Source organism: Bradyrhizobium sp. USDA 10063 (assembly GCF_054063735.1).
Genome location: NZ_JBSSGP010000002.1, coordinates 2,640,540 through 2,751,575 on the forward strand (window position 1 = coordinate 2,640,540; position 111,036 = coordinate 2,751,575).

The window sequence follows — 111,036 nt, forward strand, 5'->3', positions numbered from 1 at the left end:
GGATTCGCGGAGGAATTGCGGCAGCTTTGTTGCCTATGTTTCGACGTATTCAGCGATGCTTGTCGGCTCTGGAACCGCAAGACCGTCTGCCCGCAATCCCTCGAGATGGAACCGAATCGCTTCGCGAATTTCGTTCTCAACATTCGCGACCGTATCACCTGTGGCGACGCAGCCTGGCAAATCTGGAACATAGGCGGAATAGTTGCCGTTCGCCTTCTCGATCACGACCGCGTAGCGCATCAACCCGCTCTCTTCAGCTCGGCCGCCAGCAGCGAGCTCACGATCTTCTGTGCCCTTGAGAAAGGTTACATCAAGTCCTGAAAGCAGCCATTGCCGGGATTAAACGCGAACTCAATGACACCGGTCGGGCCGTTTCGCTGCTTTGCGATGATCAGCTCAGCTTTCCCGTACGCCAAATCAACTTGGTTGATCCAATTCATATGCTCGTATGATCCGGGCGCCGGCTCCTCTTGGAATAAATAGTAGTCATCTCGATGGAGGAACATAATCACGTCGGCATCCCGCTCGACCGCGCCGTTATCATCGAATTCGTCCAATCGAGGCCGCTTGTCCTTCCGGGCGCTAACTCTTGACGGCAATTGAGCCAAGATCAGGACGGGAATGTTGAGGCTCTTGGCGAGCCCCTTAAGCCTTCTGGTGATCTCAAACGAACCAGCCTTTGTTTCACCGAAGTTTGTTCGAGCTGCGCTTCGAAGTAGATCGAGGTTATCGACCACAAGGAGGTCAAGACCCCTTTGTTCCTTAAGTCGATGGGCCCGAGACACAAGTTGCTCGGCCGAGAGGACGGCTGCGTCATCGATGTAAAACGGTAGATTTTGGAACTCGATCGACAGATCTCGAATAAGTTCGAATTGCTTCTCGGTAATTGCGCCACGCCTGATCGTGTCTACAGGAATTCCGCTCTGTTGGGAGATGACGCGTGAGGCGATCTGTTCAGCGGACATCTCAAGCGAAAAGAAACCAACGATTCCTCCCTCCTCCGCTCGACTGGTCTTTCCATCGTGCGTCGCAGTTCTCCAGGATTTTGCAATGTTGTAAGCGATGTTTGTAGCAAGTGCGGTTTTTCCCAACCCGTGCCGGCTGGCGATGACTATCAGTTCCGCTCGCTGAAGCCCCGCAATCTTGCGATCAAGGTCTCTGAAGCCGGTGCTTAAACCAGCCCCTGGTCGCGCGAATGCACGCGCAGCAGCATCCACCGCTCCGATCAACGCTTTCGAAATTTGACTTAAGCCCACATCTGGAGGGCTTGAGGGAGCACCACTCGCTTTGGCTTGGACCGGCAAAGTTACGATCGATCCGACAGCAGTCTTGTATTGGACATTCGCATAGCTTTCGAAAAAGTCCGTGCCTAGTGGTCCCAAAACGAAGCGCTGCACCCATAAGGGGGGACGACCAATCATTTCGCTTTGAGGCAGGTGCCCCGCTCGCGAGGCATCTCTGCGAAATACGAGCCTAGGTACAGCATCTATTGTCCCGACGATGCTGTTGTCGAAAATGTAAGATTGATCCGACGAGCGAATTGCTTGTTGCAGCAGAGTCATCGTCCGCAACCAACGATCCCTAATCTTCTCCTTGGGAACGTCGTGCCCTCCTTGGGCTACGCGAAGCGCGACGCGCTCAACATTCGTTTGGGGGTCATCGGTGCCGATAAAGTACAACAGCACGCGATAGCCGGCCTCCTTAGCTCTCACCAGGACTTCTATCTTAGAAGGATGAGACATTACCGTCTCAAAGCTAAAGCTGCGACGAGTCTTTATGCAGGCATCCCTTCGCTGATCCGCGATCGCCTGCGCACGTCTAGTGCGCTCATCAGCCGCCCCCTCCAGCTCGGCTGATATGTCGTCAGGATTGATGTATTCGCCTAAATCTATGCCCTTCCGGAGAAGGTGCTGGACCAATGTCGTCTTGCCGGAGCCATTAGGCCCAGCAATCATCAGCAGGAACGGCTCGTCCAAATGCTACCCCGATGGGCTTCTACGCTACGGATCGCCCAGACTTCTTAGAATTTGAAATATTTTTATCGTGTGGGATTTCAGCGACTGGCCCCAAATCTTCGATGTGCCCATCCGGATAGTATCGAATTCGGCGACCATCCCTCGAACCGGTCACAGGCAACCCGGCGGCGAACGCCTGTTGCGTGGCCGCTTTCCAGGCTTCATCACCCAGGCCGCCTAACTCCGCCGGGGTCAAATCGAGAACGCTCTTTTTCATACAATGATAATACCACAAAAACTCAACAAAATAGGGTCAGTGACGAAAAATCGCTGGGCGGAATTTGAACTTCCGTTCACGCAGACCGACCCGACCACGGATTTGCCAGCCGGACGGCGCTCCCGCTCCTACAGCCACTTCTTCCATTTGAAAATCCAGTACGGCACGATCGCCGCGATCAGCATCATCACCAGTGCGATCGGGTAGCCGTGCGGCCAGTCGAGTTCCGGCATCAGCTTGAAGTTCATGCCGTAGATCGACGCGATCAAGGTCGGCGGCATCAGCACCACGGCCATCACCGAGAACAGCTTGATGATGTTGTTCTGCTCGAGGTTGACGACGCCGAGCATGGCGTCCAGCACGAAGGTGATCTTGCTGGAGAGATAGGAGGCGTGGTCGGTCAGCGAGGCGACGTCGCGCTGCATGGTCTTGAGCTGCTCGCGCATGTCCTTGGACCATTTGACGCCTTCGATCACCGCCGACATGAAGGTGACAACGCGACCGATCGAGACCAGGCTTTCACGCACTTTCGAGGTCAGGTCGCCCTTGCGCCCGATCTCGATCAGGATCCGCGAATATTGCTTGGCATGGCCGTGCCGCTCGCTCTCCGGCTCGAAGATGTCATGGGAGACCTGGTCGATCTCGGAACCGCAACGCTCCAGGATGTCGGCGCAGCGATCGATCACCGCGTCGAGCAATTCCATCAACACCATCTCGCCATTGATGCTGGGCGTGCAGGACCGCCCAAGCTTGGCCTCGACCAGCGCGAACGGTTTCGGCTGGTCGTAGCGCACGGTCACCAGTCGATGGCCGGCCAGGATGAAGGTGACCGCCGTGGTGCGGGGCATGTCGGTGTCGGAATGGCACATCAGCGTCGCGGTCATGTAGCGCGCGCTGTTCTCGATATAGAGCCGGCTGGAAATCTCGATCTCCTGCATGTCCTCGCGGGTCGGCACCGCGATCCCGGCCAGCCGCTCCACGGCGCGGTCCTCCTCCGGGGTCGGCCTGACCATGTCGATCCAGACCGCGTTCTCCGGCAAGGCCGCGACCTCGGTGGAAATCACCTTTTTCAGCGCGAAATCAGCAGGAACGAACACCGACAGCATCAGCAACTCCGGAACCGGGCACCGGCGCACCCAACAGGACTAAACGCGATTCTGGCAAGGGCTTCATGACCGGCGCATTAACCGCCTATCCATATTTGTGGCGGAGAAATGGCTCCGGCGCGGCCCGGATTTGGCAACCGTTGCTGATCTGCACAGAAATCGGCCGCCGGTGGTAGGACTTGCGGCAAAAAAGCCACAGCAGAGGTCCCGCAACGCGGGATAGGTCTCTAAACGCTGGGAATAGCGGCAGGTTTCGGCGATAATACGGTCAATGAGATGATGGAATCGTGGCGATTGGGGCGCATTTTCGCGCTGCGAACGCGGGTTTTCAACGGAAGTGCACCAATGTCGTCGCTGAAAGTTACGCTGGGTATTCTGGCCGCCGGCCTGATGCTGTCGGGTTGCATGCAGGCCACAACTTACGAGGCGACCAACACCGCCAACTTCAAGCCCCGCGACAAGGAACTGCTGGCGAAGACCACCTACGCCAAGGTTCCGGTTGCCGAGCCGTTCCGCCGGGCGATCGTGGATTATCACCGCAAGGAAGCGCCGGGTTCCATCGTGGTCGATTCCGACAACCACTACCTGTATCTGGTGCAGAACAACGGCAAGGCGATCCGCTACGGCATCACGGTGGGCGAAGAAGCCATGGCATGGTCGGGCATTGCCAAGGTCGGCAGCAAGACCGAGTGGCCGGCCTGGCATCCGACCCCCGGCGAAATCTCCCGGCTCGGCGTTCCGACCTATGTCGCGCCGGGACCTGACAACCCGATGGGCTCGCGCGCGCTCTATCTGTACTCCGGCGGCAAGGACACGCTGTTCCGCATCCACGGCACCAACCAGCCGGAATATATCGGCGCCTCGATTTCCTCGGGCTGCATCCGCATGACCAACGAGGACGTCATCGACCTTTATGACCGCGTCGGTGTCGGCACCGTCGTGGTCGTGCTGGAGCCGAAGCACGGCGACTCGCCGTTCAATTCGAAGATGGCGCTGCAGGGCGGCGGCAACGCCATGGTGCAGTAGTTCGCGCGCGAGACGCGATCAAAAGCGCCGGCTTTGCCGGCGCTTTTTTGTTGGCTGCGGCTTGGTCGCTGCACGTTTTGACTCCGCCGCGTCGGACTTGCCGGCATCCGACTTCGTTTTTTCCGACCTCGTAGTCTCCGACTTGGACACATCCGACTTGGCGTCCGTCTTGGCGTCTGTCTTGGCGTCCCTCTTGCCGTCCATCTTGGCGTCGGTCTTTGGGTCATTCTTGGCCGCGACCTCGCGCGGCGGCGCTTCCTCGGGGCGCTCGGCAGGCAACAGCGGGGCGACGGCCGGCAGCGGGTCCAGGACATCCCACTGGCAGATCCGATAATTGTTTCGCCGCTCCATCCGGTCGAGATGGATGTGGTCCTCATGGTACCCGTCGGAACCAGGGCCCAGCACGGTCGTGAAGCGGGTGCAGGCCGAGTGCAGCACGCTCTCGCGCAGATCGCGCGGCACGGTGCGGTCTGTCAGCGAGATCGAGCGGCCGTTCGCGAGCTTGAAGGCGCGGACATCGAGCGCATTGGCGCGGCCATGCTCGGAAAGCTGCGCGCCGGGGACGCCGTTGCGGCCGCGGCATTGGAAGGAATCGAGATTGTCGAGATCGCTGACGCTGCTGCCGAGCGCGGCAGCCAGCGGCGCGATATCGGTCCGCACCCAATCGGCGATGGCGGTCGCCATGGTGCAGCGGAGGATCGCCGCCGGCTTCACCGCAATCTTTCGCTTGTCGGGCAGCACAATCGCCTCCAGCCGCACCAGATCCTCGCCGCCGCAGGCGCCGGGACCATGGATGTCGGGAACGCTTGGCGCGACGGCGATCTCGTCCGTCAGCGCCTGCCGGCAGGCTGAGGGCTGCGGCGCAGGAGCCTGCTCGGGAGCCTTGTCGTCGGGAGCCTTGTCGGCGGCTTTGCCATGGTCAGCCGGCGGCGCCTTTTCGGCGGCTGCGGGCGCCTCAGGCGGCCTCGCGGCAGGCGCCTCGGCCGGACGCGGCTTTGGCAACGGCACCACCGCTGCCCGATGGACGGCCCGATGCGGCCTTGGCCGAGGCGGAGCGAACAGGTCGGCGAAAGGAAACGGGACCGACCTGCGGGCAGCCACAGCCGGTTCGGCCAGCGTTCCGAGCAACAGGGCTACAGCGGTAACCAGTGCCATTCCGGTGCGGCCAAACGCGCCACAAGTGGATTTTCGGCTTGCTTTCTCCGCGCTACAGTTCATGTCAATTTCGTGATTGAGCGGCTGGCCACACTGTTCGGCTGGCGGGTCATGCGAGGGAAGAACACTAAGGAGGGACGTGCGTATGCTTGGTTTGATGCAGGACTGGCCTTTGCTGTGTCACCGGATCATCGAACACGCAGCGAAGTATCACGGCACACAGGAGGTCGTGACCCGGTCGGTCGAAGGCCCGATCCATCGCACCACCTATGCCGAGATCCATACGCGCGCGCGGAAGGTCTCGCAGAGCCTGGAGCGCGACGGCATCAAGCTCGGCGACCGTGTCGCAACCATCGCCTGGAACACCTGGCGCCATCTCGAAGCCTGGTACGGCATCATGGGTATCGGCGCGATCTGCCACACGGTCAATCCGCGCCTGTTTCCGGAACAGATCGCCTGGATCATCAACCATGCCCAGGACCGCGTGGTGATGACCGACCTCACCTTCGTGCCGGTGCTGGAAAAGATCGCCGACAAGCTTCCGAGCGTCGAGCGCTATATCGTGCTGACCGACAAGGCGCACATGCCGCAGACGACGCTGAAGAACGCGGTCGCCTATGAGGACTGGATCGCGGCGTCCGACGGCAAGTTCCAGTGGAAGACGTTCGACGAGAACACCGCAGCGGCGATGTGCTACACGTCGGGCACCACGGGCGATCCCAAAGGCGTATTGTATTCGCACCGTTCCAACGTGCTGCATGCGCTCATGGCCAACAACAAGGATGCGCTGGGCACATCCGCAACCGATACAATGCTGCCGGTGGTGCCGCTGTTCCATGCCAATAGCTGGGGCATCGCTTTCTCCGCGCCTTCGATGGGCACCAAGCTGGTGATGCCCGGGCCGAAACTCGACGGCGCGTCGGTCTACGAATTGCTGGACACCGAGAAGGTGACGCACACCGCCGGCGTGCCGACGGTGTGGCTGATGCTGCTGCAGCACATGGCGGCCAACAACCTGAAGCTGCCGCATCTGGAGATGGTGATATGCGGCGGCTCGGCGATGCCGCGCTCGATGATCGAGGCCTTCCTCAACATGGGCGTGGAACCGCGCCATGCCTGGGGTATGACCGAGATGAGCCCGATCGGGACGGTCGCGGCGCTGAAACCACCCTTCGACGACCGCACCGGCGAGGAGCGGCTCGACATCCTGCAGACCCAGGGCTACCCGCCGTTCGGCGTCCAGATGAAGATCACCGACGATGCGGGCAAGGAGCTGCCGTGGGACGGCAAGACCTTCGGCCGGCTCAAGGTCTCCGGCCCGTCGATTGCCAAGGCCTATTTCCATGTCGACAGCAACATCCTCGACGAAGAGGGCTATTTCGACACCGGCGACGTCTCCACGGTCGATGCGCACGGCTACATGCGGATCACCGATCGCTCCAAGGACGTGATCAAGTCCGGCGGCGAATGGATCTCGTCGATCGACCTGGAGAACCTCGCGGTCGGCCATCCGGCCGTGGCCGAGGCCGCCGTGATCGGCGTGCACCATCCGAAGTGGGACGAGCGTCCGCTCCTGATCGTGCAGCTCAAGCAGGGCCAGCAGGCGACGCGCGAGGAGATCCTGAAATTCATGGACGGCAAGATCGCGAAATGGTGGATGCCCGATGACGTCGTCTTCGTCGACGGCATTCCGCACACCGCGACCGGCAAGATCTTGAAGACCGCGCTGCGCGATCAGTTCAAGAGCTACAGCCTGCCGACCGCGGCGGCGTGAGAGCGGGCCGAAATAGCTTGCCCTGGCCCTCAGCCTTATCGGTTCTGATTCAATCAGAACCGATAAGGGTTCTGGCGCGTGATGCGTTTTGGTTGAATCGGTCTGTCCACCCGTTCACCTCTCCCGCTTGCGGGAGAGGTCGGCGCGTCAGCGCCGGGTGAGGGCTCTCTCCCCACGGTTGGACAGTGCGAATCGCGGAGAGACCCCCACCCCAGCCCTCCCCCGCAAGCGCAGGGCTATCGCATATGAAATAGAACTTGGTGGGCGGTCCCTTCGCGGCCCATCCTTCGAGACGCACGCTTGGGCGCGCTCCTCAGGATGAGGTCTGATTTCGCGGCGGGATCTTAGACCCTCATGGTGAGGAGCGCCGCTTGCGGCGCGTCTCGAACCATGAGGCCCGCCTCGTTCACAGCCACCAAACAGCCATATGCGATAGCCCTGCCCGCAAGCGGGAGAGGGAGCGCAGCCTCCATCGCGGCCACAACTCGACCTGATCTCATCATGATCTAGCGCCTTGATTCCGCCTGGCCGCTCGTCTTCTGCCATTTGAGGAATTTCTGATAGAGCGCCTCGTCCTGCTCCGGCGTTCGGGCGCCTTGCCCACCGGCCTCGCGGGTCTGTGCGGCCATGAATCGGTCGAACTGCTGGCGCGTGTCCGATGCGGGACCGGAATGCTGATCGAGCCATTCCTGCGCGGCCGGGAAACGATTCCAGCCCTTCAGCGGTGCACCCAACACCACCTCCTTCCACTTCGGATGGAATGGCGGCTGCTGCAGGTATTTCAGGCGGTCGAAGAAGACCTGAACGAAATGCTCAACCTTGCGGTATCGCTCGGTCTTCGCCGGCCAGTTGTAGGCCGCAAGGATGGCGGGCACCGCGATCGTATCCACACGGCCGCCGGGCGGGATCAGCGAAGGATAGTCCTCCGCCTTCAGGACGGATGGCAGATAATCGCTCTGCAAGGGGGTGCTATACGGGATCGGCACAAAATGCAGACCGTCTCCCTTCACCTGGCTCACAGCCTTGGAGGGACTTCCCTGAACCGCGATCACCGCATCGAGCTCGCCGTTCTTCAGCTTCTCATAGGCGACGCGCTGCTCGATATAGGCGTAGACCGGCTTGATGCCGAGCCTCTCGAAGATCGTGATCGCGGTGATGAACGTGCCGCCGTTCGGCAAGTCGACGGCGACGCGCCGGCCGTTCAGGTCGGCCAGGCTGCGGATCGACGTGCGCGCGACGACGTGCATCTCCTCATTGTAGAGTTTGGTGATATAGGCGAACTGATTGCGGATCTTGCCGGTGTAGCCCTTCCTTTCCAGGTAATCGAGCGTGTCGGCGCGCAGGATGCCGAGATCAACGCCCTTCAGGAAAAGGATGTCTGCGATGCTCTGCACCGATCCCCGGCCGACGATTGGCAGCACGCGCATCTCGTCGCCATTGTCCAGCACGGAGGCAAGGTCGGCCCCGAACTGGACATAGGTTCCGCCGATCGTCCCTGACATCAGCGTTACGGTGTTGGCATTGAGCCGTTCGCGCGTGCTCTGGCTGCTACTGGAATAGCTGAATATCGCCTTCAGGCCGTCGCTCACTGTGGCCGGATCGACTTCTGTCTTCTCCTCGGAAAAGGCAGGCGTCGCCAGTAGAAGCGCGATCCCGGCCGCGCAGAAAAACGCCACGTTGGTCACACGTCGGATTGTCATGTCAGGAAGCTCCGGATGATCGAGATTCACAAGGGCGCGTGCGACGCGCGGTGCAGGGATCAGCGGACGGGCACGAGCGCATCAAGCTGCCGCTGAGCTTCGGGTTCGCCCCACTCTTTCGCTTTCTGATACCAATTCCGGGCCTGTGCGAGGTCCGTAAGCGGGCCACCGACGCCCAACTGCTGAAGCACGCTGGGGTCATAGGTCTTGGCCAGGAGCAGTGCTGCGCGCGCGTCTCGTCCTTCGGCCGCGCGCAGCAGCAGCAACCTTGCCGCCGGAATGTCGCCGCTGGCGAGCAAATCCTGCCCGCGCGTGATGAGAACAGAAATCTCCTTTGAATCCAGGTTGCGCACGATCTCGGTCTGCGGCGGCGAGGAAGCCGCCACAGACCGCACCGGTGCCCCGGCCGGCAACGACTGCGGAGCGACCACAGCGGCTTGTCTCCAGGAAAGTCGGGCCGAGCTGCCTACGAGCGCAGCGCCGGCGCTGTCACGCAACTCTGCCGTCGGCAGCATCTGCCCGACGAAACCGTCCGGCGGAAGGACCGAGACGGCGGAAACTTCCGACGCGGGCACGCGCCACTCGTTGGCAGCGACGCGCTTTCCGGACGTCAGCCGTGCGCCGGCCGCAAGTCCATTGATGGCAACGACGGCACCGGGAGGAGGAGCATCTACGTGTACCCCAAGCGGCAGCGGGTCGTTGGCGAGGCCGCTACTGTCCTGCACGGTAAGGGTCGCAGCCCGCTTGCGTTGCGGCGCCGGAAAGATCGAGCTCTTCAAGAACTGCCAGTACGCTGAGATCGATGCGCTGTCGCTCGACTGGACGCCAGGACTCTGCGACGCCGGAATAGCCATGACGATGATCAGCGCAATGCCCGCCGCAATGGCGGCCGCGATCGAGAACCTGATTCCCACGCTGAGCAGCGCGCGCCGTCCTGAGTTGCGGAGTACGGATGGCGCCTCGATGGGCTCCATCGCTTCCTGCATGGCCTGGGCGACGGCTTTGGTGAACATTTCCGAATTGTCGCGGCGGCGAGGGCTGCCCAGCGGCTGCAAGGACGGGCCTTCCGCGGTCGATGGCGGCCGCTCCGCCGCCGGCCTCAGCCTCGCCATTGATCGCCCGTCTACCGCCTGGTCCCGTAGGTCGCGCGGGGCGTAGTAAAGCGGATCGTTCGGGCCGATGGAGTCGTCGTCTTCTACGCCACTCATACTGAACACTCGCCCTGATGAGGCTGTCCACCGGCCCTGCCGGGGTGTGCCGGCTACGCTGTTTGCGATCCCTGCAACTCATGAGGGCGCGACCACGCATTTCTTTCGGCGCACCCGTCCGGCACGCCGAGAGTTGGGATCATCATCGCTGCAACGTTTCCGACTGACGCCCGCCGTCTTTCTTTTGCCCTGGATTGACGTTTTCGCCGATGTCCTTTGCCAGGACGGTCCCTCGCAATCGGCGGTTCCATCAACCTAGAGTCGAGCGTTTAGACAAAAGTACGATCGAGTCAATATGCAACTAAAGATCGTCTTAGTTGAATGGTTAATCGGCAAGTTGCCGGATTTTCCCGCTGCCTGAGCTACGTCGTTCGTAAACCTTGAAATTGGCGGGCTGCCGTGGTCTCAAGCAGCCAGTCTTTCAGCCGGCCCCTGACAGTCGGCCAAGCCCAAACCCGGCAGTTTTTACCGATGGCGCGCAGGTTTTTCGCTCCCTACCAGTCGGAGCCCGTCTCCGGCCTCGCCACCTGGGCACGCAACCTCGCGCTCTTCTCTGCCGTCGCCGTAGTGGTCTCGATCCTCATCGTCCGCTTCGGCTTCCTGGAAATGAAGCCGGCGCTCGCGACCTTCTTCGGCGCATTGGCCCTTGCCGGACTTTCGATCCTGATCGGCTTTGCCGCCTTCGCCGCGATCTGGCAGAACGGATCGCGCGGCATGGGGCGGATCCTTCTGGCCTTCCTGATCGCAGCGGTGGTGCTCGCCTATCCCGCCTATCTCGCCGTGCAATATCGCCGGCTGCCGCCGATCCACGACATCACCACCGACCCGATCGATCCGCCGCGGTTCGAAGCGCTGGCGCGCTTGCGCACCGGTGACGACACCAACTCCGCCGTCTATGCCGGGCTCTACTCCGCCGAGCAGCAGCGCCGCGCCTACCCCGATATCGAGACCGTCGAACTCGAGGTGCCGGTCGACCGCGCCTACGTGGTGACGCTGCAACTCGTGAACCGGCGCAAATGGCTCGTCATCGATGAGCGCCCGCCGACGCCACCGCGCCGCATCGGCCGCATCGAGGCGGTGGCGCGCACCCCGATCATGGGCTTCCGCGAGGACGTCGCGATCCGCATCGTGCCCGACGGCGAGGACTCGCGGGTCGATATCCGCTCCGCCTCGCGCTATTTCGACGCCGACCTCGGCAGCAATGCTGCGCGCGTGTCGAAGCTGATCACGGACATCAACACCGCCGTCGACAACGCGAAGCCCGCGCCGACCAAGGCGCCTGCACCGCCCAAGGCGCAGGCGAAGACGGTGAAGAAGTGAGGCGGCGAAGCGCTGAGCACCGTTGATACAAAAACGCGCCCGGCAGAACCGGGCGCGTCTTGCTTGAGCAGGCGAGAACCTTACTCGGTCGCGTACTTGAACTCCGGCATCGCCTTCAGCTCGTCCTTGGTCGCGCTGTAGACGGCGTGATCGGGGTACCAGGGATTCGGCTTGGGGCTCGCGGCCGTGCTCGTCGCAGCACCCGTGGTCGTCGACGATCCAGCGCCGCCTGGCGGCTTTGCGCCGGTGCTCGACGCGCCGGTATAGGCGACCGGCTCGTTGACGAACCTGACCTTCTCGAAAGGCACCGCGACCAGGCGCTCACCGACGCCGAGGAAGCCGCCGACGCCGATCACGACTCCTTTGACGTTGCCGCTCTTGTCCATCAACATGTCGTTGATAGAGCCGATGCTCTCGTTGCTGTCGTTATAGACACTCAGGCCGGCCATTTTCGACGCACGCCAGTTGCCTTGGAACGACGACGGGGCGGTGGTTGATGTGGCCGCCGCAGTGCTTGGGCGGTCGCCGGTGGCCGTGTCCGGCGTTTGCGCGAACGCGACGCCTGCAAGAAGCGCCGAAGCCGCGAGGCCAGTGATGGCATACTTCGCTAACATGATCGGGTCCTCCAGTTTCGAAAATCGATACTGAGAAAACCCGGCACGTCAGCAAGCGTTCCGCATCAGGTAATACGGAACTCGCCACGCCAAACAAGGTCGAAGTTAAGTCGAAAGGTTAGAAGTCAAGCGACGAACGCGCGCTTCAGAAACCGCCCCAATAAGGCGGTATGCCGTAGTAGCGATGCAGCTCGACTTCCTGCGACCGATCGCCCCAATCGAAATCCTTGTCGGCGCGAAACGACGGCGCGCGTTTCAACTCTTCATCTGATATGTCGAGTTCATAGGCTTCGAAGCGCGTGTTGTAGCGGAGCCGCGCCCAGGGCAAGGGAATCAGATTGGTTCCCAAACCGAAGAAGCCACCGAAGCTGAGCACGGCGTAGGATACTTGTCCGGAGACCTTGTCGATCATCAGCCGTTCGATATGGCCGATCATCTCGCCGTTCGGCCGCCGCACCGCAGTGCCTTCGACGCGATCGCTGGCAATGAGCCGATGCGGATTGGTACTGGCGTCGGCTGCCATCTGACCCTCCCCACAAATGATCGAGAGCTTCAACGCCACATTCGACGACTGGTTCCTATCTCGATCAGTGAGACAACCACCCTTCCCTTTCAAGGAAAAGAGCGTAGCCCGGGCAGAGCGAAGCGCAACCCGGGACACCTGCATCGTGGTGACGGGCGGCACCCGGGTTACGCTGACGCTCCACCGGGGCTACGTGCTGCTCGTGCGGAAGGATCTGCGCCTTAGCTCTGGTAGTCGATCAGCAGTGCGGCGAACGAACTGCCGTCGCCCGATGTGCTGGCGCTGCCGGCCGAATTGTAGGAACTCGACGACGACGCCGACAGCGAGTCCTGCAGCGACTGCAGGAACTGCTGCAGGATGTCGCTGACCGAATTGGTGGCGGTGCTGGCGTCATCCGTCGAGGTTGAATCGTCCGACGGCGGTGGCCCACCGGCGCCGCCGCCGTGGCCATGCGCCCCGCTGGGTCCCTGCGCGAAGGCGGCCTTGAACACGCCCTGCAATTCGGTCGCCTGATCGCTGGTCAGCTTCCCGCTCGATACTTCCTGGTTGATGAGATCATCGAGCTTGGACTGCATCTCGTCCGGCGACGGCCGGGTGCCGCCGGCCTGATCGCCGGCGCGGCTCGCCTGCATCGAGGCGTCGATATCCGTCAGCTCCGACGACAGCGCATCCTGATCGGACGAGCTGATGGCGCCGGAATTGATTTCGGACTGCAGTTCGTCCTGCAGCCGCTGCAAAGGCGACTGGTAGCTGCTGCCGGAAGCAGCCGAGATCGCGGTCATGGAAAGCTCCAAATGCTTCTGATAGGTACGCGTGAAACTCGCCGCGACGGTAGGATTAACGGTCTTAACAGTGCCTTTTGGCCTGTTGCCCTCTGTTACCGCCCGGTCTCCAGAAACATTCGGAAACAAAAATCTTTCACCGCTTCCCTCGAATCACAGACAAAAGGTCAGCATGGCCCAACCGCAGCCGAACATCCTTGTCGTCGAGGACGACCGCGAGACGCGCAGCCTGATCGCGAAATACCTGCGCAACAACGCCTGCAACGTCACCACCGCCGGCGACGGCCGCGAGATGATCCGCGCGATGACCGACCACCGCGTCGATCTTCTGATCCTCGACGTCATGCTGCCCGGCGAGGACGGCCTCAGCCTGTGCCGCAAGGTGCGCGCGACCTCGCAGACGCCGATCATCATGCTGACCGCCCGCGGCGAGGATGTCGACCGCATCCTTGGCCTCGAGATGGGCGCCGATGACTATCTGCCGAAGCCGTTCAATCCGCGCGAGCTCTTGGCGCGGATCAACGCGGTGCTGCGGCGGCAGGCGGCGGCGCGCACCGCCAGCGCCATCGAAGGCGCGACCGTGCTGACGTTTCAGGGCTGGCGGATCGATTTCCGCCTGCGCGAACTGCGCAACGCGGAAGGCGCCAAGGTCGCGATGACCAGCGCCGAGTTCGATTTGCTCAGGACCTTCTGCGAGCGGCCCGGCCGCGTGCTGTCGCGCGACAGCCTGCTCGACCTCACGGGCGCGCGCAACGCCGGCTCGTTCGAGCGCTCGATCGACGTCCTGGTCAGCCGCATCCGCCGCAAGATCGAGCCCGATCCGCAGGAGGCCACCATGATCAAGACGGTGCGCGCCGGCGGCTACATGTTCACGCCAAGAGTGGAAACGGTGGCCGCGGCGGGTAACTGACGATGAAGCTCGCAGGCTTCCTCAATCTCAGGGGCATCAGCGGCCAGACCGCGGCGCTGGTGGTCGCCTCGATCGTCACCATCCACGTCATCATCGCCACGATCTTCCTGCTCTTCCGGCCGGACCAGTCGGAGCCGCCGGGCGACCGCGGACATGCCCAGCTCGCCAGCGCGATCCAGTTGCTCGGCGCCGCCGCGCCGTCGGAACGACAGCGGCTGTCCGCCGACATCAACAACGCCTTTCCGCAACTCGGCGTCGAGATCCTTCCGCCCGGTACCACGCCGGCGGCCGGCGAGCTGAACGAGCGCGAATTGCACTTCCTCTACCGCCGGCTTGGCGGCGCCTATCGGCTGTTTCCGCTGGCGGGCGACGGCGATGGCGCAAAGATCGAACCAAGGATCGGCGTCGTGCTGCCTGACGGGGCGATGATCTCGGCAAGGCTGCTCGCCGATCGGCACCGGCCGCCATTCCTCGGCGGTCCCTGGATGATGACGCTGCTCTTTATGGTCATCAGCGTCACCCTGCTCGGGCTGTGGGCGGCACGCGCGCTGACCGCGCCGCTGTCGTCCTTCGCGCGCGCCGCCGAAAGCTTCAGCCTCGATGGCGCGGCGGCGCCGCTGCCCGAACGCGGGCCGGAAGAGATCCGTTCGGTCGCCAAGGCGCTGAACCGCATGCGCGAGCGCATCACCGGCCTGATCGACGACCGCACCAAGATGCTGGCCGCGATCAGTCACGATTTGCGCACGCCGATCACGCGGATGCGGCTGCGCTCGGAATTCATCGAGGACGAGACCCATCGCAGCCGCATGCTCGCCGATCTCGACCAGATGCGCGCGATGCTGGAATCGGTGCTGTCGTTCCTGCGCAACGACCGCAGGCTGGAATCGATGACGCTGACCGATGTCGCCAGCACGCTGCAGCTCGTCACCGACCAGTTCTCCGACATGGGCCACAAGGTCAGTTACGACGGTCCCGCGCACGCGATGGCCACCGTGCGGCCGGACGACCTGCACCGCAGCGTCACCAATCTGGTCGAGAACGCGGTCCGCTTCGGCGCCGAGGCCACGATCCGGCTCCGCACCGCGCAGGGTCGCATCACGATCGAAGTCGAGGACGACGGCCCAGGCATTTCGGATGCGCGCAAGCACGACGTGCTGGAGCCGTTCGTGCGCGGCGACGATGCGCGCAACATGGACGAGGCCGAAGGCTTTGGCCTCGGGCTGTCGATCACCAACGCGATCGTGCTCGCGCATGGCGGGACATTGTCGCTGCACGACCGCAAGCCGCACGGGCTGCTGGTGCGGATCGAATTGCCGGTGCGCGGAGAAGACCGGCGCTCGGCCGCTTGACTTCAGGCCGCGAGCGGCGCGTGCTCGCTGTCGCGTTCCGGATAGATCGCGATGGCCTCGAAGCGATAGTCGCAGGCGCGGCAATGCCAGAGATAGAAGGTGCGGCCAACGTCCTGCTCGACCCAGTCCGGCTTCGTGATCGGCTTGCCGCATTGTGCGCAAGGATTTCCGCGCGGCAGATCAGCGGAATCAAAATGGGTCATGACGCGTCTCCCTTTGTCGCTTTTCTTGGTCGGCTTTTTTGATTGTCGTTTCTTGATTATTGCTGCAGAACGCACTGAACCCCGCGCCTGCCATGCAAAATCCTAAGGCGGCTTTGAGTCATTTGCGCGACAGCCGTCTTGCGGCCACGCGGCAAATCGTCGTCTAAGACTTTACTAAAGCCCGTCGCCCAACGCCTCGTTTTCGCCACATACCTGCCCGGCGGCCGCAACAATTCGGTTGCGTAAGTGGAACAGACCATTCCCTCGCCGAGACCTCGTCCGATGAAATTCCCCTTCGCTCTCACCTTCCCTGCGGCAATTGCTGCGGTGCTTCTCGGCTCGCCCGCGCAGGCGCAGCAGCGCACGCAATATGAGGCACTGATCGCCACCCATGCCCAGGCCAATCTGGTGCCTGATGCGCTGGTGCACCGCGTGATCGTGCGCGAGAGCAAATATCAGCCGAACCTGATCGGACGCGGCGGCGCGATCGGGCTGATGCAGATCAAGCTCGCGACCGCGCGCGGCCTTGGCTACAAGGGCGATGCGGCGGGCCTGCGCGATCCCGAAACCAACCTCGCCTACGGCATCAAATATCTCGCCGGCGCCTATCGCGCCGCCGGCGGCAACCACGACCGCGCTGTGCGCTACTACGCCGGCGGGTACTATTACGCCGCCAAGCAGCAGCGGCTGCAGCACCTGAGGGAATCCCGCCCGACGCTCGCTGCCGCGTCGCAAAAAGAGCAGGCGACGGCCGAGCCTCTTGGAAGCGCGGTCGACGCCAATGCACAGCAGATCCCCGGCAATTGAGGGGCACCGCCGCAAGGCGGCGTTGACAGGTCAGCGCATCCGCTTACATTAGAGCCGTTCCGAGGGGTGCTCCGAGGAGGAGCTGAGATACCGCACGCTTGGGATTGGCCATTCTGGCCGATATCCGGGACCGCGGTGACCCTTTGAACCTGATCCGGGTCATACCGGCGAAGGGACAGGGATGTACCAGAACAAGTCTCCGCGGGGGGATTCCCCCGTATCCATCATCGGCGCAGGCATTGCAGGCGCCTGGCAGGCGCTATTATTCGCTCAGGCCGGTCACGCCGTCACGTTGCACGAGCGCAGTGACGCCGCGATGACGGAATCCACAAGCCATTGGGCCGGCGGCATGCTGGCGCCGTGGTGCGAGGCCGAGACCTCCGAGCCCGTGATCAGCCGGCTCGGCGAGCGCTCGCTGGCCCTGTGGCGCGAGCATTTCCCCAAAACCCCGTTCAACGGCTCGCTGGTGGTGACCCATCCGCGCGACCGAGCCGATTTCGAGCGCTTCGCGCGGCTGACATCGGGCTATCGCCGGCTCGATGCCCGCGAATTGGGTGAGCTCGAACCCTCACTGGACGGCCGTTTCCGCGACGCCCTGTTCTATCCCGAGGAGGGCCTCGTCGAGCCGCGGCTTGTGCTGCCGCAGCTCCATGCTGCCATCGCCAAGGCCGGCGGCACCATCAAGTTCAACAGCGATGCGCATGCCGAGGACATCGACGGCATCGTGATCGACTGCCGCGGGCTCGCCGCGCGCGAGGACGAGCCGGAGCTTCGCGGCGTCAAGGGCGAGATGATCATCGTCGAAACTAGCGAGGTGGAGCTGGCGCGCCAGGTGCGGCTGATCCACCCGCGCTGGCCGCTCTACGTGATCCCGCGCGGCGATGGCCGCTTCATGCTGGGCGCCACCTCGATCGAAGCCGAGGACACCGGCGTCAGCGTCCGCTCGGCGCTGGAGCTGCTCGGCGCCGCCTATGCGGTGCACCCGGCGTTCGCCGAAGCGCGCATCCTCGAATTCGGCTCGGGCCTGCGCCCGGCCTTCCCCGACAATCTGCCGCGGATCCGGATCGACAAGGACAGGATCAGCGTCAACGGCCTCTATCGCCACGGCTTCCTGCTGGCGCCGGCGCTGGCGGAACTGACGCTTTCCTATGTTGCGCGCGGCACCATCGACAACGAGGTGATGCAATGCGCGTGATCGTCAACGGCGAGCCACGGGACATCACCGCGGCCAGCGTCGACGCGCTGCTCGCCGAGCTCGAATACGAAGGCACCCATTTCGCGATCGCGCTGAACTACGACGTGCTGCCGAAGAGCCGCTGGGCCGAGACCGCGCTGAAGGCCGGCGACGAGATCGAGATCATCACGCCGCGGCAGGGAGGGTGATCGCCATGACCGCAAATCCTCCCCGCCCGTCGTCCCCGCGAAAGCGGGGACCCATAACCACAGGGCTTCGTTGTGACGGCGAGCGTCCGCCAGAGTGCCGCAAGAGAGATCACGCGGTATGGGTCCCGGCTTTCGCCGGGACGACGAGTTGGGGTGTACGCGCTCCACATATTCAGCCGTCATCGCCCGGCTTGACCGGGCGATCCAGTACGCCGCGGCCTCTCAGTTTGAACGAGACGCCTGTGGAATACTGGATCCCCGCCTTCGCGGGGATGACGAGTGGCGTGCGGGGGCTGACGAGCGGAGGGAATTGACACCATGCTGAACTTCTACGGCAAGACCTTCTCCTCCCGCCTCCTGATCGGCACGGCGCTCTATCCCTCGCCTGCGATCATGCAATCGGCGATCCGCGCCTCCGGCGCCAACATCGTCACCGTGTCGCTGCGCCGCGAAGCCGCCGGCGGCAAGACCGGGGACGCGTTCTGGTCGCTGATCCGCGAGCTTGATGTCACCGTGCTGCCGAACACCGCCGGCTGCCGCACCGTGCGCGAGGCGGTGACCACGGCCAAGCTTGCACGCGAATTGTTCGGAACGAGCTGGATCAAGCTGGAAGTGATCGCCGACAACGACACGCTGCAGCCCGATATCGTCGGCCTGGTCGAGGCCGCCTCGATCCTGATCAAGGACGGCTTCGAGGTATTCCCCTATTGCACCGAAGATCTTTCGGTAGCGATGCGGCTGGTCGAAACCGGCTGCAAGGTCGTGATGCCCTGGGCCGCGCCGATCGGCAGCGCCAAGGGGATCACCAACCGCGAAGCCTTGAGGCTGCTGCGCGACCGCCTGCCCGATATCACGCTGGTGGTCGATGCCGGCATCGGCGCACCCTCGCATGCGGCCCACGCCCTCGAACTCGGCTACGACGCGGTGCTGCTCAACACGGCGGTCGCAAAGGCCGCCGATCCCGTCGCGATGGCGAATGCATTCCGCCTCGGCATCGAAGCCGGCCGCGCCGCCTATGAGGCCGGGCTGATGGAAGCGCGCGATTTCGCCTCCCCCTCCACCCCTGTCATCGGGACCCCGTTCTGGCATGCCGTATCCTGATCGCTACGCGTATCCTGATCCCTTCTACCCCGTCGTCGACAGCGTCGCCTGGGTCGAGCGGCTGACGAAACTCGGCGTCGGCACGATCCAGCTCCGCGCCAAGGATCTGAACGACGCCGAAGCGCTGCAGATCGTCAGCGATGCGCTCGCGGTGACCAAGGGCACCCCGACAAAACTGGTCGTGAACGACTATTGGCGCGCAGCGATCGTCGCCGGCGCCGAGCACCTGCATCTCGGCCAGGAGGATCTCGCGGGCGCCGACCTTGCCGAGATCCGTAAAGCGCATCTGACGCTCGGCATCTCCACCCATGACGACGAGGAGCTCGCCACGGCGCTGAAGGCCGAGCCGGACTATGTCGCGCTCGGCCCGATCTTCCCGACCACGCTGAAATCGATGCGCTTCGCGCCGCAGGGAATCCCGAAGATCACCGAATGGAAGAAACGCATCGGCGACATCCCGCTGGTTGCGATCGGCGGCATCAAGTTCGAGCAGGCCGCGGAGATCTTCGCCGCCGGCGCCGACTCGATTGCCGTCGTCTCCGACATCACCCAGAACGCCGACCCGGATGCGCGGGTCAGACAATGGCTTGGCCGGAGCGCGGAGGCCGCGTGATGCAGCTCTCACCCAACCGTCATTGCGAGCGAAGCGAAGCAATCCATTGCCACCCGGATTTGCGGCGCCAATGGATTGCTTCGTCGCTATCGCTCCTCGCAATGACGAAAAACAACGCTTAGAAGGAGGAACTCCATGAACATCCGTTCCAACCCTGACACCACCATTCCCGCCGTCACCACGGGGCCGCTGCCCTCCTCGCGCAAGATTTTTGCGACCCCCGATGCGGCGCCGGATCTGCGCGTGCCCTTGCGCGAGATCATCTTGAGCGAAGGCGCGGGCGAGCCGAACCTTCCGGTCTACGACACCTCGGGCCCCTACACCGATCCGTCCATCACGATCGACGTCAATGCCGGCCTGCCGCGCAACCGTCTCGCCTGGGTCAGGGAGCGCGGCGGCGTCGAGGAGTATGAAGGGCGCACGATCAAGCCGGAAGACAATGGCAACCTCTCCGCCGACAAGGCGGCGCGCGCCTTCACCGCGCACCACAAGCCCTTGCGCGGCCTCGACGGCCACAAGGTGACTCAGCTCGAATTCGCCCGCGCCGGCATCATCACCAAGGAGATGATCTACGTCGCCGAGCGTGAGAATCTCGGCCGCAAGCAACAACTCGAGCGCGCCGAAGCGGCCCTCGCCGACGGCGAAAGCTTCGGCGCCGCCGTGCCGGCCTTCATCACGCCGGAGTTCGTACGCTCTGAGATCGCGCGCGGCCGCGCCATCATCCCCTCCAACATCAACCACGCCGAGCTCGAGCCGATGATCATCGGCCGCAACTTCCTGACCAAGATCAACGCCAATATCGGCAACTCCGCCGTGACGTCGTCGGTCGAGGAGGAAGTCGAGAAGATGGTGTGGGCGATCCGCTGGGGCGCCGACACCGTGATGGATCTCTCCACGGGGCGTAACATCCACACCACCCGCGAATGGATTTTGCGCAACTCGCCGGTGCCGATCGGCACCGTGCCGATCTACCAGGCGCTGGAGAAGTGCAACGGCGATCCGGTCCAGCTGACCTGGGAGCTGTACAAGGACACGCTGATCGAGCAGTGCGAACAGGGCGTCGACTATTTCACGATCCACGCCGGCGTGCGCCTGTCCTACATCCATCTCACGGCCAACCGCGTCACCGGCATCGTCTCGCGCGGCGGCTCGATCATGGCGAAGTGGTGCCTCGCGCATCACAAGGAGAGTTTCCTCTACACGCATTTCGACGAGATCTGCGACCTCATGCGCAAGTATGACGTCTCGTTCTCGCTCGGCGACGGCCTGCGTCCCGGCTCGATCGCCGACGCCAACGACCGCGCCCAGTTCGCCGAACTGGAGACGCTCGGCGAACTGACGAAGATCGCGTGGGACAAGGGCTGCCAGGTCATGATCGAAGGCCCCGGGCACATCCCGATGCACAAGATCAAGATCAACGTGGACAAGCAGCTCAAGGAATGCGGCGAGGCGCCGTTCTACACGCTTGGGCCGCTGACCACCGACATCGCGCCGGGCTATGACCACATCACCTCGGGCATCGGCGCCGCCATGATCGGCTGGTTCGGCTGCGCCATGCTCTGCTACGTCACGCCGAAGGAGCATCTGGGCCTGCCCGATCGCAACGACGTCAAGACCGGCGTCATCACCTACAAGATCGCCGCCCACGCCGCCGATCTGGCAAAAGGCCACCCGGCCGCCCAGCTCCGCGACGACGCGCTCTCCCGCGCAAGGTTCGACTTCCGCTGGACCGACCAGTTCAACCTCGGCCTCGATCCTGATACCGCGAAGAGCTTCCACGACGAGACCCTGCCGAAGGAAGCCCACAAGGTCGCCCACTTCTGCTCGATGTGCGGCCCAAAGTTCTGCTCGATGAAGATCACGCAGGACGTGCGGGATTATGCGGCGACGCTGAATGATCCGCAGAGCGTCGGGATGTCGATGCAGGGCACCATCGAGGACGGCATGGCGGCGATGAGCAAAAAGTTCGTCGAGATGGGCGGCGACGTGTATCTCGATGCGGAGAAGGTGAAGGAGAGCAACCGGGTGTTGTGAGGCGACGCTCGCCACTCTTTATGCCTGGGCAGGTTTCGACCGAAACCGACACGCGGACTTATCGTTCGCGCCCAGGCGGACTTGCTTTCGGTGACACGACAATAGCGCCGGCGTTGGGGTGATGATCGTCGGCGAACATCGAAGGCCGGGCGACAAGCGTCCACGTACCCTTGGGGGATCGGGCGCACTTGAGCTATGATTTCCGTTTCGATCAAAGGTAACGCCCCATGCCCATCCACCACTTCCTTCCTCCGCCCGGCATCAAAGCCCCGCCGCTCTCCTTTGCCACGCGCGTCGGCGACATCCTGTTCATCTCCGGCATCCCCGGCTTCGACGCCAACGGCGAACTGCCCGACACCTTCGAGGCGCAGTTCGGCAATGTCGTTACCAATATGAAACGCGTGCTGACCGAAGCCGGCGCGACGATGCGTGATCTTGCCAAGGTCAACGTGCTGCTGACGCGCGCCTCCGACGTCGCCACGATGAACAGTCTCTACGCCGGCGCGTTCGGACCCGCCCCATATCCTGCGCGCACCACCTGCGTGGTGCACGCGCTGCCCAATCCCAAGATGCTGATCGAGATCGAGGGCGTGGCAAGCCTCGCTTCATGAGCGACGCGCCCGCTCTTCGCGAACGGCTGCCCGACCAGCTTGCCGCCGATCTGCGCCTGGTCTTCGTCGGCACCGCCGCGAGCCAGCGGTCAGCGGACCTCGGCCATTACTACGCGCATCCCGGCAATCGTTTCTGGCGCACGCTGCATCAGGTCGGCATCACGCCGCGCCGCTTTGAGCCGCATGAGTTTGCCGCGCTGCTCGACCTCGGCATCGGCTTCACCGACATGTGCAAGACGGGCGCGGGCATGGACCACCAGGCGCTCGCCTTCCCCGTCGATATCGAGGCGTTCCGCGCGAAGATGCTGACCTACCGGCCGAAGACGATCGCCTTCACCAGCAAGAAGGCGGCATCCCTGTTCTACGGACGACCGACATCAGCGATTGCGCTCGGCCGGCAAGCTCCGCTTCCGGATTTTCCTGATATCTTCGTGCTGGCTTCGCCATCGGGCGCGGCTTCTGGAAACTGGTCATTGAAGCCGTGGCAGGAATTGGCGGATTGGCTGCTGTCTCGCGAGCAAACGGATGACCCACATACCGTTGCTCGAAGCTGCCGGTGAAAATGCAGCCCGCCATGTCGCTGCGGCATTTCTATCAGCACCAAAAGCGCCACAAACGATCGCGAGAAAATCGGCGCCCCCGCCTCATTGCGGAGAGAAGCCAACATTTCGACAGGAGATCCGTCATGCGTCGCGCTACCGCCCTCTGTCTCGCTACCTGCTTCGCTGTTGCGGCCATCGCCGCCACGAGGCCCGCGGAGGCCGGGTACTATGTGATCCGCTGGGAAAACACCGGCATCTGCCAGATCTGGAACGAGGACCTGCAGCGCAAGCCCTTGGAATGGCCTTCGACCTACAAGGTGATCAGCAAGCCGGTCCCGACCTTCGCCGCCGCGATGACCGAGCAGGAGCAAATGCGGACGCAGCGCCGCTGCACGTTGTAAGTTGCGGAATCGTAGGGTGGGCAAAGGCGCGTCTGCCGCGCCGTGCCCACCATCAAGGACTTCGCACGTAATGGTGGGCACGCTACGCTTTGCCCACCCTCATATGGGGCTTTGTGAGTCAAGGCTCTTGAACCGGTGCGGGTTGGGTTTTTGCAGTGAGAGGGCGGCGCGCGGAGCCATGCGTAGCGCAGCGCGACGACCGGGCCCCGGGCGAGGATTGGCTTCCGAAGATTTCTGCAGCTCACTGCATCACCTCATATCCGGTCGGATCGGCTGATCCGTACCCACATTCCGCATGCTTGCGGCGAGGAAGCCAAGAGGATGAGACCCATCTACAAAGCGGCCTGGTTGGGCCCCTGGGTGGCACGGTCATCATCCATCCTGTACGGGGCGCGCGGCGCGGAGCCGCCTCGCCCTGGTGGCGTGGTCCGGTGCTAGGCCTTCATCACGGCCTGCTCCGGAACAAGGCCGGTGGTGAGATAGCGCCACAGCGCCACGATCAGCTTGCGCGCCAGCGCGACGATGGCGATGCGCTTGGCGCGCTTGCCGGCGTTTTCGGTGCGGGTGCGGAACCAGCGGCTGAGCGCGCTGTCCGGCTGATGGCGCAGCCAGAGCCAGGCCAGTTCGATCGTCTTGTGGCGGGCGCGCCGGTTGCCGGCCTTGCTGATCCCCTGCTCGCGATCGATGCTGCCGCTTTGCCAGGGACTGGGCGCCAATCCGCAATAGCTGGCGACCTCGCGCCGGTTGCGGAAGTCCTTGTAGAACACCTCGTTCACCAGCGTCGCGGCAAACGCCGGGCCGAGCGCCTTGAGCTGCTGCAACTGATCCCGTCGCTTCGCCATCGGCGCCGGCGCCGCGGCGGCTTCCGCCGCGACTTCTGCCGCGACTTCTGTAGCGACTTGGGCCTGCTCCAGCGCCTTGAGCTGGTCGCGCACCAGCATCAGCCGGGCATGCTCGCGCTTCACTTCGGCCAGAAGCTGCGGCGGCAGCGGCTGCCCTTGCCAGTCCCGCTGCTGCTCCAGCCAGGCGAGCCAGGTCCGTCGTCGCAAGGTGCCGGCCGCCATGCCCAACAGGCGCAGCAGCGCCTTGATCCGGTTGGTGTGCCCCGTCTGCTCCTTCACCAGTCGTTCGCGTTCGCGGCTGGCGCGCCGGGCGTCCTCCTCGGCCACGCTCGGCACCCGGACGATCCGCACCACCCGCGGCTCGCCTCGCAAATGAGCCATCAAGGTGCGCAGCAGAAGCTCGCCATCGATCCGGTCTGTCTTCGCCCGCCGCGCCCGTTGCTCCACCGCGATGCTCGCCGGGTCGAAGATGAAGTTGGTGATCCCAGCCGCCGCGAGCAGCCGGTGCAGCCAGAAGCCGTCATAGCCAGCCTCGTAGCAGCTCACCACCCGCGGCGCCGCTCCAAGCTTCGCAGTCGCCCGGGCCTTGACCTGCTCGATCAGCGCCAGCAGCCCGGCGTGATCGCCGCCTTCCAGCTTGTGGCGCGATATCCGGTCCCGATCCGGACTGTGCAGCGTCACCAGCCACGTCTTCTGACTCAGTTCGATCGCAACGAAAATCGTGCCACAATGCCCGGCGGTGGGCGTGTTCTTGGTCAATGCTTGCATCAGACTCTCCGATGGTTCGAGTGTGGAAACCCAAACCTACCGGAAAGGGCGCGCTCACCGCCCCATGGAATCTACAAGATACACGACCAACCGATCTACTTCCGTCATTGCGAGCGCAGCGAAGCAATCCATTCTTCCGCTTGCGGCGCTATGGATTGCTTCGCTGCGCTCGCAATGACGATGTGGTTGCTTTGGGTGCGACAAAACAACCCGACGGGCAAATCACCAAAAGTCTGTCCATCCCTCTTGCGAAAAATATTCCGCTTCCGTCGTCGGGCAAATCAGTGATTTAACTCCGCGCGTCTCACCCAGATGAGGGGCGGCTCGCGATCGTCACGAACGTTGCGGTGAGATGCGGTGGACGCGGGTGTTGCGACTGACGAGCGTGACACTCACGGACGGCGAAGTCGTGTGGTTCTGGCGCCCCGACGCTGGCGCTAAGTTTCTAGTGATCGAGCATCGCTAGAGGCGACGGTGGCAAGAAAGCCCGGTCACCGGGAAGAGCACGAAGTAAGCCGTAACACCATCGCGCAGGGAAAGCCGGAGTTGCTTCGGTTGACCTGTGGTCCTACCCCCGTGCTTTTTGTTGCACGGGGCCCACGGGTGCAACCGGCACCCGGCTTTCCCTGCGCCCTCTGATCTCGAAGAGGGTGGAACGGACGCAAACCTCGGACGCATCGCGCCGCGAGAATGCGGATTCACATCCTTCACGCTGTTTGACATTCAGATCAGGACTATCGCCCCGCTGTAGACAGCGGCGTACCCAAGTCTATCTCCTCACCCTGAGGAGGCCGCGCAGCGGCCGTCTCGAAGGGCGAGGCCAACAGCGGGGCCTCATCCTTCGAGACGCGGCGAAGATGCCGCTCCTCAGGATGAGGGGCAAACCGCGCCCCATACCTTGCTACTTCATCGTGATTGCGAGCCCGCTCAAATCGGCATTCGCCATCAATCCGACCTGGTGGCCGGCGAGTTCGAGCACGGCGCCCTTCTGATTGGTGAGCACGATGGCGCGGGCGCCGCCGCCGATTGCTAGACCCGCGCCGGCTGCGCCGTAGACGCCGGCGACATCGGAAGGACGATTGATGTTGCTGACGCGGCCGCGCAGCACCGTCTTCGAGCCGCCGAACACGAGGCCATAGTCGAGACCGCCGACCGACAGCGGGTATCGGCGCCCGTGAAAATTCAGCACGCCGCCACCGCCGGAGCCGCCGATGATCCAGCCCGCCTTATAGATCGTGAGCGAGACCGTGCCGCTGTCGGCATGGGCGGCCGAGGCGAGACTGGCGCCGGCGAAAGCGGTCAGCGCGATCAGCGCGGCACGAAAGGCGGATGGCATTTTCATATCAAGGTCTCCGGGATTTTCTTGAAGCATCAATGGCGAGGAGCATCGATTCGCACATTGCTGAGTGTAGCCCGGAAGCAGCGCGTAGGGTGGGCAAAGCGAAAGCGTGCCCACCATTCACGGCCGGTGCAAGAGATGGTGGGCACGCTTCGCTTTGCCCACCCTACAAATTGGATTACCCTCTCCACGGCGTCCAACAACAACCAGCGAGGAAACATCCATGGCCCTTCTCGAAAAGCACATCGCCGTCATCACCGGCGCGGGTTCCGGAATCGGCCGCGCGATCGCATTAGGCTACGCGCGCGAAGGCGCGCGCGTCGTGCTGCTCGATGTCATCGAGGGCGCGGCGGCGGAAGCGGCGAAGGAGATCCGCGACGCCGGCGGCAAGGCCGACAGCTTTGCGCTCGACGTCACCAGGCGCGAGGATTGCGTCGCCCTCGCAAAGGAGATCGCCGGCAAGATCGGACAGGTCTCGATCCTCGTCAATAATGCCGGGATTGCGCGGCGCAACGGCATGCTCGGCGCGGACGAGGCTGTGATCAAGGATTGGGAGGACGTCATCGCGATCAACCTCACCGGCGTCTTCAACGTGACGCACGCGTTCCTGCCGCAGATCCGCGCAGCGAAGGGACGCATCGTCAATATCGGGTCGATCCAGTCCTTCGTGCATGTGCGTACGCCGAGTTCGCCCGCCTACACGGCCTCCAAACACGGCGTGCTCGGCTTCACGCGGGCGCTCGCCGCCGAACTCGGCAGCGAAGGCGTGCGCGTGAACGCGATCGGCCCAGGCTTCATCGAGACGCCGCTGAACGCGCAAACGCGCGCGAACAATCCGGAACTCGCGAAGACCTTCATCGCGCACACCCCGCTCGGCCGCGCCGGCAAGGCGGAGGACATCGTGGGGCCTGCGATCTTCCTCGCCTCCGACCTGTCGGCCTACGTCACGGGATCGATCGTGATGGTGGATGGCGGCTACCGGGCGGTGTGAGCATGCCGCGGGCGGGAACCATGCGCAAATGTGGATGGTAGCGACCGCGTTAATCGTTTGTTAACCATCTGCGCCCACGGTCTCGCGCGGGCAAGGGGTTCGTGTTCTCGATGTTTCCGATTCGCATGTTGCGAACGGGCGTTGCTCGGGAGGTGTCATGTCCTATGTGTCCACGCAGCCCCTGCCGGAGATTCCGGCGGCCTCACTCGCCCCCAACGAAATCGTGCCGCTCCTGATCGGCGCCACCGTCGGCGAGGTCGAGCGCGAGCTGGTGCTGCAAACCCTGATCCGCTGCAATGGCAACCGCACGCGCGCCGCGCGCGTGCTCGGCGTTTCCGTGCGCACGTTGCGCAACAAGATCAGGAGCTATTCGGCTGACGGGATCGAGGTCCCCGCGCCGAGCGACTAAGCGGAACTGTCTTAAGCGTGCGATCGTGTGCTGCGCGCCCTCACCCACGCACCGAGTGTGATGACGAGCGAGATCACAGCTACGCTTCCCGCGATCAGCACGATCGCGCGCAGCACGAAGGCGGTCTCGACCAGCAACAGCGGTTGCGGCTCCTCGGCAAAGCCTATCGGCACGATGTCGGGCACCAACAGCCGCTCGGCACCGAAGGCAACCGCGAAGAGTGCGAGCGACAGCAAGAAGATCTTCCAGCCTGCGTTCATGGCTTCGCTCCCGTTCCACTGCCACACTGTGACGATGCCACGGAGCGCGATTGCATCATTGATGTTGATCAATCCGGCAATGGCGGCCCCGCGCAATTGAAGCGCTCGCCAAACGCCGCTAAGAACGCCCGGGCGCAATTTTCTCGGAGTGCAGCAGTGGCCGATGATGCTTCCAGCCGGCGCGGACCACCGGGCGCGCCGGGCCCACGCGGCCGGCCCGGCGAACAGGGACGGCCGGGACCACAGGGACATCCCGGCCGGCGCGGCCCCGACGGGGCGCGCGGCAAGCCGGGTCCTCAGGGCAAGCCGGGAGCGCAGGGCAAGCCTGGTCTGCAGGGCAAGCGCGGTGAACCAGGCCCGCAGGGCGCACTCGGTCCGCAAGGTCCCGCCGGGCCGCAGGGGCCGGCCGGTCCGCGCGGCGAGCCGGGGCCGCCCGGGCAACTGCCGTCGATCGAGCAGGTGATGCCGTGGCTGCACATGATCTTCGACGCCTGGGAAGACTACCGCCGCGAGCGTGAGCAGGAGGCGGCCGAACGCGACGCATTGGCTGCAGCCGTGATCGAGCCGGCCGATGACTTCGACGATCCCGACGATGACGAGGATCGCAAGGACAAGAAAAAGAAGAAGAACAAGGGCAAGAAATAGGCCGCGCACCGTGAGCCAGCTCACGCCCGCCGCGAGGCTTATCCGAACCGCAGCCGCGAGCGCTCCTTCGCCTTCTCCGCCTCCACCTCACGATCGCGCGCCGGTGCCGTGGTGTGTAGCGAGACCAGAAGCCGGCGCGCGGCGTCCGAGACTTCTGCGACCGCGCGATCAAAGGCGGCTTCATTGGCCTGCGACGGCTTGTTGAAGCCGGACAGTTTGCGCACGAACTGCAGTGCGGAAGCGTGGATCTCGTCCTCGGTCGCGGGCGGTTCGAAATTGAACAGCGTCTTGATGTTGCGGCACATGCTTTGCTCCTGTCACCGGCGGCCCTGGATCCGTTACCCTTCCCAAGGACGATCGGCCCATGGAAATTCCTACATCATCGCCTATTCTGTCATGAAAGCGGCGGCGGCTTCACCCTGCCGGCCGCAACTGTGAAGCGAGTTCCCGATGAGCCATGTGGTCTACAAGATCGTCGAACATGACGGCGGATGGGCCTACACCGTGGACGGCGTGTTCTCCGAACCGTTCGCGACCCATGCCGCGGCGCTGGCCGCGGCCCGCCGTGCCGCCGCCGAGCAGCGCGTGCCCGGCCGCACCGAGGCGATCGAGTATGAAACCCCTGATGGCCAGTGGCACACCGAGACCGCGGCGGGCAGCGACCGCCCCGAGACGGATGTCGAGGATCGCGGCTGAGAATGAGCATGCTTCCTCAAGCGCGGGATGACGGCGGAATTTCGCGATGATACGCTTTATCACAAAGACGACATCCGGAGACCGCCCGTGACCGATCTTGCCGCCGCCGACCTCACCTCGATCTATCCGAAGCCGACTGCGCGCGTGATCGCGAAGGCGCGGCCGGAGATCGATGTGCATGCGAGGAAGTTCATCGGCATGTCGCCGTTCTGCGTGCTGGCGACGTCCGGCTCCGACGGCAGCGTCGATGCCTCCCCGCGCGGCGGCAATCCGGGCTTCGTCAGCGTGGCCTCGCCGAACCTTTTGTTGATGCCGGACCGCTCCGGCAACAACCGCATCGACAGCTTCCGGAACATCGTCGAGGGCTCCGGTTTTGTGCAGCTTATCTTCTTCGTGCCGGGGATAGACGAGACCCTGCGGGTCGGCGGCAAGGGACGCCTCTCAGCCGATCCCGAACTCCTGGCCTCGATGGTGGAGTTCGGCAAGCCGCCGCGCGCGGTGCTGCGCATCGACGTGACGGAAGCCTATTTCCACTGCGGCAAGGCCTTGATGCGCTCAAAGCTGTGGTCGGCGGACACGCGCGTCGAGCGCAAGGTGTTCCCGAGCATCAGCGAGGTAATCCACGACCAGACCACGCTCGGCGAGCCGGAGAGCCAGGCGGTGGTGGAAGAGCGCTACAAGACGCAGCTCTGACGGATCACCCTCCCCTCTCCGGGACAGGGTGGAAATCCTCGGCGCGCCTCAGTCCCCGTTCTCGAGGTGGCCGACGTGCTTCTGGGTGTAGAGCTCAAGGCCGATGCGCGCGATCAGGTCGAGCTGGGTTTCGAGGAAGTCAATATGGTGTTCCTCGTCCTTCATCAGTTTCTCGAATAGATCGCGGCTGACGTAGTCTTTCACGCTGTGACAATAAGTGGCCGCTTCCTCGTAGAGCGCGCGGGCGCTCATCTCGGCGGCCAGATCGCACTCGATGATCTCCCGGACGTTCTGGCCGATCCGCAGGGGATCGAGCACCTGCATGTTGGGAAAGCCATCGAAGAAAATAATGCGGTCGGTGAGCTTGTCGGCGTGCTCCATCTCCTCGATGGATTCCTTGCGCCATACCTTGGCCATCTCCAACAGACCCCAATTGTTGAGGAACCTGTAGTGAAGCCAGTATTGATTGATAGCCGTAAGCTCGTGGCGCAGGCCCTTGTTGAGATATTCGATGACCTTAGGGTCGCCCTGCATAGTCCACTCCAAATGCTTAAAGGCCCGAGCGGGCCCGACTCCAACTTTAGAACGTTTCTAAATCAGATTATGAACGAGAGCAACCCTCCTCTGGGAGGGCGCATGCGAATAGATTTGGGGAAATCCCGGGGCTCAGCAGGCCGCGAGCGCGAACTCGGCGTTGGCGCCTTCGTCGGCCGCCTCGTGGCTGTGCGGGCAGCCGCTGCAGCAGGCCTTGGCGCAGGGTCCGAGCGCCTCGTCGATGATGGTCTTGATGGTCCGGGCGCAGCGGCCGCATTCCATACTGCAACCGAGGCAGCCATGGAGCTGCTTGGCATTGCGCGGCAAAGACCCGCCGGCGCTCACGGCACTGCGGACGTCGTGGTCGCTAATGACGTTACAGGAACAAACGATCATCGAGAAGGCGGGTCCGGTCGGTGATGCTGACCTAAGAAATATTGAAGGCGACCAGACGAAGCAAAAGGAAAAACAGGAATTTGAAGCAATTCCAAACTGATGGCGGAGGCAGATTGGAATGAGTCTAAGTGTGATCTGTATCATCGCGCCTCAGGCTGGTCACCGTTTCTCCGACGATCCGCCACGGCGTTGATTGATCGTCACAGGGAAATGTGGAACTCTGATAGAGACCAGTGCCCCCAAAGGGATGACTCGAAGAAAGGTGAGGCCATGAGGAAGACATTGCTCGGATTTGCCGCCATCGCATTGGCCGGCTCGATCGTGGCGGCACCTCCTCCCGCGCATGCGCAGCGCGGCGTTGCCGCGGGCGTTGCGGCCGGACTGATCGGTGGCGCCCTTGTCGGCGGTGCGATCGCTTCGCAAAACCGATACTACGGTCCCGGTTATTACTACGGTCCGGGCCCCGGCTATTACGTCGCCGACGATCCCCTTGAGTACGGCCCGCCCTGCGTCTGGCAGCGCCAGCGCTTCTGGGACGGCTATGGCTGGCGGGTGCGCAGCGTGCGCGTCTGCGATTAACGCGCATTCACCTTCATTAAATCTCACACAGGATGCCGGAAAACCCCGGGTTTTCCGGAACCTTAATAGCTGATGGCCTGAAAAAACCGTTTTTTTCAGGCCATTAGCGCGCGGACGTTTACTTTCGATTGACTGTTGTGCGCTCTTTTTGCGACAGGCATTTCGAAACCAGCGTGCGAGTCACCGTTAAACCCGGCGTCGGCTGATGGCGCCATCCAGGAGAGCCCAAGACATGAAGAAGACATTAGCTGCCTTCGTCGCGGTCGCAACGATTGCCGGTTCGCTGGCTGTCGCGCCGGCCGCCAAGGCCGGAGATGGCCAGATCGCAGCCGGCGTTGCCGGCGGCCTGATTGGCGGCGCCCTGCTCGGCGGCGCGATTGCAGCGAGCCGTCCGGCTCCGGTCTATGTCGCACCGGCACCGGTCTACGTTGAAGAAGCTCCGTGCCGCATGATCCGCGAGCGCTTCTGGGACGGCTACGGCTGGCGTTTCCGCCGCGTCCAGGTTTGCGACTAAGCCGACCCGGCAGGTAAAGTTGACCAAATTCAAAACCCGGCCCTTTGCGGCCGGGTTTTTGTTTATCTTGCCGCGGCCATCGAGCGCAGCACCGCTTCGCTCGGCCAGCAATCGACTTTCAGGCCGGCCGATTTCTGGTAGGCGCCGAGCGCGGCGCGGGTCTGCATCCCGGCCTTGCCGTCGAGCTTGTCCTTGTAGAGACCGATCCGCGTGAGATGGCGCTGCATCGCCTCGACATCGGCGGTGCGCAATTGCGTCGTGGCCGACCAGGGCGTTGCGAACGGCAACGGGCTCGTCATGCGGTCGGCCAGATGGCCAACGAACAGCACGTAGAGATCGGAGAAATTGTATTCCTTGATGACGAAGTAATTCTTCGTGGACAGGAATGCGGGGCCGTAGATGCCCTCGGGCTGCAACAGCGAGGCGGGCTGCGCCTGCTCCGTCGCACTGAGTTTCTGTCCGCGCACCGGCACAAAGCCCGAGCGCAGCCATTCGCCGATCGGCCTCGTCACCTCGGGCACGCCCATCGTGCAATCGACGTTGGCTGGCGTCTTCACCTCATAGGACCAACGCACGCCCTTCTGCCAACCCTTGTTGACGAGTTGCTGTGCAGCGGAAGCGAGCGCGTCCGGGACCGAGTGCCAGATGTCGATGCGGCCGTCGCCGTCGAGATCGACGCCGTGCTTGTAATATTCGGACGGCAGGAATTGCGTAAGCCCAGTGGCGCCGGCCCAGGACGAGCGCATCTCCTGGCGCGTCACCGCCCCTTCGCCGAGGATCTTCAGCGCGAGGATGAACTCGGTGCGGTACTGGTCCTTGCGGCGGCCGACATAGGCCTGTGTCGCGACCACGCGCAGGGTGTCGTAGGGCAGCTTGTAGCGGCCGTAATCGGTCTCGCGGCCCCAGATCGCGAGCACCACGGTCGCCGGCACGCCGAAGCGATTTTCGATCTCATTGAGATCCGCGCGGTACTTCTGCATCAGCCGCTGCCCTTCGGCCGCAAGCCGCGCGATCGAAGCTTCCTTGATGTAGTCGGCCGGCACCTGGACGAATTCGGCCTGCGACGGCGCGCCGGTCGCGGGTCTGCCCGGCAGGATCAGGTCCGGCAATTTGTAATCAGGCTCAAGCCCGCGCGTCTGCGCATCAAAGGTTGCACGCGACACACCGGCCGCTTGTGCTTCTGGCCACAGCGAGGCGATGAACTGCGTGAAGGCGGCGTCGGCAGCAGCGGCAGGTGAGACCGCTGGTAACGTCAAGAGCAGGAGGCCGAAGGCGAGCGTACGAAAGACTGGCAAGTCGAGCGGTTTGTTCACACGGCGGTCCAATCGAAGTGCTGTCCTGTGTTCGAGGCGCGCATCAGTCGTGCTATTTCGTGAAACTAGCACGCCGGCGCCGCGGCCGCATCCTCAATGTCCGGCCGCCTGCTTGGCCCCTTCAACCGAGGCATTCGACAGCCGGTCGACGACGGCAATGCCGATCGCGGACAAGATGAAGACGGTGTGGATGATGGTCTGCCACATCACGCCGGTCTCGGTGTAGCTGGTCTTGCCCGACGTCAGTGCACCGGCCTCGATGAATGTTCGCAGCAGGTGGATCGAGGAGATGCCGATGATCGCCATCGCCAGCTTGATCTTGAGCACGCTGGCGTTGACGTGGCTCAGCCATTCCGGCTCGTCGGGATGTCCCTGCAGATTGAGGCGCGATACGAACGTCTCGTAGCCGCCAACGATCACCATCACCAGGAGGTTCGAGATCATGACGACGTCGATCAGGCCAAGCACCGCCAGCATGATCTGCTGTTCGCTGAAATCGAAGGCATGGGCGAACAGGTGCCACAGTTCCTTGATGAACAGCACCACATAGACGCCCTGGGCGATGATCAGCCCGACATAGAGCGGCAATTGCAGCCAGCGCGATCCGAAGATCAGCATGGGAACCGGGCGCAGCGAAGCGATCTTCGGCGGCACACGTGCGTCGGAGGTGGCAGACATTATGAATGGCTCGTTGCAGGATCTGAGATTGCGGAGCGCTATATCTACGCAATCTCGCCGTGGTGAAAAGCGACAACTGGCCGCAGCAATCGTCGCCAAAGCGCCGTCACCGCGTCAGCTTCTTGTACTTCACGCGATGCGGGATGATCGAATCCTGGCCGAGACGCCGCATCTTGTCCTTTTCGTAATCCTGGAAGTTGCCTTCGAACCATTCGACATGGCTGTCGCCTTCGAAGGAGAGGATGTGGGTGGCGATGCGGTCGAGGAACCAGCGGTCGTGGCTGATGATCACGGCGCAGCCGGCGAAATCCTCGAGCGCCTCTTCGAGCGCGCGCAGCGTGTCGACGTCGAGGTCGTTGGTCGGCTCGTCGAGCAGCAGCACGTTGGCGCCCGACTTCAGCATCTTGGCAAGATGCACGCGGTTGCGCTCGCCGCCCGAGAGCGCGCCGACCTTCTTCTGCTGGTCGGCGCCCTTGAAATTGAAGGCCGAGCAATAGCCGCGCGAATTCACCTCGCGCTTGCCGAGCAGGATCAGTTCGTTGCCGCCGGAAATCTCCTCCCACACCGTCTTGTTGCCCTCGAGGCTGTCGCGCGACTGGTCGACATAGCCGAGATGGACGGACTCACCGGTCGTGATCGTGCCCTGGTCCGGCTTCTCCTGCCCGGTGATCATGCGGAACAGCGTGGTCTTGCCGGCGCCGTTCGGACCGATCACGCCGACGATGCCGCCGGGCGGCAGCTTGAAGGTGAGATTGTCGATCAGCATGCGGTCGCCGAACGACTTCGTCAGGCCTTCGAAATCGATGACGTTCTGGCCGAGCCGCTCGGCCACAGGGATGATGATCTGCGCGGTCTGGGTCTGCTTCTCGCTCGCCTTCTTGAGCAGTTCCTCATAGCGCTGGTAGCGCGCCTTGGACTTCGCCTGGCGCGCCTTCGGCGAGGCCGCGATCCATTCCTGCTCGCGCGCGAGCGTGCGCTGATGCGCGGCCTCTTCGCGGCCCTCCTGCTCGAGCCGCTTCTGCTTCTGCACCAGCCAGGACGAGTAGTTGCCCTCATAGGGAATACCGCGGCCGCGGTCGAGCTCGAGGATCCAGCCGGTGACGTTGTCGAGGAAGTAGCGGTCGTGGGTCACGATCAGGATCGCGCCGGGATACTGCCTCAAATGACCTTCGAGCCAGGACACCGACTCGGCGTCGAGATGGTTGGTCGGTTCGTCCAGCAGCAGCAGCTCGGGCTGGTCGAGCAGCAGCCGGCAGAGCGCGACACGGCGGCGCTCGCCGCCGGAGAGCTTTGTGACGTCGGCGTCGTCGGGCGGACAGCGCAGCGCGTCCATCGCCTGGTCGACCTTGCTGTCGAGATCCCAGAGGCCCTGGGCCTCGATCTCGTCCTGCAACTTGGTCATCTCGTCGGCGGTCTCATCCGAGTAGTTCACCGCCAGCTCGTTGTAGCGGTCGAGGATCGCCTTCTGCTTGGCGACGCCCTGCATCACGTTCTCGCGTACGGTCAGCTTGGAATCGAGCTGCGGTTCCTGCTCGAGATAGCCGACGCGGGCGCCCTCGGCGACCCAGGCCTCGCCCGTGTACTCCTTGTCGAGGCCGGCCATGATCTTGAGCAGCGTCGATTTACCGGCGCCGTTGACGCCGAGCACGCCGATCTTGGCGTCCGGGTAGAAGCTCAGGTGGATGTTATCGAGCACCTTGCGGGTCGGGTAGCTCTTGGTCAGACCTTGCATGAAATAGATGAACTGGCGGGCCATTGAGTCCCCTGGAATCGGCAGGATTTGTGGAAATTTTTGCTGCCGCCGATGTAGCCGCCGGGCCCTCAAAGCGCAACCGCACACCGCATGTTTTCCATCCGTTCACCCCGATGAATACGGGATCGAAACCATGTGCGCGCAAGATCCGTACATTTGAAACCATCTTTTAATAAATCGGGCGAAATCTCGTTTTCAGCGTCGAAAACGGCATTTTGCGCGCGAGAGCCGCGCATAACGAACAGGAGGGCTGTGTCATGGCAACGAGCACGTCCCTGCCCGCCCCCGCGGCCAGCCGCGCTGGCCTTGCGAAGATCATCGCCGAACTCCGCGCCTTCTGGCGCCAGTTCTTCACCAGGGCATTCAACCCTTACCGGCCGGAACTGCACTATATGCGCGGGCCTGGCCCGGCCTGGCGCGCCAAGCACAGAAGTCGCTTGAGTTGAGCCTGTCGGATATTTGAAGCGGACGTTCCCGAACTCCGCTTGCGCAACCCCACGATTGCGCGCAACCATGACGAGCTTTCCTGACGGTATTTTCGCCGTCCTTTTTCGCCAGAGACGGATGCTTCGATGACGCGGCTGCGCTGTGCAATCCTCGACGACTATTTCGACCTGTCACTTTCGGTCGCAGACTGGTCCAGGATCAAGGACCGCGTCGACATCACCGTGTTCAGGGAGCCGTTTGCGAGCCAGGCGGCGGCCGCGAGCGCGCTCATCGATTTCGAGATCGTCTGCGCGATGCGCGAGCGCACCGCATTCGCGCGCGCACTGTTCGCGGCGCTGCCGAAGCTGAAGCTCCTGCTGACATCAGGCATGCGCAATGCTGCGATCGACGTGGACGCCGCCAAGGACCACAAGGTCGTGCTGTGCGGCACGCAATATAGCCGCGACCCGACCGCGGCGCTGACGTTCGGCCTGATCCTGGAACTGACCCGCGGCATCGGCCGCGAGAACGCCCGGATGCATGCCGGCGAGCCCTGGCAGACCTTTGCGGGCGTCGAGATCGAGGGCCGCACGCTTGGCGTCGTCGGGCTCGGCAAGCTCGGCAGCCGGGTAGCAAAGCTCGCACAGGCGTTCGGCATGAACGTCATCGCCTGGAGCCCCAATCTGACGGCCGAGAAGTGCAAGGAGGTCGGCGTCGGCTATGCCAGCAAAGAGGAATTGTTTGCGACCGCCGACATCGTCACCATCCATGTAGTGCTGAGCGAGCGCTCGCGCGGCCTGGTCGGCGCCGCCGATCTCGCGCGGATGAAGCCGACGGCCTATCTCGTCAATACCGCGCGCGGGCCGATCGTCGACGAGAACGCGCTGCTGGAGGTTCTCACTGAAAAGAAGATCGCAGGCGCCGGCATCGACGTGTTCTCGGTGGAGCCGCTTCCGGTCGACCATCCCTTCCGCAGGCTCGAGAATCTCGTGCTCACCCCGCACCTTGGCTACGCGACCCAGGAGAGCCTCGGCATCCACTACGGCCAGATGGTCGAGTGCATCGACACCTGGACCAAGGGCGGCGAGCCGCCGCGGCGATTGGCGTAATCATCGATCTTCACAAAGGGCGATCGCGACCCGCTCGTCGGTGATGAGGATGTCGGCGAGCCCCGCGCGGATCGCGGCCCTGATGATCGGGAGCTTCTGAAGACCACCGGCGGCAAGGATGCGCTCGCGCACCGCCTTCAGATCGCGCATGGTCGGATGGACCACTCGGCTGGTCAGGGGATGGGTGACCTCGTTGCCGTCCTTGTCGAGATAGTGGCCGCAGATATCGCCGACGGCGCCGGCGTCGCGCAGCGATTGCCACGTCTGGCGCGAGATCACGCCATATTCCAGCGCTTTCGATTGTTCGGACAGATCGATGGCGCTGAACAGCGCAATATCCAGTTCCGCTACCATGGCGAGAACCGAGCGGACCGGCTCGCTGGAAACCAGCGCATCGCGAAGCTGCGCGGTCGGCGCGAACATTGGCGCAGTCACGTAGTAGCACGTCGCGCCCAACGCGCGCGCCATCATCGCAGCATTGTCGTAAGGGTTGATCGCCGTGCTTTCGGCAAGCCCGCCGCACAACAGAACGACACGGCAGCCATCACCGGCGCGGCGGCGCAGATTTTGCGCGGCCATGTTGATCGTGCCACCCCAGGTGATGCCAAGCGTCCCGGCGGGCGGCAAATGCTCGGAGATGTAGTGGCCGGCAGCGGCCCCAACGAGGTTGCGGACATCAGTATCGCCGATCGGTGCCGGCACGACGATGGCGTTACGCAACTTGAAGCGTGCAACCAGGCGGGCTTCAAGTTCGCTGCAAGGACCGAAGGGGCTGGCAATTGAAATCTGGACGACGCCGCGCTCGCGCGCCTCTCCGAGGATCTGGTTGACACGCTTCCGGGTGATTTTCAGGTGCTGTGCGATGACGTCCTGGGTCTGCCCCTCCTTATAGTAGTGCCAGCAGATGCGGGCGACCAACGCGTCGCCGTTCTCCACCTCCGGCCCGAACGTTTCGATTTCCGTCGCCTGTCTGGTCACGCTGTTTCCCCATCGACCCCGATATCTACGTCGCTTGCGCCTCAAGTTACATATGTACCAACATTGTCACATGTGTGTCTTGGCGACTTGTTAGGCTGCTCCGTACCTAGCGGGAGCAGCCTAATGTACCGGAAAATCCTGATTTCAATTGCACTTAGCTCGATATTCACCTCGCCGGCCTTCTCTCAATTCTCGGACAACAAGGTCGTCATTGGCGTCATGGGCGATCAAAGCGGCGTAGTCTCCGATGTCGGCGGGCCGGGCTCGATCAAGGCCGCGCGCATGGCCGTTGCCGATTTTGGCGGCTCGATCGACGGGGTCCCGATCGAGATCATCACCGCGGACCATCAGAACAAGCCGGATGTCGCCTCAGCCATCGCACGCGAGTGGTTTGACCGGCAAGGTGTCGACGCCATTGTCGACCTGCCGCATTCGGGCGCGGTGTTCGCGCTGATGACGATCGCGACCGAAAAGAAGCGGTCGCTCCTGGTATCGGGTGCCGCCAGCGTCGAAATCACTGGCGCACGCTGCTCGCCCTACGTCACCCATTGGACCGACGACACTTACGCGCTGGCGCGCGGCACGGCTGCGGCGCTGACCGAGCAGGGCCAGAAGTCCTGGTTCTTCCTGACCGCCGACTACGCGTTCGGCCATGACCTGGAGAAGGACGCCAGTGCCGTGGTGCAGGAGCGCGGCGGCAAGGTGCTCGGCAGCGCGCGTCATCCGCTCAACACCGCCGATTTTGCCTCGCTGCTGTTGCGCGCCCAGGGCTCGAACGCGCAGGTGGTGGCGCTTGCGAGCGCCGGCGCCGACACCGTCAATGCGATCAAGCAGGCCGGCCAGTTCGACATCATGCGCACGCAGAAGATCGCGGCGCTCCACGCTTTCGTGACCGACGTCCACAGCCTCGGCCTGGAAGCGGTGCAGGGACTGATCATCACCACGGGGTTCTATTGGAATGACAGCGACGGCACCCGCGACTTCGCGCTGCGCTTCCTGAAGGAACACGGCCGAATGCCGACCCGCGAACAGGCCGGCGTCTATTCCGGCGTGCTGCATTTCCTGAAAGCGGCGAGAAGCCCGAAAAGCGACGATGCCGCGATCGTCAATGCCGAGATGCGCCAGCTTCCGGTCGATCGGTTCGGGCGGCAGGCCGTCCTGCAGCAGAACGGCCGCGTCGCCTATGACCTCGGCGTCTACCGCGTGAAATCGCCGGCGGCGAGCCGGCAGCCCTGGGACTATTACGAGCGGATCGCCACCGTTCCCGCCGCGACCGCGTTCCGCCCGGCGGCCGAGTCCGGCTGCAGCATCACAGCCTCAGTTCGATGATGACCGACCCTGCGCTTCCAAACCACCTGTCGGCCAGCATGCTGGCCGACAGGCTCAAACGCGGCGACATAAACGCCGTCGACCTGATGAATGCCTGCCTGGACCGGATCGCCGCGCGTGAGCCTGATGTCAAGGCGTGGGCCTTCCTCGATGCGGAACGGTCGCGCGAGCAGGCGCGGCGTGCGGACGAGCACCGCGCATCAGGCGGGCCGCTCGGCGTGCTGCACGGCCTGCCGGTCGGGGTGAAAGACGTATTCGACACCGCCGACATGCCCTCCGAATATGGCAGTGAGACGCTTCGCGGCTGGCGGCCAAACGCCGATGGGGATGCCGTGGCGGCGCTGCGCCGCGCCGGCGCGATCATTGTCGGCAAGACGGCGACATCCGAATTCGGGATGTACCATCCGAGCCCGACCCGCAATCCTCAGGATCTGTCGCGCTCGCCGGGCGTGTCGTCGGCGGGTTCTGCCGCCGCCGTCGTCGACCACATGGTGCCGCTGGCGCTCGGCACGCAGCATACCGCCTCGACCACCCTTCCCGCGTCGTTCTGCGGCGCGTTCGCGTTCAAGCCCTCGCTGGGATTCACATCGATGGCGGGATCGAACGTACTGGTGCCGCGGATGGCGCATCTCGGCCTGCTGGCCCGCTCGGTCTCGGATCTGTGCCTGTTCGCCGGGGCGTTCGATCCCGCATTGGCCGCAGTTCAGCCTGCGGCCTCAGCGCCCCGTCTTGGTGTAGTGAAGGGGCCGGGCTGGAAGCTGATCGCCGACGACGCAGGCCAGGCATTCGAGACATTCATCCAGTCACTGCCGACCGCGACTGTGGAGGTCGAACTCCCGGTTGAATTCGATCAGGCGCTGGACGTCACCTTCGGGCTGCTCAACGCGCATCTCGCCTATCGCTTCGGCTCGGCGCCGGCCGAAACCATCCGCCGCTATTGCGCGCCGCTGCAGCAGGGCATCGAAGCCGGCCGCACCGTCAGCGCGGCACAATACCTCACGCTCGATGCGCAGGCCGACCGTCTCGTCGAACTGGCCTCGCTTCTGTTCATCGAACACGACGCGTTGATCACCCTGTCGGCGCCGGGCGAGGCGACCAGGCTGGAAGAAGGACCGGGCTCCGGCGTCATGTCGATGCCATGGAGCCTCTGCGGCCTGCCCACCGTCTCGCTGCCACTGCTCAGGGGCAGTCAGGGGCTTCCGATCGGCGTCCAACTGATAGGAGCTCGTGGGCGCGATGGCGACTTGTTGCGCGTCGCCGGTTGGCTCGAGAATGCGGCCCTTTCCAATCAAGCGCGCAGCAGCGCAGGCGGCCTGGAATTCTGATGCGACGCGCGATCCTTCAGGCGGCCGCGCTGTGCCCGTCGGAGTGCCCGGCGATTTCGGCACAGCCGGTACGCCAGGAAGGATGCGACGGATGCCAACCGAGCTCGCGCCTGGCTTTGACGTTCGAGCCCGCCCGCACCTCGGTCATCATCGCCACCATATGTTCGCCGGCGAGCAGTCGGCCGAGCCAAGTGGGCACATGAAATGGCGGCTTGGCGCCCACGATCGCCGCAAGCGCCGGCAGCCATTCGCTGACTTCCGCGGGCTCGTCGTCGACGATGTTGTAGATGTTGCCCGCCTTGCCGCGCTCGATCGCGGCGACAGTCGCAGACGCCGCATCCGCGACGTGGATGAATGACCACCAGCCGCCGCCGTCGCCGATCATCGGCACGCGCCGGCGCCGCAATTGATCGATCATCGCCCGCGACAGTATTCCGGTATCGGGGCCGTAGAACGATCCGTATCGGAGCACGATTCCTTCCGGCTGTTGCGAGCCGGTGACGGCCCGCTCCAGGTGCTGGATCGCTTCCAGGGTGCGGCGCAATTCCTGCGGCGGATCGGGATCGAGTGGATCGGCTTCGGTTTTGACGGGCGCGCCGCCGCGGCCATAGGTCCAGCCGCAGAAGCTTTGCGCGACGAAGCGCCTGACTCCGGCTTCGCGCGCGGCCGCCAGCAGGAAATCGGTGCCCAGGGTGCGCAGCCGGTTGGTGACCGCGAAGGCGCGATCGAAATGGCGGAGATCGGTGACAGCGGCGAGGTCTGTCATCTGATGGACGATCACCTCGGGCTGCTTCGCAATGACCGCGGCGCGGATGGCCTGTGCATCGAGCCCATCGACGATGACAGGCTCCGCGCCCATCTGCTTGATCGCCTCGGCCTTCGCCGGCGTTCGCGTGGTGCCGATCACGGAATGGCCGGCCAGGATCAGGGCGGGAACGAGTTGCCGTCCAATGGCGCCGGTGGCGCCTGCCACAAAGATGCGCATGGCGTGGTCCCCATGTTCGTTGCGACCATCCGGCACGTAATCGGGCCGACCATGAATTCAAGCACGCAAATGCGACACACGCGCAAAGCCTGCCAACACGACGCAGTTTATTGAGACGCCAGGATCCAGCGGAACGCGCGCCGTAACTCGGCGCGGCCGTCGCGGCCATACCAGCGCCCATGCGCGAGGAGGATCCGTTCCGGATCCCAGTCGATCATCGTTTCAACGGCGGCCCTCACCGCGGCCTTGTTCCGCAAAAAGCTCAGCCGCATGTCGCGCGGCGTGCTCCCATCGGGATCTCGAACGCCGCCGGCCCAGATGAGAAACCGCATAAGGCGCGTTTCGATCTTTTGTGCCTCGAAATTCTCGATCAGGTCGGTCAGGACCAACGTACGGGACGGCCTGTGGAAGAACGCGACTTCCGTCATGTAGCTTCCCGTGATCGGCAGCGTCGCCATCTGGTCATCCCAGGGATAGCCGGAGGTCCGATCGAGCGTTTCACCATCGAAGTCCAATCGGCTGCCGCCCTGCTGCTTCGTCTTGGGCGCAAGAAAGACCCGGGCATCCGGATACGCGGCACGCCAATCTGGTATCCACCAATAGTGCAGCCGGTTCGGCCCGATGATCCAGCGCGGAACTCCGATCTCTCCGATCTCGGCCTTCAGCGCGGGAACCAGGGGCGTCGGCGAGTGAATGAAGAGGTTTCCTTCTGCCAAGCGAAATACCGTCGCCCGCGTGGGAAACGGCGCCTTGAGCCAGGACGGGCCAAATTGGATCACTGGCCCGTCAATGATCCAGACATCGCCAGCCACCTGCTTGAGCGTATTCAATGGCGGATAGGCTAGATGATTTTCATGCAGCATCGCTTCTCCAAACGTCGAAGCGTAGCGCTACGTTCAACAAAACGAAAAAAGCGCGCTGTTGGCGCGCCTTTTAAGATTGAACTGCAATCGCCCTAGCGAATCGTGACCGGGGCCGGCAGCGGCGGGACCGCGGTGGGCTGCGTGCCCGGCAACGGAGCAGCCTGCGCCTGGGTCGGCGCCGGAGCGGCCGCAACGGGCCCGCCGGGCGGCGGCGCAGCGGAGGCGGTGGCGGTTCCAGGCGGCGGACCGCCCGGCAGCACCACCACCCGGGTGCCGACCTTCACGCGATCGAAGAGGTCGGAGACGTCCTCGTTCAGCATGCCGATGCAGCCCGAGGAGACGAACTTGCCGATCGTCGATGGCTGGTTGGTGCCGTGGATGCGATACACGGTCGAGCCGAGATACATCGCGCGCGCGCCGAGCGGGTTGCCGGGGCCGCCGGCCATGAAGCGCGGCAGATAGGGCTGGCGCTCGATCATCTCGGTCGGCGGATACCAGTCCGGCCACTCCGCCTTGCGGCTGATCTTCTGTACGCCGGTCCAGGTGAAGCCGTCGCGGCCGACACGAACGCCGTAGCGGACCGCGCGGCCGCCGCCCAGGATGTAGTAGAGGTAGGTGTTCGAGGTATCGACCACGATGGTGCCTGCCGGCTCCTTGGTGGCGAACGAGACTTCCTGGCGGCGCAGGTTCGGTGGCAATTGCACCGGAGCTGCTTCCGGCTGCTCCTCCGGCGGCAGAGCCGCGACCGTCATCGGCCGGCCGTCGCTGCCGACCTGGGGCTGCTGCGGCACGGCGCCGGTCACGGCGGGCGTACCACCCGCGGCGCCCACGGACTCCGGCGGGCGCATGGCGCGATCGTCGTTGCGGTCAGGATAATTATAGTTCTGCGCCGGGGGACGATCGGCATAGATCACCGGTGGCGGACCCGCCGGACGGCCGTACCGCGGATCATCCGGCGACATGACAGGGCCGGTCGGAACATTGCGGTCGGAATAGACCGGCGGCGGCGAGCCCATCGGGCGGCCATAGCGGGGATCGTTGGGTGAAAGCACGGGGCCGGGCGGCGACAGCGCCGCCGAGTGCTGGCCGTTCGGCGCCTCGTCGTCTTCTTCGAAGACATCAAAATCCGGCAGCCGGCGGTCGTCGCGCACGTAGCCGGGTGGCGGTGGCGGATAGGTGCCGGGAGCGGCGGAATAGACTGGACCAGGACCTGCGGGATAGGCCTGCTGCGCATAGGCAAGCGAAATTCCTGCCGCGCCGAACGCGGCGGCAGCACAAATCGTCAGAATGCGGTTGATCATCATCGCTCTTGTATAGTCCCCAAGCCACACCGGACCGTTAACGGCAGTTGAAGGAAGATAGCGGCGCATTCAAGACAATTCCGCGAAATCCGGCCCGAATCGGTCATTTTGTGATTAGGCGCGATCGCTGCGGCAAAGATGCCTCACCATTCAGGAAAAATTATTCCGGGGGACTACGGGCGTCATTCCCCGACATTGGTTGCGATATCCTCGAATCGGCCTGATTCGCCGCCCGCGAGCCGGCCTTGCCCTGTGATCACCGCGTTTCCTCTGGCTCACAAGAACACTTAGGCAAAGACGGAACCGCGCCCATGCTTCCCGGCCTTCGTTTCCTGTTCGCCGCGATCGTGCTGTCGACGTCGGTCCTGATCTTCGGATTGGGCGCCGCCGCGCTTCTACGGGCTGCCCATGAGGAAGTCGCGAACATCCCGGCGCGACGTAGCCCGCCGGAGCCCGTCTTCGCGCAAGCGCAGGAGACGCTGCCGATGGAGTCGCCGCCGACGCTCGCCATGCTTCGTGTCGATCCGCCCGCGGCAGAGATGACGGAAAAGGCGCCGGAAACCGCCGAGACGTCCCCTGCTCCCACCGCGCCAACCACCGACGCATCCGTGCCGGCCGAGCCCGACCAGGTTGCCGCCGTGAAGTCGGATGAGGCTGGCTCGAGCGAAGCATCGCCAGCCGGCCTGCCGGTGGCCGATGCTCCGGAACCCCAGGCGCCGCCGACGGCAGCCCAGACGGACACTCCTGCTCCCGCTATGGAGATCTCTGCTCCCGCCGAGGAAGCCAAGCCTGCGGCGGTCGCGGAGGCTCCACCCGCGAGCGACGCCACGCCCTCCGCACCCGAAGTGCCGGCCGCAACGGGAGAGAGCCCAGCCTCGACCAGGATCGCCACGCTGGGCGGCCCTGCGGTCACTGTCGAGGAAACGACGTCAGCAAAAAGCGTGGACGCAAAGCCGGATCAAAGCGCGGCCAAGAAGCGGGCACGGGCGGAACGTGCCAAGGAACGCCGGCGCATGGCGCAGCGCCCGCCCGCGCCACCGCAGGCACTGCCTCAGCAGACGTTCGATCCGTTCGGCCAGCCGACGATGGTGCGCCCGACGCGCTGATCGCCTGCAATCAAGCAGGTCCCGTCGCGATCGGCGGCCCGTCCGGCAGGCCCCATTCGGCCCAGGAGCCGTCATAGAGCGCACTGCCGCGCACGCCGAGGCGATAGAGCGCGAGCGTCAGCACCAGCGCCGAGACGCCGGAGCCGCAACTGGTGACGATCGGCTCTGCCGTATCGACGCCGGCGGACGCGAATGCCTTGCGCAGTTCATCGAGCGGCTTCATCGCCCCGGTCTTGGCGTCGAACAGATCGGCATAGGGAACGTTGCGGCTGCCGGGAATGTGGCCGGAGCGCCGGCCGGGCCAAGGCTCGACCACCGTGCCCTCAAACCGCGGGCGCGGCCGCGCGTCGATCACCTGCTCCTTCTTGGTCTCGATATTGTCCAGCAATTGCTCCTTGCTACGGACGAAGCTCGGATCGAACCTGGCCTGGAATTTTCCAGGGTTCGGCGTGACAGGACCTGATTCTGTCGGACGTCCCTCAGCCTTCCACTTCTGCAAGCCGCCGTCGAGCACCTTCACGTTCGGATGGCCGAACGACAGGAACATCCACCACGCCCTGGGCGCGGCGACCCAGCCGCCGGCATCATAGGCGACCACGGTGTCACCGGAGGAGATGCCGAGCGCGGAAACGTCCCGCGCGAACTGCTCGGCGGTCGGATACATGTGCGGGCGCGGATCGCTCTTGTCGGCGATCGCATTGACGTCGAAGAACACCGCACCGGGAATGTGGGCCGTGACGAAATCGTCCGCCGGCAACGGCAGCACGCCCGGCATCTTGTAGGAAGCGTCGATCACCTTGATCTTGGGATCGCCGAGATGGGCGGCAAGCCAATCGGTGGAGACGAGCGGGTCGTCGGTGGCGGTCATGAATGCAATCTCCGGCGCTTCGCAAATCGTCATTGCCGGGCTTGACCCGGCAATCCATCCTCTTCGAAAGGATGCTCTTTGTAAGGATGGACACGCGGGTCAAGCCCGCGTGTGACGAGCTTATTTCTTCGGCTCCCATTTCTCGATCGGGCCGCCAGCGTCGCGCCAGGCGGCGAAACCGCCGCCCATATGGGCGACCGGCTTCAGTCCCATGTCCTGCGCCGTCTTCGCGGCCAAGGCCGAGCGCATGCCGCCGGCGCAATGGAAGATGAACTTCTTGTCCTCCTGGAAGATCGGCTTGGCATAGGGGCTCGCCGGATCGATCCAGAACTCGAGCATGCCGCGGGTGCACGAGAAGGCGCCCGGGATCTTGCCCTCGCGCTCGATCTCGCGGGGATCGCGGATGTCGACGATCACGACATCGTCGTTCGGGAGGATCTTGATCGCATCAGTGGCGCTGATGGTCTCGATCTCGGCATTGGCCTCGTCCATCATCTGCTTGATGCCGCGGTGAATGGTTTGGGGCATGAGGCTCTCCCTTGGTTGTTGGTTGTCATTCCGGGGCGATGCGTAAGCATCGAACCCGGAATCCATTCCTCCGCTCGGCGCAAGTAGCTGAATGGATTCCGGGTTCGCGCTTCGCGCGCCCCGGAATGACGAGACCTACCTTACCAGCTCCTTCATCGCATTCTCCAGACCTTCGATCGTGATCGGGTACATGCGCTCGGCGAAGATGCGGCGGATGATGGTGGTCGATTCCGAGTAATCCCAGTGCTTCTGCGCCACCGGGTTGAGCCACACTGCGTGCGGATAGGTGCGGATGATGCGATCGAGCCAGACCGAACCGGCTTCCTCGTTGACGTGCTCGACCGAGCCGCCGGGGACCATGATCTCGTAGGGCGACATCGAGGCGTCGCCGACGAACACCACCTTGTAGTCGTGCGGGTATTTGTGCAGCACATCCCAGGTCGGCGTGCGGTCGGTGAAGCGCCGCTTGTTCTGCTTCCAGACGCCTTCATAGAGGCAGTTGTGGAAGTAGAAATATTCCATGTGCTTGAATTCGGTCTTGGCGGCCGAGAACAATTCCTCGACCTGCTCGATGTGCGAATCCATCGAGCCGCCGATATCGAAGAACACCAGGACCTTCACCGCGTTGCGCCGCTCGGGGCGCATGTGCACGTCGAGATAGCCGTGATTGGCGGTTTCCTTGATCGTGGTGTCGAGATCGAGTTCGTCGGGCGCGCCGGTGCGGGCGAACTTGCGCAGACGCCGCAGCGCGATCTTGATGTTGCGGATGCCGAGCTCGACATTGCCGTCGAGATCCCTGAACTCGCGCTTGTCCCACACCTTCACGGCGCGGTTGTTGCGGTTCTTCTCCTGCCCGATGCGGATGCCTTCGGGATTGTAGCCGTGAGCTCCGAACGGAGACGTGCCGGCGGTGCCGATCCACTTGTTGCCGCCCTGGTGCCGGCCTTTCTGCTCCTCCAGCCGCTTGCGGAGCGTCTCCATGAGCTTGTCCCAGCCCATGGCTTCGATCTGCTTCTTCTCTTCCTCGGTGAGGTATTTTTCCGCGAGCTTCTTCAGCCACTCCTCAGGGATCTCCGCTTTGTCCATGGCATCGAGCAGGCTCTCCAGCCCCTTGAACACGGTGCCGAAGACGCGGTCGAACTTGTCGAGATTGCGCTCATCCTTCACCAGCGCCGAGCGCGACAGGTAATAGAAATTCTCGACGCTCTGCTCGGCGAGGTCGGCGTCGAGCGCCTCCATCAGCGTCAGATATTCGCGCAAGGTCACGGGGACCTGGGCGTCGCGCAGCGATGTGAAGAACTGCAGGAACATGTTCCATAGATCGCGCGCCGGGGTCGCGTCGTCAAGGGCACTCGGGACCGTTACTGTGGCGTCTTGGGTTCGGCGCCAAGGCGTGAGGATCATTCCGCGGGGCGGAAACAATGCGCCTAATTTCAAGGCGGTAGCGATGACCTCAGTTGCGTGCAGGCGCTGGAATCCGCGCTAGACCTGCTTGGTTTTTCCATTAGTATCAAATTGAAACTCATTCCGACGGGGTAGTATGAAATTCACGGGTACCAAGGATTATGTCGCCACCGATGACCTCAAAGTCGCTGTCAACGCCGCCATCGTGCTGGAGCGTCCGCTTCTGGTGAAGGGCGAGCCCGGCACCGGCAAGACGGTGTTGGCAGAAGAGGTCGCCAAGGCGCTCGATGCACCGCTTCTGACCTGGCACATCAAGTCCACCACCAAGGCGCAGCAAGGCCTCTACGAATACGACGCGGTGTCGCGCTTGCGCGACAGCCAACTCGGCGACGCGCGCGTCTCGGACATCAAGAACTACATCAAGCGCGGCAAGCTGTGGGAAGCCTTCACCAACGAGAAGCGCCCGGTGCTGCTGATCGACGAGATCGATAAGGCCGATATCGAATTCCCCAACGATCTGCTGCTCGAGCTCGATCGCATGGAGTTCTTCGTCTACGAGACCGGCGAGAGCATCAAGGCCAAGCTCCGCCCGATCGTGATGATCACCTCGAACAACGAGAAGGAATTGCCGGACGCCTTCCTGCGCCGCTGCTTCTTCCACTACATCAAGTTCCCCGATGCCGACACGATGGAAAAGATCGTCGACGTGCATTTCCCCGGCATCAAGAAGCGCCTGGTGGAAGAGGCCTTGCGCATCTTCTTCGAGGTACGGGAAGTGCCGGGCCTGAAGAAGAAGCCGTCGACCTCCGAATTGCTCGACTGGCTGAAGCTGCTCCTGAACGAGGACATCACGCCGGAGATGCTGCGGGAGCGCGATCCGCGCAAGTTGATTCCGCCGCTTCACGGCGCGCTGCTCAAGAATGAACAGGACGTGCACCTGTTCGAACGGCTGGCGTTCCTGAGCCGCCGCGAAGTCTGACTTGACGATTTACGAAGCGCCGGGGAGCACCCCGGCGCTTCGCGCAATATGCCGACGAAACAATAAATACCAACAAAACAACAAAGAGCGGGGAAGATGAACGTCCAGACACAGATACGCGCCGCCGAGCCCGTCACCTCTGAGCATTTCGATGTTTTGATCGTGGGCGCCGGCATTTCCGGCGTCGGCGCCGCCTACCATCTGACCACGCAATGCCCAGGGACCAGCTTCGTCGTGCTGGAGACGCAGAAGACGTTTGGCGGCACCTGGAGCACGCACCGTTATCCCGGCATCCGCTCCGACAGCGATCTCCATACCTTCGGCTATCGCTTCAAGCCGTGGACCAGCGCGCCGATCGCAACCGCGGCCGAGATCCTGAAATATATGGGCGAGGTGATCGAGGAGAACGACCTCGCGCGCCACATCCGCTATCGCCACACCATCACATCGGCGAAATGGTCGAGCGAGACCAATCTCTGGACCATCGACGCCACGCGTACCGACACCGGCGAACACTTCCGCTTCACCACCAATTTCTTCTGGATGTGCCAGGGCTACTATCGCCATGCCGAGGGCTATACGCCCGAGTGGAAGGACATGGCCAAGTTCAAGGGCCCGATCGTGCATCCGCAGAAGTGGCCGGAGGATCTCGACTACAAGGGCAAACGCGTCGTCGTGATCGGCTCCGGCGCCACCGCCGCGACGCTGATCCCGGCGATGGCCAAGGACGCCGGCCATGTGACCATGCTGCAACGCTCGCCGACCTATTTCCGCACCGGCCGCAACGCGATCGAGATCGCGGAGCAACTGCGGCAGTTGCAGGTCGACGAGAAATGGATTCACGAGATCACCCGCCGCAAGATCCTGTTCGACCAGGACGCCTTCACCCGCAAGACGTTTGAGAAACCTGAAGAGGCCAAGAAGGACTTGCTGTCCGCGGTCGAAGCCTATCTCGGCAAGGACTATGACATCGCAACCCACTTCACACCGCGCTATCGCCCGTGGCGGCAGCGCATCGCCTTCATTCCGGACGGCGACCTGTTCCAGGGCATCAAGGCCCGGCAGGGCGTCGGTCGTGACCGACGAGATCGAACGCTTCACCGAGAAGGGCATCCTGCTGAAGTCCGGCAAGGAGCTCGAGGCCGACATCATCGTCACTGCGACCGGCTTCAATCTCTGCGCCACCGGCGACATCGAATTCGAGGTCGACGGCAAGCCGCTCGATTTCGCCGATACCGTGACCTATCGCGGCATGATGTTCACCGGCGTGCCTAATCTCGTCTGGGTGTTCGGCTATTTCCGCGCCAGCTGGACGCTGCGCGTCGACCTCGTCGCCGACTTCGTCTGCCGCCTGCTCACGTACATGAAGGAAACGGGCGCGAAGAAGGTCACGCCGGCGTTGCGCGCCGAGGACCACAACATGCCGATCCTGCCGTGGATCGACGAGGAGAACTTCAACCCCGGCTACATGCTGCGCGGCATGCATCTGCTGCCGAAGCGCGGCGACAAGCCGGAATGGCAGCACAACCAGGACTACTGGGCCGAGAAGGACGAGTTTTCCGACGATCGATCTGACGGACAAGGCGTTCGTGTACAGTTAGACCCTCATGGTGAGGAGCCGCGTAGCGGCGTCTCCGGACGATGCTTCGCATCGCCGGGAGAACCATGAGGCCCCGCCGGTGGCCTCATCCTTCGAGACGCGCTTCGCGCTCCTCAGGATGAGGGGAAGCGTTCGAGCGCGTCCCAAAGTCTACTCAAGCCATTTCGGGAAACTTCACCGATTCCATCGCCTGCTTGCCGCGGATCAGGTCGGAGGCCTTGTCGGCGATCATCATCGTTGAGGCGTTGAGATTGGCGGAGATCATGCGCGGCATAATGGAGGCGTCGACCACGCGCAGGCCCTGCAAGCCATGGACGCGGAGTTGGTCGTCGACCACGGCCCATCTGGCATCGGCCGGACCCATCCGGCAGGTGCAGCCGGGATGGAACGTCGTGGTGCCGCGCTCGGTCGCCGCCGCCAGGAATTCGTCGTCGGTCTGCACGGTCGGGCCAGGAAAATCCTCGTAATCGTAATAGGGCGCAAGCGGCGCCGACTTCAGCAAGCGGCGCGCCAGCTTCATGCCGGCGACGACGACGCGACGATCGAGCTCTTCGACGAGATAGTTGGTCTGGATGATCGGCGGCGCGAACGGATCCGAGGTGCGGATGCGGACGTAGCCGCGGCTCTCCGGCCGCTGCTGCCAGGAGGCGACCGTCATGCCGGGCTCGTCCTCGAGCTGGCCCTGCACGCCCTCCTTGTAGCTCGCGGGCGTGAAGGTGAGCTGGAGGTCCGAGCTCTCCGTGGTCTCGCCGGAATGCCAGAAGCAATAGACCATGGTCGGCGACAGCGACAGCAGGCCGCGCCGCGTCGTCGCCCATTTCAACGCCTCAACCCACAGGCTGAGGCCACGCCGGAGCTCGTTGATGGTCTTGATGTTCTTGACGCGCGCGACCGAGCGCGGCGCGTAATGGTCCTGCAATCCCTCACCAACGCCTGGCAATGCGTGGCGCACCTCGATGCCGTGCGACTGCAACAGTTCCGGCGAACCGACGCCGGACAATTGCAGGACCTGCGGCGAGTTATAGGCGCCGCCGGAAAGGATCACTTCCTTGCTCGCGCGCACCTCGACCGGCTCGCCGCCGCGCCCTCCCCTCAAGTAGCGCACACCGACCGCGCGCTTGCCCTCGAAGATGATGTTGGTGACATGCGCATGCGTGCGCACATCGACGTTCGGCCGCTTGCGCGCCGGATGCAGGAACGCTTTCGCCGCGCTCATGCGCAGGCCGTTCTGGATCGTGCGCTGGCAGTAGGACACGCCTTCCTGGATCGCGCCGTTGTAGTCGGGATTACGCGGAATGCCGAGACTGACGGCGCCTTCCATGAAGGCCTCGCAGAGCGGGTCCTGCCAGTCCATGGTGGTGACGGTGAGGCTGCCGTCGCGGCCGCGATAGGTATCGTCACACTCGCCGACGCGGCGTTCCATCCGCTTGAAATAGGGCAGCACGTCCGGATAGCCCCAGCCGCGGTTGCCGAGCTGCGCCCAGGTGTCGAAATCCTGACGCTGGCCGCGATTGTAGATGTGGCCGTTGATCGACGACGAGCCACCGAGCGTCTTGCCGCGCGGCGCATAGATGCTGCGGCCGCCGGTCCAGGGGCCCGGCTCCTGCTGGTAGGCCCAGTTGACGCTCTTCATGTGGAACGTCTTGATGAAGCCGGCCGGCAGATGGATGTAGGGGTGCCAGTCCTTGGGGCCCGCTTCGAGCACGCACACCGTGGTGCCGGCATCCTCGCTCAAGCGATTGGTGAGAACGCTACCGGCGGAGCCCGCGCCGATGATCACATAATCGAACGTTTCCATCGTCTTCGTTTCTGGCGCGGCAGAGCGGCTACCGCGGCTTTTCGTTGAGTTGATAGTTGAGATGCGCCTTCACCGTCGGCCATTCGCTGGCGATAATGCTGTAGACGACGGTGTCGCGCAACGTGCCGTTTGGTGCGATCTGGTGGCTGCGCAGGACGCCGTCCAGCTTGGCGCCGAGCCGCTCGATGCCGCGGCGGCTCTGGTGGTTGAAGAAATGCGTGCGGAACTCTACCGCAATGCAATCGAGCGCCTCGAAGGCGTGCGTCAGTAACAACAATTTGCACTGCGTATTGACCGCGCTGCGCTGCACACGCCTCGCGTACCAGGTCGAACCGATCTCCACGCGCCGGTTGGGCGCATCGACATTCATGTAGGTCGTCATGCCCGCGATGGTGCCGTCGGCATCGAACACCGTGAACGGCAGCATCGATCCCGCCGTCTGCAGGCCAAGCCTGCGGTCGATCTCTTTGCGCATGTCTTCGGGACGCGGAATGAAGGTGTACCAGAGCTTCCAGAGCTCGCCGTCCTTCACGGCCTCGATGAGACCATCGGCATGATCCTGCGACAGCGGCTGCAGCCGCGCATGCGCGCCGCGAAGGGTGATCGGTTCAAGCCAGGGCATCCGGTATCCTTTCCGTCATTGCGAGGAGCGCAGCGACGAAGCAATCCATTCTATCCCCGCGCGGCGGCATGGATTGCTTCGCTTCGCTCGCAATGACGTCTTAGCATCACTTGTTCAAAAAATTCAGCGGCAACCCCGGCCGCGCCCAATCCATCGCGATCAGCTCACCCTTGCCTGACAGCGTGATGTAGGCGGTCTTCAGCTCAGGTCCACCGAACGCGATATTGGTGGTGACGCGGTCGCCGGTCGGAACCTGCTCGACCAGGGTACCGTCAGGCGCGATCACGGAGATGCAGCCCGAGACCAGGGTCGCCACGCAGACATTGCCGCTCGCTTCCACCGCAAGCGAATCGAACATCTGATAGCCGCCGAGCCCCGCGACCGGCTTGCCGCGTTCGCCGCGATAGATGACGTCGCGCGGCCTGACAGTGCCGGGCGCGGAAAGATCGTAGGCCCACAGCCGCGCCGTGGGTGTCTCGGCGATGTAGACCGTGTTCTCGTCCGGCGACAGGCCGATGCCGTTGGCCGGCAGCAGGCCGTGCACGCCTTCGACGATGTCCTTCATGCCGGGCTTGATGTAGTAGAACGCGCCGACATCCATCTCGCGGGCACGCCGCTTGCCGAGATCGGAGAACCAGAGCCCGCCATGCCTGTCGAAGACAAGGTCGTTCGGTCCCCGCAAGGAATGCTCGCCGCATTTGTCGACGACGGTCTCGACCTTGCCCGACTGCAGGTCGACGCGCTGGATCGAGCCGCCGAGATAGTCCTCGGGCTGCGGTCCCGGCATGATCGTGTTGCGCGTCGGAATCCAGCTAAAGCCGCCATTGTTGCAGACATACATCTTGCCGTCGGGTCCGAGCGCCGCGCCGTTCGGGCCGCCGGGAATTTGCGCCACCACTTCCTTGCGCCCGTCGGGATAGACCCGCGTCAACCGTTTGCCGCGGATTTCGACCAGCACCACCGATCCGTCCGGCATCACCACCGGCCCTTCCGGAAATTCAAGATCGGTAGCGAGAACGCGGATATTGGCCATGAAATCCTCCCGGCTGCTTGTGGCTGCAAGGGGACTTCTCAACCCCGCGCAACATGTCGTTTGGCGCAGAGTTATGGCAAAGACGCTGTCGCTTGCCAAGCAAGCGCGAAGGCAAGGCAGCCTTGCGGCGACGCCTACTCCTTCACGGGCACCCAGATCTCGAGGCCGCCATTGCCGGTCGAAGGATCGAACTTCTCGTCATAGCGCTCGAAGTTCGGCGCATCGGCCGCTTTCATGCCGGACTGCGGCAGCCAGTGATTCCAGATCGTGTTCACGGTCCGCCGGATCGTGGAGATGTGCTCGCTATGGGTGAAGACAGCGTATCTCTGCTCGGGGATTCGCACCCGGCTGAACTCGCGTGGCAAATCGGAGAAGTCGGCGACCTCGACACCGGCGATGTAATCGAAATTGCCGGCGTCATCGCCGTTGCAGCAGACGCCATAGGCGACGTTGCCGATCCGGCCGGGAACATTGCCGACTGTCTGGTGAAAGCGTTGCCACTGGTTCGGGATGCCGGCGCCGTCGCAATTCCCATGATTGTAGCGCTCGCCGACGCCGGCGACGAGGAACGCCTTGGCGGTCGCAATACGCGGCGGGCTCAGATGATCGAGCGCGGTTGAATCCATCATGATCGGCTCCTGTAGCTTCAGCTTGCTGAGGCACGTCGTGGCGCGAACCGTTTCGGGCGTGACGCCGAAATGGTCGCGGAACGCGCGGGTGAACGCTTCGTGGGAGCCGTAGTCCGCATCCAGCGCGAGACTGAGAATATCAGGCGCGCCGCGTGCGAGCGCGCGAGCCGCCTCGCTGAGACGGCGGGCGCGCACGTATCGCATCACCGAAAACCCGGTCGCCGCCGCAAACGCACGCACCAGATGGAAGCGCGAGACCCCGGCAACGCCGGCAATCTCGTCGAGCGTCAGCGGCTGACCAAGATGGCTCTCGATGTACCAGAGCGCCTTCTGGGCTGGATTCATGGCTGTCGGCCTTCCTTCGAAGCGCATCCATCATGCGCGATCGCGTCGTGCGCCGTTTGACAGTCCTTGCTGTCATAACGATCGGAGCGTCGTTCCGTCCCACGGAAATTGCAATCCACCCCTTCACTGGCAAGGCAAGGCCAATCGTGCATACTCGCTGACGCATCGATCCGACGGCTCACCTCAAGCTGCCCATAATCAAGACTTCAAGAGCCGCAGCGAAATGTCAGGGAGGACAATGATGCGCTATCGACGCCTGAACTATGCCCGATCCACGCTGCTCGCGGGACTTCTGGCCATCGCGCTCGCGGGAACTGCCAGCGCGCAAAAGAAATACGACCCCGGTGCAACCGACACCGAGATCAAGATCGGCAACATCATGCCCTACTCCGGCCCGGCTTCGGCTTACGCCACGATCGGCAAGACCGAAGCGGCCTATTTCAAGAAGCTCAACGCCGAAGGCGGCATCAACGGCCGCAAGGTCAACTTCGTCAGCTATGACGATGCCTATAGCCCGCCGAAGACGGTCGAGCAGGCGCGCAAACTCGTCGAGAACGACGAGGTGCTGCTGATCTTCAACCCGCTGGGCACGCCGGGCAATACCGCGATCCAGAAATACATGAACTCGAAGAAGGTGCCGCAGCTCTTCGTCTCCACCGGCGCCGCCAAGTGGAACGACCCGAAGAATTCCCCGTGGACCATGGGCTGGCAGCCGAGCTATCAGGTCGAAGCGCGGATCTATGGCAAGTACATCCTGCAGAACTATCCCGGCAAGACGATCGGCATCCTCTACCAGAACGACGATTTCGGAAAGGACTATGTGATCGGATTGCGCGAGGGTCTTGGCGACCAGGCGAGCAGGCTGATCACCGTGGAGGCCTCCTACGAGACCAGTTCGCCCACGGTGGATTCACAGGTGGTGCAGATCAAAGGCTCCAATCCCGATATCTTCGTCAACATCGCCACTCCGAAATTCGCGGCCCAGGCGATCAAGAAGATCGCCGAGCTGGACTGGCACCCGGTGCAGTTCCTGACCAACGTATCCGGCTCGATCGGCGGCGTCATGAAGCCGGCCGGCTATGAGGCCAGCCAGGGCATACTTTCCACCTCCTATCTGAAGGATCCCAAGGACGCCGAGTGGAAGAACGATCCGGCCATGAACGAGTGGCGGGCATTCATGGCCAAATGGTATCCTGAAGGCGATCTCGACGACGCCGCGACCGTGTTCGGCTATGGCGTCGCCAAGGGGCTCGAGCAGGTGCTGCGCCAATGCGGCGACAACCTCACCCGCGAGAACGTCATGAAGCAGGCGGCCAATCTCGATTTCGAGATCGGCATCTACCTGCCGGGCACGCGCATCAAGACCGGCCCGAACGACTTCGCGCCGATCGAGCAGCTCCAGATGATGCGCTTCAAGGGCGAAAGCTGGGAACGGTTCGGCCCCGTCATGAGCGGCGAGAAGAGCTCTTAAGCAATGAGCCTAAGACAGCTGTCTACGTACTCGTCATGCCCGGGCTTGTCCCGGGCATCCACGTCGCGTTCTCGACGAAGAAGGACGTGGATGGCCGGGACAAGCCCGGCCATGACGGAGAGTTTCGATATCCGCCCTGGAGGCCAACCCATGAAAATCACCAACGTCCGCGCACACCACATCCGCATTCCCTATGACGCCGGCCCCGCAAGCTTCAGGCAGGGCGCGTCGGCGATCGCAGCACTCGACATGGTGCTGGTCGAAGTCTCGACCGATGCCGGCCTCACCGGCTGGGGCGACGCCTTCGCCTATGTCTGTCCACGCACGACCTGCACCGCGATCGAGGAGATGATCGCACCACAAGCGCGTGGCCTCGACGTGCCTGATGCCGCCGGCATTCCCGCCGTGATGGAGCAGATCCAGCGCAACCTGCATCTGTTCGGCCGCTACGGCATCACGATGTTCGCGATCTCGGGATTAGACATCGCGCTGTGGGACCTTGCCGGGAAGGTCAAGGGCATGCCGCTGCATCGGCTGACCGGCGAGGCCAGACGCGCGAAGATCCCGGCCTATGCGAGCTTGATGCGGATCGGCACGCCGGAACATATTGCCGGCGAATGCGAGGCCGCGCTCCGTCGCGGCTACGGCGCGATCAAGCTGCACGAGACCACGACGCCGGCGGTGTTTGCTGCACGCACTGCGATCGGCCGCAACATTCCGCTAATGGTCGATATGAACTGCCCGCTGGACGGCCCGAGCGCAATTGCTTTCGCCCAGGCTTGTCTGGCCGCAACCCCGATGTTCCTCGAGGAGCCGGTCTGGCCGCCGGAGGATTTTGCCACGCTCGCCGACGTGCGCGCCAATGGCGGCCTCGACATCGCGGCGGGCGAGAATGCCTGCACCGTGCATCAGTTCCGCCAGATGATGACGGCGGGCGCCGTCAGCCATGCCCAGCCCTCGGTGATCAAGGTCGGCGGCATCACCGAATTCCTGAAAGTTGCAGCGCTTGCCGATGAACTCGGCGTTAAGATCGTTCCGCACTCGCCCTATTTCGGACCGGGCTTCCTGGCGACGCTGCACCTGATGTCGATACGGGACGACGGCTTGATCGAAGTCTTCTACATGAAACGGCCGGCCTGCCTCTGGCGCGGCCGCGCCGACGTCGATGCGAGCGGCAGTGTCGATGTGCCGCAAGGGCCCGGCCTCGGCTATGAGCCCAACAGAGACGTGATGGAGCAGTACCGCGTATCGTAGCCGATCGATCGCGAGAATTATTTCGCCGTCTCTTTCGCCGCCGGCGCCGAGTCCTTTGCCGGCGGTACGTCGGCTTTCTTCTTCAAGTCCTCGTCCATCTTCTTCTGCGCGGCCAAAAGATCATCCACGCGCTTCTGCAAGGTCGCGGATGCACTCTTGAGGCTTTCGATCTGGCGATTGGCGGCATCGAGCTTCTGCTGGTGATCGGTCACAAGCTTCGTGATCGTCTTCTGCAGGAAATCGACATTGCTTTGCAGACAGCTCGTGCGCCGCTCCCAGGTCTTCTCGACGGTGCAGATCTCAATGCCTGGAACATCCTGCGCATGAGCCTCGGTGCATACCAGTGCAGTGGATGCAAGCGTCACGAGTGCGGCGAGCGTCATGTTAATGTTCATTAAATCCTCCACGCGCTCTTCACGGCAATGTGCTCACAGCGCGGCGACATCATCATAGATACCACACTGTAACCGCATTCCGGCGTTGTGCTTCGCACATTGCGGGGTGCGGGGGGCTTTTGGGAACTCAAACGTTTCCACGCATCGGAAGTGGAGAATAATCAGATGGCAACGCGCGAAAAGCGACTGGCGCAATTCGATGGCAACGGCGAACCTCCGCCGAACGAGATCGTCGAAGTGCTTTGCGAAGATCAGAGCGGCACATATCAGTTGCCGTTCGCCTGTCGCTTTACCGACGGTCATTGGCTCAATGACGAATCCGGCGGCACGGTCGAAGCGACCGTGATCGCTTGGCGCTTTCCACGCGTCAAGCAAACGGGTGTGGCTTAGGAGGCCACAGAAGAGTTGCTACCGGCTTTCTCTTCGCGAGAGACGCGAAGCTCACGCTGAAGCAAAACGTGCGAGAGAGATGAAAGATCATCCCTCTCGCACCCGTTCTGTCTCAAAATGCTACGGGAGAGTTCGCTGCCTTAAGGTTCGGAACGCCGGTGGAACGAAGCGCGTCCGAATCAGTGATCGAGGGCCGTACGCTGTTGTTCACGGCTAGATGTCGGTACCAATCCGAGCCGGCGCACCACATGCAGGAGAACGACCAGCCGCCGCAGCCAACGGCCGACCACAAAAGTTAATTCCTCCGGGGACGACATGACCGGTCACCTCAAGCAACTACTTCCAGGGCGTCACCGGCGGCACCTTGTCGGTGGCCGGCGGCATGTCGACGCTCTTGAAGTCCGCCGGGCTGACGATCTCCAGATATTCCATGTCCGGTGAGTAGTCGAAGAGGTAGTGCACGATACCGGGCCGCTGGTGCACGACGTCGCCGGCCTGTACCAGTGTCGGCTTGTCCTCGTACATGAAACGCGCCCAGCCCTTCATCATGATCACGATCTGGAAATCGCAATCATGGCGATGCCAGCCGGTGCCATCCTCGGGCGGGCAATCGGGATTGGCCTTGACGAGATGGCAAATCACCTGGCCACCGGTGGCATCGGCGATGCCGAGATCGCGGTAGAGGAAGAAGTCGCGCAGGCCCCCGCCCTTGAATTCGGTATCGCCTGGTTTGACGTGAGAGAACTTGCTGACAACGGCATGCTGGTTCATTTGAAGCCTCCAACGTTCTCGATCGCGAGACCCGCGGCTACGCAAGGCGTCCAAATTTTCGGCAGCGTCGCATCGTCGCGTTCACAGCTTGATCTGTGCTATGCGAAATCCGCGCCAGTCGCGTTGCGGTGCGGTGATTTTGGAGATCCCTGCCGCCAAGCGGATGAAGCGCTTGGAATCAAGTCCGAATCTGGGTCGGGCGATTTTTTGCGGCGCAACTAACGTTCGGCTGCGGCTACTCACGCGCGGCTTTCAGGGCGCGAGCTTTAGGCAGAATCTGCACCGGGCTTGAGCCCGCCGAACAGGCAGCCCGCCGACAGCGCTGCCTAATATTCGACCTCCAGCTCCTCGACGTCGGCAGGCTCGGCTTTGGCTGCCTCGATCCACTCGCGCATCTCCGCCATCGACATGATGGTCTCGGCATAGGCCGCAAGCGTCGGCTCGAGCTTGACGTCGTAGGTGATGAAGCGGGTGACGACTGGCGCATACATCGCGTCCGCCATGGTGCGGCGCTCACCGAACAGGAATGGTCCACCGGATTGGGCTAGACACTCGCGCCAGATGGTGCAGACCCGGTCGATATCGGCCTGCGCGCGCGACCAGATCTTGAAGCCGGGGAAATGGCCTTTCAGATTGACCGGCAGCGAGGCGCGCAGCGTCGAGAAGCCGGAATGGATTTCACCGCAGATCGAGCGGCAATGCGCCCGCTTTATGCGGTCGTCCGGCAACAGGCCGGCGTTCGGCATGATCTCGTTGAGGTACTCGGCGATCGCCAGCGTGTCCCAGACCGTAGCGCCCTCGTGGCGCAGACAGGGCACCAGGATCGACGACGACAGCAGCAGGAGCTCCGCGCGGGCCGAGGCGTCATCAGGAGCGGTGATGACCTCCTCGAATTCCAGCCCCGCGAATTTCGCCAGCAGCCAGCCGCGCAGCGACCATGACGAGTAGTTCTTGCTGCTGATGGTCAGTGTCGTTGTCGCCATAGGGCCTTTCCCTCACGTCTCAACGTCGACCGCAGGGACTTAAGCCTCCAGCCTATCCGTGCGGATATCGCCCCTGCTTATTGTCTGGGCGCCGAATATCCCACGCAGCAAGCCACGTGCCAATTTCGAGGGCGGTTCGACGCCGCTTTGGCTTCGATATTGCATAGCAACACGGGGCAAGGGCGGTCGCGTATGATGTCAATGTCAATGATGTACCAAGCCTACCAGAATCACATGGACCTGACGGCACCATGGCGCACGGGGGCCGCAGCGGCACTTAGATATCTTAATCTGGTACCGCAGGGGGTCTCGGACCGGCTGTTCGGCCGGCTTGCGGCCGCACTCGAACTGATCTCGCGCTCGACCCTGACCTATACCCGCCCCGACTATGGCATCGGCAGCGTGAAGGTAGGCAATCGGGAATTGGAGGTGCGGGAGGAGGTCACCTACGCCACGCCGTTCGGATCGCTCCTGCACTTCAAGAAGGTCGATGGACCCGAGCACCCGCGCCTGTTGCTGGTGGCCCCGATGTCCGGTCACTTCGCGACGCTATTGCGCGGCACGGTCACGACGCTGCTGCAGGACCACGACGTCTACATCACCGACTGGCACAACCCGCGCGATATTCCACTCGATCAGGGCCGCTTCGGGCTCGAGGATTACACGGACCATCTCATCACCTTCCTCGACAAGCTCGGCCCCCGCGCGCACATGGCCGCGATCTGCCAGCCCTCGGTGTCGGCGCTCGCGGCGGCGGCGATCATGTCGGAGGACAATCATCCCGCACGGCCCGCATCGCTGACCTTGATGGCGGGACCGATCGACACGCGCATCCAGCCGACCAAGGTCAACGAATTTGCGAAGAGCAAGCCGATAAAATGGTTCGAGAGCAACCTCATCAACTACGTGCCGATCCAGTGCCGGGGCGCGTTCCGAAAGGTCTATCCGGGTTTCGTGCAGCTCACCGCCTTCGTGTCGATGAACCTCGAGCGCCACATCAAGCAGCACATGGACCTCGCCAATCATCTCGCCAAGGGCGAGAAGGAGAAGGCAAACGTCATCAAGACTTTCTACGATGAATATTTCGCGGTGATGGATCTGCCGGCGGAATTCTACATCGAGACCGTGCGCGACGTGTTCCAGGAGCACCTGCTGCCCCAGGGCAAGCTGATGCACCGGGGTCGGCCGGTAAATCCCGCCGCTATCAGGCGCATGGGCCTGATGACGGTCGAAGGCGAGCGCGACGACATCTGCTCGATCGGCCAAACGCTGGCGGCGCAAGATCTCTGCACCAGCGTGCGTGGCTATCGCAAGGTGCATCACATGCAGGCCGGCGTCGGCCATTACGGCGTGTTCAGCGGCAAACGCTGGAACAACGAGATCTATCCGCTGTTGCGCGACTTCGTGCATGTCAATTCGTGACAAGCGACGAGTTCGCCTCCGTCCCCTCTCCCATGGCATGGCTGACCAGATTTCAACGTGAGCGGTAACTGCTAGCCGCCTGTAGCTTGCCGAAGTAACGTCGCCGCAACGATCAAAGAATCCCTTGGGAGAAACACCCATGCGGCACCGCGCCACCTTCCGCGCATTCGCCCTCGCCTGCTTCGCCGTACTCTTCCTCGCCGCTTCTGCGTCCGCCGCCGAAATCCATGTGATGATCTCGGGCGGGCTGACCGCCGCCTACAAAGCCCTGGTGCCCGAATTCGAGCGCAAGACCGGCCACAAGGTATCGACCGCCTACGGACCGTCGATGGGAACCACCGTCAACGCGATTCCGGTGCGGCTCGAGCGCGGCGAGCCCGCCGATGTGCTCATCATGGTCGGCTACGCTCTCAATGACCTCGCCAAGCAAGGCCAGGTGATAGCCGACAGCCGCGTCGATCTCGTCAAGTCGCCGATCGGGATTGCGGTGAAATCAGGCGCACCGAAGCCGGAGATCAGTTCGGCAGATGCCGTGAAGCGCGCGCTGCTCGCGGCAAATTCGGTCGCCTATTCCGATAGCGCCAGCGGCGTCTATGTATCGACCGACATGTTCCAGAAGCTCGGCATTGCCGAGGCGATGAAGGACAAAGCGAGGAAGATTCCGGCCACGCCGGTCGGCGAGATCGTGGCCAAGGGTGAGGCCGAGATCGGCTTCCAGCAGATCAGCGAGCTGAAGCCCGTCGCCGGCATCGATATCGTCGGGCCGCTGCCGGATGAGCTGCAGAAGATCACGGTGTTTTCCGCCGGGATCGCCAGCGCCTCCAAGGAACCCGACGCCGGAAGGGCGCTGATCCAGTTCCTCGCATCGCCCGACGCCCGTGCAGAATTGATCAAGAGCGGGCTGGAGCCGATCCCCTCCAGTACCACGCATTAACGCGTTTTCGAGCGAAGTGGACACCGGTCCGCGTGAAGAAAACGCGTCAAAACAAGAGTCCAGAGCTTCTGGTTCTGATTCAATCAGAACCGAAGCTCTAACGAAAATGATGCGCACCATAGGCCAGCAGGAGAACGATGGCGAGCGCCAGCATGAGCGTCGTGCACTTCCAGAACAATAGCGGGTTGCGCTCAATCAGTGGCGTCGATGACGTCGTGAGATATTTTGCGTTGGGATTGCGGAGGTCGAACAAGAACTCCGACAGGCTGTCGTATCGCTTGTATGGATTAGGATGCACAGCCCGTTCCAGCGTTCGATCGACCCAGATCGGGATCTCCGGACAGATGTGTGTGGCCGGGCCGTAGATGAGCCTGCTTAGGTCCGATCGCGTCCTCGCGCGGGCGACCTGGGCGCCATAGGGCAGCCTTCCCGTCAACATGTGGTAGGTGACGACCCCGAGCGAGAACAAATCCGAGCGCGGCGTGCCAGGCTCGCCCAGGAAATATTCCGGGGCAGTATATTGCTGGGTGCCGAGGATGTCGTCGGGGGCGTCCGAGGGCGCCGCCTCGACCACGCCGGTGATCCTGGTCGATCCGAAATCGATGATCTTCACCGTGCCGGTCTTGTCGATCATGATGTTGTCGGGCCTGATGTCCTGGTGCAGCATCTCCTTGCGGTGGAAGGCCCGGATGCCCTTGGCGATCTGCTCGACGATGCCGCGCACCGTCTCGAGCTGCGGCTTTGGATTGTCGATCATCCATTGCCGAAGCGTCTGCCCGTCGATGAACTCGGTCGCGACGTAGAGATAGTTGCGCTTGCGCGACGGCGTCCAGGGCTTCAGCACATGCGGACTGTCGATGCGCTTGGCGACCCACTCCTCCATCATGAAGCGCTTCAGATAGGCGGGGTCGTCGCGCAGATCGATCGACGGAATCTTGATCGTAACCGTGGTGCCGGTGTCGTTATCGACGGCGAGGTAGATGTGGCTGCGGCTGCTGCCATGCAGCTCGCGCACGATGGTGTAGCCGTCGAACGCCATTCTGGCCTCCAGGAGCGGCGGCAGCGGCAATTCGCCCGATTGGCCGAACGCCTCGCTGGCGCTGCTCTCCGGCAGTTCGTCGATACGTACGATCTGGATGGTGAGATTGTCCTGGCTGCCGCGCTCATAGGCCTGCTCGACGATGGCCCTGGCCGCCTTGTCGAGGTCATCGGCGCCGTCGGCGATCACCTTCGCCAACTGGCGCGGTGCGACATGCTCATAGATGCCGTCGGTCGCCAGCAGGAACGTGTCGCCCCGCTCGACCCTGAACGACTGGTAGTCGATCTCGACCTGCGGATTTACGCCCAAGGCACGGCCGAGATAGCTCTGCACCGAGGACAGGACCACGCGGTGATCGATGGTCAGTTGCTCAAGGCTGTTGCCGGCGAGGCGATAGATCCGGCAGTCGCCGACATGGAAGATGTGCGCGGTGGTCGACTTGATCACCATGGCGCTCAGCGTGCAGACATAGCCCTTGTCCTTTTCGTAAGGGTTTTGGCTGCGCCGCGTCTGCGCATGCAGCCACGAGTTGGTAGCTTCCAGCACGCGCTGCGCCGAGGTCTTCACCGACCAGGATTCCGAGGTACAGTAATAGTCGGTCAGGAAGCCTTTGACGGCCGACTCGCTCGCGATGCGGCTGACGCCGCTCGAGCTGATCCCGTCGGCGAGCACGATCGCGATGCCCTTCAGGCCGAGCAGCGGCTCGCTCGGAATCAGGACGCCATGAAAATCCTGATTGGTTTCCTTGCGGCCCTTATCGGAACATTGCCCGACCGATATTTTGAGTTCGCGCGCCATCGCGTATCAGTAGCAGACGGATCCGTCCCGACGGGACGGACCCGTCTGCCCACAAGGATCAAGCCGCGAGGCGCTGGCGCTCGCGCTTCGGCGCTGTTTTCACATGCGTGGCGTAGAGCGTCAGCCCGGTGAAGGCGAGACCGCCAACGAGGTTGCCGACCACGGTCGGAATCTCGTTCCAGATCAGATAGTCCATGATCGTGAACTTGCCGCCGAGCAAGAGCCCCGAAGGGAACAGGAACATGTTCACGATCGAATGCTCGAAGGTCATGAAGAAGAACAGCATGATCGGCATCCACATCGCGATCACCTTGCCGCTTACGGAAGTCGAGATCATCGCGCCGACCACGCCGGCCGAGACCATCCAGTTGCAGAGCATGCCGCGGACGAACAGCGTCAGCATGCCCGCCGCACCATGCGCCGCGTAGCCGACCGTGCGGCTTTCGCCGATGGTGCCGATGATCTGGCCGACCTTGTCGGGCGGCGATGAGAAGCCGAAGGTGAACACGATCGACATCATCACGGCCACCGTGAAGGCGCCGGCGAAATTGCCGATGAACACCAGGCCCCAGTTGCGCAGCACGCCGCCGAGCGTCACGCCCGGTCGCCCGTCGATCCAGGCGAGCGGCGACAACACGAACACGCCGGTCAGAAGATCGAAGCCGAACAGGTAGAGCATGCAGAAACCGACGGGAAACAGCGCCGCGCCGACGATCGGCACACCGGTCGATACGTTGACGCTCACCGCAAAGGCCGCGGCGAGCGCCAGGATCGCACCCGCCATATAGGCGCGGATCACCGTGTCGCGCGTCGACATGAAGATCTTCGATTCACCCGCGTCCACCATCTTGGTGACAAATTCCGAAGGCACGAGATAGGCCATTCCAGTTCCCCTTATTCGCAAAACCAAGGGCACCACGGCTTCGCCGCGGCGCTGATATGAAGGATGAGTGGCCATCCTGGACGCGCGCCCGATCTACGGCGCGACAGGAATGAGACAGTTCCTGCTGCGACGCTGCGGTTGGCGGAGCCCGGTTGGAACAGGGATGTGGGGTGGCGTCTTTAATGACTGCTCGCGGCGCCCTGATAAGGTCGCTTTGATCCCTGCGCCTTCAGCCAACGCTGGCCTAGGCAATCCGAAGGACGGCAGTCGTCATTGACTGGGGCACCTGAAAGCAAGCGATGTGCCAACAGCCGTCTTTGCCGATCGCTGGAGAACGGCTTGGAATTCCGGGGTTTTGGTAGTTGCCGTTGCTCCGGCCTGGTGAGCACGATGCCGTTGATTTGGGCACGTTGCCCATACGGCGCGCACGATGAGGACTGCGCGCCTATTTGGCCTGCGTCCGGATCGGGGTATCCTTGAGCCCGTTGTTGTCATAGGCCTTGCGCAGGGTGCCGTTGACAGCCGCGTCCGTCATGAACTTGGTCGCGAACGTCGCCGACAATGGATGGTTCAACGGGACCGCGACCGCGGTCACCGTCTGCTTGAAGGTTTCGTCCAGCACCCGCGTGCCCGGAATCTTCTTCGCCATCGCATTGAGCTGGTCGCGCGACAGTGCGAACGCGTCGACCTCGCCGTTCTTCAGGAGATTGAAGATTTCGTCATAGGTCTGATAGCCCGTCACTTTCGCATTCTTCAGGTGAACGATCGCGCCGCGCATGGTCGTGGTGTTGTTGACGGCAGCGACTTTGACGCCCGGCTGGTCGAGGCTGGCGAAATTCGTCACCGTCGAGCCCGGCTTGACGATGTAGGTCGCGTCCGCGACCTCGTAGATCGGGCCGAACGTCATCCTGGTTTCGCGCTCGGGATCCTTGGGCAGGAAGGTGACGTCCCAGGCGCCCTTGGATGCCGCATCGGTGATCTGCCCGGAATTCTGGTGCACGACATATTCCACGGGTATGCCGAGTTGCGCGGCCATTGCCTTGCCGAGATCGACCGGCACGCCGGCATAGCCGGTTTCGGTCTTCGTGCACCAGAACGCGCCGCCCGCCGGGCTGATCGCAATCGCGACGCGGAGCTTGCCGGTCGGCGCGATCTCGTCCTTCAGCGCGTCAGCACTGGCCGGCGCTGCCATCATGGCGGCTGCGAGAACAAGGCCTGCGAGACGCAACACACTCATCTGACGCGGATCGTGATCTTTTCCGAGACGACCGGCGGCTTGAACGGATAGTGCTTGGCGTCGCCGAGCACGAGCTGCAAAGTATGTTTGCCGGGCGGCAGCTCGATGCGCGCTTCGGTCTGGCCTGCGCCGAAGTGCAGGTGGGACTTGTCCGATGGAATCGGCTCGTTCGGATTGAGCGGCTCGTTCACGTCGATCAGCAGATGGTGATGACCGGCGTTCGCATAGTCATCGCCGGCATGAGTCACACCCATATTGCGCAGGCCGAAGCGGCACCAGAATGCCCCCTTGATCGTCGCCCCATTCTGCGGCCAGACGAAATACAGGACCGCATCCTTAGGCGCGGGCCTGTCTTGCGCGTGCGCGACATTCGCAAGCGACGACAGGACCGCCGAAATCAGAAGCGTACGCGCAATTCTCATTGCCCCCTCCCCGATCCGAATACACTAAAGCTAAGGCGACAGCGCGACACGGAAACCATGGGTCGGGTATCGAACGTTGGTGTCGTAGCTGTCCCGATTGGCCGGCCGCACATAACGCGTGTCATTCTTCCAGGAACCGGAGCGGAGCACATGGGATGTGCAGTCTCCCCCGAGCCAGGGTGAACCGTCGGTCGGCGCGCCCTGGTAGTTCTTGTGCCAGCAATCTTCCACCCACTGGTCGACCGCACCGCCCATGTCGTGGAGGCCGAACGGATTGGCCTTGAAGTTGCCGACTTTGGTCGGCTGCTCGGCGGCGGCGCTGTCGCCGCAATCCTTGCAACTGGCCATGCCCGGCTGCATCTGGTCGCCCCACCAATATTTGGTCTGCGTTCCGCCACGGGCCGCAAATTCCCACTCGGCTTCGCTCGGAAGCCGGTAGGCCTTCTTCGTGACGTCCGCGAGCCAGGTGACGTATTGCTTGGCATCGCTCCAGCTCACATTGGCGACTGGCGCCTCATCCTTTCCGGTCGCCGTGAAACCGCACACTTTAGCGGCGGCGCACGCGTTCCATTCGCGGACCGTGACCGGATATTTGGCGATGGCGAAGGGCTTGATCGTCACCCGTCGGATCGGCCGCTCCGACGGATCATCATTGCTCCCCATCGAGAAGCTGCCGCCCGGAAGCGCGATCATCTCGGGCTCCCGCACGGACGGCGTGGGTGGCGGCGGGATGACCGCAGTCACCGCCGGGCTCGCGGAGGGCTGCGGTTGCGGCGGCTGCGGTTGAGCCGTGGGGCTGGCAGCAGGGGCAACCGCCTGTTTCGTCGCGGGTGCCGGTTCGGCCGCCTTCGGCGATGCAGCGGGCGACGGCGATGACACTGGCGCCGGCGTCCGGTCCGCCACCTTTTCGCTGCGCGGTATCAGCAAGGACCAGAGGATGCCGCCGGCGATGATCAGTAGCGTGATGCTGAGCAGGAAGATCAGGATATTCTCGCGCCGACGGCGCGTCCGGTGGAAGGCCGAGGCATCGGGCAGCACGCGATAGACCCGCACCGGGTCGGTGATGTTCTTGACCTTGCGGTCGCCGAGCGATTCGTAGCCGCACACCAGCTTGTGCTTGATCTGCTCGTAGATGCCGCCGGAGATGAAGACCTGCCCCGGCTCGGCAATGCCTTCGAGGCGCGAGGCGACGTTGACACCGTCGCCATAGATGTCGTCGGGCTCGATGATGACGTCGCCGAGATTGACGCCGATCCGGTACTCGATCCAGTAGTCCTTCGGCACCGCCGCGTTGCGACCGACCAGGTTCTGCTGGATCACGATGCTGCACCTGACGGCTTCGACCGGACTGTCGAATATCGCGATGAAGCCATCGCCGGTCGTCTTCACCAGCCTGCCATGATGCTCCACGATGGTCGGCTCGATCAGGTCACGCTCGATCCGCTTGACGCGGCTGTGCGTGCCCTCCTCGTCGAGCTGCATCAGGCGGCTGTAGCCGGCGATGTCGCCTGCAACGATCGCAGCAAGACGCCGGGGCGTCGAATCGCCCGGCGGCCGCTCATGCCTACCCGACTTGAAGTCGCGAATCTCACCCATGGATCGGTTGGGCTCCACAAACCGCAAACGCAGCGTTCGAAGCGCAATATAAGCGCCTCAGCCCCCGAAACCTAATAGTCTGCCCACAAAGAGCGTATCACACTCCTCACCTGGAACAAAGCTTGCCAGATATTGTGCGACGCATGAAGTGACGCAGTTCACATAGCGATCAACCTTGCGTGTCCGCGACAAAATATCACCAGCCTCAGTTCGCCTGCGGCGCCGGCGTCCTGATCTCATTGGGCAGGATAATAGCCGCCGCAATCGCCAGTAGACAAAGCCCGGCGAACGCACGCAGCATGGTGACAAACCCGCCCTGCTCATAGAGCCAGGCGACCAGCCCGACCGAGGCGCCGGCCGCGGTGAAGCCGACGAAATAGCGCACCGCATAGGCGCGCGAGCGCCATTCCTCGCTGGTGTACTTGCCGACCATGGCGTCGTTGACCGTGACCTGACCGAACGCGCCCATCACGATGCCGATCGACACCAAAATCAGCGGCAGGTCCGACAGCGTCGCTGCCAGATAGAGGAACGGCGCCAGCATGAAGGACAGCGGCAGCGCCACCGTCTTGAGCGAATGGCGGTCGAGCAGCTTGCCGATCGTATACTGCGTCATCGCGCCGAACACATAGACGCCGGCAGCGATCACGCCGAGCAGCGCCGGGCTTTTCGTCAGGTCGGCCAGCCGCTCCGCAAACAGTTTCGGCAGCGCCACCGTCACTGCATTGAACGTGGTCGAGATCGCGATCACCACGATCAGAAGCGCCAGGATCACCCGCCACATATCCTTCTTCGCGACACGCGCCTGGGCAGCGGCCTGCTTCGTCCCCTTGCGATCCTCATGCACCACGGTCAGCGCGAAGGCGATGCCGAGCAGCACGGTGACGACGCCGGGGATGATGAAGGCAAACCGCCAGCCGAGATACTGCCCGATCACACCGGTGACCAGCGCGGAAGAGGCGACGCCAAGATTGCCCCAGACCCCGTTCAGCCCCATCTCGCGGCCGAGCTTGTCCGCGTAGGACACGATCATGGCGGTGCCGACCGGATGATAGATCGAGGCGAACACGCCGATCGCGAGCAGTGCCGCGCCAAGCTGCAGTGGGCTCGAGACGAAGCCGACCGAGATCATGGACAGCCCGATGCCGATGAAGAAGATCACCATCATATGGCGGCGGCTCCAGCGGTCGCCGAGCCAGCCGGTGAGCAGCGAGCCGGCGCCGAAGGCGATGAAGCCCGGGGTGGCGTAAGGCAGCAACTCCGAATAGGCCATGCCAAGCGCCGGCCCCATCACGATGACGGCGGCGGCGAAGATCAGCATCGAATAATGGTCAATGAAATGGGCGGCGTTGACGAAGGCGATCACCCGGCCGGGGCTGTTCATGCGCTGATCCTGTTTCGATCCCCTTAGAACTCCTCTCAAGGGAATCCTCTTGTTTTCCGAACTAGGTTATAGGGAGTTGTCCTGACGGGATGTCGCCAATGACTGTCGCCGAAACGCCAATTGCCACGATCTTGCGGGGCCAGCGCGCCACCGGCGATGGCGTGCATCTGGTCGCGCGCCACTACCGGCGCGGCGTCCGGCTCGACACCCACATGCACCGCGAAGCGCAACTGGTCTACGCCGCCGAGGGCACGATGCAGGTGACGACGCCCAAGGGCCGCTGGCTGGTGCCGCCGGACCGCGCGGTGTGGGTGCCGGCGTTGCTGGAGCATTCGATCGACGTACTCGCTGACATCCAGATGCGGACGCTGTATTTCGAACTGCCCTGGCTCAAGCGCAACGCGCGCGGCAACAGCCTTGGCGCCGAATTCGTGGTGCGAGTATCGCCGCTCTTGCACCAGACCATCCTGTCGCTGTTCGACAGGCAGGACGACCATGAGCGGACCGCGCTTCTGTTGCGACTGGTCATGCTGGAACTGGACCAGGCGGAGGATTCCGCGACCTTCATTCCGCTGCCGCAGGAACCGCGCTGCCGGCGTGCCGCCAATATCGTCCTCGCCAATCCCACTGCTCAGCATGAAATCGAGACGCTGGCGCGCGAGGTCGGCACGTCGGCGCGAACCTTGTCGCGTCTGTTCTCGTCGGAAACGCAGCTTAGTTTCAAGAGCTGGTGCCAGCGCGCCCGCATCGCAGCCGCCATCGAACGGTTGTCGACGGAATCTGATGTATCGATCAAGCAGATCGCCGCCGATCTCGGTTATGCCAGCGTGCCGGCGTTCTCCCACGCCTTCCGCCAGGTGATGGGCAAGACGCCGACGGAATTTGCGGGCAAGGAATGAACACGAGACTTCATTGGCAGGACATGACAAAATGGTGTTCTTGATTATAGTCGGCAGGAACCAAAATCCTATGTAAGGTTTGGTTATCACAGGATTCGATCCTTCCCATGGCCAACGCCTTTTTCTCCGATCTGCTTGCAACGATTTCCGAGCGCGGCCGCACGCTGCTCGGGCGAGGCAATTCGCTCGAAACGAAGCAGGACGCCTCCGAACTGCTTGAATTGTGCGAAGCGCTGTTGTCGGGCCGCGGCGAAGCCTCGGGCACCGCGATGGCGCGAGAGGTGCTCGACCGCTATCACCATCTCGACGCTGCTGGGCGGCTGTCGTTCTTTCAGACGCTGGCCCGGGATTTCGGTCCCGACCGCGCCAGGCTGATGCAGGCGATCGAGGCCTGGCGCAAGGGTTCCGACGACGGCGAAGCCAGCGAGTTGCATTTCGCCTCCGAGCCGCGCCGGCAGGAACTGATCCGTAGGCTCAACCGCGCGCCGGGCGGCACCAGCGAGCTGGTGGCGATGCGTGCCGATCTGCTCAACCTGATGAAAGGCAACAAGGACCTGGCGTCGCTCGACCTCGACGTCACTCATCTGCTCTCTTCTTGGTTCAACAGGGGATTTCTCGTGCTGCGCAGGATAGACTGGTCGACCCCAGCCAATATTCTGGAGAAGATCATTCGCTACGAGGCGGTGCATGAGATCCGCGACTGGAACGACCTGCGCCGCCGCATCGATCCCATCGACCGCCGCTGCTACGCCTTCTTCCATCCGGCGCTGAACGACGAGCCGCTGATCTTCGTCGAGGTGGCGCTGACCGAGACGATCCCGGGCGCGATCGCGCCGCTGCTGGCCGAGCAGCGCGACCCGGTACCGATCGAGCGCGCCCGCACCGCCGTGTTCTATTCGATCTCGAACACCCAGCGCGGGCTCGGCGGGATTTCGTTCGGCAGTTTCCTGATCAAGCAGGTGGTCGAGGAATTGCGCCGCGAATTGCCGAAGCTCGACAACTTCGTGACGCTGTCGCCGGTGCCGGGGTTCATGCAGTGGCTGAAGCAGGCGACCGACGTCCCACTCTCCGAGGAGGACCGGCTGCTGCTCGAAAGCCTCGGCAAGCCCGACTGGTTCGAGAATGCCGAACTGGCCGCCCAGCTGCGCACCCTGCTGGAGCCGCTCGCCGCCTATTATTTCCTGAAAGCGCGGACGCCGAAGGGACGGCTGATCGATTCGGTGGCGCGCTTCCACCTCGGCAACGGCGCGCGGCTGGAGCGCATCAACTGGCTCGGCGACCTCTCGCCGAAGGGCATGCGCGAATCCGCCGGCATCATGGTCAACTATCTCTATCGTCTCGACGATATCGAGAAGAACCACGAAGCCTACGCCAACAACGGCGAAGTGATCGCCTCCAGCGCCGTGAAGAAACTGCTCAAGGGCGAAGGCCGCCGGCTGCTCGAGATGCGGCTGTCGTGACAGATGCAGCGTGAGCCAACGGTTCGCGTGAGCGCCAACCCGTAGGATGGGTAGAGCGAAGCGAAACCCATCGCGATGGAGCAAGCGGTGCAAATGATGGGTTTCGCTGCGCTCTACCCGTCCTAGGATTCTGCCAGACCCTCATCCTGAGGAGCGGCGTCCTCGCCGCGTCTCGAAGGATGAGGCCCTGCCGGTGGCCTCGCCCTTCGAGACGACCGCTGCGCGGTCTCCTCAGGGTGAGGATATAGGTAGGGAGTGCGCCGCTCTCTCAACGACGGGGTTAAGTCCGATTCGATTTTCAAACAGCGGAGAGGATGTGAGACTGCATTCTCGCGGCGCGTTGCGTCCGAGGTTTGCGTCTCGTTTCACCCTCCTCGATATCAGAGGGCGCAGGGAAAGCCGGGTGCCGGTTGCACCCGTGGGCCCCGTGCAACAAAAAGCACGGGGGTAGGACCACAGGTCAACCGAAGCAACTCCGGCTTTCCCTGCGCGATGGTTTTACAGCTTACTTCGTGCTCTTCCCGGTGACCGGGCTTTCTTGCCACCGTCATCTCTCGCGCGAAAAAAGTTCGCGCAAAAAACTTAGCGCCAGCGTCGGGGCGCCAGAACCACACGACTTCGCCGTCCGCGAATGCCACGCTCGTCAGTCGCAACACTCTCGTCCACCGCATCTCACCGCAACGTTCGTGACGATCGCGAGCCGCCCCTCATTCGGGTGAGATGCGCGGAGTCATAATGCTGATTTGCCCGACGGCGAAAGCGGTTTATTTTTCGCGCGAGGGCTGGACAGACTTTTGGTGATTTGCCCGTCGGGTTGTTTTGTCGCACCTAAACCGGCCGCATCGTCATTGCGAGCGGAGCGAAGCAATCCATGGCGCCACAAGCTGAGATATGGATTGCTTCGTCGCTTCGCTCCTCGCAATGACGGGGAATGGAGGGCTGACTAAGCGGCCAGCGCTTTCATCTCCTTGTAGAGATCGCTCTTGCCTTCGAAGCCGATGCCCGGAAGATCGGGCATCGTGATGTGGCCGCCCTCGACGCGCACGCCGTCGGGGAAGCCGCCATAGGGCTGGAACAAATCGGGATAGCTCTCATTGCCGCCGAGGCCGAGGCCGGCGGCGATGTTCAGCGACATCTGGTGCCCCCCATGCGGGATGCAGCGGCTCGGCGACCAGCCGTGGGTCTTCAGCACTTGCAGCGTGCGCTGATATTCGCAGAGGCCGTAGGACAGCGCGCAGTCGAACTGCAGCCAGTCGCGATCCGGCCGCATGCCGCCGTAGCGGATGAGATTGCGCGCATCCTGGTGGCTGAACAGGTTCTCGCCGGTCGCCATCGGCCCCGGATAGAATTCCGCGAGCGCGGCCTGCAGCGCGAAGTCGAGCGGATCGCCGGCTTCCTCATACCAGAACAGCGGATAGTCCCGCAGCATTTTTGCATACGCGATCGCGGTCTCCAGATCGAAGCGGCCATTGGCATCGACCGCGAGCTGCGCGTCCTTGCCGATCTCTTTCAGCACAGCCTCGATCCGCTCGCGGTCTTCGGCTATCGGCGCGCCGCCGATCTTCATCTTCACGACATTGTAGCCGCGGTCGAGATAGCCGCGCATCTCCGCGCGCAGCGCCGAGAGATCCTTGCCGGGATAATAATAGCCGCCGGCGGCATAGACGAAGACGCGCGGATTGGCGTTGACGCCATGCCGCTCGGCGAGCAGGCGGAACAGCGGCTTGCCCGCGATTTTCGCAACGGCGTCCCACACCGCCATGTCGATGGTGCCGACCGCCACCGAGCGTTCGCCATGGCCGCCGGGCTTCTCGTTCGACATCATGGTGGACCAGACCTTGTCCGGATCGAGATTGCCGCCGCTCGCGTCAAGCAGCGCTTTCGGATCGGCCTCGAGCAACCGCGGTGCAAAGCGCTCGCGGATCAGGCCGCCCTGCCCGTAGCGGCCGTTGGAATTGAAGCCGTAACCGACGACGCGCCTGCCATCGCGTACGACGTCGGTGACGACGGCAACCAGGCTCGTCGTCATCTTGGTGAAATCGATATAGGCGTTGCGGATCGGCGAGGCGATCGGCTTTGTCACCTCGCGGACGTCGATGATGCGGACGGACATGTGTGTTTGGCCTTAGGGTAGCGGTGGGCGGGTTTTCACCGTCATTGCGAGGAGCGAAGCGACGAAGCAATCCATGCCTCAGCAAGCGGTGAGATGGATTGCTTCGCTTCGCTCGCAATGACGATCAAATCAAGACTTCGTCTTGTCGCGGAAATACGGCTCGACCGGGCCGTGGACCTTGATGGTCAGCGGATTGCCGTAGCGGTCCTTGGCGTTGCCGGCGGTGACGCGCACCCAGCCTTCGCTGACGCAATACTCCTCGACATTGGTCTTCTCGACACCCTTGAAGCGGATGCCGACGTCGCGCGCCAGGACATCCGCATTGTAGTACGGGCTGTTCGGGTCGACCGACAGGCGGTCCGGCAGTTCGTCATGGGTGGGTTCGTCGTTCTCGCTCATAGCAAGGCCTCGATTGCTGTCTTCAGTCCTTCGGGCCGCGCGGTGGGCGCATGGCGCGCTACCACCCCGCCCGACCGGTCGACCAGAAATTTGGTGAAATTCCATTTGATCGACGGGCCGAGCAGGCCCGATTTCTCGTTCTTCAAGTAATTGTACAACGGATGCGCGCCCGCACCGTTCACCTCGATCTTGGCGAACATCGGGAACGTCACCGCGTAATTGGTTTCGCAGAACGCTGCGATCTGTTTTTCATCGCCCGGTTCCTGCGCACCGAACTGGTTGCAGGGAAAACCGAGCACGGAAAATCCGCGCGGCGAGAGCCCCAGATAGAGGTCCTGCAGTCCCTTGTATTGCGGGGTGAAGCCGCACGCGCTGGCAGTGTTGACGATGAGCAGCACCTGCCCCTCGAATTTCTTCAAGGGCACGTCGTCGCCGGCCAGCGAGCGGGCCGTGAAATCATAGACGCTTGGCATGTCGTTCTTCGATCAACCCGCGGGATCAATGACCGCGGACGGCGTGCCGCCGGCTTCGATTGCTTCGCCCGCGGCAAGGCAGAGATCTTCGCGATAGCGGCCCGAGACAAGTTGCACGCCGACCGGGATACGGCCGACCAAACCCGTGGTCACAACCAGCCCGGGCAGGCCCATAAAGGGAATGGCGATCTGCGGCAACTGCGCGTGCCAGACCCGCGCGAAGGACGCCTCGTCCTTGCGGTCGAGATGATCCGGGAAAGGCAATTCGCCGGACACCGGCATCAGCAGCACCGCGTATTGTTCGAAGAACGCCAGCCATTCGCGCGTCAATGTCGCCCGCCGCGTCAGCGCCTTGGAAAGATCGAACGGATGCACCTTGGCGCGGTTGCCGTGCAGGCACGCCAGCGCGCCGGGATCGCCCTCGCGCTCGGCCGCAGCCAATTGCGCCTCGTAGCCATCGCCGAGCCAGAGTTTCGTCTGCAGGTCGGCGGCTTCGCGCAGCGGCGGCGGCGTCGTGATCTCCTCGACGGTCCAGCCGGCGCGCTCGAGCCGCTTGCCGGCATCCACCACCGCCGCCTTCACCTCGGCGACCGGATTGAGCCCATCCGGATCGAGGCACATCGCGACGCGCTTCGCTACCGGCGGACCTTCCAGCGGCACCGGCATCCACCAGGGATCGCGAACATCGCGGGCCGACATCGCCGCGAGCGCGATGCGCAGGTCGCCAACGGTGCGCGCCAGCGGCCCCGAGACCGCGCTGATCTGCGGGCCGATCGGCCGCTCCGGCAGGGCGGCGTTGAAGGCGGGGATACGGCCCATGGTCGGCCGCAGGCCGTGCACGCCGCAGGCATAGGCCGGATAGCGGATCGAGCCCGCGATATCGGTGCCATGCGCGATATGCCCGATGCCGGCCGCGACCGCGGATCCCGCGCCACCGGACGAGCCGCCCGGCGTAAGGCTTGGATCGCGCGGGTTCTTGGTGTCGCCATGGATCAGGTTGGTGGTGAACCAGCGATAGGAGAAGGCCGGACAATTGGTGCGGCCGAGCAGGACGGCGCCTGCCTTCCGCAAATTCTCGACCACGGGATTGTTGACCTTCGCGATCACATCGCGCTGCAGTGTCAAGCCATTGGTGGTGGCAAACCCTTCCTGGTCGACATTGACCTTGATCGTGATGGGGACGCCGCCGAGCGGGCCGGCGTCCTCGCCGCGGGCGATCGCGGCATCGATAGCGTCCGCCTGCGCCAGCACTTCCGAAGGTCTATGGTCGACCACGGCGTTGAGCTTGGGGTTGACCGCATCCAGCCGCGCCAGAGCGGCGGTCGCTGCTTCCTTTGCCGAAACCTTCTTCGATTTGATCAGACCGGCCAGATCCGCGGCCGACAGACGCCAAAGTTCTTCCATTGCCAACTCCGTTGCGACCTCTGCTCCCTCTCCCGCTTGCGGGAGAGGGCCGGGGTGAGGGTGTCTCCGCGATGGGACTATCCGTGGGGAGAGAGCCCCCACCCGGCGCTACGCGCCGACCTCCCCCGCAAGCGGGAGAGGTGAAGAGCCGCGCCGATCAACACTATCGCATCACGCTATAGCGTCGCTCGCAGGACATGACCAGCACCGGAGCGCCCAGGATTTAGCGGTAGTGGGCGATGTAATAGGCAAGGTCGGCTATCTGCTCTTTGGTCACCGGCTGCATCACGTCGGCCATGGTGCCGTCATAGCCGTGGCGGGTGTTGTCCTTGTACTCGCTGAGCGTCTTGTTGAGGTAGTCCTCACGCTGGTTGGCGATGCGCGGGACGTTGTCGTTGCCGGAGAAATCCGGCTTGTGGCAGTTGTTGCAGAGATATTGATGCGCGAGCGCTTGGCCGCGCCCCATGCGGGCGGACTCGCCGGCGTCCGCCGGCGGCGCCGGCTTCGGCAAGGTGGCGATAAAATCGGAGAAGGCGCGAAGGTCGTCGTCGGACAGATCCTTCGCCATCTCGTTCATGGTGTCGAACACGCGCAGCTTCTCGCGGAACATGAAGAGCTGGATCAGCGCATAAGGCGCCTGCTGGGCTCCCAGCGACGGCGTGTTCTCGGTCTCCGACATCCCGCGCTCACCATGGCAGGCAAGACAGGGCGCGGCGCGCTCCGGGATGGTCTCGGCGCTCGCCGTAAAGGTGATGGACGCGAAGGCGAGCGCGGTGAATAGTTTCTTGTACATCGAGTGTCCTTGGCGTCACCGTCATTGCGAGCGAAGCGAAGCAATCCACCTCTCCGCGCGCGGAAGCATGGATTGCTTCGTCGCTGTTGCTCCTCGCAATGACGGCGATTGACTACTTACTGCCCCGCCACCTTCTGCTTGCCGTAGGTGATGCGGTAGACGGCGCCGTTCCAGTCGTCGGAGACGAGCAGCGAGCCGTCCTTGAGCTGCATCACGTCGACGGGACGGCCGACATATTTGTTGTCCTCGAGGAAGCCGGTGAGGAACGGCTCGACCGACTTCACCTTGCCGTCCTTGTCGAGCCTGACTACGGCGACGTCGCCGCCCTGCTTCTTCGACTTGTTCCAGGAGCCGTGGCGCGCGACGAAGATCGCGTTCTTGTAGGCCTTCGGGAACATGTTGCCGGTGTAGAAGCGCATGCCGAGCGCGGCGGTGTGCGGGCCCATCAGGCCGACCGGCGGGGTGTAGTCGCTGCAGGATTTGCCCCAGCCGAGCTCCTGGTCGATGATGTTGCCCTGGTAGCAGAACGGCGCGCCGAAATCCTCACCGGCCTTGGTCACGCGGTTGAGCTCATCCTCCGGCACCGTCTCGGACAGCCAGTCACGGCCGTTGTCGGTGAAGTAGAGGTGCTTGGTCTCGGGATTCCAGTCGAAGCCGACCGTGTTGCGCACGCCGACTGCATAGACCTCCGCGCCCGAGCCATCGAGATTGATGCGGCGGATCTGGCCATGCGCATCGTCATGCAGCACGTTGTTGCCGGGCTGGCCGACCGGGACGTAGAGCTTGTTGTCCGGGCCGACGGCGATAAACTTCCAGCCATGGGCCTCGTCCTTCGGCAGATTGTCGTAGATCACCGTCGGCTTCGGCGGATTGTCGATGACGTCGTCGATCTTCTCGATCTTGGAGACCTTCGAGAGCTCCGCGATGTAGAGCGTGCCGTCCTTGAAGGCGACGCCATTCGGACGATAGAGGCCGGAGGCGATCACCTTCACCTGGCGTTTGCCGTCCTTGTTGACGATGGCATAGACCTTGTCGACCAGGCGGCTGCCGACGAACACCGTGCCCTTGTCGCTCTGCGCCAGCGAACGCGCATTCGCCATGCCGGCGGCATAGACCTCGACGTTGAAGCCGGCGGGCACCTTGAGTTTGGCGAGCGGCAATCTGTCGGGCGCTGCCGGAATCGGAGGTGGCGCGACCGGGGCAAGCTTGGCGGCGGCCTCGTTCTCGGGCCGGCCGATCAGCGGCGAGCCGGGCGGCAGCGGCTGCGCCGCGGCCGGTGCCGCGCCGGCGGCAGGCGGATTGGCAGGCTGCTGTGCATGGGCGGCAAGCGTGAATGCGCTGAAGAAGGCGCCGGCCAAAGCAAGGCCGCGCGTGATGGTCAGGTTATTCATGGTTATGGTTCTCCCCAGATGCGAAAGCCTGTTGGTCCTCGCATGTGCAGCGCCCTGCGCATGCCGGCGTGGCTTCCTGAATGGCAGTTTCCGACATTCGCCCGCGGATGCGCAATCCGGAACATGGTCGGAATCAAGGCGGGGATGCGATGTAGCGCAGAACGACCGCGCAGACCTTCAATGTTTCGTGACCGAGCCCGCAGCCGGCAGATCGATGATCGCCTCCGAGAACGGAAATTCGAGCACGATATCGCCGTCATCGTCGGTCACTTCGATGACCGCATTCAACAGCGTGGCGTCGGCGCCTTCCGTTCGCAGCAGTTCCCGAATCATCGCCCGCGCCATTTCCCAGGCGCGATCGGGATCCCGCAGGACTTCGCCCTCGGGGTCGGAGATCAGCTCATCGCCGATACGGGTGTTGAAGAAATAGCGCGGCATCGGCGGCAGACACTCCCCGTTGAGACCCCCTGCGGTGGAAGCCCCCTGTCAAACCCAGAATCGCTATTGATCGCAATGCGAACAATAATGAAACGTGCGATTTGACTTGCGGCTCTCGCACAACTGCGTGAATTCCTGGTGCGACGCAGCATGACTGATGCAGCGCAGCACGTCAAAATTTAACTGGCGAACTTTTTCGCCTGCATTACCTTATTGCCCAGGGCGGAATGCGTCCGGTTTCGAACAAGGAGAGCCTAATGGCCTGGAAAGCACCGAAGATCGTCGAAGTATCCGTCGGCATGGAAATCAACATGTATATGTGCGCGACCCGCAAGTAAGGGGACGCGACAGCTTTAAGCACGTTGCTGGACTTGCGGGCGTCGGACCTTCCCGAAGGGGATTGGCGTTGACGCCCGGGTCCATTTTTGTTGTGTCCTTGCCTCGTTTGTCCCTACGTATCGGGTTTTCGCCGGGAGACGGATCATGCTTCGCGTCGTCGTCCTGGGCGCGGCGGCCGGTGGTGGCGTTCCGCAGTGGAACTGCGGCTGCCCGGTTTGCACCAAAGCGAGAAGCGAGGCTCCGGAACTGCAGAGCACCCAGGCTTCGATTGCGGTCAGCGCCGACGGCGTGCACTGGTTCCTGATCAACGCCTCGCCCGACCTGCGCCAGCAATTGATCGCGACGCCGCAATTGCACCCGAGGCGCGGCGAGCTTCGCCATAGCCCGATCGCGGGCGTGATCCTGACCAATGGCGAGATCGACGCGATCGCGGGACTGTTGTCGATGCGCGAGGGCTCGCCGTTTGCGATCTACGCACACCAGCGGGTGCTGGCGATCCTGAAGTCCAACAGCGTTTTCGACGTGCTCAGCGAGAAGAACGTCAAGCGCCGGCCGATCGCAGTTGATCGCGCGTTCGAGCCTGCCCTGCCCGACGGCGCGCCCTCTGGCCTCGAGGTGCTGCCGTTCGAGGTTCCCGGCAAGGGCGCGTGGTATCTCGAGGGCAAGGCGCATCCGGCCGGCAATGACGGCACGGGCGACACGCTGGGCCTGCGCATTGCGGAAAAGGCCAGCGGCAAATATTTCTACTTCCTGGCCGCGTGTGCGCATGTGACCGATGATCTGAAATCCCGGCTTGCGGGAGCGCCGCTGGTGTTCTTCGATGGCACGGTGTGGCGCGACGACGAGTTGATCGCGGCGGGCCTCGGCAACAAGACCGGTCAGGGGATGGGACATATTTCGATGTCAGGCGGCCATGGCGCGATCGAGAGCCTCGCCGGCCTTGATATCGGCCGAAAACTGTTCCTGCATATCAACAACTCCAACCCGGCTTTGTTGAAGGACTCTCCCGAGCGGAAGATGGCCGAGCGGGCCGGCTGGCAAATCCCCGCCGATGGAACGGAGATCGAACTTTGAACGCACCTTCACTGAGCGGAATGACCGCCTATTCGATCGGCAAGGGCGTGTCGCTTGATAGCGCCGAGGAGCTGGAAGCGATGCTGCGCCACATCGGCGCGACGCGCTATCACAACCTGCACCCATTCCATAAGCTCCTGCACGGCGGCAAGCTGAACAAGGGCCAAGTGCAGGCCTGGGCGCTGAACCGTTACTATTACCAGAGCACGATCCCGATCAAGGACGCGGTCGTGATCTCGCGCTTCCGCGACCGCATGACCCGCATCGAATGGCGCCACCGCATCGAGGACCATGACGGCGACACCGGCAGCGAAGGCGGCATCGAGCGCTGGCTGAAGCTGACCGAAGGTCTCGGCCTCGACAGCGCCTATGTGGAATCGACCGAAGGCATCCTGCCGGCGACGCGCTTTGCGGTGGAAGCCTATGTGCATTTCTGCCGCGACCGGACGCCGCTGGAGGCGATCGCCTCCTCGCTGACGGAGCTGTTCGCGCCGAACCTGCATGAGGAGCGCATCTCCGGGATGCTGCAGCACTACGACTTCGTCAGTCCTGACATCATGAGCTACTTCAAGCGCCGCCTGCAGCAGGCGCCGCGCGATGCCGGATTTGCGCTCGACTATGTCAAGAAAAACGCCAGGACACAGGCGGAGCGCGAGGCGGTCTGCAATGCGCTGATCTTCAAGACCAGCGTGCTGTGGGTGCAGCTCGACGCGCTGTACCATGCCTATGTCGACGGCCACATCCCGCCCGGCGCCTTCGTGCCGACGGCGAGCTAGAGGGGATTTTTGGATGGCGGGCCGCAATATCAGCGTCAGCGAGGCAAGCCGGCCGAAATTGCCGCGGCACGCCAAGCTGAAGTTCGACGAGATACGGCAGGTCTGGGTGATCCTGGCGCCGGAACGCGTGCTGGCGCCGGACGAGATCGCGGTCGAAGTGCTGCAGCTCTGCGACGGCGAGCGCAGCGTCGCCGACATGGTCGATCAGCTTGCCGCGAAATACGCCGCGCCGCGCGAGGCGATCTCGACCGACGTGGTCGCCATGCTGCAGGATCTGGCGGACAAGGGCTTTCTTACCGAAGCACGGGAGAAGACGCCATGAGCGACATTCTCACCGAAGGCAAGACGACAGCCGCGCCGAGCGACGGGCTCACGGTGCTGGAGCAGCGCCGCTCGACGGCGACGAGCTATGGCATTCCGCTGGCGGTGCTCGCGGAGCTGACGCACCGCTGCCCGCTGCAATGCCCCTATTGCTCCAACCCGGTCGAGCTCGACCGCGCCGGCAGCGAGCTCACCACCGAGGAATGGAAGAAGGTGATGACCGAGCTGGTCGAGCTCGGCGTGCTGCAGATTCATTTCTCCGGCGGCGAGCCGACCGCGCGGAAGGATCTCGTCGAGCTGGTTCAGCACGCAAGCGATGTCGGGCTCTATACCAACCTGATCACGTCGGCCGTGCTGCTTTCCAAGGAAAGACTGGCGGCGCTGGCCGATGCCGGCCTTTGCCATGTGCAGATCAGCTTCCAGGGCAACGAGCCTGTCGTGGCCGACCGCGTCGCGGGCCTGAAGAATTCGCATGAGAAGAAGATCCAGGCTGCCAGGTGGACGCGCGAGCTCGACCTGCCGCTCACCGTCAATGCGGTGATGCACCGGCAGAACCTGCACCAGCTTTCCGACATCATCCAGATGGCTGTCGATCTCGACGCCGACCGGCTCGAGGTCGCCAACGTGCAGTATTACGGCTGGGCGCTGAAGAACCGCGCCGCGCTGATGCCGACGATTGCGCAGATCGAGGAGACCAGCCGCATCGTCGAGGAGGCGCAGGCGCGCCTGAAGGGCGTGCTCGCGATCGATTACGTGGTGCCGGACTATTACGCGCTGCGGCCGAAGAAGTGCATGGGCGGCTGGGGCCGGCAGTTCTTCAACATCTCGCCGGCCGGCAAGGTGCTGCCGTGCCACGCCGCCGAAAGCATCACCGGGCTCCAGTTCGAATCGGTGCGCTCGAACCATTCGATCGCCTGGATCTGGCAGAACTCGGAGGCCTTCAACCGCTATCGCGGCACGGGGTGGATGCCCGAGCCGTGCAAATCATGCGAATTCCGCGAGATCGACTACGGCGGCTGCCGCTGCCAGGCCTATGCGCTGACCGGCGATGCCGGCAATACCGACCCGGCCTGCACGCTGTCGCCGATGCACGAGAAGATCTTCAAGCTCGCGGAGACCGAGGCGGCCGCTGGCAACAACCGCTTCCTCTATCGCAATTTCGCCGGCGGCACGCTGGAGACGGAAGGCGATCATGGCGCCTGACGCCGAGGCAGGCAAATCGTCGCGCCGCACGGATCCTTTCGCGCCACTGACCTCGGAGCTGCTGCCGGTCGGCGACGATCACGAGATCTATGTCGAGAGCGTCGGCCGCGAGGGCGGCGTGCCTGCGGTCTATCTGCATGGCGGCCCCGGCAGCGGCTGCCAGGCGGATCATCGCCGCCTGTTCGATCCCGAGCGTTTTCATGCGGTGCTGTTCGACCAGCGCGGCGCCGGACGCAGCCGGCCGAAGGGAAAGCGCGAGGCCAACACGCTGCCGCTGTTGATCGCGGACATGGAGACTATCCGCGAAAAGTTCGGTTTCGAGCGCTGGCTGGTGGTCGGCGGCTCCTGGGGCGCGACGCTCGCGCTGGCCTATGCGCAGGCGCATCCCGATCGCGTCACCGCCCTCGTGCTGCGCGCGACATTCCTCGGCACGCGCAGAGAGCTGGAAGCTGCCTTTCTCGACACGCTGCCGCGCTTCTACCCCGCGCTGTCGGCGGACTTCCTGAGCCTGCTGCCGGCGGAAGAACGCGACCGGCCGCTCGACGCCTATTGGCGGCGCATCCTCGATGCCGACGCGGCGGTGCACGGCCCGGCCGCGCGCGCCTGGCATGACACCGAGCACATCCTCTCCGTCCACGCGCCCGCCCGCATACGGCTCGACCTCGCCTCGCTGAACTCATCGCGCGCGTTGCCCGCGACGCCGTTCATGGAGGCGCATTACTTCGTCAATGACTGCTTCATGGCGCCCGACCAGTTGATGAACGATGCCGGCAAGCTTGCAGGAATTCCCGGCATCCTGGTGCAGGGCCGCTACGATCTGCTGTGTCCGCCGGCCACGTCGTTTGCTCTGGCCGCACGCTGGCGAGAGGCCGAAGTCCGCATCGTCGAAGGCGCCGGGCATATCCTGTATGATCCCGGCGTCCGCGACGCTGTGATGAGGGCAATCGCGGATCTCGCCTCGCGCAAGGCAAGTTGAGATCGCCGAACTTCGCTTCACGCTCCGATCAATGCGGCGGGCACCTGCCACCCGGGCAGGCAGGTCCTCCGCGAGCCGCCGGTGCCGCGGGCCGCGCCGGCGGCGCCGCCATGCGCTGCATCTGCGGCGGCGGTGATGCGACCCGCGGCGGCGCGGCCGCGTGTGGCGGTGGCGCCGCGACGCGCGGTGCCGCTGGAGGTGGCGCCGTGACGCGCGGAGCAGGAGCTGGCGGCGGAGCCGTCCGCGCCGCAACGGATGGCGGCGGCGTCCGCACTGCTGCCGGCGGTGGTGTCGGATGACGGGCGGCTGCTGGCGGAGCGACGGAAGGCGGCGTCTGCCTGGCCAATGCAGCGGCCGGGGGAGCATTGCGAGATGGCGGCGCGCCAGCGGCCCTCGGAACATCCGCCGGCCGTGCGACCGACGGCCGCTGCGCGGGTGCTGCCCGGTTGAGCTTCGTGTCGGTGGTCGGCGCAGCGGTAGCGCTCGGCGAAGCCGTCGGCCTGGTCGCGTTCGGTGGCGCCGCCGTGGCAGGCGCCGTCGCGGTCTGCGGCGCAGGCCGTCCCTTGGTCCCAGCCGGCGCATTGGCGCCAGCCGCGTTGGGCGCCGCAGCGGGCGGAGACGTCAGTCTCGACGCCTTGGTGCCTGCGTCCGGCTGCGCGGCGGTCGCGGGTGCCGTCGTCGTCTGCGGCAGCGGCTGCCTCCCGGCGCCGGGCAATGCATTCGGGCCGGCAGCGTTGGGGGCCGCACCCGCCCCGCCTTGTGTCGGCGCACGCGGCGCAAACTTGGTCCCCGGCACCGGCTGACCGGCGCCCTGCGGCGACGGCGGGACCAGGTTGGCCCGCTGCGCCGCGGCGGGCGGCAGTGATGGCGCTATCGCCGGCCGAGCCGCAGCACCATTGAACTTTGTTCCGAGCGCGCCAAGCTGCGCCGGGGTCGGGTTGGGATTGTTGATGACCTCGTTGATAACAGTCCGGTTGTGGATGTTGGCGAACACGATGTTGTTCGGCGGCGGCGCAACATAGACCGGCGGCCGGACATAGACCGGGATCGGCACGAACACCGGAACAGGCAGCACGAACACTGCGGCCGGCGGCGGCGGTGGCGGCAACACCACGAAATCCGGCGGCGGTGGCGGCAGGAAGAACACCGGTGCCGGTGGCGGCGGCGCAAAGGCGAACACCGGATCGTCGAAGTAGAGGACCGGGCGATCGTCCACATACATCAACTCGTCGGGCGGCGGCGGAGGAACGTCATAGTCGATCGGCGCAAACGACGGCGGCGGCTCGAGCGCTGCCGACAAAATGGCGAGACGGCGCCGCGCATCGGCGGCATGCGGGCCGCGCGGGTAGCGATGAAGATAGGACCAGTAGGCGTCCGGCGTATCGGTGCGATAGCTCCGCCCCCAGGTGATCGCCTCGCGCCGCGCGGCCACGATCGCCCTCACCCGCTTGGCGAGCGGATCGTTCGGAAACGCCTGCAGGAACTCTTCGTAGCCTTGCAGCGTGTCGCGTTCCAGCGCAGCGGCATAGGCGTCCTTCGCATCGAAGTCGCGGATCGGCTTGTCGCGGACGCTGGCATCGACCTGGGTCGGCGGCGCGTCCGGCTGCCGCTCGAAGAACATGAATGGCGTATCGATCTTCTGCGCATTCCACGGAATCTGCGCGCCCTTGGTCATCTCGCTGACGCGCAGGCGGACGCGGTCGAACAGTTCGGGCAGCGGCAGGCCGCCGGCACGGATCATCTCGGCGAGCGCCTGCGCGTAGGCGCCATAAGGCGGCTCGCCCTCCGGCGCGATCGTCCCGGGGGCGGCATTGAACGCGACCAGCATCTTCGGCTCGGGCTCGACCAGCGCCAAGCCGCCGGCAAGCGGCTGCCCCTCCTTGGCGAAGGAATTCGCGCGCGCGCCATCCAGCACAATGATGTTCGCCTTCACCGGCAGCGCTGAAAGCTGGCGCATGTAGTCCGACAGCCGCAAGCCTTCGACCGGCACGTCGATGTCGCGGGCGATCTTCGCATCGACCGGAATGAAATAGTTTTCGCCGGTAAGCTGCGCGCCGTAGCCGGCGAGATAGACAAAGGCGACCGTGTTCGGCCCAGCCTCCTGGACCTTCTGCACGAACTCGCGGAACGATCTCCGCAGCGTCTCGCCGTCGAGGTCGCGCGCGCCGACGACGTCGAATCCCGCGGCTTGCAGCGTCTGCGCCACGAGGCCCGCATCGTTGGCGGCCGTCGGCAGCGCGCCGCTCGCGTAGGCGCCGTTGCCGATCACCAGCGCGAGCCGCTTCTCCTGCTCCTGCGCCTGTGCGGGCAGCGTGATCGATGACACCAGGCCGATGAACAATGCGAGCAGAATGCGTGTCATGATCGTATTCCCTATCGGATGCCAATCGATTGGATTCCTCGACGGGTGAACCAGCGCTGAACAAGGATTACGCTAATTATGGCAATCCTTGGCCTACCCTCGGCGTTCCACGCGCTTTTCGTCGCGGCCCGTTCGACGCGACCGCGCAACCTGAACGTCGATGCTTCGATCGAAACGTCCGGCCGGCAGATGCCGCAACCAGTTCCACCACGTCATCGACATCGTGCCGACGAGTCAATCGTCACGCCTAGTGACTCACGTTCCGATAGCCCCGGCAAACCTCGACAAAGGCCTGTACGACCGGCGAACTGCGCGCCGAGCGATAGGCCAGGGCGAGCTCGACCTTGCGGTCATAGTTCGACATTTCGCTGTAGCGGACGTTGGGCATGGCGAGCGCGCGCAGCGATTCGGGCACGAGCGCGATCCCACAACCTGCGCCGACCAAGGTGATGGCCGACAGGAAGTCGCGCACCTGGACGACCCGCTCCGGTGTGGGGCCGGCGGCGGCCACGAAGTCGGCGGCATGCTCGGCGAAGCCGCCGGACTTCGGCACCACAAAGGTCTCGTCGGCAAGCGCGCGGACGTCGGGGTCCGCCGACTGCGGATGCCCGACCGGCAGCGCCAACAGCAGCTTCTCGGTGCGCAGCACCTCCACCACGACGCCCTCGGGATAGTTCGGGCGTGGCCTGATGAAGCCCACGTCCAGCTCGCCCTCCGCGATGGCCGTGAGCTGCCGAAACGTCTCCATCTCCGATATCCGTAGGACGACGCCGGGGCGCTCCCTTTGGAAGGTCAACATGGCGAGCGAGAGCAGGCCCGAGAAAGCAGCCGAGGCGACGTAGCCGATCTCGACGTGGCCGAGCATGCCCCGCCCCGCGAGGCGGCCGACGGACTCCGCGATCTCGAGTTGCCGCAGCGCATTTCGCGCCTCGGTCAGGAACAGCAGACCGGCGTCGGTCAGAGTCACTGACGACCGCTTGCTTCGGCCCAGCAGCCTTACGCCTAACTGGGCTTCAAGTTGCTTTACTTGAGTGCTGAGGGCTGACTGAGCGACGTGCAGGTGGTCTGCTGCCCTGGTGAAATGCAGATATTCCGCGACTGCCACGAAATAGCGAAGTTGCCGGACATCGAGCATTCCAAGACCTCCGGATTTTATCTCGCATCGAGATTAAACCATATCGTCTCTCTATTGGACGAGATCAATGGGCGACCGCACCTCTTCGTTTGTGAGCGAACGCTCGCGTACGAAGTCAGCGCACTGTCTGTCGGGCAACTGGCGCGGAAAAGAGCACGCCGTCCGTTGAGCTTCGAGTTCTGCGTGACGGCGCGACCGATGGAAAACGGTCAATGATTGCCGATGAGCCCAGCCGAATGTACTTGCCCAGAATCTTGCCCAGAATCATGGAGCGCCGGATTCGTGCGCTCGATCTCGGGCGCCTGAGCACGATGGCTGCAGGCTGGGTTCCCGCGCTTCTGTTTGGCCTGCGGCTCTGGGCCTCTGTTTGCCTCGCGCTCTACATCGCTTTCTGGCTCGAACTCGACAGCCCGTTTTGGGCCGGCGCCTCGGCGGCGATCGTCTGTCAGCCGCAGCTCGGCGCAGCACTGCGCAAGGGGTGGTTCCGCATGATCGGTACCTTGGTCGGCGCTGTCGCGATCGTCGTACTGACCGCATGCTTTCCGCAGGATCGCGCATCGTTTCTCCTCGGGCTGGCCCTGTGGGGGGCGGCATGCGCATTCGTCGCCACCTTAATCCGCAACTTTGCAGGCTATGGCGCGGCCTTAGCTGGCTATACCGCGGCGATTGTTGCCAGCGATCAGCTCGGCGCAATCGGCGGCGCACACGGTGACGTCTTCATGCTGGCTGTCACCCGCGCGAGCGAGACTTGCATTGGCATCGTCTGCGCCGGCATCGTTCTCGCTGGAACCGATCTCGGCGGCGCCCGGAGGCGGCTAGCCACGCTCTTTGCAGACCTGGCGGCACGAATCGCTGCCGGCCTAACCAACACGTTCGCAGCGACCGGACCCGAACCATCCGACACGCGATCGATGCGGCGCGCACTCATACAGAGAGTTATTGCCCTCGACCCAATGATCGACCAAACGCTCGGGGAATCGGCTCAAATCCGTTATCGTTCGCCGGATTTGGAAAGGGCGGTGGACGGTTTGTTCGCCGCCCTGGCCGGCTGGCGTACGGTGGCAAATCACCTTGTCCAACTGCCCAGCGCAAAGTCCCGGCAAGAAGCGGGAATTATCCTGCAAATCCTGCCGCGCGAGTTGCGATCCATAAATGGCGAGCCGTCGCGCTGGATCGCTAATCCGGCCAGTCTTCGCTTGCTTTGCGAGACGACTGCGCACCGGCTGATCGAGTTGCCGTCTGGCACCCCATCGCTCCGCCTGCTCGCCGACCAGACGGCCGCAGCGCTCGCCGGCATGTCGCATGCGCTGAACGGGCTGGCTTTGCTTGTCGCCGACCCCGCTCGACCTCCCCCGCGCCGCCGCGATGTCAGCCGCCTGTACGTGGCGGACTGGCTGCCGGGTCTGGTCAATGCCGCGCGCGCATTCGTCACGATCTGCGCCGTCGCGTTGCTCTGGATCGTCACCGCCTGGCCGAGTGGCGCTGAGGCGATCACCTTCGCCGCCATCTCCGTCATTCTGTTCGCGCCGCGAGCCGACCAAGCCCACGCGGTGGCCATGAGCTTCATGGTGGGCACCGGAATCGCCGCTGTCGTCGCGGCGATCATCAGGTTCGCGGTGCTACCGCACTTGGAGACCTTTGCCGCCTTCAGCCTCGCGATTGGCCTTTGGCTGGTTCCCGCAGGTGCCGCAGCGGGAAAATGGAAGAGCAGCGCGCTCACCTATATGGCGGCGTATTTCGTGCCGTTGCTCGCGCCTGAGAACCAGATGAGCTACGACACGGTGCAGTTTTACAACGCGACGCTCGCGATCCTCGCCGGCATCGGCGCCGTCGTAATGTCCTTTCGCCTGCTGCCACCGTTGTCGCCGGCATTCCGGACCCGCCGGTTGCTGGTCTTGACCTTGCGCGATCTGCGCCGCCTCGCGATGGGGCGGACGCCTGGAGACTGGACGGGCCACGTCCATGGCCGGCTCGCGGCCATGCCGCGAGAGGCGACACCACTACAGCGCGCCCAACTACTGGGGTCGCTGTCAGTGGGATCCGAGATAATCAGACTGCGCCCTCTGGCTCTACGGCTCGGCGTCGGTGCCGAATTCGAACACGCGCTCGCCGCTCTGGCACAAGGCAAAAGTTCGACGGCCATTGCGCGCCTCACTCGCCTCGACGCGGCGCTCGCCGGCAACGAATGCGCCAAGCGCGAGGTGGTGCGGGCACGCGCTTGCATTCTCGCCCTATCGGAGGTGCTGCTTGAGCACGCCGATCACTTCGATGCAGGGGCGCACTGAGATGAGATTTGTCGAGGTCAACCTGTTCGGTGTCTACGTTGCGCCCATCTCGCTCATGATGGTCGGCGCCTGGCTCGTCACGATTGCCTTGCGCCGGGTCGCCAGCCGCTTCGGCTTGCTGCGATGCGTCTGGCATCCGGCGCTGTTCGTGTTTGCCGCGTACGTCATCGCTCTTTCGTCCTGGGTCCTGATCTTGGCCCGCTGGAGCTCGCCACCATGACCGCGACGGAAATCATATCCAAGCGCGGCAAAATCGCCGATGACCGTGACGAGAGCCCGTACCTTCAGCCGGAAACCCGCGAGCCCGTCAGGCCTCCTATCCAAGTCATTCCGTTCTTGATCACCCTGGCGACCGTCGCGCTTGCCGGGCTGCTCGGCTGGGCGATGTGGGACGTCTACATGGAAGCACCCTGGACGCGCGACGCCACCGTGCGCGCCTATGTCGTCACGATCGCGCCCGAGGTGTCGGGCCGGATTGTGGAGCTGCCGGTCGCCGACAATCAATTCGTCCATAAGGGCGACCTGCTCATGGTCGTCGATCCCACGAACTTCGCGATTGCCGCCCGGCTGGCAGATGCCGCGGTCGACCAGGCGAAGGCGCTCGCGCAGAATGCCCAGGCGCAGTCGGCGCGCCGGCAGAAGCTGACGGATTTGGCGGTCTCGCAGGAGGAGCGGCAAACCTTCGCGAGCAACTCGCTGAGCGCCAATGCGGCCTATCAGCAGGCGCTTGCGAAACGCGACCAGGCGCATGTCGACCTCGAGCGCACCCGCATCCTCTCGCCGGTCAACGGCTATGTGACGAACTTGCAACTGCAACTTGGCGATTTCGTCACCGCCGGACAGAAGAGCATCTCGCTCGTCAACGCCGATTCCTTTTGGATCGACGCCTATTTCGACGAGACCAATCTGCGAGGAATCCACGAAGGCGACCTCGCTACGATCAAGTTGATGGGCTACAGCCAAGTCGTTCGTGGACATGTCGAGAGCGTTGCCCGCGGTATCGATGTGCCCAACGCTCAGCCGGACACGTCCGGCCTCGCCTCGGTAAATCCGATCTTCACCTGGGTCCGCCTCGCGCAGCGCGTACCAGTGCGCATCGACCTCGATGACGTGCCAAGCGGCGTCCGGCTGGTGGCCGGATTGACCGCCACGGTGCAGGTCGATCCAGGATCCGCGAAACAGCCGCATCATTGATCGCTGCCAGGGCACGGGAATCGCGCGTGAGCAAGCACACGACTTCTGACGCCGACCGCCTTGATCTAACTCAGGCGTTCTTACGCGTGATCAGGATTGTCTCTCGTTCTTGGTCCAGGGAGCATTCGAACGCGCTCAAGCATTCTGCAGCTTGTAGCGCAGCCATAGGACTCCGCCATCGAGCATCTGCTGGCTTTCGAGGGTCATCGAACGGACGGGCGCCGACCGGCCCTGCTCATTCTCCAGCGAATCGAACACGGCCGGCGCGCCCTTCGCTCCGTCCACCGTCGGAAACAGGATCAGGCTGACCTCATCGACGAGGCCCGCCCGCAGGAAGGCGCCGTTGGTGACGCCGCCGCCTTCCAGCAACAGACGTTTCACACCGAGCTCGCGGTTCAGGACTTCCAGCGTCAGGGCCAGATCGAGTTCTTTCTCTCCGCCGAACACGTAGGAGATGCCTTCGCTGCGCAGTCCCGCCAGGTGCGCATCCGAGACCTCCTCCGACAGGACGACGACGATCGGGTCGTTGCCGATGTCCGAGCGACCCCAGACGATCTTGCCGCGCGCATCGAGCACGACGCCGTAGGCCCTCGCGTCGCGACGCGCGAACCAGGGCTCGCGCGGGAAGACGTCCTTCGTGGACGCAGGATACGCGTTGCCCTTGGCATACTCCTGACCGGTCACGCGCCCGACCAGCCAGGCGTCGCCTCCGAGTTCTTCGTGCAATCGGTCGAACAGTCCTGGCTGCACGCTGGCCTGAGGACTCCAGCGGCTGAGGAGCGTGCGGCCGTCGATGCTGGCCGCCATGTGGCAGATGACGTAGGGTTTCATTCGATTTCTCCAGCCGTTCGCGACCCGATCACTTGCGGTACTGCTCGTCGCTGACCTTTTCCATCCAGTCGACATTCTTGCCGTCAAGCGACTCCTGGATGGCGATGTGGGTCATCGCGGTGGTCGGTGCCGCTCCATGCCAGTGCTTGAGGCCTGGCGGAAACCACACCACGTCACCCGGCCGCACTTCCTCGATCGGTCCGCCGTCCCGCCGCACCCATCCCACTCCCGAGGTGATGATCAATGTCTGGCCGAGCGGATGCGTGTGCCAGGCAGTCCGGGCGCCGGGCTCAAAGGTGACGTGTCCGGCGGCGACGCGCGCCGGATCGGGCGCCTGAAACAGCGGGTCGATGCGGACCGATCCGGTGAACCAGTCCGGCGAGCCCTTGGCAGAGGGCCGCGAGCCGTTTCGTTTGATCTCGATGTCCATGTCTCGAATCCTTTGTTCGGTGCTCGACACTTCCGCCGCGACCCTGCCGATCATGGTCGAGGCGACTCCGGCCGCGGTGCCGGCGATCAATCCGCGACGCGAGTACATCCGGATCATCTGCTAACGGGCCGCTTCTCGATCACCTCCTTGACGACGGGCGCTGCGGAGAACGCATTGGGCCAGCCGGCATAGAAGGCGAGATGGCCGAGCACTTCTCCAGCTTCTTCCCGCGTCAATCCGTTATCCATCGCCCGGTTCAGGTGATAGGTGATCTGTGCGACCTGTCCGGTCGCGACGAGCGCGCTTACGGTGACGAGGCTGCGGTCCCGGGGAGCCAGGCCCGGTCTCAGCCACAGATCGCGGAACAGCACGTCGGTCGTGTACTGGACGAGGCTCGGCGTGATCTGACCGAATTGCTGCCCGACGCGCGTCGCCCGCTGCGTCTCCGCAGCCTCGTCGAGGGGTAGCTGCGGTCCGGATGCCGGCGGGAGCTGATCGGCTCCGACGTTGCGGCTCCTGAAAACGTCTCGCGCGGCCGGGATCGCGTCCATTGCATTCGCCCAGCCGGTGTAGAACGCCAGGTGCGTGATGATTTCCGAGATCTCCGACGGCTTCACGCCACTGTCGATCGCGAGGTTGAGATAGTATGGCAGCTCGACCGTCTGGTCGCGGGCAATGAGGGCGGCGACGGTCACGATGCTGCGATCTCGCGCCGAGAGGCCGGGCCGCCTCCAGAGATCGCCAAGCACAACGCCTTGCGCGTACGTTTCGAGGGCGGGCGCCACCGCGCGAATGTCCTGGGGCGTGAGCATCGATGCTACTCCTTTGATTGTGGACGTCTGGGCCGAAGCCTGGGCCATCAGACAGAGTGAGCAGGCGGCGGCTGCGAGCACTCTCATGGAGAACTCTCCTCGGTAGTGGACGGCTGGGCCAACGGTCGAGCCGCGACCGTAGCGCCTTGGGCGCCCAAGGATTAGATGATAGAACCCGATTAGGTTTATCGGAGCAGCCTATAAATGGACCGCGAGAACGCGAGCGATCTACTTGCTTTCCTGGCGGTGGCGAGAGAGCGAAGCTTCACCAGGGCGGCGGCAAAGCTCGGAATCTCTCAACCGACCCTCAGTGAGATCGTTCGCGGCCTGGAAGAGCGGTTGGGTGTCAGGTTGCTGAACCGAACGACCCGGAGCGTCACGCCAACTCAGGCCGGCGAACGGCTGTTCCTGAAGATCGGTCCCAAGTTCGACGAGATGGATGTTGAGCTCGCAGCCTTGAGCGAACTGCGCGAGAAGCCGGCAGGCACGATCCGGATCACCTCCACGGAACATGCCGCGGACGCGATCCTGATGCCTGCCTTGGCTAACATCCTGCCGCACTACCCGGACATCAAGGTCGAGGTTCTGATCGACTACGGTCTCACCAACATCGTCGCCGCCCAGTACGACGCCGGAATTCGGCCGGGCGAATTGGTGGCAAGGGACATGATCTCGGTTCGGGTGGGTCCGGACCTGCGCATGGCGGTCGTGGGCGCGCCGTCCTACTTCGCCAACCGAAAGCGGCCGCGGGCGCCGCAGGATCTGACCCAGCACAACTGTATCAACCTGCGCCTGCCCACGCATGGCGGGAGCTTGTATGTTTGGGAATTCGAGAAGAACGGCCGTGAGTTGAATGTGCGCGTCGAGGGCCAGCTCGTCTTCAACGGCGCAGGCGCGCTGCTCAACGCGGCCTTGAAAGGCTTCGGCCTCGCCTACCTGACCGAAAGCCAGGTGCAGCCGTATTTGTCGAACGGCCAGCTCGTGCGTGTCCTGTCGGACTGGTGCCCGCCCTTCTCCGGCTATCACCTCTACTATCCGAGCCGCCGGCAGCCATCGCCGGCTTTCTCGCTGCTGGTCGATGCGCTTCGCTACCGTCGCAAATGATCGCTACGGGCGCACCAGTTTCAACACGCCCGAAAGCCGCGACGTTTCAGCTACGGTCCCCTCGCGGCCGCAGCGGCAAAAATCGCCGCGGCATTGTCCGGCGCGAAGAATTCTGTCGGCGATATCGTGCCGGCGTTCGCACGTGCAAATCCGTCCATCGCCGCCTGGTTGCCGTGGACCGCTCGAAGGAGCTGCTCCAGCTCGGGGGACGGCGGCTGCAGCGTCGCGAGCTCGCAAGTGAGTTCGTACATCACTTCAACCTGCGCGTCGCGGGTGTGCCGATATTCAGCCATGGCATCTTCGAATGGCCGTGCGCTTGAGAAAAACTTGTCGAGTGCCACCGCGCAGAGCTCGGCGTCGCGGAAGGCATCGAGAATTCCCTGTGCGGTAATGAAGTCCCTGTTGTAGCCGGCGTCACCTACGAGAGCCCAGCCGGCGCCATAGGGCTTGCGAAAATAGTTCGGCACGGCCGTGCCGGCGAACGGCGCCTGGCGTGTTGCGCTGCGCAGCCGCTTCGCGAACTCCGGCGCCAGTTCGACCGACTTCAAATAGTTGCCTTCGATGTCCTTCTTGTTCTCCGCAAACTCCTCGTAAGGCCATCCGGCAATCACGAGCGTCAGATCGCCATGGGTCGGCATTGCCGCAAATGCCCGCTTGTCGCGGATATAGGTTTCAAATCGTCCGTGTGTGGGCAGCCCGCTCCAGTAGGTGTAGTAACCCGCCAACAATGGCGGCTTCTCGCGGTATTGCTCCGGGTGAACCGCCTCACTCACCATCGAGTGCCGACCGTCGGCCCCGACGATCACTTCGGCACGCTCCGTGACGGCCCCGCCCTGCTTTGATCTGCCTTTGATGCCGACCGCGCGTTCGCCTTGCATCATGATTTCCTCGACGGTGAAACCCTGACGGATCTCCGCACCGGATTCGGCGGCGGCGTCGACGAGCAGCTTGTCGAGGATCGTCCGCCGCGGACAATAGGCAATCGGGTTCTGGTCCGTGCCGGGACTCCCAGAAATCGTGAAGGCGCCGAAGTCGAAGGAATAGGCGTGGATCGGCGGACATCCCGTCGCTGCCAGCCTGTCGAGCAGTCCCCATCGCGATAGGGCACCGACAGCGAGCGGGTGTACGAGATGAGTCGAGACTGTGTCGCTTGGGAATGATGCGCGGTCAACCGCCAGCACTCGGTGGCCTTTGCGGGCCAGCAACATCGCCGTTGGCGAACCGGCGCAGCGCGTGCCCACGACAATCACGTCGAATGCCTTGCCCATCGAATTCTCCTGCGAGATCTGCTTGCGGGCTGGTCAGGTGCCGCTGATTGCAGCGGCCTTTGAGGCGATCGAAGTTAGGAGCAATCCGAATTCCAAACTTTGCCGGAAGTCCGTGGTTCTTTGCAGTATACTTGGACTGAGTTTGCAGTTCCACTCGGGTCCAGCCGCCGGCCGGAGCGAAGAGATGGATGCCCTTTCCGAGGCCCTGACGTCGGTGCGCATGACCGGCGCCATTTTCTATCACGCAGAGTGCAGCGCGCCCTGGGGATTCCGGGTGCCTCACCTGCAAGACGTCGCCCATGTGCTTGCCCCCGGAACCGAGCGACTGGTCAGCTATCACCTGGTCACCGATGGGAAGGCTGTCGTGCGCTTTGCGGGCGAAGCGGACATCGCTGTCGCTGCGGGCGATATCCTGATCATCCCCCACGGCGATGCCCACACGGTCTCAAACGGCGCGCCATCGACCTTTCTCGACAGCGGCGCCTCGCTGAGCGAATTCCTGGCGGGCGATTTGACCACGATGAGATTGGGTGGCGGCGGAGAAACGACCAGATTCGTTTGCGGCTATTTCGGCTGCGAGCGACATGCGGATCGGCTTTTCCTGGCCGGTCTGCCGCTGATGATCAAGATCAACCTCCGCGGCGATCCGGCTGGCGAGTGGCTGGAGAGCTCGGTTCGTCATCTTGTCTCTCAGGCCGGATCGACGCGACCCGGACAATCGGTTCTCCTCTCGAGGATGGCGGAGGCGCTCTTCATCGAGACCATTCGCCGCTACATGGAGGCGTTGCCGCCGGAGCAAACCGGCTGGCTTGCGGGGGCGCGGGATCCGGTCGTTGGCGGCGCCCTGGCGCTTCTGCACCGGAAACCTCGGCATCATTGGACCATCGACGAACTTGCCGATGCGGCCGGAGCCTCGCGTTCGGTCCTCGCCGAGAGATTCTCGCGCTTCATCGGCGAGCCGCCGTTGAGCTACCTGGCCCGCTGGCGATTGCAGCTCGCCGCGAGGATGCTGCAGACGACCCGGGAAGCGGTGCTGCGTGTGGCGACGGAGGTCGGGTACGATTCGGAAGCGGCCTTCAATCGCGCATTCAAGCGCGAGTTTGGTATTCCGCCGGGACAATTCCGACGGACGATCTGCCAATCGGAACCTGCCGCCAGCCACAGGTCAATCCGCACGTCCTCCCGCGCGTTGTGAAAGTCCGCTTTCACGCCTGCAGCGTTCAAGACACGAGAGGATGTCGTTCAAGGAAGTCCTTGATGGCTGCGTTCACAGGGCCTGGGTTTGTCATGTTGACCGAGTGACCGCCCGCGATCACGATCAGTTCTGCGTTGGGAATGGCTTCCTTCATGGCTTGCGCCCTGGCAAGCGGAATGGCGGCATCGGCATCGCCATGGATGACCAGTGTGGGGACGCGGATCGAGGAGATCTTGTCGCTGATATCGTCGCGGCGAGCGAGCGTGTCGAGAGCGCTCAAAAGATTCGGCGCCGTCATGGCGCGCCACTTTTCCTTCCATGCTGAAGCGCCGGGCCAGTTGGCACCGAAGATGATGTGCTCGACCGTGGTGGCGATTTCGTCCGGCAGCTCGCCGGCGATCCATGCGCCAAGCAGCGCGCGGTAGCTCGCGAGTGTTTTCGCATCGTCTACGCCCGCCTGCGTCGCGATCAAGACCAACGCACGGACGCGCTCGGGATGCGTCAAGGCGCATCTCATTCCCAGGAAGGAGCCCTGAGACACGCCGACGAGGATGGCGCTATCGATAGAGAGAAACGAAAGGAGTGCGGAGAGATCGTTTGCGGAATCGTAGTAAGAAAAGGCGGGCAATGTCTCCGTGGCAGTTTTGCCATGCCCGCGCTCGTCCCACACGATGCACCGGTATCTATCCCGGAACGCCATCAACTGCGGAGAGAACATTGCGCCGTCAAGCAGCAGTCCGTGTGAGAAGACAATCGCCGGGCCAGGCCCGCCCGTGTCCTCGTAATAAAGCCGCTGACCGTTAACGTTGGCGTAGGGCACTTCCTTCTCCTGCTTGCCATCCTCAGTCGCCGAAGCATGCGACATCGGTCTGACAAGGGCGATGGAATTTGAGTTACAGTGGTAACAGAGCGGTTCACCAGCGGCGCGTCGGACGATTACTCACAATGAGTTCAGCCGAGCGCGCAACTGAACGTCGGTCTCGGAAGCGAGTTCAAGCAGACCGCGATAAGGATCGCCCGCTATCCCAAGAACCGCTGCGAAAGCAGGCTCTGTTTTGATTCCCAGCGACCGTTGCCGAAGGACAGCCTTCCGGAGACGTCCGTCGTCGAGGTCAAGCAATCTTTTTTCGATCTCAAAATGCAACCAGCCGTGCTGCTGATCTACCGGCCTTGGATCCCCGAACACCTCGAAGGGCCACCCGCTCCATTCGAAGCGAGCGACCACCGGTCGTCCCGAGGAGGTCCATTGATAGAGACGGAAGCCATTGCAGGATCGGTATTGCTTCCAGATCGCCTCGGCAAAGGCGAAGGGGTCAAATGCGTGGCAGACGATGTCGATATCGCTTCCTGGCACGGAAAGCGCCAGGGGAAGAGTCCCGACGACCCGCGGGTCGAACGCACGGAGTGCATCCAACACACCTGACTTGTTGATCGCAGCTTCGTATTCCATTGTTGCTCGCCGAGACACGAACCGCCGCCGCCTCGGCTCTCATCCTTTCCGGATCGGCATTCGCAGTACCACATTTCAGTCGATCTTCTTCCTCCCGAGAGTTGCTGGACGTAGCGGCTCATGAGATATTTGCCTTCCTGTTGGCGAGTTGTCCCCGCCGTCAATCCGGATCTCGCCTTCGTCAAACGCTGAGGGATAGCCATGAAGATCATCGTCATTGGTGGCACCGGACTGATCGGATCGAAGCTGGTTGCAAAGCTCAGCCAAAAGGGACACGAGGCCGTGCCGGCCTCTCCGCGGTCGGGCGTGAACGCGCTGACGGGAGAAGGGCTCGCTGCCGCGCTCACCGGAGCGCAGGTCGTCGTCGACGTTTCCAATTCGCCATCCTGGGAACCTGCCGCAGTGCTCGACTTCTTCGAGCGTTCCACCAGCAATCTCCTTGCTGCCGAAACCGCGGCCGGCGTGACGCATCACATTGCGCTATCAATTGTCGGGACCGACCGCTCGCCGGATATCGCCTATTTTCGTGCCAAGGTCGCGCAGGAAAACTTGGTCAAATCTTCCGGCGTCCCCTACACCATCGTACGCGCGACCCAGTTCTTCGAATTCCTGAGCGCCATCGCCGAAGCGGGAGCGATCGGGAACAGGATTGTCGTTCCAACGGCAATGTTTCAGCCAGTCGCGGCCGACGATATCGTTGACTACCTCGCAGGGGCTGCGACCGGGCAGCCGCTGAACGGCACGGTGGATATTGCAGGCCCGGACAAGGCGCCCTTCAATGAATTCATTGCGCGCCGCCTGAAGGCATCAGGCGACAGACGATCTGTTATCGGCGATCCGACTGCACAGTATTACGGCGCGCCGATCGACGATGCCTCCCTGACGCCCAGCGGGAAAGCGTGGCTTGGACCAACCCATCTGGAAACATGGCTCGCGAAAGCCTAGCGTCGGCCGATGAGACGTATCCCGGCATGCCGGCGGCCATGCCGCTGCTGCTGGATAGCCGGTCTTGAACGCGCCTAGTCAAGCTCGCTGATTTACGAGTACACCCTCCGGACACTCGTCGCTGCAATTCGCATCTGGAGAATACGAATGCCCTTGGCCGGAAAAGGCATGCTGCTGACGTCGATGGATATCGATCCCGCCGACGAGGCCGATTTCAATCGCTGGTATGACCGCGAGCATCTCGAGGAACGCGTCGCCATCGATGGCTTCCTGGAAGCGCGTCGCTACGTCGCAGATGAGGGAAAGCCGAAATATCTGAGCCTCTACTCAACGGCGACCTTCGAGGTGTTGGACAGTCCGGCCTACCGCACTGCACTCGCCAACCAGACCGCATGGTCCAAGGCCAACATCGCACGCTTCAAGAACATGATCCGCGGCGTCGCTCGTATCACCATCAGCCGGGGCACCGGCCGCGGCGCCGCGCTCGGCATCATCCGGCTTCGTCCGCCCGGCGACGGCAAAGAGAGACTGCGCGAAGCGCTGCGGGACCAACTCGATCCCGCCAAGCTCGATGGGATCATCTCCATCCACCTGATCGAAAACGACCCTGCTTTGTCGAAGCCGCTGACATCAGATGGGTCGGATGCCGCCCCAGGCGCCGGCGACTGGTTCGTGCTGATCGACGCCACCGATGTAGAGGCAGTCCCCACGGCTGCTGCACTGGTGACTGACAACGCCGCCTACAAGCCGCTGGTGGTCTCCAGCGGCACGTACAGACTGATGTGGGACCTCGCCAAGGGCGACCTGCCCCGCGCTTGATCGGCGTTGGCGGCGCCGCGAATTGCTGCACTGCCGCATAAAATTTTCATAGAGCCCAACGGCAGACGCGTAGCTGCTAACCGCGAATGCCTGATGTCGCGCAGAATTGCCTTGTGTGACCGATCTGGAATGGCTCTAATAAGAGACAGCTATGATGCAATTGGAAAACCAGAAGAATGCCCGTCCGTTGGGCGTTCGCAGGCAAAAGATAAGGCCGCGCATCTGACTTGGGCTCTGCCTTTGACTTGGGCTCTGCTTTGGGTTCCGCGCGGATAAGGTAGGAATGAAACCGACTGATATCTCGGCGCCGGACTACTTTCACAAAGTCGTCGACTGCCAATGGGCCTGCCCCGCACACACACCGGTTCCTGAGTATATCCGTTTGATTGCCGAAGGGCGTTACAGCGACGCCTACATGATCAATTGGAAATCCAACGTGTTCCCCGGCATTCTGGGGCGCACGTGCGATCGTCCATGCGAGCCGGCGTGCCGCCGCGGCCGCGTCGAGGAAAATCCGGTCGCGATCTGCCGCCTGAAGCGCGTCGCCGCTGACTTCAAGGACGACATCAAGCATCGTCTGCCACGGCCCGGGCCGAAGAACGGCAAGCGCATCGCGCTGGTCGGCGGCGGCCCGGCTTCGCTCACGGTCGCGCGCGATCTCGCGCCGCTCGGCTATCACTGCACCGTGTTCGATTCCGACCCCAAGGCCGGCGGCATGATGCGGAGCCAGATCCCGAAATTCCGCCTGCCGGATTCCGTGATCGACGAGGAGACCGACTACATCCTCAATCTCGGCATCGAGTTCAAGGGCGGCCATCGCATCGACAGCCTGAAGAAGCTCCTCGCTGAGAACTATGACGCGATCTTCGTCGGCTCCGGTGCGCCGCGTGGCCGCGAGCTCGACATTCCCGGCCGCAAGGAGGCAGGCGCCAACATCCACATCGGCATCGAATGGCTGGCATCGGTGTCGTTCGGCCACGTCGAAAAAATCGGCCGCCGCGTGATCGTGCTCGGCGGCGGCAACACGGCGATGGATTGCTGCCGCACCGCGCGCCGCCTCGGCGGGGCGGACGTGAAGGTCGTCGTCCGCTCCGGCTTCGACGAGATGAAGGCCTCTCCCTGGGAGAAGGAAGACGCGCTTCATGAGGACATCCCGATCCTCAATTACATGGTGCCGATCGCCTTCATCCACGACAACGGCAAGCTCACCGGCGTCACCTTCCAGAAGGTGAAGGCCGAATACGACGCCAAGGGCCGCCGGAATCTGGTGCCGTCGGGCGAGCCCGACGAGACCGTGGCCTGCGACGACGTGCTGGTCGCGGTCGGCCAGGAAAACGCCTTCCCCTGGATCGAGGCCGATTGCGGCATCGAATTCGACAAATGGCACATGCCGAAGGTCGATCCGACGACCTTCGCTTCCACCAATCCAAAAGTGTTCTTCGGCGGCGATGCCGCGTTCGGCCCGAAGAACATCATCTGGGCAGTGGCGCATGGCCATGACGCAGCGCTGTCGATCCACAAGATGCTGTCCGGCGAAGACATCAACGAACGCCCGCTGCCCGAGGTGCACGTCACCTCGCAGAAGATGGGCATCCATGAGTGGAGCTACGACAACGACATCTCCACCGAGAAGCGCTTCAAGGTGCCGCATCGCGACAAGGTGATCGCGCTGAAGGACATCCGCGCAGAAGTCGAACTCGGCTACGACCTCAAGCTCGCGCTGGGCGAAGCCGAGCGCTGCCTGAACTGCGACGTGCAGACGGTGTTCACCGCACCGCTCTGCATCGAATGCGACGCCTGCGTCGACATCTGCCCGATGGATTGCATCACCTTCACCGAGAACGGCGAGGAAGACGATCTGCGGCAGCGGCTGAAGGCGCCCTCGCCGCATCACGACCAGGCCCTCTATATCGCCGACGGGCTGAAGACCGGCCGCGTCATGGCGAAGGACGAAGACGTCTGCCTGCATTGCGGCCTGTGCGCCGAGCGCTGTCCGACCGGCGCCTGGGACATGCAGAAATACCTCATCGATATGGTTCACGCGGGATCAACATGTCAGTCCAAAGCCCGATCAGCAGCGTAAACGACTTCGTCGTCCGCTTCGCCAACGTCAACGGCTCGGGTTCGGCGAGCGCCAACGAACTGTTCGCACGTGCGATCCTGCGTCACGGCGTGCCGGTCTCCCCGCGCAACATCTTCCCCTCCAACATCCAGGGCCTGCCGACCTGGTATGAGGTGCGGGTGACCGAAGCCGGCCATCTCGGCGCCCGCGGCGGCGTCGACATGATGGTGGCGATGAACCCGCAGACCTGGGACAAGGACGTCGCCTCGATCGAGCCCGGCGGCTATCTGTTCTATGATTCCACCAAGCCGATGCCGTCGTCGAAATTCCGCGCCGACATCACCGTGATCGGCGTGCCGCTGACCGCGATCACCAACTCGACCTATACCGATCCGCGGCAGCGCCAACTGTTCAAGAACATCATCTATCTCGGCGCGCTGTCCGCGCTGCTGGAGATGGATCCGAAGCTGATCGAGCAACTGATCGGCGAGCAGTACAAGGGCAAGGAGAAGCTGCTCTCCTCCAACGTCCACGCGCTGCATCTCGGCCGCGACTGGGCGTTGCAGAACCTGAAATGCCCGATCGGGCTCAGGGTGAAGAAGGCCGACAAGGTCGGCGACCGCATCTTTGTGGAAGGCAACAGCGCAGCCGCGCTCGGCGCGGTCTATGGCGGCGCCACGGTGTGCGCGTGGTACCCGATCACGCCGTCGTCCTCGCTGGCCGACGCCTTCACGAGCCACTGCAAGAGGCTGCGGCACGATCCGGAGACCGGCAAGGCCAAATATGCCATCGTGCAGGGCGAAGACGAGCTTGCGTCGATCGGCATCGTGATCGGCGCCTCCTGGAACGGCGCGCGCGCCTTCACCGCGACCTCCGGCCCCGGCATCTCGCTGATGACGGAGTTCATCGGCCTGTCCTACTTCGCCGAGATTCCGGCCGTGATCATGAACGTGCAGCGCGCCGGCCCTTCGACCGGCATGCCGACGCGCACCCAGCAATGCGACATCATCGCCTGCGCCTATGCTTCGCATGGCGACACCAAGCATGTGCTGCTGTTCCCGGAAGATCCGGCGGAGGCCTTCGAGTTTGCCGCGACCGCCTTCGATCTTGCCGAGCGGCTGCAGACCGTGATCTTCGTGATGCTCGATCTCGATATCGGCATGAACCACCGGCTGTGCCGGCCGCTCCGCTGGGACGACGCGCGGCAATATGACCGCGGCAAGGTGATGACCGCTTCGATGCTGGAAGAAGGCCGCGATTTCGGCCGCTATCTTGACGTCGACGGCGACGGCATCCCGTACCGCACCTATCCCGGCACCCATCCGACCAAGGGCTCGTATTTCACCCGCGGCACCTCGCGCGACCGCTATGCGCGCTACTCGGAGGAAGGCCCGGTTTACGCCGACAACATGCAGCGCCTGGTGCGCAAGTTCGAGACGGCGCAGGACCTGGTGCCGCGGCCGCTGCAGGCCAATGCGGCCAAGCCGACCAAATATGGCGTGATCTATTTCGGCTCGACTGCGCCTGCGATGGACGAAGCGATCGAGATACTGGAAGCGCGCGGCCATCAGCTCGACCGGCTGCGCATCCGCGCCTTCCCGTTCCATTCCAGCGTCGCGAGCTTCATCGCCGACCATGATTTCGTTTACGTCGTCGAACAGAACCGCGACGCCCAGCTCCGGCAGTTGATCGTCAACGAGAACGGCATCGACCCGGTGCGGCTGGTGCCGATCCTGCATTATGACGGCACGCCGATCACCGCGCGCTTCATCGCGAACGCGATCGGCGACCACCAGGACCATCTCAAGGTGACCCCTCTGCGCAAGGCCGTGTCATGACCTACATCGCAAAGCCGAAATTCCATCATCCCGGCCTCAAGAAGAACGAGCTCGGCTATACCCACCGCGACTACGAGGGCAAGATCTCGACGCTGTGCGCCGGCTGCGGCCACGACTCGATCACGGCGTCGATCATCGAGGCCTGCTTCGAGCTCTCGATCGAGCCGCACCGGGTGGCGAAGATTTCGGGGATCGGCTGCTCCTCGAAGACGCCGGACTATTTCCTCGGCAATTCGCACGGCTTCAATTCGGTGCATGGGCGCATGCCGTCGGTCCTGACCGGCGCCAACCTCGCCAACCGCGACCTGATCTATCTCGGCGTGTCCGGCGACGGCGATTCTGCTTCGATCGGCTTCGGCCAGTTCGCGCATTCGATCCGCCGCGGCGTCAACATGACCTATATCGTGGAGAACAACGGCGTCTACGGGCTGACCAAAGGTCAATTCTCGGCGACCGCCGATCGCGGCTCGAAGTCCAAGAAGGGCGTGGTCAACACCGACAACGCCATCGACCTGGTCGCGATCGCGCTGCAGTTAGGGGCGACCTTCGTGGCGCGGAGCTTCTCCGGCGACAAGACCCAGCTCGTGCCGCTGATTGCGGCCGCGATCCAGCACAAGGGCGCGTCCTTCATCGACGTCATCAGCCCCTGCATCGCCTTCAACAATCACGCCGGCTCGACCAAGAGTTTCGACTATGTCCGCGAGCACAATGATGCCGTGAACCGGCTCGACGTGCTGGTCGGCCGCGAGCCGATCCACGTCGACTATGCGCCCGGCACCGTGCAGGTCGTGGAGCAGCACGACGGCTCGCGGATCGCGCTGCGCAAGCTCGATGCCGATTACGATCCGCACGACCGGCTGGGCGCGATGACTTTCCTGCAGAAGCACGCCGCCAAGGGCCAGATCGTCACCGGGCTGTTGTACGTCGATCCGGAAGCCGAGGACCTCCACGCCCATCTCAACACGGTGGACACCCCGCTCAATACGCTGGACGCGAAGGCACTCTGCCCCGGCTCCGCCGCGCTGGACAAGATCAACGCCAGCCTGCGCTGAGGCTGGGCTCCCTCTCCCGCTTGCGGGAGAGGGCTGGGGTGAGGGTGTCTCCGCGAAAAAGACTGCCCCCGTGTGGAGAGAGCCCTCACCCGGCGCCTACGGCGCCGACCTCTCCCGCAAGCGGGAGAGGTGAGACGAGCGCGCCGCCCTCACTTGTCGCTCAGCACGTCGCCGAACAGGACCCATGATTTGCCGTCGAACCGTGCCATCTGGATTTGCCTGATCGGCGTGACGTTGGTCGGTTCGGTCGTCACCTTGATGCCCGGCAGCAGCATTGGCAGTTCGAGCCCGTTGAGGTTGCTGGCCTGCTTGATGATGTTGTCGCGGCTGAGATCGTCCTTGCAGTTCTTCAGCACCGCGGCCATTACGCCGGCGACCGTATAGCCCTGCACGTTGAAGAGGTCGCCGGGGCTCGCATTGGGCTGATACTTCTTCATCCAGGCCGAGAATTCCTTCTGCGCGGGATCGTCGGCCCAGCGCGGATCGGTCGGATCCTTCAGGTAGAGGCCGGTGACGACACCGACCACGTTCTCCAGGCCGGCCGGTTCGAGCACGGCGGACACCGAATTGGAGACGGTCGGCAGGATGATCAGCGGCTTCCAGCCCATGCCGGCGGCCTTGCGCAGCGCTTGCGCTGCGAATTTCGGCGTCGCCTCGGCGAAGAACACGTCTGCGCCGGATTCGCGCATCGATACCATCTGTGAGTCGATCGTGGGATCGCTGGTCAGATAGGTCGTCTCCGACACGATCTGGCCGGCATGCTCGCCGAGCCCTTCCTTGAAACCTTTCAGATAATCCTTGCCGGCGTCTTCGTTCGGCGTGATCACGGCGATCTTGGCGTCCGGCTTGGTCTTCAGAATGTATTTGGCGTAGAGCCTGCCTTCGAGCTCGTAGGTCGGGTTGAAGCCGACGGTCCAGGGAAACTGCTTCGGGTCGTTCCACCGCGTCGCGCCCGACGAGACGAAGAGCTGTGGCACGCGCTTGATGTTCAAATATTTCTGAATGGCGATGTTGGGCGCGGTGCCGACCGAACTGAACAGCGCCAGCACCTCGTCCTGCTCGACGAGCTTGCGTGTCTGCTCCACCGTCTTCGACGGCGAATAGGCATCGTCCAGGCTGTCGAATTCTATCTTGCGCCCGTTGATGCCGCCCTGGTCGTTCAGCATCTGGAAATAGGCGGCTTCCGCGCGCGCGATGGTGCTGTAGGCCGATGCGGGCCCGCTGTAAGGCGCGGTGTTTCCAAGCTTGATGGTGGTTTCGGCACTGAGCGAAGCGGAGATCGTCAGCATCGAGAGCGCGGCGGAGGCGAGAGCGCCCGCCAGACATTTGCGAGTTGTCACGGTCTATATCCTTTTTGGTTTTCTTGACCGCGCGCACCATACCAATCGCGAGAGCTGAGGCAATCGCGCAGGAATTTCCGCGTGCCGGCAATTCGGCAGCGTCGCGCTTCGCCTCTCCCGCTTGCGGGGGAGGTCGGCGCGTCAGCGCCGGGTGGGGGCTCTCTCCACTCAGAGAGTGTCCATTGCGGAGAGACCCCCACCCCAGCCCTCCCCCGCAAGCGGGAGAGGGAGCGCAGGATTCATCGTGGATGCAACTCGATCTAACTTCGTGGCGCGCTACGCTACGGCAGCCGGCAGGATGCGCGGGCTCACGACGTATTCCTTCAGCACCTTGTCGCTCGTATCGACCTCGGTGAGCACGACGTCGTAGCTCCAGAGATCGGCGAGGTGCTGCAGCACGCGCCGCGCATCGGTTTCAACCAGTTGTGATCCCTTGACGACGGTATGGCGCAGCATCAGCCGGCGGTCGCCTTCCAGGTCAACGTCGACGACCTCGATGTTGGGATCGATGAAGCCGACATCGTATTGCCGCGCCAGTTCGCGGCGCACGCGGCGATAGCCGCGCTCGTCGTGTATGGCATCGACGCGGATGCCGGCGGTCTCCGCGGGGTCATCATGCAGATGGAACAGGCGCAGGCGCCGCATCAGTCGCGGGCTCAGGAACTGGCCGATGAAGCTCTCGTCGCGATAGTTGGCCCAGACCTCGCGCAGCACGCCCATGACGTCGCCCCTGCCCGCGATGTCCGGAAACCATTCGCGGTCCTCGTCCTCCGGCTCGGTCACGATCCGCTCGATGTCCTGCATCATCGCAAAGCCGAGCGCATAGGGGTTGAAGCCGGAGAAGCGAGGATCGTCGAACTCCGGCTGGAACACGACGTTGGTGTGCGACTGCAGGAATTCGAGGAAGTTGCCGTCGGAGATGCGGCCCTGCTCGTGCAGGCGGTTCATGATGCGGTAATGGGTGTAGGTCGCGGTGCCCTCGTTCATCACCTTGGTCTGGCTCTGCGGGTAGAAATACTGCGCGATGTGGCGGACGATGCGCAGCACTTCACGCTGCCACGGCTGCAGCCGCGGCGCGGTCTTCTCCAGGAAGTACAGGATGTTTTCCTGCGGCAGGCCGAGCAGGATGCGGCGGCGCTCCGCGGTCAGCGCGGCCCTGGTCTTCGCCGGTCCGGTCGGCACCGTGCGCCAGAGATCGTTGAAGGCGCTCTCCTCGTGCGCGCGGCGCTCGCCGGCGCGCTTCTCCTCGGTGCGCAGGTCGAGCTTCTTCTTGCCGGGATAGCGGTCGATGCCGTGCGACATCAAGGCATGCGCGGCGTCGAGCGTATGCTCGACCGCCTGCCGGCCGTGGCGATCCTCGCAATGCGAGATATAGCCCTTGGCGAACTCGAGATAATCCAGGATGCCGTCGGCATCGGTCCACTGCCTGAACAGGTAGTTGTTCTTGAAGAAATGGTTGTGGCCGAACGCGGCATGCGCGATCACCAATGTCTGCATCGTCGCGGTATTTTCCTCCATCAGGTAGGAAATGCACGGCGACGAGTTGATCACGATCTCATAGGCAAGGCCCATGTATCCCTTGCGGTAGGACGCCTCCTGGAACGCGAAGTGCTTGCCGAACGACCAGTGCCTATAGAACAGCGGCATGCCAACCGACGAATAGGCATCCAGCATCTGCTCGGAAGTGATGACCTCGATCTGGTTGGGATAGACGTCGAGGCCCAGCTCCGACTTCGCGATCTCCTCGCAGGCATCGTGGACGCGCTGCAGCGTGCGGAAATCCCAATCCGCGCCCTCGAACAGCCGCTCACCTGTCATCGTCATGGCGTGGCCCTCTCCTGCTTGCCGCGACGCCTGAACAGATCCTGGAATACCGGGAAGATCTCGCTGCGTTCGCTCACCTTGCGCATTGCGAGCGGCGCGCCCTCGTTGCGCAGGCGCTCGTAAAGAGTCCAGAGCGAGGAGTCCGGCATGTCGAAGGTGTAGTTGGCCGCCTCGCCGACCTCGAGATAGGCAAAGAACTGGGTGACGGGGAGGATCTGCTCGGTGAGCAGCCGTCCGGTCAGGAGGCTGTCGGAGGTCATGTTGTCGCCGTCGGAAGCTTGCGCGGCGTAGATGTTCCAGTCAGCCGGACGAAACCGGGTGCGGACGATGTCGTGCATGGCCTGCAGCGCGCTCGACACCAGCGTGCCGCCGGAAGCAGGGCCGTGGAAGAACGTATCCTCGTCCACCTCCTCGGCGCGATCGGTGTGGCGGATGAACACGATCTCGACGTGGCGATAACGCCGCTTCAGGAACACGTAGAGCAGCATGTAGAACCGTTTTGCCAGGTCCTTCATGTGCTCCGACATCGAGCCCGACACGTCCATCAGGCAGAACATCACGGCTTGCGCCACCGGCTTCGGCACGGTCTCGAAACGCCGGTAGCGGATATCGATAGGATCGATGAACGGAATCCGTTTCGCCTTGGCCTTCAGCGCCTGGATCTGCGCCAGAAGTTCGGAGCGGCGCGGCTCATCGGCCTCCGCCGCCTCCGCCTCGAGCTCGGCGATCTGTTCCGGCCGCGGCCGGCGCAGCGCGACGCGACGCGCCAGCGCGAGCTTGACGGTGCGGCTCACGGAGATGTTCGCGGGCGAGCCCGACGTGGTGTAGCCGGCGCGGTGCAGGCCTTCGCTCTCCGCTTCCGCCAGCTTGCGCTTGGCGAGGTCGGGCAATTCCAGATCGTCGAGGAACAGATTGACGAACTCGTCGCGGCTCAGGACAAAGCGGAACGCGTCTTCGCTGTCGCCCTCGCCAGGCCCCGTTCCGCGGCCGCCGCCCTGGTTCGGACGCGGCAGGATATCGCCTTCGACGAACTTCTTGTTGCCGGGGAGCACCATGTCGCGCGTGCCGCCTTCGCGGCGAAAGCGCGGCTCATCCATGCCGTCGAGCGGTATGGTGACTTCACCGCCTTCCAGGACATCCTTGATGTCCCGGTCCTGCGACGTCTTCTTGACGGCTCCCTGAACCAGGGCCTTCGCGCGCCTCAAGAACCGCTGTCGGTTCTCAAGGCTCTTGCCGCCCGGATTAAGGCGCCGATCGACAATGTGCATCGTCACTTCGCATCCGCCTCAGCCAGCCTGCTTCACGCGCATATACCATTCGACGAGACGACGGACCTGGCGCTCGGTGTAACCGCGCTCCACCATCCGCGCGACGAAGTCGTCGTGCTTCTTCTCGGTTTCGCCGTCCTTCTTCGACCCGAACGAAATCACCGGGAGCAGATCCTCGACCTGCGAGAAGATCCGCTTCTCGATGACGTCGCGGACCTTTTCATAGGAGGTCCAGTTCGGGTTCTTGCCGCCATTATGCGCTCGCGACCGCAGCGAGAATTTGACGACCTCGTTGCGGAAATCCTTCGGGTTGGCGATACCCGCCGGCTTCTCGATCTTGGTCAGCTCCTGGTTCAGAAGCTCGCGGTTGAGCAACTGGCCGGTGTCGGGATCCTTGAAGTCCTGATCCTCGATCCAGGCGTCGGCGTAGTCGACGTAACGGTCGAACAGGTTCTGGCCGTAATCCGCGTAGGATTCGAGATAGGCCTTCTGGATCTCGTTGCCGATGAACTCCGCATAGCGCGGGGCGAGATCGGCCTTGATGAATTCGAGATAGCGTTTCTCGACTTCCTCGGGCAGTTGCTCGCGGCGGATCGAATGCTCGAGCACGTACATCAGGTGCACGGCGTCGGCCCCGACCTCTGTCGTGTCGTGGTTGAAGGTGGCAGCGAGCACCTTGAACGCGAAGCGCGTCGAGACGCCGTCCATGCCTTCGTCAACACCGGCGGCATCGCGATATTCCAGGACACTGCGCGCCTTTGGATCGGATTCCTTCAGGCTCTCGCCGTCATAGACCCGCATCTTCGCGAACAGCGTCGAGTTCTCGTGCCTGCGCAGGCGCGACATCACCGAGAAGCGCGCCAAGGTCTCCAGCGTCGCCGGCGCGCAAGGCGCGCTGGCAAGCTCGGAGCCCTGGATCAGCTTCTCGTAGATCTTCTGCTCCTCGGTGACCCGCAGGCAGTAAGGCACCTTGATGACGCAGATGCGGTCGATGAAGGCCTCATTGTTCTTGTTGGCCTTGAAGCTCTGCCATTCCGCCTCGTTCGAGTGTGCGAGGATGATGCCGCCGAACGGGATCGCGCCGATATTCTCGGTGCCGATATAGTTGCCTTCCTGCGTCGCCGTGAGCAGCGGATGCAGCATCTTGATCGGCGCCTTGAACATCTCGACGAATTCGAGGATGCCCTGGTTGGCGCGGTTGAGTCCGCCCGAATAGCTGTAGGCGTCGGGATCGTTCTGGGCGTAGGTCTCGAGCTTGCGGATATCGACCTTGCCGACCAGCGAGGAGATGTCCTGGTTGTTCTCGTCGCCCGGCTCGGTCTTGGAGACCGCGATCTGCCGCAGCCGCGACGGCTGGATCTTGGCGACGCGGAATTGCGAGATGTCGCCGCCGAAGGCCTCTAACCGCTTATAGCACCACGGGCTCATCAAGCCGGTGAGGCGCCGCTGCGGAATGCCGTACTTCTCCTCCAGCATTGGCCCGAGCTGATCCGGATCGAACAGGCTGAGCGGGCTTTCGAACACCGGGCTCAGTTCGTCGCCGGCCTTCAGCACGTAGATCGGATGCACTTCCATCAATGCCTTGAGCCGCTCGGCGAGCGATGACTTGCCGCCGCCGACCGGTCCGAGCAGATAGAGGATCTGCTTGCGCTCTTCCAGGCCTTGCGCGGCGTGACGGAAGAAGCCGACGAGCCGCTCGATCGTGTCTTCCATCCCGTAGAAGCCAGCGAACGCCGGATAGGTGCGCATCGT

Annotated in this window: 109 protein-coding genes, 1 pseudogene and 1 riboswitch (1 of these 111 cut by a window edge); of the genes and pseudogenes, 52 read left to right on the forward strand and 58 right to left on the reverse strand. The window is 63.5% G+C overall.

Features of this window, described 5'->3' with window-relative positions; all coding sequences use genetic code 11:
• Positions 1–33: 33 nt before the first annotated feature.
• The 3 genes from ACVJGD_RS14885 to ACVJGD_RS14895 all read right to left on the reverse strand — a co-directional run bounded on the left by ACVJGD_RS14885 (position 34) and on the right by ACVJGD_RS14895 (position 3,338).
• Entirely contained in the window at positions 34–240 is a 207-nt protein-coding gene (locus ACVJGD_RS14885) for a type II toxin-antitoxin system HicB family antitoxin (RefSeq protein ID WP_456635044.1), read from the reverse strand.
• Between the two features lie 65 nt (positions 241–305).
• On the reverse strand, positions 306–1,976 hold the full coding sequence (locus tag ACVJGD_RS14890) for a DnaB-like helicase C-terminal domain-containing protein (protein ID WP_456635045.1): 1,671 nt from the start codon (positions 1,974–1,976) through the stop codon (positions 306–308).
• A 384-nt stretch (positions 1,977–2,360) separates the two neighbouring features.
• On the reverse strand, positions 2,361–3,338 hold the full coding sequence (locus ACVJGD_RS14895) for a magnesium transporter CorA family protein (RefSeq protein WP_456635046.1): 978 nt from the start codon (positions 3,336–3,338) through the stop codon (positions 2,361–2,363).
• Positions 3,339–3,683: 345 nt separating this feature from the next.
• Between ACVJGD_RS14895 and ACVJGD_RS14900 the strand changes: the two genes are divergently transcribed.
• The gene (locus ACVJGD_RS14900; protein ID WP_456635047.1) at positions 3,684–4,364 is read left to right on the forward strand and encodes a L,D-transpeptidase; all 681 of its coding nucleotides are present in this window, start codon (positions 3,684–3,686) and stop codon (positions 4,362–4,364) included.
• A gap of 18 nt (positions 4,365–4,382) precedes the next feature.
• On the opposite strand, the gene ACVJGD_RS14905 is transcribed toward ACVJGD_RS14900, so the two are convergent.
• Positions 4,383–5,582, reverse strand: a complete 1,200-nt coding sequence (locus ACVJGD_RS14905; protein WP_456635048.1) for an extensin family protein — start codon at positions 5,580–5,582, stop codon at positions 4,383–4,385.
• Between the two features lie 82 nt (positions 5,583–5,664).
• Between ACVJGD_RS14905 and ACVJGD_RS14910 the strand changes: the two genes are divergently transcribed.
• On the forward strand, positions 5,665–7,293 hold the full coding sequence (locus tag ACVJGD_RS14910; RefSeq protein ID WP_456635049.1) for a fatty-acid--CoA ligase: 1,629 nt from the start codon (positions 5,665–5,667) through the stop codon (positions 7,291–7,293).
• 506 nt (positions 7,294–7,799) lie between these two features.
• Here ACVJGD_RS14910 and ACVJGD_RS14915 read toward each other — a convergent pair.
• On the reverse strand, positions 7,800–8,993 hold the full coding sequence (locus tag ACVJGD_RS14915; RefSeq protein WP_456635050.1) for a TAXI family TRAP transporter solute-binding subunit: 1,194 nt from the start codon (positions 8,991–8,993) through the stop codon (positions 7,800–7,802).
• A 59-nt stretch (positions 8,994–9,052) separates the two neighbouring features.
• Positions 9,053–10,048, reverse strand: a complete 996-nt coding sequence (locus tag ACVJGD_RS14920; RefSeq protein ID WP_456635051.1) for a hypothetical protein — start codon at positions 10,046–10,048, stop codon at positions 9,053–9,055.
• Positions 10,049–10,672: 624 nt separating this feature from the next.
• Between ACVJGD_RS14920 and ACVJGD_RS14925 the strand changes: the two genes are divergently transcribed.
• On the forward strand, positions 10,673–11,521 hold the full coding sequence (locus ACVJGD_RS14925; protein WP_456635052.1) for a DUF1499 domain-containing protein: 849 nt from the start codon (positions 10,673–10,675) through the stop codon (positions 11,519–11,521).
• Positions 11,522–11,601: 80 nt separating this feature from the next.
• Here the strand turns inward: ACVJGD_RS14925 and ACVJGD_RS14930 are convergent, their stop codons facing one another.
• From ACVJGD_RS14930 to ACVJGD_RS14940, 3 genes are all read right to left on the reverse strand, one after another.
• The gene (locus ACVJGD_RS14930) at positions 11,602–12,135 is read right to left on the reverse strand and encodes a PRC-barrel domain-containing protein (protein WP_456635053.1); all 534 of its coding nucleotides are present in this window, start codon (positions 12,133–12,135) and stop codon (positions 11,602–11,604) included.
• A gap of 145 nt (positions 12,136–12,280) precedes the next feature.
• On the reverse strand, positions 12,281–12,658 hold the full coding sequence (locus tag ACVJGD_RS14935; protein ID WP_225708640.1) for a PRC-barrel domain-containing protein: 378 nt from the start codon (positions 12,656–12,658) through the stop codon (positions 12,281–12,283).
• 221 nt (positions 12,659–12,879) lie between these two features.
• Positions 12,880–13,440, reverse strand: coding sequence for a hypothetical protein (locus ACVJGD_RS14940; protein ID WP_456635054.1), 561 nt, complete (start codon positions 13,438–13,440; stop codon positions 12,880–12,882).
• A gap of 172 nt (positions 13,441–13,612) precedes the next feature.
• On the opposite strand from ACVJGD_RS14940, the gene ACVJGD_RS14945 reads away from it, so the two are divergent.
• Both ACVJGD_RS14945 and ACVJGD_RS14950 read left to right on the forward strand, forming a co-directional pair.
• Positions 13,613–14,350 (forward strand): response regulator, encoded by a 738-nt coding sequence (locus tag ACVJGD_RS14945; protein ID WP_456635055.1) that lies wholly within the window; start codon positions 13,613–13,615, stop codon positions 14,348–14,350.
• A 2-nt stretch (positions 14,351–14,352) separates the two neighbouring features.
• Positions 14,353–15,699 (forward strand): ATP-binding protein, encoded by a 1,347-nt coding sequence (locus ACVJGD_RS14950; RefSeq protein ID WP_456635056.1) that lies wholly within the window; start codon positions 14,353–14,355, stop codon positions 15,697–15,699.
• A gap of 2 nt (positions 15,700–15,701) precedes the next feature.
• On the opposite strand, the gene ACVJGD_RS14955 is transcribed toward ACVJGD_RS14950, so the two are convergent.
• A complete protein-coding gene (locus ACVJGD_RS14955) occupies positions 15,702–15,902 on the reverse strand; it encodes a hypothetical protein (protein WP_456635057.1) in 201 nt (66 codons plus the stop codon).
• A 282-nt stretch (positions 15,903–16,184) separates the two neighbouring features.
• On the opposite strand from ACVJGD_RS14955, the gene ACVJGD_RS14960 reads away from it, so the two are divergent.
• The 9 genes from ACVJGD_RS14960 to ACVJGD_RS15000 all read left to right on the forward strand — a co-directional run bounded on the left by ACVJGD_RS14960 (position 16,185) and on the right by ACVJGD_RS15000 (position 23,394).
• Positions 16,185–16,709 carry a transglycosylase SLT domain-containing protein gene (locus tag ACVJGD_RS14960; protein ID WP_456635058.1) on the forward strand — a complete coding sequence of 175 codons (525 nt, stop codon included), beginning with the start codon at positions 16,185–16,187 and terminating at the stop codon, positions 16,707–16,709.
• Positions 16,710–16,761: 52 nt separating this feature from the next.
• Positions 16,762–16,903, forward strand: a riboswitch (TPP riboswitch).
• The gene (locus ACVJGD_RS14965; RefSeq protein ID WP_456635059.1) at positions 16,891–17,904 is read left to right on the forward strand and encodes an FAD-dependent oxidoreductase; all 1,014 of its coding nucleotides are present in this window, start codon (positions 16,891–16,893) and stop codon (positions 17,902–17,904) included. It overlaps the preceding riboswitch by 13 nt.
• Positions 17,895–18,092 (forward strand): sulfur carrier protein ThiS, encoded by a 198-nt coding sequence (thiS, locus tag ACVJGD_RS14970; RefSeq protein WP_456635060.1) that lies wholly within the window; start codon positions 17,895–17,897, stop codon positions 18,090–18,092. The genes ACVJGD_RS14965 and thiS overlap by 10 nt, the downstream gene beginning before the upstream one ends.
• Before the next feature lie 318 nt (positions 18,093–18,410).
• The gene (locus tag ACVJGD_RS14975) at positions 18,411–19,193 is read left to right on the forward strand and encodes a thiazole synthase (RefSeq protein ID WP_456635061.1); all 783 of its coding nucleotides are present in this window, start codon (positions 18,411–18,413) and stop codon (positions 19,191–19,193) included.
• The gene (locus ACVJGD_RS14980; protein WP_456635062.1) at positions 19,180–19,806 is read left to right on the forward strand and encodes a thiamine phosphate synthase; all 627 of its coding nucleotides are present in this window, start codon (positions 19,180–19,182) and stop codon (positions 19,804–19,806) included. Before ACVJGD_RS14975 ends, ACVJGD_RS14980 begins: the two co-directional genes overlap by 14 nt.
• A gap of 135 nt (positions 19,807–19,941) precedes the next feature.
• Positions 19,942–21,840 (forward strand): phosphomethylpyrimidine synthase ThiC, encoded by a 1,899-nt coding sequence (gene thiC / locus ACVJGD_RS14985; protein ID WP_456635063.1) that lies wholly within the window; start codon positions 19,942–19,944, stop codon positions 21,838–21,840.
• Positions 21,841–22,067: 227 nt separating this feature from the next.
• Positions 22,068–22,451 carry a RidA family protein gene (locus ACVJGD_RS14990; protein WP_456635064.1) on the forward strand — a complete coding sequence of 128 codons (384 nt, stop codon included), beginning with the start codon at positions 22,068–22,070 and terminating at the stop codon, positions 22,449–22,451.
• Entirely contained in the window at positions 22,448–23,011 is a 564-nt protein-coding gene (locus ACVJGD_RS14995) for a mismatch-specific DNA-glycosylase (RefSeq protein WP_456635065.1), read from the forward strand. Before ACVJGD_RS14990 ends, ACVJGD_RS14995 begins: the two co-directional genes overlap by 4 nt.
• A gap of 125 nt (positions 23,012–23,136) precedes the next feature.
• On the forward strand, positions 23,137–23,394 hold the full coding sequence (locus tag ACVJGD_RS15000) for a hypothetical protein (protein ID WP_456635066.1): 258 nt from the start codon (positions 23,137–23,139) through the stop codon (positions 23,392–23,394).
• Positions 23,395–23,828: 434 nt separating this feature from the next.
• Here the strand turns inward: ACVJGD_RS15000 and ACVJGD_RS15005 are convergent, their stop codons facing one another.
• Together ACVJGD_RS15005 and ACVJGD_RS15010 are read right to left on the reverse strand one after the other, a co-directional pair.
• Positions 23,829–25,004: an IS110 family RNA-guided transposase gene (locus ACVJGD_RS15005; RefSeq protein ID WP_456632918.1), complete on the reverse strand. Its 1,176-nt coding sequence runs from the start codon at positions 25,002–25,004 to the stop codon at positions 23,829–23,831.
• 901 nt (positions 25,005–25,905) lie between these two features.
• A complete protein-coding gene (locus tag ACVJGD_RS15010; RefSeq protein WP_456635067.1) occupies positions 25,906–26,346 on the reverse strand; it encodes a hypothetical protein in 441 nt (146 codons plus the stop codon).
• Between the two features lie 220 nt (positions 26,347–26,566).
• Between ACVJGD_RS15010 and ACVJGD_RS15015 the strand changes: the two genes are divergently transcribed.
• On the forward strand, positions 26,567–27,334 hold the full coding sequence (locus tag ACVJGD_RS15015) for an SDR family NAD(P)-dependent oxidoreductase (RefSeq protein ID WP_456635068.1): 768 nt from the start codon (positions 26,567–26,569) through the stop codon (positions 27,332–27,334).
• 157 nt (positions 27,335–27,491) lie between these two features.
• The gene (locus ACVJGD_RS15020) at positions 27,492–27,743 is read left to right on the forward strand and encodes a helix-turn-helix domain-containing protein (protein WP_456635069.1); all 252 of its coding nucleotides are present in this window, start codon (positions 27,492–27,494) and stop codon (positions 27,741–27,743) included.
• Positions 27,744–27,754: 11 nt separating this feature from the next.
• Here ACVJGD_RS15020 and ACVJGD_RS15025 read toward each other — a convergent pair whose 3' ends face one another.
• A complete protein-coding gene (locus tag ACVJGD_RS15025; protein ID WP_456635070.1) occupies positions 27,755–28,099 on the reverse strand; it encodes a hypothetical protein in 345 nt (114 codons plus the stop codon).
• A 60-nt stretch (positions 28,100–28,159) separates the two neighbouring features.
• Between ACVJGD_RS15025 and ACVJGD_RS15030 the strand changes: the two genes are divergently transcribed.
• Positions 28,160–28,648, forward strand: coding sequence for a collagen-like protein (locus ACVJGD_RS15030; RefSeq protein ID WP_456635071.1), 489 nt, complete (start codon positions 28,160–28,162; stop codon positions 28,646–28,648).
• A gap of 38 nt (positions 28,649–28,686) precedes the next feature.
• Here ACVJGD_RS15030 and ACVJGD_RS15035 read toward each other — a convergent pair whose 3' ends face one another.
• Positions 28,687–28,953 (reverse strand): DUF2277 domain-containing protein, encoded by a 267-nt coding sequence (locus ACVJGD_RS15035; RefSeq protein ID WP_456635072.1) that lies wholly within the window; start codon positions 28,951–28,953, stop codon positions 28,687–28,689.
• Positions 28,954–29,098: 145 nt separating this feature from the next.
• Between ACVJGD_RS15035 and ACVJGD_RS15040 the strand changes: the two genes are divergently transcribed.
• Both ACVJGD_RS15040 and ACVJGD_RS15045 read left to right on the forward strand, forming a co-directional pair.
• Complete coding sequence (locus tag ACVJGD_RS15040) at positions 29,099–29,344, forward strand: DUF2188 domain-containing protein (RefSeq protein WP_456635073.1); 246 nt, start codon at positions 29,099–29,101, stop codon at positions 29,342–29,344.
• Between the two features lie 87 nt (positions 29,345–29,431).
• Positions 29,432–30,037, forward strand: coding sequence for a pyridoxamine 5'-phosphate oxidase family protein (locus tag ACVJGD_RS15045; protein ID WP_456635074.1), 606 nt, complete (start codon positions 29,432–29,434; stop codon positions 30,035–30,037).
• 48 nt (positions 30,038–30,085) lie between these two features.
• Here ACVJGD_RS15045 and bfr read toward each other — a convergent pair whose 3' ends face one another.
• Complete coding sequence (gene bfr, locus ACVJGD_RS15050; RefSeq protein WP_456635075.1) at positions 30,086–30,571, reverse strand: bacterioferritin; 486 nt, start codon at positions 30,569–30,571, stop codon at positions 30,086–30,088.
• Between the two features lie 132 nt (positions 30,572–30,703).
• A complete protein-coding gene (locus tag ACVJGD_RS15055) occupies positions 30,704–30,967 on the reverse strand; it encodes a (2Fe-2S)-binding protein (RefSeq protein WP_456635076.1) in 264 nt (87 codons plus the stop codon).
• Here ACVJGD_RS15055 and ACVJGD_RS15060 point away from each other — a divergent pair.
• The 3 genes from ACVJGD_RS15060 to ACVJGD_RS15070 all read left to right on the forward strand — a co-directional run bounded on the left by ACVJGD_RS15060 (position 30,888) and on the right by ACVJGD_RS15070 (position 32,060).
• Positions 30,888–31,067, forward strand: a complete 180-nt coding sequence (locus ACVJGD_RS15060; RefSeq protein WP_456640593.1) for a hypothetical protein — start codon at positions 30,888–30,890, stop codon at positions 31,065–31,067. The genes ACVJGD_RS15055 and ACVJGD_RS15060 overlap by 80 nt on opposite strands.
• Before the next feature lie 170 nt (positions 31,068–31,237).
• The gene (locus tag ACVJGD_RS15065; RefSeq protein ID WP_454620515.1) at positions 31,238–31,546 is read left to right on the forward strand and encodes a hypothetical protein; all 309 of its coding nucleotides are present in this window, start codon (positions 31,238–31,240) and stop codon (positions 31,544–31,546) included.
• Between the two features lie 232 nt (positions 31,547–31,778).
• On the forward strand, positions 31,779–32,060 hold the full coding sequence (locus ACVJGD_RS15070) for a hypothetical protein (RefSeq protein ID WP_130229897.1): 282 nt from the start codon (positions 31,779–31,781) through the stop codon (positions 32,058–32,060).
• 62 nt (positions 32,061–32,122) lie between these two features.
• Here ACVJGD_RS15070 and ACVJGD_RS15075 read toward each other — a convergent pair whose 3' ends face one another.
• From ACVJGD_RS15075 to ettA, 3 genes are all read right to left on the reverse strand, one after another.
• Positions 32,123–33,355 carry a lytic murein transglycosylase gene (locus tag ACVJGD_RS15075; protein WP_456640256.1) on the reverse strand — a complete coding sequence of 411 codons (1,233 nt, stop codon included), beginning with the start codon at positions 33,353–33,355 and terminating at the stop codon, positions 32,123–32,125.
• 111 nt (positions 33,356–33,466) lie between these two features.
• Positions 33,467–34,051, reverse strand: coding sequence for a TIGR00645 family protein (locus ACVJGD_RS15080; protein WP_456635077.1), 585 nt, complete (start codon positions 34,049–34,051; stop codon positions 33,467–33,469).
• 106 nt (positions 34,052–34,157) lie between these two features.
• Positions 34,158–35,807, reverse strand: a complete 1,650-nt coding sequence (ettA, locus tag ACVJGD_RS15085; RefSeq protein WP_456635078.1) for an energy-dependent translational throttle protein EttA — start codon at positions 35,805–35,807, stop codon at positions 34,158–34,160.
• Positions 35,808–36,061: 254 nt separating this feature from the next.
• On the opposite strand from ettA, the gene ACVJGD_RS15090 reads away from it, so the two are divergent.
• Both ACVJGD_RS15090 and ACVJGD_RS15095 read left to right on the forward strand, forming a co-directional pair.
• Positions 36,062–36,250 carry a hypothetical protein gene (locus ACVJGD_RS15090; RefSeq protein WP_456635079.1) on the forward strand — a complete coding sequence of 63 codons (189 nt, stop codon included), beginning with the start codon at positions 36,062–36,064 and terminating at the stop codon, positions 36,248–36,250.
• 126 nt (positions 36,251–36,376) lie between these two features.
• Entirely contained in the window at positions 36,377–37,339 is a 963-nt protein-coding gene (locus ACVJGD_RS15095; protein WP_456635080.1) for a D-2-hydroxyacid dehydrogenase family protein, read from the forward strand.
• Here ACVJGD_RS15095 and ACVJGD_RS15100 read toward each other — a convergent pair whose 3' ends face one another.
• Positions 37,340–38,317 (reverse strand): sugar-binding transcriptional regulator, encoded by a 978-nt coding sequence (locus ACVJGD_RS15100; protein ID WP_456635081.1) that lies wholly within the window; start codon positions 38,315–38,317, stop codon positions 37,340–37,342.
• A gap of 123 nt (positions 38,318–38,440) precedes the next feature.
• Here ACVJGD_RS15100 and ACVJGD_RS15105 point away from each other — a divergent pair, with 123 nt between their 5' ends.
• Positions 38,441–39,646 (forward strand): ABC transporter substrate-binding protein, encoded by a 1,206-nt coding sequence (locus tag ACVJGD_RS15105; protein ID WP_456635082.1) that lies wholly within the window; start codon positions 38,441–38,443, stop codon positions 39,644–39,646.
• Positions 39,643–40,971: an amidase gene (locus tag ACVJGD_RS15110; RefSeq protein WP_456635083.1), complete on the forward strand. Its 1,329-nt coding sequence runs from the start codon at positions 39,643–39,645 to the stop codon at positions 40,969–40,971. The genes ACVJGD_RS15105 and ACVJGD_RS15110 overlap by 4 nt, the downstream gene beginning before the upstream one ends.
• Before the next feature lie 16 nt (positions 40,972–40,987).
• Here the strand turns inward: ACVJGD_RS15110 and ACVJGD_RS15115 are convergent, their stop codons facing one another.
• The 3 genes from ACVJGD_RS15115 to ACVJGD_RS15125 form a co-directional block, all read right to left on the reverse strand.
• Positions 40,988–41,956 carry an NAD-dependent epimerase/dehydratase family protein gene (locus ACVJGD_RS15115; protein WP_456635084.1) on the reverse strand — a complete coding sequence of 323 codons (969 nt, stop codon included), beginning with the start codon at positions 41,954–41,956 and terminating at the stop codon, positions 40,988–40,990.
• A gap of 107 nt (positions 41,957–42,063) precedes the next feature.
• The gene (locus ACVJGD_RS15120) at positions 42,064–42,819 is read right to left on the reverse strand and encodes a DUF4336 domain-containing protein (RefSeq protein ID WP_456635085.1); all 756 of its coding nucleotides are present in this window, start codon (positions 42,817–42,819) and stop codon (positions 42,064–42,066) included.
• 92 nt (positions 42,820–42,911) lie between these two features.
• Positions 42,912–44,123: a L,D-transpeptidase family protein gene (locus ACVJGD_RS15125; RefSeq protein WP_456640257.1), complete on the reverse strand. Its 1,212-nt coding sequence runs from the start codon at positions 44,121–44,123 to the stop codon at positions 42,912–42,914.
• 308 nt (positions 44,124–44,431) lie between these two features.
• On the opposite strand from ACVJGD_RS15125, the gene ACVJGD_RS15130 reads away from it, so the two are divergent.
• Positions 44,432–45,226, forward strand: a complete 795-nt coding sequence (locus ACVJGD_RS15130) for a hypothetical protein (protein ID WP_456635086.1) — start codon at positions 44,432–44,434, stop codon at positions 45,224–45,226.
• A 10-nt stretch (positions 45,227–45,236) separates the two neighbouring features.
• Here ACVJGD_RS15130 and sseA read toward each other — a convergent pair whose 3' ends face one another.
• The 3 genes from sseA to ACVJGD_RS15145 form a co-directional block, all read right to left on the reverse strand.
• On the reverse strand, positions 45,237–46,094 hold the full coding sequence (gene sseA / locus ACVJGD_RS15135) for a 3-mercaptopyruvate sulfurtransferase (RefSeq protein ID WP_456635087.1): 858 nt from the start codon (positions 46,092–46,094) through the stop codon (positions 45,237–45,239).
• Positions 46,095–46,214: 120 nt separating this feature from the next.
• Entirely contained in the window at positions 46,215–46,622 is a 408-nt protein-coding gene (locus tag ACVJGD_RS15140) for a rhodanese-like domain-containing protein (RefSeq protein WP_456635088.1), read from the reverse strand.
• Between the two features lie 135 nt (positions 46,623–46,757).
• The gene (locus ACVJGD_RS15145) at positions 46,758–47,933 is read right to left on the reverse strand and encodes a vWA domain-containing protein (protein ID WP_456635089.1); all 1,176 of its coding nucleotides are present in this window, start codon (positions 47,931–47,933) and stop codon (positions 46,758–46,760) included.
• A 229-nt stretch (positions 47,934–48,162) separates the two neighbouring features.
• Between ACVJGD_RS15145 and ACVJGD_RS15150 the strand changes: the two genes are divergently transcribed.
• Positions 48,163–49,005 (forward strand): AAA family ATPase, encoded by an 843-nt coding sequence (locus tag ACVJGD_RS15150; RefSeq protein ID WP_456635090.1) that lies wholly within the window; start codon positions 48,163–48,165, stop codon positions 49,003–49,005.
• Positions 49,006–49,101: 96 nt separating this feature from the next.
• Positions 49,102–50,606 (forward strand): annotated as a pseudogene (locus tag ACVJGD_RS15155) (flavin-containing monooxygenase).
• A gap of 153 nt (positions 50,607–50,759) precedes the next feature.
• Here the strand turns inward: ACVJGD_RS15155 and ACVJGD_RS15160 are convergent.
• The 4 genes from ACVJGD_RS15160 to ACVJGD_RS15175 all read right to left on the reverse strand — a co-directional run bounded on the left by ACVJGD_RS15160 (position 50,760) and on the right by ACVJGD_RS15175 (position 55,032).
• Complete coding sequence (locus ACVJGD_RS15160; RefSeq protein WP_456635091.1) at positions 50,760–52,403, reverse strand: GMC family oxidoreductase; 1,644 nt, start codon at positions 52,401–52,403, stop codon at positions 50,760–50,762.
• 28 nt (positions 52,404–52,431) lie between these two features.
• Positions 52,432–53,025 (reverse strand): GNAT family N-acetyltransferase, encoded by a 594-nt coding sequence (locus ACVJGD_RS15165; RefSeq protein WP_456635092.1) that lies wholly within the window; start codon positions 53,023–53,025, stop codon positions 52,432–52,434.
• 106 nt (positions 53,026–53,131) lie between these two features.
• Positions 53,132–54,058, reverse strand: coding sequence for an SMP-30/gluconolactonase/LRE family protein (locus ACVJGD_RS15170; protein ID WP_456635093.1), 927 nt, complete (start codon positions 54,056–54,058; stop codon positions 53,132–53,134).
• A gap of 134 nt (positions 54,059–54,192) precedes the next feature.
• Positions 54,193–55,032: a GyrI-like domain-containing protein gene (locus ACVJGD_RS15175; protein WP_456635094.1), complete on the reverse strand. Its 840-nt coding sequence runs from the start codon at positions 55,030–55,032 to the stop codon at positions 54,193–54,195.
• Between the two features lie 238 nt (positions 55,033–55,270).
• Here ACVJGD_RS15175 and ACVJGD_RS15180 point away from each other — a divergent pair, with 238 nt between their 5' ends.
• Both ACVJGD_RS15180 and ACVJGD_RS15185 read left to right on the forward strand, forming a co-directional pair.
• The gene (locus ACVJGD_RS15180) at positions 55,271–56,503 is read left to right on the forward strand and encodes an ABC transporter substrate-binding protein (protein WP_456635095.1); all 1,233 of its coding nucleotides are present in this window, start codon (positions 55,271–55,273) and stop codon (positions 56,501–56,503) included.
• Positions 56,504–56,653: 150 nt separating this feature from the next.
• Positions 56,654–57,757, forward strand: a complete 1,104-nt coding sequence (locus tag ACVJGD_RS15185; protein WP_456635096.1) for a mandelate racemase/muconate lactonizing enzyme family protein — start codon at positions 56,654–56,656, stop codon at positions 57,755–57,757.
• 17 nt (positions 57,758–57,774) lie between these two features.
• On the opposite strand, the gene ACVJGD_RS15190 is transcribed toward ACVJGD_RS15185, so the two are convergent.
• Complete coding sequence (locus ACVJGD_RS15190; protein ID WP_456635097.1) at positions 57,775–58,152, reverse strand: hypothetical protein; 378 nt, start codon at positions 58,150–58,152, stop codon at positions 57,775–57,777.
• A gap of 165 nt (positions 58,153–58,317) precedes the next feature.
• Here ACVJGD_RS15190 and ACVJGD_RS15195 point away from each other — a divergent pair, with 165 nt between their 5' ends.
• Entirely contained in the window at positions 58,318–58,542 is a 225-nt protein-coding gene (locus ACVJGD_RS15195) for a hypothetical protein (protein ID WP_028166103.1), read from the forward strand.
• A gap of 336 nt (positions 58,543–58,878) precedes the next feature.
• Here ACVJGD_RS15195 and ACVJGD_RS15200 read toward each other — a convergent pair whose 3' ends face one another.
• Positions 58,879–59,313, reverse strand: coding sequence for a cupin domain-containing protein (locus ACVJGD_RS15200; RefSeq protein WP_456635098.1), 435 nt, complete (start codon positions 59,311–59,313; stop codon positions 58,879–58,881).
• Positions 59,314–59,639: 326 nt separating this feature from the next.
• Positions 59,640–60,296 (reverse strand): glutathione S-transferase, encoded by a 657-nt coding sequence (locus ACVJGD_RS15205; RefSeq protein WP_456635099.1) that lies wholly within the window; start codon positions 60,294–60,296, stop codon positions 59,640–59,642.
• 201 nt (positions 60,297–60,497) lie between these two features.
• Here ACVJGD_RS15205 and ACVJGD_RS15210 point away from each other — a divergent pair, with 201 nt between their 5' ends.
• Together ACVJGD_RS15210 and ACVJGD_RS15215 are read left to right on the forward strand one after the other, a co-directional pair.
• Positions 60,498–61,718, forward strand: a complete 1,221-nt coding sequence (locus tag ACVJGD_RS15210) for a polyhydroxyalkanoate depolymerase (RefSeq protein ID WP_456640258.1) — start codon at positions 60,498–60,500, stop codon at positions 61,716–61,718.
• A 139-nt stretch (positions 61,719–61,857) separates the two neighbouring features.
• On the forward strand, positions 61,858–62,652 hold the full coding sequence (locus tag ACVJGD_RS15215; protein ID WP_456635100.1) for a substrate-binding domain-containing protein: 795 nt from the start codon (positions 61,858–61,860) through the stop codon (positions 62,650–62,652).
• A 97-nt stretch (positions 62,653–62,749) separates the two neighbouring features.
• Here the strand turns inward: ACVJGD_RS15215 and ACVJGD_RS15220 are convergent, their stop codons facing one another.
• The 6 genes from ACVJGD_RS15220 to ACVJGD_RS15245 form a co-directional block, all read right to left on the reverse strand.
• On the reverse strand, positions 62,750–64,489 hold the full coding sequence (locus ACVJGD_RS15220; protein ID WP_456635101.1) for a protein kinase domain-containing protein: 1,740 nt from the start codon (positions 64,487–64,489) through the stop codon (positions 62,750–62,752).
• Between the two features lie 58 nt (positions 64,490–64,547).
• Positions 64,548–65,372 carry a formate/nitrite transporter family protein gene (locus ACVJGD_RS15225; protein ID WP_456635102.1) on the reverse strand — a complete coding sequence of 275 codons (825 nt, stop codon included), beginning with the start codon at positions 65,370–65,372 and terminating at the stop codon, positions 64,548–64,550.
• A gap of 445 nt (positions 65,373–65,817) precedes the next feature.
• Positions 65,818–66,609 carry a transporter substrate-binding domain-containing protein gene (locus ACVJGD_RS15230; RefSeq protein ID WP_456635103.1) on the reverse strand — a complete coding sequence of 264 codons (792 nt, stop codon included), beginning with the start codon at positions 66,607–66,609 and terminating at the stop codon, positions 65,818–65,820.
• The gene (locus ACVJGD_RS15235; protein ID WP_456635104.1) at positions 66,606–67,031 is read right to left on the reverse strand and encodes a DUF4399 domain-containing protein; all 426 of its coding nucleotides are present in this window, start codon (positions 67,029–67,031) and stop codon (positions 66,606–66,608) included. The genes ACVJGD_RS15230 and ACVJGD_RS15235 overlap by 4 nt, the downstream gene beginning before the upstream one ends.
• 30 nt (positions 67,032–67,061) lie before the next feature.
• Positions 67,062–68,627, reverse strand: a complete 1,566-nt coding sequence (locus tag ACVJGD_RS15240) for an SUMF1/EgtB/PvdO family nonheme iron enzyme (RefSeq protein WP_456635105.1) — start codon at positions 68,625–68,627, stop codon at positions 67,062–67,064.
• Between the two features lie 205 nt (positions 68,628–68,832).
• On the reverse strand, positions 68,833–70,011 hold the full coding sequence (locus ACVJGD_RS15245; RefSeq protein WP_456635106.1) for an MFS transporter: 1,179 nt from the start codon (positions 70,009–70,011) through the stop codon (positions 68,833–68,835).
• Between the two features lie 98 nt (positions 70,012–70,109).
• Between ACVJGD_RS15245 and ACVJGD_RS15250 the strand changes: the two genes are divergently transcribed.
• Together ACVJGD_RS15250 and ACVJGD_RS15255 are read left to right on the forward strand one after the other, a co-directional pair.
• Positions 70,110–70,910: an AraC family transcriptional regulator gene (locus tag ACVJGD_RS15250; protein WP_456635107.1), complete on the forward strand. Its 801-nt coding sequence runs from the start codon at positions 70,110–70,112 to the stop codon at positions 70,908–70,910.
• A 107-nt stretch (positions 70,911–71,017) separates the two neighbouring features.
• Positions 71,018–72,370: a malonyl-CoA decarboxylase gene (locus tag ACVJGD_RS15255; RefSeq protein ID WP_456635108.1), complete on the forward strand. Its 1,353-nt coding sequence runs from the start codon at positions 71,018–71,020 to the stop codon at positions 72,368–72,370.
• A 943-nt stretch (positions 72,371–73,313) separates the two neighbouring features.
• Here ACVJGD_RS15255 and ACVJGD_RS15260 read toward each other — a convergent pair.
• From ACVJGD_RS15260 to ACVJGD_RS15290, 7 genes are all read right to left on the reverse strand, one after another.
• Positions 73,314–74,483: a mandelate racemase/muconate lactonizing enzyme family protein gene (locus ACVJGD_RS15260; protein ID WP_456635109.1), complete on the reverse strand. Its 1,170-nt coding sequence runs from the start codon at positions 74,481–74,483 to the stop codon at positions 73,314–73,316.
• A 129-nt stretch (positions 74,484–74,612) separates the two neighbouring features.
• Positions 74,613–74,882, reverse strand: a complete 270-nt coding sequence (locus ACVJGD_RS15265; protein WP_456635110.1) for a DUF3297 family protein — start codon at positions 74,880–74,882, stop codon at positions 74,613–74,615.
• Positions 74,879–75,355: a glutathione peroxidase gene (locus ACVJGD_RS15270; protein ID WP_456635111.1), complete on the reverse strand. Its 477-nt coding sequence runs from the start codon at positions 75,353–75,355 to the stop codon at positions 74,879–74,881. Before ACVJGD_RS15270 ends, ACVJGD_RS15265 begins: the two co-directional genes overlap by 4 nt.
• A 12-nt stretch (positions 75,356–75,367) precedes the next feature.
• Positions 75,368–76,759, reverse strand: coding sequence for an amidase family protein (locus ACVJGD_RS15275; protein ID WP_456635112.1), 1,392 nt, complete (start codon positions 76,757–76,759; stop codon positions 75,368–75,370).
• 223 nt (positions 76,760–76,982) lie between these two features.
• Entirely contained in the window at positions 76,983–77,552 is a 570-nt protein-coding gene (locus tag ACVJGD_RS15280; RefSeq protein WP_456635113.1) for a c-type cytochrome, read from the reverse strand.
• Positions 77,553–77,668: 116 nt separating this feature from the next.
• Positions 77,669–78,943 carry a PQQ-dependent sugar dehydrogenase gene (locus ACVJGD_RS15285; protein WP_456635114.1) on the reverse strand — a complete coding sequence of 425 codons (1,275 nt, stop codon included), beginning with the start codon at positions 78,941–78,943 and terminating at the stop codon, positions 77,669–77,671.
• A gap of 177 nt (positions 78,944–79,120) precedes the next feature.
• Positions 79,121–79,381 carry a DUF6894 family protein gene (locus ACVJGD_RS15290; protein WP_456635115.1) on the reverse strand — a complete coding sequence of 87 codons (261 nt, stop codon included), beginning with the start codon at positions 79,379–79,381 and terminating at the stop codon, positions 79,121–79,123.
• A 257-nt stretch (positions 79,382–79,638) separates the two neighbouring features.
• Here ACVJGD_RS15290 and pqqA point away from each other — a divergent pair, with 257 nt between their 5' ends.
• The 6 genes from pqqA to pip all read left to right on the forward strand — a co-directional run bounded on the left by pqqA (position 79,639) and on the right by pip (position 84,070).
• A complete protein-coding gene (gene pqqA, locus ACVJGD_RS15295; RefSeq protein WP_035635412.1) occupies positions 79,639–79,719 on the forward strand; it encodes a pyrroloquinoline quinone precursor peptide PqqA in 81 nt (26 codons plus the stop codon).
• Between the two features lie 145 nt (positions 79,720–79,864).
• Complete coding sequence (pqqB, locus tag ACVJGD_RS15300; protein ID WP_456635116.1) at positions 79,865–80,794, forward strand: pyrroloquinoline quinone biosynthesis protein PqqB; 930 nt, start codon at positions 79,865–79,867, stop codon at positions 80,792–80,794.
• Complete coding sequence (gene pqqC / locus ACVJGD_RS15305; RefSeq protein ID WP_456635117.1) at positions 80,791–81,570, forward strand: pyrroloquinoline-quinone synthase PqqC; 780 nt, start codon at positions 80,791–80,793, stop codon at positions 81,568–81,570. Before pqqB ends, pqqC begins: the two co-directional genes overlap by 4 nt.
• A 13-nt stretch (positions 81,571–81,583) precedes the next feature.
• Entirely contained in the window at positions 81,584–81,892 is a 309-nt protein-coding gene (gene pqqD, locus ACVJGD_RS15310; protein WP_456635118.1) for a pyrroloquinoline quinone biosynthesis peptide chaperone PqqD, read from the forward strand.
• A complete protein-coding gene (gene pqqE, locus ACVJGD_RS15315) occupies positions 81,889–83,094 on the forward strand; it encodes a pyrroloquinoline quinone biosynthesis protein PqqE (protein ID WP_456635119.1) in 1,206 nt (401 codons plus the stop codon). The genes pqqD and pqqE overlap by 4 nt, the downstream gene beginning before the upstream one ends.
• A complete protein-coding gene (pip, locus tag ACVJGD_RS15320) occupies positions 83,084–84,070 on the forward strand; it encodes a prolyl aminopeptidase (protein WP_456635120.1) in 987 nt (328 codons plus the stop codon). Before pqqE ends, pip begins: the two co-directional genes overlap by 11 nt.
• A 28-nt stretch (positions 84,071–84,098) precedes the next feature.
• On the opposite strand, the gene ACVJGD_RS15325 is transcribed toward pip, so the two are convergent.
• Both ACVJGD_RS15325 and ACVJGD_RS15330 read right to left on the reverse strand, forming a co-directional pair.
• Positions 84,099–86,432, reverse strand: coding sequence for a caspase family protein (locus tag ACVJGD_RS15325; protein ID WP_456635121.1), 2,334 nt, complete (start codon positions 86,430–86,432; stop codon positions 84,099–84,101).
• A 247-nt stretch (positions 86,433–86,679) separates the two neighbouring features.
• On the reverse strand, positions 86,680–87,567 hold the full coding sequence (locus ACVJGD_RS15330; RefSeq protein WP_456635122.1) for a LysR family transcriptional regulator: 888 nt from the start codon (positions 87,565–87,567) through the stop codon (positions 86,680–86,682).
• Positions 87,568–87,779: 212 nt separating this feature from the next.
• Between ACVJGD_RS15330 and ACVJGD_RS15335 the strand changes: the two genes are divergently transcribed.
• Genes ACVJGD_RS15335 through ACVJGD_RS15345 form a run of 3 tightly spaced genes read left to right on the forward strand, consistent with a single transcriptional unit; the run spans position 87,780 to position 91,046 of the window.
• The gene (locus tag ACVJGD_RS15335) at positions 87,780–89,852 is read left to right on the forward strand and encodes an FUSC family protein (protein ID WP_456635123.1); all 2,073 of its coding nucleotides are present in this window, start codon (positions 87,780–87,782) and stop codon (positions 89,850–89,852) included.
• Position 89,853: 1 nt separating this feature from the next.
• Positions 89,854–90,072: a DUF1656 domain-containing protein gene (locus ACVJGD_RS15340; protein ID WP_456635124.1), complete on the forward strand. Its 219-nt coding sequence runs from the start codon at positions 89,854–89,856 to the stop codon at positions 90,070–90,072.
• Positions 90,069–91,046 (forward strand): efflux RND transporter periplasmic adaptor subunit, encoded by a 978-nt coding sequence (locus ACVJGD_RS15345; RefSeq protein ID WP_456635125.1) that lies wholly within the window; start codon positions 90,069–90,071, stop codon positions 91,044–91,046. Before ACVJGD_RS15340 ends, ACVJGD_RS15345 begins: the two co-directional genes overlap by 4 nt.
• A 135-nt stretch (positions 91,047–91,181) precedes the next feature.
• Here the strand turns inward: ACVJGD_RS15345 and ACVJGD_RS15350 are convergent, their stop codons facing one another.
• The 3 genes from ACVJGD_RS15350 to ACVJGD_RS15360 all read right to left on the reverse strand — a co-directional run bounded on the left by ACVJGD_RS15350 (position 91,182) and on the right by ACVJGD_RS15360 (position 93,206).
• Positions 91,182–91,877, reverse strand: coding sequence for a dihydrofolate reductase family protein (locus ACVJGD_RS15350; RefSeq protein WP_456635126.1), 696 nt, complete (start codon positions 91,875–91,877; stop codon positions 91,182–91,184).
• Between the two features lie 28 nt (positions 91,878–91,905).
• The gene (locus ACVJGD_RS15355) at positions 91,906–92,301 is read right to left on the reverse strand and encodes a (R)-mandelonitrile lyase (RefSeq protein WP_456640259.1); all 396 of its coding nucleotides are present in this window, start codon (positions 92,299–92,301) and stop codon (positions 91,906–91,908) included.
• Between the two features lie 119 nt (positions 92,302–92,420).
• The gene (locus ACVJGD_RS15360; RefSeq protein ID WP_456635127.1) at positions 92,421–93,206 is read right to left on the reverse strand and encodes a carboxymuconolactone decarboxylase family protein; all 786 of its coding nucleotides are present in this window, start codon (positions 93,204–93,206) and stop codon (positions 92,421–92,423) included.
• Positions 93,207–93,323: 117 nt separating this feature from the next.
• On the opposite strand from ACVJGD_RS15360, the gene ACVJGD_RS15365 reads away from it, so the two are divergent.
• Positions 93,324–94,223, forward strand: a complete 900-nt coding sequence (locus ACVJGD_RS15365) for a LysR family transcriptional regulator (protein ID WP_456635128.1) — start codon at positions 93,324–93,326, stop codon at positions 94,221–94,223.
• A gap of 50 nt (positions 94,224–94,273) precedes the next feature.
• Here ACVJGD_RS15365 and ACVJGD_RS15370 read toward each other — a convergent pair whose 3' ends face one another.
• Positions 94,274–95,491 carry an NAD(P)/FAD-dependent oxidoreductase gene (locus ACVJGD_RS15370; RefSeq protein WP_456635129.1) on the reverse strand — a complete coding sequence of 406 codons (1,218 nt, stop codon included), beginning with the start codon at positions 95,489–95,491 and terminating at the stop codon, positions 94,274–94,276.
• A gap of 184 nt (positions 95,492–95,675) precedes the next feature.
• On the opposite strand from ACVJGD_RS15370, the gene ACVJGD_RS15375 reads away from it, so the two are divergent.
• The gene (locus ACVJGD_RS15375) at positions 95,676–96,686 is read left to right on the forward strand and encodes an AraC family transcriptional regulator (RefSeq protein ID WP_456635130.1); all 1,011 of its coding nucleotides are present in this window, start codon (positions 95,676–95,678) and stop codon (positions 96,684–96,686) included.
• Between the two features lie 25 nt (positions 96,687–96,711).
• Here the strand turns inward: ACVJGD_RS15375 and ACVJGD_RS15380 are convergent, their stop codons facing one another.
• On the reverse strand, positions 96,712–97,506 hold the full coding sequence (locus ACVJGD_RS15380; protein ID WP_456635131.1) for an alpha/beta fold hydrolase: 795 nt from the start codon (positions 97,504–97,506) through the stop codon (positions 96,712–96,714).
• Positions 97,507–97,626: 120 nt separating this feature from the next.
• Positions 97,627–98,136: a DUF4269 domain-containing protein gene (locus ACVJGD_RS15385; protein ID WP_456635132.1), complete on the reverse strand. Its 510-nt coding sequence runs from the start codon at positions 98,134–98,136 to the stop codon at positions 97,627–97,629.
• Positions 98,137–98,337: 201 nt separating this feature from the next.
• On the opposite strand from ACVJGD_RS15385, the gene ACVJGD_RS15390 reads away from it, so the two are divergent.
• From ACVJGD_RS15390 to ACVJGD_RS15410, 5 genes are all read left to right on the forward strand, one after another.
• Positions 98,338–99,081, forward strand: a complete 744-nt coding sequence (locus ACVJGD_RS15390) for an SDR family oxidoreductase (protein WP_456635133.1) — start codon at positions 98,338–98,340, stop codon at positions 99,079–99,081.
• Positions 99,082–99,228: 147 nt separating this feature from the next.
• Positions 99,229–99,900 (forward strand): hypothetical protein, encoded by a 672-nt coding sequence (locus ACVJGD_RS15395; protein WP_456635134.1) that lies wholly within the window; start codon positions 99,229–99,231, stop codon positions 99,898–99,900.
• 283 nt (positions 99,901–100,183) lie between these two features.
• Positions 100,184–101,983 (forward strand): FAD-dependent oxidoreductase, encoded by a 1,800-nt coding sequence (locus tag ACVJGD_RS15400; protein WP_456635135.1) that lies wholly within the window; start codon positions 100,184–100,186, stop codon positions 101,981–101,983.
• Complete coding sequence (locus ACVJGD_RS15405; protein ID WP_456635136.1) at positions 101,953–103,800, forward strand: 2-oxoacid:acceptor oxidoreductase subunit alpha; 1,848 nt, start codon at positions 101,953–101,955, stop codon at positions 103,798–103,800. Before ACVJGD_RS15400 ends, ACVJGD_RS15405 begins: the two co-directional genes overlap by 31 nt.
• Positions 103,797–104,852, forward strand: a complete 1,056-nt coding sequence (locus ACVJGD_RS15410; protein WP_456635137.1) for a 2-oxoacid:ferredoxin oxidoreductase subunit beta — start codon at positions 103,797–103,799, stop codon at positions 104,850–104,852. The genes ACVJGD_RS15405 and ACVJGD_RS15410 overlap by 4 nt, the downstream gene beginning before the upstream one ends.
• Positions 104,853–105,001: 149 nt before the next feature.
• On the opposite strand, the gene ACVJGD_RS15415 is transcribed toward ACVJGD_RS15410, so the two are convergent.
• From ACVJGD_RS15415 to ACVJGD_RS15430, 4 genes are all read right to left on the reverse strand, one after another.
• A complete protein-coding gene (locus ACVJGD_RS15415) occupies positions 105,002–106,141 on the reverse strand; it encodes an ABC transporter substrate-binding protein (RefSeq protein WP_456640260.1) in 1,140 nt (379 codons plus the stop codon).
• A gap of 327 nt (positions 106,142–106,468) precedes the next feature.
• Positions 106,469–108,016 (reverse strand): SpoVR family protein, encoded by a 1,548-nt coding sequence (locus ACVJGD_RS15420; RefSeq protein ID WP_456635138.1) that lies wholly within the window; start codon positions 108,014–108,016, stop codon positions 106,469–106,471.
• Positions 108,013–109,284, reverse strand: a complete 1,272-nt coding sequence (locus ACVJGD_RS15425) for a YeaH/YhbH family protein (RefSeq protein WP_456635139.1) — start codon at positions 109,282–109,284, stop codon at positions 108,013–108,015. The genes ACVJGD_RS15420 and ACVJGD_RS15425 overlap by 4 nt, the downstream gene beginning before the upstream one ends.
• Before the next feature lie 18 nt (positions 109,285–109,302).
• Positions 109,303–111,036, reverse strand: partial view of a PrkA family serine protein kinase gene (locus ACVJGD_RS15430; protein ID WP_456635140.1) — the 3' portion only. 210 nt of this gene lie beyond the right edge of the window; only the last 1,734 of its 1,944 coding nucleotides appear in the window; its start codon lies off the right edge, out of view; the stop codon is at positions 109,303–109,305.

Excerpts from the sequence above, each read along its gene's own strand:
- ACVJGD_RS15330 (WP_456635122.1), bottom strand. The coding sequence starts at position 87,567 with ATGCTCGATGTCCGGCAACTTCGCTATTTCGTGGCAGTCGCGGAATAT.
- ACVJGD_RS15210 (WP_456640258.1), top strand. The coding sequence starts at position 60,498 with ATGTCAATGATGTACCAAGCCTACCAGAATCACATGGACCTGACGGCA.
- ACVJGD_RS15365 (WP_456635128.1), top strand. The coding sequence starts at position 93,324 with ATGGACCGCGAGAACGCGAGCGATCTACTTGCTTTCCTGGCGGTGGCG.
- ACVJGD_RS15255 (WP_456635108.1), top strand. The coding sequence starts at position 71,018 with ATGGCCAACGCCTTTTTCTCCGATCTGCTTGCAACGATTTCCGAGCGC.
- ACVJGD_RS14895 (WP_456635046.1), bottom strand. The coding sequence starts at position 3,338 with ATGCTGTCGGTGTTCGTTCCTGCTGATTTCGCGCTGAAAAAGGTGATT.
- ACVJGD_RS15420 (WP_456635138.1), bottom strand. The coding sequence starts at position 108,016 with ATGACGATGACAGGTGAGCGGCTGTTCGAGGGCGCGGATTGGGATTTC.
- ACVJGD_RS15230 (WP_456635103.1), bottom strand. The coding sequence starts at position 66,609 with ATGAGTGTGTTGCGTCTCGCAGGCCTTGTTCTCGCAGCCGCCATGATG.
- ACVJGD_RS15280 (WP_456635113.1), bottom strand. The coding sequence starts at position 77,552 with ATGTACAAGAAACTATTCACCGCGCTCGCCTTCGCGTCCATCACCTTT.
- ACVJGD_RS15130 (WP_456635086.1), top strand. The coding sequence starts at position 44,432 with ATGCTTCCCGGCCTTCGTTTCCTGTTCGCCGCGATCGTGCTGTCGACG.
- ACVJGD_RS15335 (WP_456635123.1), top strand. The coding sequence starts at position 87,780 with ATGATTGCCGATGAGCCCAGCCGAATGTACTTGCCCAGAATCTTGCCC.
- ACVJGD_RS15215 (WP_456635100.1), top strand. The coding sequence starts at position 61,858 with ATGCGGCACCGCGCCACCTTCCGCGCATTCGCCCTCGCCTGCTTCGCC.
- ACVJGD_RS15005 (WP_456632918.1), bottom strand. The coding sequence starts at position 25,004 with ATGCAAGCATTGACCAAGAACACGCCCACCGCCGGGCATTGTGGCACG.
- ACVJGD_RS15405 (WP_456635136.1), top strand. The coding sequence starts at position 101,953 with ATGTCAGTCCAAAGCCCGATCAGCAGCGTAAACGACTTCGTCGTCCGC.
- ACVJGD_RS15150 (WP_456635090.1), top strand. The coding sequence starts at position 48,163 with ATGAAATTCACGGGTACCAAGGATTATGTCGCCACCGATGACCTCAAA.
- sseA (WP_456635087.1), bottom strand. The coding sequence starts at position 46,094 with ATGACCGCCACCGACGACCCGCTCGTCTCCACCGATTGGCTTGCCGCC.
- ACVJGD_RS15340 (WP_456635124.1), top strand. The coding sequence starts at position 89,854 with ATGAGATTTGTCGAGGTCAACCTGTTCGGTGTCTACGTTGCGCCCATC.
- pqqD (WP_456635118.1), top strand. The coding sequence starts at position 81,584 with ATGGCGGGCCGCAATATCAGCGTCAGCGAGGCAAGCCGGCCGAAATTG.
- ACVJGD_RS15410 (WP_456635137.1), top strand. The coding sequence starts at position 103,797 with ATGACCTACATCGCAAAGCCGAAATTCCATCATCCCGGCCTCAAGAAG.
- ACVJGD_RS14960 (WP_456635058.1), top strand. The coding sequence starts at position 16,185 with ATGAAATTCCCCTTCGCTCTCACCTTCCCTGCGGCAATTGCTGCGGTG.
- ACVJGD_RS14955 (WP_456635057.1), bottom strand. The coding sequence starts at position 15,902 with ATGACCCATTTTGATTCCGCTGATCTGCCGCGCGGAAATCCTTGCGCA.
- ACVJGD_RS14885 (WP_456635044.1), bottom strand. The coding sequence starts at position 240 with ATGCGCTACGCGGTCGTGATCGAGAAGGCGAACGGCAACTATTCCGCC.
- ACVJGD_RS15115 (WP_456635084.1), bottom strand. The coding sequence starts at position 41,956 with ATGCGCATCTTTGTGGCAGGCGCCACCGGCGCCATTGGACGGCAACTC.
- ACVJGD_RS15260 (WP_456635109.1), bottom strand. The coding sequence starts at position 74,483 with ATGTCCGTCCGCATCATCGACGTCCGCGAGGTGACAAAGCCGATCGCC.
- ACVJGD_RS15240 (WP_456635105.1), bottom strand. The coding sequence starts at position 68,627 with ATGGGTGAGATTCGCGACTTCAAGTCGGGTAGGCATGAGCGGCCGCCG.
- ACVJGD_RS15080 (WP_456635077.1), bottom strand. The coding sequence starts at position 34,051 with ATGTCTGCCACCTCCGACGCACGTGTGCCGCCGAAGATCGCTTCGCTG.
- ACVJGD_RS15180 (WP_456635095.1), top strand. The coding sequence starts at position 55,271 with ATGATGCGCTATCGACGCCTGAACTATGCCCGATCCACGCTGCTCGCG.
- ACVJGD_RS14915 (WP_456635050.1), bottom strand. The coding sequence starts at position 8,993 with ATGACAATCCGACGTGTGACCAACGTGGCGTTTTTCTGCGCGGCCGGG.
- ACVJGD_RS15375 (WP_456635130.1), top strand. The coding sequence starts at position 95,676 with ATGGATGCCCTTTCCGAGGCCCTGACGTCGGTGCGCATGACCGGCGCC.
- ACVJGD_RS15090 (WP_456635079.1), top strand. The coding sequence starts at position 36,062 with ATGGCAACGAGCACGTCCCTGCCCGCCCCCGCGGCCAGCCGCGCTGGC.
- ACVJGD_RS15220 (WP_456635101.1), bottom strand. The coding sequence starts at position 64,489 with ATGGCGCGCGAACTCAAAATATCGGTCGGGCAATGTTCCGATAAGGGC.
- ACVJGD_RS15160 (WP_456635091.1), bottom strand. The coding sequence starts at position 52,403 with ATGGAAACGTTCGATTATGTGATCATCGGCGCGGGCTCCGCCGGTAGC.
- ACVJGD_RS15415 (WP_456640260.1), bottom strand. The coding sequence starts at position 106,141 with ATGCTGACGATCTCCGCTTCGCTCAGTGCCGAAACCACCATCAAGCTT.
- ACVJGD_RS15145 (WP_456635089.1), bottom strand. The coding sequence starts at position 47,933 with ATGTTCCTGCAGTTCTTCACATCGCTGCGCGACGCCCAGGTCCCCGTG.
- ACVJGD_RS15250 (WP_456635107.1), top strand. The coding sequence starts at position 70,110 with ATGACTGTCGCCGAAACGCCAATTGCCACGATCTTGCGGGGCCAGCGC.
- ACVJGD_RS14990 (WP_456635064.1), top strand. The coding sequence starts at position 22,068 with ATGCCCATCCACCACTTCCTTCCTCCGCCCGGCATCAAAGCCCCGCCG.
- bfr (WP_456635075.1), bottom strand. The coding sequence starts at position 30,571 with ATGCAGGGCGACCCTAAGGTCATCGAATATCTCAACAAGGGCCTGCGC.
- ACVJGD_RS14935 (WP_225708640.1), bottom strand. The coding sequence starts at position 12,658 with ATGGCAGCCGACGCCAGTACCAATCCGCATCGGCTCATTGCCAGCGAT.
- thiS (WP_456635060.1), top strand. The coding sequence starts at position 17,895 with ATGCGCGTGATCGTCAACGGCGAGCCACGGGACATCACCGCGGCCAGC.
- ACVJGD_RS14930 (WP_456635053.1), bottom strand. The coding sequence starts at position 12,135 with ATGTTAGCGAAGTATGCCATCACTGGCCTCGCGGCTTCGGCGCTTCTT.
- ACVJGD_RS15120 (WP_456635085.1), bottom strand. The coding sequence starts at position 42,819 with ATGCTGCATGAAAATCATCTAGCCTATCCGCCATTGAATACGCTCAAG.
- ACVJGD_RS15095 (WP_456635080.1), top strand. The coding sequence starts at position 36,377 with ATGACGCGGCTGCGCTGTGCAATCCTCGACGACTATTTCGACCTGTCA.
- ACVJGD_RS15015 (WP_456635068.1), top strand. The coding sequence starts at position 26,567 with ATGGCCCTTCTCGAAAAGCACATCGCCGTCATCACCGGCGCGGGTTCC.
- ACVJGD_RS15190 (WP_456635097.1), bottom strand. The coding sequence starts at position 58,152 with ATGAACATTAACATGACGCTCGCCGCACTCGTGACGCTTGCATCCACT.
- ACVJGD_RS15000 (WP_456635066.1), top strand. The coding sequence starts at position 23,137 with ATGCGTCGCGCTACCGCCCTCTGTCTCGCTACCTGCTTCGCTGTTGCG.
- ACVJGD_RS15040 (WP_456635073.1), top strand. The coding sequence starts at position 29,099 with ATGAGCCATGTGGTCTACAAGATCGTCGAACATGACGGCGGATGGGCC.
- ACVJGD_RS15265 (WP_456635110.1), bottom strand. The coding sequence starts at position 74,882 with ATGAGCGAGAACGACGAACCCACCCATGACGAACTGCCGGACCGCCTG.
- ACVJGD_RS14925 (WP_456635052.1), top strand. The coding sequence starts at position 10,673 with ATGGCGCGCAGGTTTTTCGCTCCCTACCAGTCGGAGCCCGTCTCCGGC.
- ACVJGD_RS15065 (WP_454620515.1), top strand. The coding sequence starts at position 31,238 with ATGAGGAAGACATTGCTCGGATTTGCCGCCATCGCATTGGCCGGCTCG.
- ACVJGD_RS15425 (WP_456635139.1), bottom strand. The coding sequence starts at position 109,284 with ATGCACATTGTCGATCGGCGCCTTAATCCGGGCGGCAAGAGCCTTGAG.
- ACVJGD_RS15245 (WP_456635106.1), bottom strand. The coding sequence starts at position 70,011 with ATGAACAGCCCCGGCCGGGTGATCGCCTTCGTCAACGCCGCCCATTTC.
- ACVJGD_RS15270 (WP_456635111.1), bottom strand. The coding sequence starts at position 75,355 with ATGCCAAGCGTCTATGATTTCACGGCCCGCTCGCTGGCCGGCGACGAC.
- ACVJGD_RS15110 (WP_456635083.1), top strand. The coding sequence starts at position 39,643 with ATGATGACCGACCCTGCGCTTCCAAACCACCTGTCGGCCAGCATGCTG.
- ACVJGD_RS14945 (WP_456635055.1), top strand. The coding sequence starts at position 13,613 with ATGGCCCAACCGCAGCCGAACATCCTTGTCGTCGAGGACGACCGCGAG.
- ACVJGD_RS15170 (WP_456635093.1), bottom strand. The coding sequence starts at position 54,058 with ATGGCCAATATCCGCGTTCTCGCTACCGATCTTGAATTTCCGGAAGGG.
- pip (WP_456635120.1), top strand. The coding sequence starts at position 83,084 with ATGGCGCCTGACGCCGAGGCAGGCAAATCGTCGCGCCGCACGGATCCT.
- ACVJGD_RS15385 (WP_456635132.1), bottom strand. The coding sequence starts at position 98,136 with ATGGAATACGAAGCTGCGATCAACAAGTCAGGTGTGTTGGATGCACTC.
- ACVJGD_RS14980 (WP_456635062.1), top strand. The coding sequence starts at position 19,180 with ATGCCGTATCCTGATCGCTACGCGTATCCTGATCCCTTCTACCCCGTC.
- ACVJGD_RS14995 (WP_456635065.1), top strand. The coding sequence starts at position 22,448 with ATGAGCGACGCGCCCGCTCTTCGCGAACGGCTGCCCGACCAGCTTGCC.
- ACVJGD_RS15055 (WP_456635076.1), bottom strand. The coding sequence starts at position 30,967 with ATGATCGTTTGTTCCTGTAACGTCATTAGCGACCACGACGTCCGCAGT.
- ACVJGD_RS15035 (WP_456635072.1), bottom strand. The coding sequence starts at position 28,953 with ATGTGCCGCAACATCAAGACGCTGTTCAATTTCGAACCGCCCGCGACC.
- ACVJGD_RS15200 (WP_456635098.1), bottom strand. The coding sequence starts at position 59,313 with ATGAACCAGCATGCCGTTGTCAGCAAGTTCTCTCACGTCAAACCAGGC.
- ACVJGD_RS15350 (WP_456635126.1), bottom strand. The coding sequence starts at position 91,877 with ATGAAACCCTACGTCATCTGCCACATGGCGGCCAGCATCGACGGCCGC.
- ACVJGD_RS14950 (WP_456635056.1), top strand. The coding sequence starts at position 14,353 with ATGAAGCTCGCAGGCTTCCTCAATCTCAGGGGCATCAGCGGCCAGACC.
- ACVJGD_RS15105 (WP_456635082.1), top strand. The coding sequence starts at position 38,441 with ATGTACCGGAAAATCCTGATTTCAATTGCACTTAGCTCGATATTCACC.
- ACVJGD_RS15070 (WP_130229897.1), top strand. The coding sequence starts at position 31,779 with ATGAAGAAGACATTAGCTGCCTTCGTCGCGGTCGCAACGATTGCCGGT.
- ACVJGD_RS15345 (WP_456635125.1), top strand. The coding sequence starts at position 90,069 with ATGACCGCGACGGAAATCATATCCAAGCGCGGCAAAATCGCCGATGAC.
- thiC (WP_456635063.1), top strand. The coding sequence starts at position 19,942 with ATGAACATCCGTTCCAACCCTGACACCACCATTCCCGCCGTCACCACG.
- pqqE (WP_456635119.1), top strand. The coding sequence starts at position 81,889 with ATGAGCGACATTCTCACCGAAGGCAAGACGACAGCCGCGCCGAGCGAC.
- ACVJGD_RS15195 (WP_028166103.1), top strand. The coding sequence starts at position 58,318 with ATGGCAACGCGCGAAAAGCGACTGGCGCAATTCGATGGCAACGGCGAA.
- ACVJGD_RS15390 (WP_456635133.1), top strand. The coding sequence starts at position 98,338 with ATGAAGATCATCGTCATTGGTGGCACCGGACTGATCGGATCGAAGCTG.
- pqqB (WP_456635116.1), top strand. The coding sequence starts at position 79,865 with ATGCTTCGCGTCGTCGTCCTGGGCGCGGCGGCCGGTGGTGGCGTTCCG.
- ACVJGD_RS15290 (WP_456635115.1), bottom strand. The coding sequence starts at position 79,381 with ATGCCGCGCTATTTCTTCAACACCCGTATCGGCGATGAGCTGATCTCC.
- ACVJGD_RS15010 (WP_456635067.1), bottom strand. The coding sequence starts at position 26,346 with ATGAAAATGCCATCCGCCTTTCGTGCCGCGCTGATCGCGCTGACCGCT.
- ACVJGD_RS15395 (WP_456635134.1), top strand. The coding sequence starts at position 99,229 with ATGCCCTTGGCCGGAAAAGGCATGCTGCTGACGTCGATGGATATCGAT.
- ACVJGD_RS15125 (WP_456640257.1), bottom strand. The coding sequence starts at position 44,123 with ATGATGATCAACCGCATTCTGACGATTTGTGCTGCCGCCGCGTTCGGC.
- ACVJGD_RS15140 (WP_456635088.1), bottom strand. The coding sequence starts at position 46,622 with ATGCCCCAAACCATTCACCGCGGCATCAAGCAGATGATGGACGAGGCC.
- ACVJGD_RS14900 (WP_456635047.1), top strand. The coding sequence starts at position 3,684 with ATGTCGTCGCTGAAAGTTACGCTGGGTATTCTGGCCGCCGGCCTGATG.
- ACVJGD_RS15235 (WP_456635104.1), bottom strand. The coding sequence starts at position 67,031 with ATGAGAATTGCGCGTACGCTTCTGATTTCGGCGGTCCTGTCGTCGCTT.
- ACVJGD_RS14905 (WP_456635048.1), bottom strand. The coding sequence starts at position 5,582 with ATGAACTGTAGCGCGGAGAAAGCAAGCCGAAAATCCACTTGTGGCGCG.
- ACVJGD_RS15285 (WP_456635114.1), bottom strand. The coding sequence starts at position 78,943 with ATGAATAACCTGACCATCACGCGCGGCCTTGCTTTGGCCGGCGCCTTC.
- ACVJGD_RS15400 (WP_456635135.1), top strand. The coding sequence starts at position 100,184 with ATGAAACCGACTGATATCTCGGCGCCGGACTACTTTCACAAAGTCGTC.
- pqqA (WP_035635412.1), top strand. The coding sequence starts at position 79,639 with ATGGCCTGGAAAGCACCGAAGATCGTCGAAGTATCCGTCGGCATGGAA.
- ACVJGD_RS14940 (WP_456635054.1), bottom strand. The coding sequence starts at position 13,440 with ATGACCGCGATCTCGGCTGCTTCCGGCAGCAGCTACCAGTCGCCTTTG.
- ACVJGD_RS15175 (WP_456635094.1), bottom strand. The coding sequence starts at position 55,032 with ATGAATCCAGCCCAGAAGGCGCTCTGGTACATCGAGAGCCATCTTGGT.
- ACVJGD_RS14910 (WP_456635049.1), top strand. The coding sequence starts at position 5,665 with ATGCTTGGTTTGATGCAGGACTGGCCTTTGCTGTGTCACCGGATCATC.
- ACVJGD_RS15185 (WP_456635096.1), top strand. The coding sequence starts at position 56,654 with ATGAAAATCACCAACGTCCGCGCACACCACATCCGCATTCCCTATGAC.
- ACVJGD_RS14965 (WP_456635059.1), top strand. The coding sequence starts at position 16,891 with ATGTACCAGAACAAGTCTCCGCGGGGGGATTCCCCCGTATCCATCATC.
- ACVJGD_RS15325 (WP_456635121.1), bottom strand. The coding sequence starts at position 86,432 with ATGACACGCATTCTGCTCGCATTGTTCATCGGCCTGGTGTCATCGATC.
- ACVJGD_RS15360 (WP_456635127.1), bottom strand. The coding sequence starts at position 93,206 with ATGAGAGTGCTCGCAGCCGCCGCCTGCTCACTCTGTCTGATGGCCCAG.
- ACVJGD_RS15205 (WP_456635099.1), bottom strand. The coding sequence starts at position 60,296 with ATGGCGACAACGACACTGACCATCAGCAGCAAGAACTACTCGTCATGG.
- ACVJGD_RS15225 (WP_456635102.1), bottom strand. The coding sequence starts at position 65,372 with ATGGCCTATCTCGTGCCTTCGGAATTTGTCACCAAGATGGTGGACGCG.
- ACVJGD_RS15020 (WP_456635069.1), top strand. The coding sequence starts at position 27,492 with ATGTCCTATGTGTCCACGCAGCCCCTGCCGGAGATTCCGGCGGCCTCA.
- ACVJGD_RS14975 (WP_456635061.1), top strand. The coding sequence starts at position 18,411 with ATGCTGAACTTCTACGGCAAGACCTTCTCCTCCCGCCTCCTGATCGGC.
- ACVJGD_RS15165 (WP_456635092.1), bottom strand. The coding sequence starts at position 53,025 with ATGCCCTGGCTTGAACCGATCACCCTTCGCGGCGCGCATGCGCGGCTG.
- ettA (WP_456635078.1), bottom strand. The coding sequence starts at position 35,807 with ATGGCCCGCCAGTTCATCTATTTCATGCAAGGTCTGACCAAGAGCTAC.
- ACVJGD_RS15370 (WP_456635129.1), bottom strand. The coding sequence starts at position 95,491 with ATGGGCAAGGCATTCGACGTGATTGTCGTGGGCACGCGCTGCGCCGGT.
- ACVJGD_RS15275 (WP_456635112.1), bottom strand. The coding sequence starts at position 76,759 with ATGGAAGAACTTTGGCGTCTGTCGGCCGCGGATCTGGCCGGTCTGATC.